Annotated in this window: 98 protein-coding genes and 8 pseudogenes (1 of these 106 running past the window's edge); 36 read left to right on the top strand and 70 right to left on the bottom strand. The window is 72.5% G+C overall.

Translation table 11 applies throughout. From position 1 onward, the window contains the following. The 5 genes in view from ACIBAI_RS15135 to ACIBAI_RS15115 are tightly spaced (at most 45 nt apart) and all read right to left on the bottom strand, a layout consistent with a single transcriptional unit that may run on beyond the window. Nucleotides 1-108, bottom strand: the 5' end (the start) of a protein-coding gene (locus ACIBAI_RS15135) for a hypothetical protein (protein WP_344600330.1). It extends 573 nt beyond the left edge of the window; only the first 108 of its 681 coding nucleotides appear in the window; the start codon lies at nucleotides 106-108; its stop codon lies off the left edge, out of view. Nucleotides 109-148: 40 nt separating this feature from the next. Further along, complete coding sequence (locus tag ACIBAI_RS15130) at nucleotides 149-1657, bottom strand: xylan 1,4-beta-xylosidase (protein ID WP_399034287.1); 1509 nt, start codon at nucleotides 1655-1657, stop codon at nucleotides 149-151. Continuing rightward, a complete protein-coding gene (locus tag ACIBAI_RS15125; RefSeq protein ID WP_399034285.1) occupies nucleotides 1654-3315 on the bottom strand; it encodes an extracellular solute-binding protein in 1662 nt (553 codons plus the stop codon). The genes ACIBAI_RS15130 and ACIBAI_RS15125 overlap by 4 nt, the downstream gene beginning before the upstream one ends. Nucleotides 3316-3360: 45 nt before the next feature. Beyond that, nucleotides 3361-4242 (bottom strand): carbohydrate ABC transporter permease, encoded by an 882-nt coding sequence (locus ACIBAI_RS15120; RefSeq protein WP_344600336.1) that lies wholly within the window; start codon nucleotides 4240-4242, stop codon nucleotides 3361-3363. Next, a complete protein-coding gene (locus tag ACIBAI_RS15115) occupies nucleotides 4236-5228 on the bottom strand; it encodes an ABC transporter permease (protein ID WP_399034281.1) in 993 nt (330 codons plus the stop codon). The genes ACIBAI_RS15120 and ACIBAI_RS15115 overlap by 7 nt, the downstream gene beginning before the upstream one ends. 292 nt (nucleotides 5229-5520) lie before the next feature. Here ACIBAI_RS15115 and ACIBAI_RS15110 point away from each other — a divergent pair, with 292 nt between their 5' ends. Then, nucleotides 5521-6525, top strand: coding sequence for an acetylxylan esterase (locus ACIBAI_RS15110; protein WP_399034280.1), 1005 nt, complete (start codon nucleotides 5521-5523; stop codon nucleotides 6523-6525). Nucleotides 6526-6826: 301 nt separating this feature from the next. Here ACIBAI_RS15110 and ACIBAI_RS15105 read toward each other — a convergent pair whose 3' ends face one another. Then, nucleotides 6827-9661, bottom strand: coding sequence for an aconitate hydratase (locus ACIBAI_RS15105; RefSeq protein ID WP_399034278.1), 2835 nt, complete (start codon nucleotides 9659-9661; stop codon nucleotides 6827-6829). A gap of 461 nt (nucleotides 9662-10122) precedes the next feature. On the opposite strand from ACIBAI_RS15105, the gene ACIBAI_RS15100 reads away from it, so the two are divergent. From ACIBAI_RS15100 to ACIBAI_RS15090, 3 genes are all read left to right on the top strand, one after another. Beyond that, nucleotides 10123-10320 carry a DUF4236 domain-containing protein gene (locus ACIBAI_RS15100; protein WP_399034277.1) on the top strand — a complete coding sequence of 66 codons (198 nt, stop codon included), beginning with the start codon at nucleotides 10123-10125 and terminating at the stop codon, nucleotides 10318-10320. Nucleotides 10321-10384: 64 nt separating this feature from the next. After that, entirely contained in the window at nucleotides 10385-11914 is a 1530-nt protein-coding gene (locus ACIBAI_RS15095) for a helix-turn-helix domain-containing protein (protein ID WP_399034276.1), read from the top strand. Between the two features lie 598 nt (nucleotides 11915-12512). After that, entirely contained in the window at nucleotides 12513-12836 is a 324-nt protein-coding gene (locus ACIBAI_RS15090; RefSeq protein ID WP_399034274.1) for a DUF6059 family protein, read from the top strand. Here ACIBAI_RS15090 and ACIBAI_RS15085 read toward each other — a convergent pair. Both ACIBAI_RS15085 and ACIBAI_RS15080 read right to left on the bottom strand, forming a co-directional pair. Next, nucleotides 12790-13107, bottom strand: a complete 318-nt coding sequence (locus ACIBAI_RS15085; RefSeq protein WP_399034272.1) for a holo-ACP synthase — start codon at nucleotides 13105-13107, stop codon at nucleotides 12790-12792. The two genes, ACIBAI_RS15090 and ACIBAI_RS15085, sit on opposite strands and share 47 nt — an antisense overlap. 225 nt (nucleotides 13108-13332) lie before the next feature. Further along, on the bottom strand, nucleotides 13333-14856 hold the full coding sequence (locus tag ACIBAI_RS15080) for an MDR family MFS transporter (protein ID WP_399034270.1): 1524 nt from the start codon (nucleotides 14854-14856) through the stop codon (nucleotides 13333-13335). Between the two features lie 366 nt (nucleotides 14857-15222). On the opposite strand from ACIBAI_RS15080, the gene ACIBAI_RS15075 reads away from it, so the two are divergent. Beyond that, nucleotides 15223-16983, top strand: coding sequence for a BTAD domain-containing putative transcriptional regulator (locus ACIBAI_RS15075; protein WP_399034268.1), 1761 nt, complete (start codon nucleotides 15223-15225; stop codon nucleotides 16981-16983). Nucleotides 16984-17066: 83 nt separating this feature from the next. Here ACIBAI_RS15075 and asnB read toward each other — a convergent pair whose 3' ends face one another. Together asnB and ACIBAI_RS15065 are read right to left on the bottom strand one after the other, a co-directional pair. After that, the gene (asnB, locus tag ACIBAI_RS15070) at nucleotides 17067-18950 is read right to left on the bottom strand and encodes an asparagine synthase (glutamine-hydrolyzing) (protein WP_399034267.1); all 1884 of its coding nucleotides are present in this window, start codon (nucleotides 18948-18950) and stop codon (nucleotides 17067-17069) included. Between the two features lie 126 nt (nucleotides 18951-19076). Next, complete coding sequence (locus ACIBAI_RS15065) at nucleotides 19077-19499, bottom strand: DUF6069 family protein (protein WP_399034265.1); 423 nt, start codon at nucleotides 19497-19499, stop codon at nucleotides 19077-19079. Nucleotides 19500-19652: 153 nt separating this feature from the next. Here ACIBAI_RS15065 and ACIBAI_RS15060 point away from each other — a divergent pair, with 153 nt between their 5' ends. From ACIBAI_RS15060 to ACIBAI_RS15050, 3 genes are all read left to right on the top strand, one after another. Further along, entirely contained in the window at nucleotides 19653-20195 is a 543-nt protein-coding gene (locus tag ACIBAI_RS15060; protein WP_399034263.1) for a MarR family winged helix-turn-helix transcriptional regulator, read from the top strand. 167 nt (nucleotides 20196-20362) lie between these two features. Further along, entirely contained in the window at nucleotides 20363-21388 is a 1026-nt protein-coding gene (locus ACIBAI_RS15055) for a hypothetical protein (RefSeq protein ID WP_399034261.1), read from the top strand. A 94-nt stretch (nucleotides 21389-21482) separates the two neighbouring features. Continuing rightward, nucleotides 21483-22496, top strand: coding sequence for a beta-ketoacyl-ACP synthase 3 (locus ACIBAI_RS15050; protein ID WP_399034259.1), 1014 nt, complete (start codon nucleotides 21483-21485; stop codon nucleotides 22494-22496). A 79-nt stretch (nucleotides 22497-22575) separates the two neighbouring features. Here the strand turns inward: ACIBAI_RS15050 and ACIBAI_RS15045 are convergent, their stop codons facing one another. The 5 genes from ACIBAI_RS15045 to ACIBAI_RS15025 all read right to left on the bottom strand — a co-directional run bounded on the left by ACIBAI_RS15045 (nucleotide 22576) and on the right by ACIBAI_RS15025 (nucleotide 25634). Further along, nucleotides 22576-22902 carry an antibiotic biosynthesis monooxygenase family protein gene (locus ACIBAI_RS15045; RefSeq protein WP_399034257.1) on the bottom strand — a complete coding sequence of 109 codons (327 nt, stop codon included), beginning with the start codon at nucleotides 22900-22902 and terminating at the stop codon, nucleotides 22576-22578. Beyond that, nucleotides 22899-23216, bottom strand: a complete 318-nt coding sequence (locus tag ACIBAI_RS15040; protein ID WP_399034255.1) for an antibiotic biosynthesis monooxygenase family protein — start codon at nucleotides 23214-23216, stop codon at nucleotides 22899-22901. The genes ACIBAI_RS15045 and ACIBAI_RS15040 overlap by 4 nt, the downstream gene beginning before the upstream one ends. 1 nt (nucleotide 23217) lies before the next feature. Next, nucleotides 23218-23967 (bottom strand): SDR family NAD(P)-dependent oxidoreductase, encoded by a 750-nt coding sequence (locus ACIBAI_RS15035; RefSeq protein WP_399034253.1) that lies wholly within the window; start codon nucleotides 23965-23967, stop codon nucleotides 23218-23220. A gap of 57 nt (nucleotides 23968-24024) precedes the next feature. Beyond that, nucleotides 24025-25092 (bottom strand): methyltransferase, encoded by a 1068-nt coding sequence (locus ACIBAI_RS15030; protein WP_399034251.1) that lies wholly within the window; start codon nucleotides 25090-25092, stop codon nucleotides 24025-24027. A gap of 98 nt (nucleotides 25093-25190) precedes the next feature. Beyond that, nucleotides 25191-25634 carry an anthrone oxygenase family protein gene (locus tag ACIBAI_RS15025; protein WP_399034250.1) on the bottom strand — a complete coding sequence of 148 codons (444 nt, stop codon included), beginning with the start codon at nucleotides 25632-25634 and terminating at the stop codon, nucleotides 25191-25193. A 226-nt stretch (nucleotides 25635-25860) separates the two neighbouring features. On the opposite strand from ACIBAI_RS15025, the gene ACIBAI_RS15020 reads away from it, so the two are divergent. Next, nucleotides 25861-26307 (top strand): anthrone oxygenase family protein, encoded by a 447-nt coding sequence (locus ACIBAI_RS15020; protein WP_399034248.1) that lies wholly within the window; start codon nucleotides 25861-25863, stop codon nucleotides 26305-26307. A 40-nt stretch (nucleotides 26308-26347) separates the two neighbouring features. Next, a complete protein-coding gene (locus tag ACIBAI_RS15015) occupies nucleotides 26348-27088 on the top strand; it encodes a SchA/CurD-like domain-containing protein (protein ID WP_399034246.1) in 741 nt (246 codons plus the stop codon). A gap of 79 nt (nucleotides 27089-27167) precedes the next feature. Here ACIBAI_RS15015 and ACIBAI_RS15010 read toward each other — a convergent pair whose 3' ends face one another. The 10 genes from ACIBAI_RS15010 to fabG all read right to left on the bottom strand — a co-directional run bounded on the left by ACIBAI_RS15010 (nucleotide 27168) and on the right by fabG (nucleotide 34497). Continuing rightward, nucleotides 27168-27602 (bottom strand): SCP2 sterol-binding domain-containing protein, encoded by a 435-nt coding sequence (locus ACIBAI_RS15010; protein WP_399034244.1) that lies wholly within the window; start codon nucleotides 27600-27602, stop codon nucleotides 27168-27170. 31 nt (nucleotides 27603-27633) lie between these two features. Then, entirely contained in the window at nucleotides 27634-27975 is a 342-nt protein-coding gene (locus tag ACIBAI_RS15005; RefSeq protein WP_399034243.1) for a putative quinol monooxygenase, read from the bottom strand. Further along, on the bottom strand, nucleotides 27972-28433 hold the full coding sequence (locus ACIBAI_RS15000; protein ID WP_399034241.1) for an SRPBCC family protein: 462 nt from the start codon (nucleotides 28431-28433) through the stop codon (nucleotides 27972-27974). Before ACIBAI_RS15000 ends, ACIBAI_RS15005 begins: the two co-directional genes overlap by 4 nt. 1 nt (nucleotide 28434) lies before the next feature. Then, a complete protein-coding gene (locus ACIBAI_RS14995) occupies nucleotides 28435-28689 on the bottom strand; it encodes an acyl carrier protein (RefSeq protein WP_399034239.1) in 255 nt (84 codons plus the stop codon). Between the two features lie 53 nt (nucleotides 28690-28742). After that, nucleotides 28743-29960 carry a ketosynthase chain-length factor gene (locus ACIBAI_RS14990; protein ID WP_399034238.1) on the bottom strand — a complete coding sequence of 406 codons (1218 nt, stop codon included), beginning with the start codon at nucleotides 29958-29960 and terminating at the stop codon, nucleotides 28743-28745. Beyond that, entirely contained in the window at nucleotides 29957-31225 is a 1269-nt protein-coding gene (locus ACIBAI_RS14985; protein WP_399034236.1) for a beta-ketoacyl-[acyl-carrier-protein] synthase family protein, read from the bottom strand. The genes ACIBAI_RS14990 and ACIBAI_RS14985 overlap by 4 nt, the downstream gene beginning before the upstream one ends. After that, nucleotides 31222-31647, bottom strand: coding sequence for a cupin domain-containing protein (locus ACIBAI_RS14980; protein ID WP_399034235.1), 426 nt, complete (start codon nucleotides 31645-31647; stop codon nucleotides 31222-31224). Before ACIBAI_RS14980 ends, ACIBAI_RS14985 begins: the two co-directional genes overlap by 4 nt. A 50-nt stretch (nucleotides 31648-31697) precedes the next feature. Next, nucleotides 31698-32018: a TcmI family type II polyketide cyclase gene (locus ACIBAI_RS14975; RefSeq protein ID WP_399034234.1), complete on the bottom strand. Its 321-nt coding sequence runs from the start codon at nucleotides 32016-32018 to the stop codon at nucleotides 31698-31700. 89 nt (nucleotides 32019-32107) lie between these two features. Next, complete coding sequence (locus ACIBAI_RS14970) at nucleotides 32108-33760, bottom strand: peptide MFS transporter (RefSeq protein WP_399034232.1); 1653 nt, start codon at nucleotides 33758-33760, stop codon at nucleotides 32108-32110. Continuing rightward, nucleotides 33757-34497, bottom strand: coding sequence for a 3-oxoacyl-ACP reductase FabG (fabG, locus tag ACIBAI_RS14965; RefSeq protein WP_399034230.1), 741 nt, complete (start codon nucleotides 34495-34497; stop codon nucleotides 33757-33759). Before fabG ends, ACIBAI_RS14970 begins: the two co-directional genes overlap by 4 nt. A 108-nt stretch (nucleotides 34498-34605) precedes the next feature. Between fabG and ACIBAI_RS14960 the strand changes: the two genes are divergently transcribed. After that, a complete protein-coding gene (locus ACIBAI_RS14960) occupies nucleotides 34606-36939 on the top strand; it encodes a multicopper oxidase family protein (protein WP_399034229.1) in 2334 nt (777 codons plus the stop codon). Here the strand turns inward: ACIBAI_RS14960 and ACIBAI_RS14955 are convergent. Then, nucleotides 36927-37961: an acyltransferase domain-containing protein gene (locus ACIBAI_RS14955; RefSeq protein ID WP_399034227.1), complete on the bottom strand. Its 1035-nt coding sequence runs from the start codon at nucleotides 37959-37961 to the stop codon at nucleotides 36927-36929. The genes ACIBAI_RS14960 and ACIBAI_RS14955 overlap by 13 nt on opposite strands. Before the next feature lie 96 nt (nucleotides 37962-38057). On the opposite strand from ACIBAI_RS14955, the gene ACIBAI_RS14950 reads away from it, so the two are divergent. The 3 genes from ACIBAI_RS14950 to ACIBAI_RS14940 all read left to right on the top strand — a co-directional run bounded on the left by ACIBAI_RS14950 (nucleotide 38058) and on the right by ACIBAI_RS14940 (nucleotide 42060). After that, entirely contained in the window at nucleotides 38058-39674 is a 1617-nt protein-coding gene (locus ACIBAI_RS14950) for an acyl-CoA carboxylase subunit beta (RefSeq protein ID WP_399034225.1), read from the top strand. Further along, the gene (locus ACIBAI_RS14945; RefSeq protein WP_399034223.1) at nucleotides 39671-39892 is read left to right on the top strand and encodes an acyl-CoA carboxylase subunit epsilon; all 222 of its coding nucleotides are present in this window, start codon (nucleotides 39671-39673) and stop codon (nucleotides 39890-39892) included. Before ACIBAI_RS14950 ends, ACIBAI_RS14945 begins: the two co-directional genes overlap by 4 nt. Before the next feature lie 812 nt (nucleotides 39893-40704). Then, on the top strand, nucleotides 40705-42060 hold the full coding sequence (locus tag ACIBAI_RS14940; protein ID WP_399034221.1) for a diacylglycerol/lipid kinase family protein: 1356 nt from the start codon (nucleotides 40705-40707) through the stop codon (nucleotides 42058-42060). A 60-nt stretch (nucleotides 42061-42120) separates the two neighbouring features. Here ACIBAI_RS14940 and ACIBAI_RS14935 read toward each other — a convergent pair whose 3' ends face one another. Next, nucleotides 42121-42549 (bottom strand): DUF6299 family protein, encoded by a 429-nt coding sequence (locus ACIBAI_RS14935; protein WP_399034218.1) that lies wholly within the window; start codon nucleotides 42547-42549, stop codon nucleotides 42121-42123. 436 nt (nucleotides 42550-42985) lie between these two features. Here ACIBAI_RS14935 and ACIBAI_RS14930 point away from each other — a divergent pair, with 436 nt between their 5' ends. Both ACIBAI_RS14930 and ACIBAI_RS14925 read left to right on the top strand, forming a co-directional pair. Then, the gene (locus tag ACIBAI_RS14930; protein WP_399034216.1) at nucleotides 42986-43804 is read left to right on the top strand and encodes a PaaX family transcriptional regulator C-terminal domain-containing protein; all 819 of its coding nucleotides are present in this window, start codon (nucleotides 42986-42988) and stop codon (nucleotides 43802-43804) included. Nucleotides 43805-44134: 330 nt separating this feature from the next. Then, nucleotides 44135-44563: an ATP-binding protein gene (locus ACIBAI_RS14925; protein WP_399034214.1), complete on the top strand. Its 429-nt coding sequence runs from the start codon at nucleotides 44135-44137 to the stop codon at nucleotides 44561-44563. Here ACIBAI_RS14925 and ACIBAI_RS14920 read toward each other — a convergent pair. From ACIBAI_RS14920 to ACIBAI_RS14910, 3 genes are all read right to left on the bottom strand, one after another. Further along, on the bottom strand, nucleotides 44520-45956 hold the full coding sequence (locus ACIBAI_RS14920; RefSeq protein ID WP_344600357.1) for an amino acid permease: 1437 nt from the start codon (nucleotides 45954-45956) through the stop codon (nucleotides 44520-44522). The genes ACIBAI_RS14925 and ACIBAI_RS14920 overlap by 44 nt on opposite strands. Nucleotides 45957-46096: 140 nt before the next feature. Next, nucleotides 46097-47104: an ornithine carbamoyltransferase gene (argF, locus tag ACIBAI_RS14915; protein ID WP_399034212.1), complete on the bottom strand. Its 1008-nt coding sequence runs from the start codon at nucleotides 47102-47104 to the stop codon at nucleotides 46097-46099. 199 nt (nucleotides 47105-47303) lie between these two features. Beyond that, the gene (locus ACIBAI_RS14910; protein WP_344600360.1) at nucleotides 47304-48542 is read right to left on the bottom strand and encodes an arginine deiminase; all 1239 of its coding nucleotides are present in this window, start codon (nucleotides 48540-48542) and stop codon (nucleotides 47304-47306) included. A gap of 280 nt (nucleotides 48543-48822) precedes the next feature. On the opposite strand from ACIBAI_RS14910, the gene ACIBAI_RS14905 reads away from it, so the two are divergent. From ACIBAI_RS14905 to ACIBAI_RS14895, 3 genes are read left to right on the top strand one after another with little or no spacing between them, the layout of a single operon-like run. Then, the gene (locus tag ACIBAI_RS14905) at nucleotides 48823-49656 is read left to right on the top strand and encodes a lysostaphin resistance A-like protein (protein ID WP_399034210.1); all 834 of its coding nucleotides are present in this window, start codon (nucleotides 48823-48825) and stop codon (nucleotides 49654-49656) included. After that, the gene (locus ACIBAI_RS14900) at nucleotides 49656-50843 is read left to right on the top strand and encodes a sensor histidine kinase (protein ID WP_399034425.1); all 1188 of its coding nucleotides are present in this window, start codon (nucleotides 49656-49658) and stop codon (nucleotides 50841-50843) included. Before ACIBAI_RS14905 ends, ACIBAI_RS14900 begins: the two co-directional genes overlap by 1 nt. Further along, nucleotides 50840-51499, top strand: coding sequence for a response regulator (locus ACIBAI_RS14895; RefSeq protein ID WP_399034209.1), 660 nt, complete (start codon nucleotides 50840-50842; stop codon nucleotides 51497-51499). The genes ACIBAI_RS14900 and ACIBAI_RS14895 overlap by 4 nt, the downstream gene beginning before the upstream one ends. Nucleotides 51500-51572: 73 nt before the next feature. On the opposite strand, the pseudogene ACIBAI_RS14890 reads toward ACIBAI_RS14895, so the two are convergent. The 9 genes and pseudogenes from ACIBAI_RS14890 to ACIBAI_RS14850 form a co-directional block, all read right to left on the bottom strand. Continuing rightward, a pseudogene (locus ACIBAI_RS14890) lies at nucleotides 51573-51905 on the bottom strand (polynucleotide kinase-phosphatase); the annotation flags it as partial. Beyond that, a pseudogene (locus tag ACIBAI_RS14885) lies at nucleotides 51889-52119 on the bottom strand (3' terminal RNA ribose 2'-O-methyltransferase Hen1); the annotation flags it as partial. The pseudogenes ACIBAI_RS14885 and ACIBAI_RS14890, both read right to left, overlap by 17 nt. Nucleotides 52120-52324: 205 nt before the next feature. Beyond that, nucleotides 52325-53248 (bottom strand): LLM class F420-dependent oxidoreductase, encoded by a 924-nt coding sequence (locus ACIBAI_RS14880; RefSeq protein WP_344600365.1) that lies wholly within the window; start codon nucleotides 53246-53248, stop codon nucleotides 52325-52327. 132 nt (nucleotides 53249-53380) lie between these two features. Next, nucleotides 53381-53851, bottom strand: a complete 471-nt coding sequence (locus ACIBAI_RS14875; RefSeq protein WP_399034206.1) for a DUF6099 family protein — start codon at nucleotides 53849-53851, stop codon at nucleotides 53381-53383. A gap of 240 nt (nucleotides 53852-54091) precedes the next feature. Next, entirely contained in the window at nucleotides 54092-54433 is a 342-nt protein-coding gene (locus ACIBAI_RS14870) for a nucleotide pyrophosphohydrolase (protein ID WP_399034205.1), read from the bottom strand. Next, complete coding sequence (locus ACIBAI_RS14865) at nucleotides 54430-55608, bottom strand: ATP-binding protein (RefSeq protein ID WP_399034204.1); 1179 nt, start codon at nucleotides 55606-55608, stop codon at nucleotides 54430-54432. Before ACIBAI_RS14865 ends, ACIBAI_RS14870 begins: the two co-directional genes overlap by 4 nt. A 72-nt stretch (nucleotides 55609-55680) precedes the next feature. Beyond that, nucleotides 55681-56070: a cell division protein SepF gene (locus tag ACIBAI_RS14860; protein WP_344600372.1), complete on the bottom strand. Its 390-nt coding sequence runs from the start codon at nucleotides 56068-56070 to the stop codon at nucleotides 55681-55683. 399 nt (nucleotides 56071-56469) lie between these two features. Further along, on the bottom strand, nucleotides 56470-56766 hold the full coding sequence (locus tag ACIBAI_RS14855; RefSeq protein ID WP_399034203.1) for a GlsB/YeaQ/YmgE family stress response membrane protein: 297 nt from the start codon (nucleotides 56764-56766) through the stop codon (nucleotides 56470-56472). Nucleotides 56767-57377: 611 nt separating this feature from the next. Beyond that, nucleotides 57378-60689, bottom strand: a complete 3312-nt coding sequence (locus tag ACIBAI_RS14850) for an AfsR/SARP family transcriptional regulator (RefSeq protein ID WP_399034201.1) — start codon at nucleotides 60687-60689, stop codon at nucleotides 57378-57380. Nucleotides 60690-60903: 214 nt separating this feature from the next. Here ACIBAI_RS14850 and ACIBAI_RS14845 point away from each other — a divergent pair, with 214 nt between their 5' ends. Together ACIBAI_RS14845 and ACIBAI_RS14840 are read left to right on the top strand one after the other, a co-directional pair. After that, nucleotides 60904-61668: an SDR family oxidoreductase gene (locus tag ACIBAI_RS14845; RefSeq protein WP_399034199.1), complete on the top strand. Its 765-nt coding sequence runs from the start codon at nucleotides 60904-60906 to the stop codon at nucleotides 61666-61668. Nucleotides 61669-62249: 581 nt separating this feature from the next. After that, a pseudogene (locus ACIBAI_RS14840) lies at nucleotides 62250-62555 on the top strand (monoamine oxidase); the annotation flags it as partial. 165 nt (nucleotides 62556-62720) lie between these two features. On the opposite strand, the gene ACIBAI_RS14835 reads toward ACIBAI_RS14840, so the two are convergent. Beyond that, entirely contained in the window at nucleotides 62721-63302 is a 582-nt protein-coding gene (locus ACIBAI_RS14835; RefSeq protein WP_399034197.1) for a hypothetical protein, read from the bottom strand. 147 nt (nucleotides 63303-63449) lie between these two features. Between ACIBAI_RS14835 and ACIBAI_RS14830 the strand changes: the two genes are divergently transcribed. Further along, nucleotides 63450-64223, top strand: coding sequence for an acyl-CoA dehydrogenase family protein (locus tag ACIBAI_RS14830; RefSeq protein WP_399034195.1), 774 nt, complete (start codon nucleotides 63450-63452; stop codon nucleotides 64221-64223). Here the strand turns inward: ACIBAI_RS14830 and ACIBAI_RS14825 are convergent. From ACIBAI_RS14825 to ACIBAI_RS14815, 3 genes and pseudogenes are all read right to left on the bottom strand, one after another. Next, the gene (locus tag ACIBAI_RS14825) at nucleotides 64178-65071 is read right to left on the bottom strand and encodes an NAD(P)-dependent oxidoreductase (RefSeq protein ID WP_399034194.1); all 894 of its coding nucleotides are present in this window, start codon (nucleotides 65069-65071) and stop codon (nucleotides 64178-64180) included. The genes ACIBAI_RS14830 and ACIBAI_RS14825 overlap by 46 nt on opposite strands. A gap of 155 nt (nucleotides 65072-65226) precedes the next feature. Continuing rightward, nucleotides 65227-65919 (bottom strand): annotated as a pseudogene (locus ACIBAI_RS14820) (glycoside hydrolase family 11 protein); the annotation flags it as partial. A gap of 507 nt (nucleotides 65920-66426) precedes the next feature. Next, nucleotides 66427-67032 (bottom strand): lytic polysaccharide monooxygenase, encoded by a 606-nt coding sequence (locus ACIBAI_RS14815; RefSeq protein WP_399034192.1) that lies wholly within the window; start codon nucleotides 67030-67032, stop codon nucleotides 66427-66429. A gap of 669 nt (nucleotides 67033-67701) precedes the next feature. On the opposite strand from ACIBAI_RS14815, the gene ACIBAI_RS14810 reads away from it, so the two are divergent. Beyond that, nucleotides 67702-68469, top strand: coding sequence for a calcium-binding protein (locus ACIBAI_RS14810; protein WP_399034190.1), 768 nt, complete (start codon nucleotides 67702-67704; stop codon nucleotides 68467-68469). A 458-nt stretch (nucleotides 68470-68927) separates the two neighbouring features. Here the strand turns inward: ACIBAI_RS14810 and ACIBAI_RS14805 are convergent. The 7 genes and pseudogenes from ACIBAI_RS14805 to ACIBAI_RS14775 all read right to left on the bottom strand — a co-directional run. After that, nucleotides 68928-69194 (bottom strand): annotated as a pseudogene (locus tag ACIBAI_RS14805) (transposase); the annotation flags it as partial. A gap of 615 nt (nucleotides 69195-69809) precedes the next feature. Continuing rightward, a complete protein-coding gene (locus ACIBAI_RS14800; RefSeq protein ID WP_004982418.1) occupies nucleotides 69810-70520 on the bottom strand; it encodes a glycoside hydrolase family 11 protein in 711 nt (236 codons plus the stop codon). A 922-nt stretch (nucleotides 70521-71442) separates the two neighbouring features. Further along, the gene (locus ACIBAI_RS14795) at nucleotides 71443-71859 is read right to left on the bottom strand and encodes a tyrosine-type recombinase/integrase (RefSeq protein ID WP_399034423.1); all 417 of its coding nucleotides are present in this window, start codon (nucleotides 71857-71859) and stop codon (nucleotides 71443-71445) included. A 105-nt stretch (nucleotides 71860-71964) separates the two neighbouring features. After that, nucleotides 71965-72459 carry an IS5 family transposase gene (locus ACIBAI_RS14790; protein ID WP_399034188.1) on the bottom strand — a complete coding sequence of 165 codons (495 nt, stop codon included), beginning with the start codon at nucleotides 72457-72459 and terminating at the stop codon, nucleotides 71965-71967. 622 nt (nucleotides 72460-73081) lie between these two features. Beyond that, complete coding sequence (locus ACIBAI_RS14785) at nucleotides 73082-73711, bottom strand: TetR/AcrR family transcriptional regulator (protein ID WP_399034187.1); 630 nt, start codon at nucleotides 73709-73711, stop codon at nucleotides 73082-73084. A 142-nt stretch (nucleotides 73712-73853) separates the two neighbouring features. After that, nucleotides 73854-75245: an amidase gene (locus ACIBAI_RS14780; protein ID WP_399034185.1), complete on the bottom strand. Its 1392-nt coding sequence runs from the start codon at nucleotides 75243-75245 to the stop codon at nucleotides 73854-73856. Beyond that, complete coding sequence (locus ACIBAI_RS14775; protein ID WP_399034183.1) at nucleotides 75232-75438, bottom strand: hypothetical protein; 207 nt, start codon at nucleotides 75436-75438, stop codon at nucleotides 75232-75234. Before ACIBAI_RS14775 ends, ACIBAI_RS14780 begins: the two co-directional genes overlap by 14 nt. Before the next feature lie 148 nt (nucleotides 75439-75586). On the opposite strand from ACIBAI_RS14775, the gene ACIBAI_RS14770 reads away from it, so the two are divergent. Beyond that, nucleotides 75587-76912: an MFS transporter gene (locus ACIBAI_RS14770; RefSeq protein ID WP_399034182.1), complete on the top strand. Its 1326-nt coding sequence runs from the start codon at nucleotides 75587-75589 to the stop codon at nucleotides 76910-76912. Nucleotides 76913-76923: 11 nt separating this feature from the next. Beyond that, a complete protein-coding gene (locus ACIBAI_RS14765) occupies nucleotides 76924-77859 on the top strand; it encodes an MBL fold metallo-hydrolase (protein WP_399034181.1) in 936 nt (311 codons plus the stop codon). Nucleotides 77860-78781: 922 nt separating this feature from the next. On the opposite strand, the gene ACIBAI_RS14760 is transcribed toward ACIBAI_RS14765, so the two are convergent. After that, nucleotides 78782-80467, bottom strand: a complete 1686-nt coding sequence (locus ACIBAI_RS14760) for a ribonuclease J (RefSeq protein WP_399034179.1) — start codon at nucleotides 80465-80467, stop codon at nucleotides 78782-78784. A gap of 320 nt (nucleotides 80468-80787) precedes the next feature. After that, nucleotides 80788-81078: pseudogene (locus tag ACIBAI_RS14755) on the bottom strand (transposase); the annotation flags it as partial. Here ACIBAI_RS14755 and ACIBAI_RS14750 point away from each other — a divergent pair. Beyond that, nucleotides 81056-81244: pseudogene (locus ACIBAI_RS14750) on the top strand (IS5/IS1182 family transposase); the annotation flags it as partial. The pseudogenes ACIBAI_RS14755 and ACIBAI_RS14750 sit on opposite strands and share 23 nt — an antisense overlap. An 86-nt stretch (nucleotides 81245-81330) precedes the next feature. Here the strand turns inward: ACIBAI_RS14750 and ACIBAI_RS14745 are convergent. From ACIBAI_RS14745 to ACIBAI_RS14735, 3 genes are all read right to left on the bottom strand, one after another. Next, nucleotides 81331-84786, bottom strand: a complete 3456-nt coding sequence (locus ACIBAI_RS14745) for a hypothetical protein (RefSeq protein ID WP_399034177.1) — start codon at nucleotides 84784-84786, stop codon at nucleotides 81331-81333. 913 nt (nucleotides 84787-85699) lie between these two features. Further along, complete coding sequence (locus ACIBAI_RS14740; RefSeq protein ID WP_399034175.1) at nucleotides 85700-87031, bottom strand: class I SAM-dependent RNA methyltransferase; 1332 nt, start codon at nucleotides 87029-87031, stop codon at nucleotides 85700-85702. A 54-nt stretch (nucleotides 87032-87085) separates the two neighbouring features. Further along, the gene (locus ACIBAI_RS14735) at nucleotides 87086-89134 is read right to left on the bottom strand and encodes an APC family permease (protein WP_399034173.1); all 2049 of its coding nucleotides are present in this window, start codon (nucleotides 89132-89134) and stop codon (nucleotides 87086-87088) included. 698 nt (nucleotides 89135-89832) lie between these two features. Here ACIBAI_RS14735 and ACIBAI_RS14730 point away from each other — a divergent pair. Beyond that, nucleotides 89833-90504 carry a potassium channel family protein gene (locus tag ACIBAI_RS14730; RefSeq protein ID WP_399034171.1) on the top strand — a complete coding sequence of 224 codons (672 nt, stop codon included), beginning with the start codon at nucleotides 89833-89835 and terminating at the stop codon, nucleotides 90502-90504. Further along, nucleotides 90504-91178 carry a potassium channel family protein gene (locus tag ACIBAI_RS14725; RefSeq protein WP_399034169.1) on the top strand — a complete coding sequence of 225 codons (675 nt, stop codon included), beginning with the start codon at nucleotides 90504-90506 and terminating at the stop codon, nucleotides 91176-91178. The genes ACIBAI_RS14730 and ACIBAI_RS14725 overlap by 1 nt, the downstream gene beginning before the upstream one ends. Nucleotides 91179-91291: 113 nt before the next feature. Here ACIBAI_RS14725 and ACIBAI_RS14720 read toward each other — a convergent pair whose 3' ends face one another. The 6 genes and pseudogenes from ACIBAI_RS14720 to ACIBAI_RS14695 all read right to left on the bottom strand — a co-directional run bounded on the left by ACIBAI_RS14720 (nucleotide 91292) and on the right by ACIBAI_RS14695 (nucleotide 95501). Continuing rightward, nucleotides 91292-92077, bottom strand: a complete 786-nt coding sequence (locus tag ACIBAI_RS14720; protein ID WP_399034168.1) for a DUF3159 domain-containing protein — start codon at nucleotides 92075-92077, stop codon at nucleotides 91292-91294. Between the two features lie 3 nt (nucleotides 92078-92080). Beyond that, complete coding sequence (locus ACIBAI_RS14715; RefSeq protein ID WP_399034167.1) at nucleotides 92081-92479, bottom strand: OB-fold nucleic acid binding domain-containing protein; 399 nt, start codon at nucleotides 92477-92479, stop codon at nucleotides 92081-92083. Nucleotides 92480-92640: 161 nt separating this feature from the next. After that, nucleotides 92641-93342: pseudogene (locus tag ACIBAI_RS14710) on the bottom strand (alginate lyase family protein); the annotation flags it as partial. 269 nt (nucleotides 93343-93611) lie between these two features. Further along, nucleotides 93612-94367 (bottom strand): DUF3710 domain-containing protein, encoded by a 756-nt coding sequence (locus tag ACIBAI_RS14705; protein ID WP_399034166.1) that lies wholly within the window; start codon nucleotides 94365-94367, stop codon nucleotides 93612-93614. A 1-nt stretch (nucleotide 94368) separates the two neighbouring features. Further along, nucleotides 94369-94920: a dUTP diphosphatase gene (dut, locus tag ACIBAI_RS14700; protein ID WP_399034164.1), complete on the bottom strand. Its 552-nt coding sequence runs from the start codon at nucleotides 94918-94920 to the stop codon at nucleotides 94369-94371. Next, nucleotides 94917-95501 (bottom strand): PaaI family thioesterase, encoded by a 585-nt coding sequence (locus ACIBAI_RS14695; RefSeq protein WP_399034163.1) that lies wholly within the window; start codon nucleotides 95499-95501, stop codon nucleotides 94917-94919. The genes dut and ACIBAI_RS14695 overlap by 4 nt, the downstream gene beginning before the upstream one ends. A 167-nt stretch (nucleotides 95502-95668) precedes the next feature. Here ACIBAI_RS14695 and ACIBAI_RS14690 point away from each other — a divergent pair, with 167 nt between their 5' ends. Then, the gene (locus ACIBAI_RS14690) at nucleotides 95669-96139 is read left to right on the top strand and encodes a DUF3093 domain-containing protein (RefSeq protein WP_399034161.1); all 471 of its coding nucleotides are present in this window, start codon (nucleotides 95669-95671) and stop codon (nucleotides 96137-96139) included. Nucleotides 96140-96181: 42 nt separating this feature from the next. On the opposite strand, the gene ACIBAI_RS14685 is transcribed toward ACIBAI_RS14690, so the two are convergent. The 4 genes from ACIBAI_RS14685 to ACIBAI_RS14670 form a co-directional block, all read right to left on the bottom strand. Beyond that, nucleotides 96182-97084: a hypothetical protein gene (locus ACIBAI_RS14685; protein WP_399034159.1), complete on the bottom strand. Its 903-nt coding sequence runs from the start codon at nucleotides 97082-97084 to the stop codon at nucleotides 96182-96184. A 13-nt stretch (nucleotides 97085-97097) separates the two neighbouring features. Next, a complete protein-coding gene (locus ACIBAI_RS14680) occupies nucleotides 97098-97394 on the bottom strand; it encodes a DUF4193 domain-containing protein (protein ID WP_043504706.1) in 297 nt (98 codons plus the stop codon). Between the two features lie 405 nt (nucleotides 97395-97799). Beyond that, nucleotides 97800-99035, bottom strand: a complete 1236-nt coding sequence (locus tag ACIBAI_RS14675; protein WP_399034158.1) for a sensor histidine kinase — start codon at nucleotides 99033-99035, stop codon at nucleotides 97800-97802. A 6-nt stretch (nucleotides 99036-99041) separates the two neighbouring features. Beyond that, nucleotides 99042-99695: a response regulator transcription factor gene (locus tag ACIBAI_RS14670; RefSeq protein ID WP_004982445.1), complete on the bottom strand. Its 654-nt coding sequence runs from the start codon at nucleotides 99693-99695 to the stop codon at nucleotides 99042-99044. A 420-nt stretch (nucleotides 99696-100115) separates the two neighbouring features. Here ACIBAI_RS14670 and ACIBAI_RS14665 point away from each other — a divergent pair, with 420 nt between their 5' ends. After that, nucleotides 100116-100289, top strand: a complete 174-nt coding sequence (locus ACIBAI_RS14665) for a hypothetical protein (RefSeq protein ID WP_399034156.1) — start codon at nucleotides 100116-100118, stop codon at nucleotides 100287-100289. A 153-nt stretch (nucleotides 100290-100442) separates the two neighbouring features. On the opposite strand, the gene ACIBAI_RS14660 is transcribed toward ACIBAI_RS14665, so the two are convergent. Continuing rightward, complete coding sequence (locus ACIBAI_RS14660) at nucleotides 100443-101258, bottom strand: inositol monophosphatase family protein (RefSeq protein ID WP_399034154.1); 816 nt, start codon at nucleotides 101256-101258, stop codon at nucleotides 100443-100445. An 8-nt stretch (nucleotides 101259-101266) separates the two neighbouring features. Beyond that, entirely contained in the window at nucleotides 101267-102394 is a 1128-nt protein-coding gene (locus ACIBAI_RS14655) for a ferrochelatase (RefSeq protein ID WP_399034151.1), read from the bottom strand. A gap of 221 nt (nucleotides 102395-102615) precedes the next feature. Here ACIBAI_RS14655 and ACIBAI_RS14650 point away from each other — a divergent pair, with 221 nt between their 5' ends. Further along, a complete protein-coding gene (locus ACIBAI_RS14650) occupies nucleotides 102616-103854 on the top strand; it encodes an MFS transporter (protein ID WP_399034149.1) in 1239 nt (412 codons plus the stop codon). Beyond that, nucleotides 103814-105133, top strand: a complete 1320-nt coding sequence (locus ACIBAI_RS14645) for a D-arabinono-1,4-lactone oxidase (protein ID WP_399034147.1) — start codon at nucleotides 103814-103816, stop codon at nucleotides 105131-105133. The genes ACIBAI_RS14650 and ACIBAI_RS14645 overlap by 41 nt, the downstream gene beginning before the upstream one ends. Here ACIBAI_RS14645 and ACIBAI_RS14640 read toward each other — a convergent pair. Beyond that, on the bottom strand, nucleotides 105057-105884 hold the full coding sequence (locus ACIBAI_RS14640) for a hypothetical protein (protein WP_399034145.1): 828 nt from the start codon (nucleotides 105882-105884) through the stop codon (nucleotides 105057-105059). The genes ACIBAI_RS14645 and ACIBAI_RS14640 overlap by 77 nt on opposite strands. Nucleotides 105885-106383: 499 nt before the next feature. On the opposite strand from ACIBAI_RS14640, the gene sepH reads away from it, so the two are divergent. Beyond that, nucleotides 106384-107415, top strand: coding sequence for a septation protein SepH (gene sepH, locus ACIBAI_RS14635; RefSeq protein ID WP_344602450.1), 1032 nt, complete (start codon nucleotides 106384-106386; stop codon nucleotides 107413-107415). Between the two features lie 160 nt (nucleotides 107416-107575). On the opposite strand, the gene ACIBAI_RS14630 is transcribed toward sepH, so the two are convergent. Then, nucleotides 107576-108427 carry a sulfurtransferase gene (locus ACIBAI_RS14630; protein ID WP_399034143.1) on the bottom strand — a complete coding sequence of 284 codons (852 nt, stop codon included), beginning with the start codon at nucleotides 108425-108427 and terminating at the stop codon, nucleotides 107576-107578. A gap of 296 nt (nucleotides 108428-108723) precedes the next feature. On the opposite strand from ACIBAI_RS14630, the gene ACIBAI_RS14625 reads away from it, so the two are divergent. After that, nucleotides 108724-109554 (top strand): VOC family protein, encoded by an 831-nt coding sequence (locus ACIBAI_RS14625; RefSeq protein WP_399034142.1) that lies wholly within the window; start codon nucleotides 108724-108726, stop codon nucleotides 109552-109554. A gap of 329 nt (nucleotides 109555-109883) precedes the next feature. Here ACIBAI_RS14625 and ACIBAI_RS14620 read toward each other — a convergent pair whose 3' ends face one another. Beyond that, entirely contained in the window at nucleotides 109884-110396 is a 513-nt protein-coding gene (locus tag ACIBAI_RS14620; RefSeq protein ID WP_399034141.1) for an ATP-binding protein, read from the bottom strand. A 148-nt stretch (nucleotides 110397-110544) separates the two neighbouring features. Here ACIBAI_RS14620 and ACIBAI_RS14615 point away from each other — a divergent pair, with 148 nt between their 5' ends. Together ACIBAI_RS14615 and ACIBAI_RS14610 are read left to right on the top strand one after the other, a co-directional pair. After that, the gene (locus ACIBAI_RS14615; RefSeq protein ID WP_399034421.1) at nucleotides 110545-111480 is read left to right on the top strand and encodes a helix-turn-helix domain-containing protein; all 936 of its coding nucleotides are present in this window, start codon (nucleotides 110545-110547) and stop codon (nucleotides 111478-111480) included. Further along, nucleotides 111477-111692 (top strand): DUF397 domain-containing protein, encoded by a 216-nt coding sequence (locus ACIBAI_RS14610; RefSeq protein ID WP_399034139.1) that lies wholly within the window; start codon nucleotides 111477-111479, stop codon nucleotides 111690-111692. The genes ACIBAI_RS14615 and ACIBAI_RS14610 overlap by 4 nt, the downstream gene beginning before the upstream one ends. Nucleotides 111693-111803 lie beyond the last annotated feature (111 nt).

Below are 111803 nucleotides of genomic sequence, written 5' to 3'. Positions count from 1 at the left end.
CGGGGAGGCGGCGAGGAGCAGCAGGGCCTCGACCGTGACGAGGGTGTGGACCAGGGCGGCGGCGCGGGAGAGGGGGCCGGCGCCGAAGACGGCCGGCGGGGCGGTCATCGCGGGGCCTCCTCGGGGGCCGCGGGCGCCCGCGACGCGCTCACTCCGGGTCCCTGCCGAGCAGGCGGCGCTCGTCCCACCAGGGCGGCGCCTGGTCCTCGACCGGCTCCAGCTCGACGAGGGCGATCCCGTGGCGGGAGAGCGTCAGGTCCAGGTCCACCCGGCCGTCCGCGGCGGGCAGGCGGCGGTGGTCGCGGGCGGGTTCGGCGGCCTCGCGCAACACGTCGAGCTGGTGCGGGCGGGGTGAGCGGGGGCTGCCCATCCGCTGCCAGGCGGTGCGGGCGTTGCCGTGCTCCTCGTCCACCGTGGACCGGCGGACGAACACCTCCCCGGGGCCGGCCGGGACCGACAGGCGCAGCCGGTGCCGTCCGGGGCCGGGCGTCGCGCCGCTCGCGTCGACCGGCGCCCAGGCCAGCACGGTGACCCTGCCGTCCGCGTGCCGCGTCACCAGGTGGTCCTCGCCGCGCGCCAGCAGCTCCCGCCCCATCCGGGCCAGGAAGGCGTACAGGTGGTACGTCGGCTTCTTCACCTGCCGGTGGGTGAGCAGCCCGAAGCCCCCGTGGAACAGGGCGGTCGGCACGCCGGTCTCCTCGAAGACGTCGCTGAACGTCCAGTACGAGAAGGAGTCGGCGTGGTCGGCGCCGTGGACCAGGACCGGGGCCAGGTAGGCGGCGTGGAAGGCGGTGTCGTGGACGGGGTTGTCGGGCCGGTAGGAGGAGTTGAACTCCGTGATGTGCACCGGGAGTCCGGCCAGCCGGGTGCCCTTCAGCCGTTCGCGGGGGGCGGCGAACTGCTCCAGCAGCGCGCTCGCCGGGGCCAGCGTCTGGTGCGTGCCGAACGGCACGTGCTGCGCGGGCCCGGAGCTGTAGGCGTGCCGGGAGACGAAGTCCACGGGCACGTCCCGGCGTTCGGCGAACTCGGCGAACCGCTCCAGCCACCCGTCCGCGGCCGGCGAGAGCGCCGGGCCGCCGACCTGGAGGGCGGCGTCCACCTCCTTCACGGCGTGCGCGGTCACCTCGTACAGCCGGTGGTACACCCGCTCGTCCGCGTCCTGCCAGAAGTCGGGCAGGTCGGGCTCGTTCCACACCTCGACGGGCCAGGTGCGCACCTCGTCCAGGCCGTACCGGTCGACGAGGTGGGCCATGGTCGCGCGGACCAGTTCCGCCCACTCCTTCCAGTCCCGGGGCGGGGTGACGTTGCCCCGCCACCAGAACACCGTCCGCTCGCCGCTCGCCAGCCCGCCCGGCATGAAGCCGAGTTCGAGGAAGGGCCGGATGCCGAGGGCGAGGAGGGCGTCGACGACCTGGTCGACGTAGGTGAAGGAGTGCCGGACGTGGCGGGCGCCCCGCCACGTGTACGGCCGGTGCACGCCCATGCCGTCGCTGAGCAGGCCGTGCCCCCGGATGTACCGGAAGCCGATCTCGCGCCGGACCAGGGCCAGGGAGTCCTGGTAGTCGCGGCGCAGGGCGAGGTCGAGGCGGCCGGTGCCGACGCAGTACCGCCAGGCGTCGGACAGGCGGCCGGCCGGCGCGGCGGGGACGCGGATCACCCGTTCTCCTTCCGGAAGCGCTCGTACGCCCTGTTGTGCAGGTCGACGAGGTGCCGCATGTTCTTCGCCGTCAGCTCGGACACGTACGCGTCCCACTCGGACAGCGGGCGCTTGCCCAGGGCGAACTTGAGCGTGTTCTGGGTGACGTGGTCCCTGAGCGGCGTGTCCCACAGCGAGGCCTGCTCCTGCTCGACGGACCGCAGGGGGTGGGCCGGGTCGACGGGGAGCTGCTCGCGCCGGGACATGACGTCCTGGAACCTCCGCTCGTCCGGGCCGAACATGGAGGAGACCAGGTCCCAGCTGCCGCCGTAGGCGAAGACGCCGTTGTAGAAGCCGTAGTCCTTCTGCAGGTCCTTCTCCGCGTCCGGGTCGGAGCCCATGAGGCTGATGCCGGGCTTGAGCCGGTACTCGCCGCCGGAGCGGGTGTGGGTGACGCCCTGGACGCCCCACCGGGCGAACCGCTGGCCCTCGTCCGAGTACCACAGCCAGTCCACGAACTGCATCAGCGCGACGAAGTCGTCGCTCCGGAGCGCCTTGCCGGCGATCATCACGCCGTTCTCCAGCCGGGCGCCGCCCAGGACCACCGGCCCGGCCGGGCCGAGCGGCACCGGGATCATCTCGATCGCCGACCCCTCGACCTGCCTCTCCAGGTTGTAGCGGTAGTTCTGCACCAGTTCCTGCGGGTTGGCGCTGATCGCGAAGGACTTCTCGCCCAGCAGCTTCTGCACCGCCTCGTCGTCGGTCTGGGTGAAGCTCTCGGGGTCCATCAGCTTCTCGGCGACCAGCTTCCTCAGGTACCCGACCATCTGCCGGTAGCCGTCCGTCGCGCCGGTGAAGACGAACTTCTCCGCCCGCCGGTCGAAGCTGATGTTGTCGTACGACCAGCCGGCCCGGACCCCGTACGCCTGGCCGAGGTAGCTCATCAGGGCGGCGACGGGATAGGGGGTGTTGGTGCTCCAGCGGTCGCTGAGGGGGTAGCGGTCGGGGTACTCCTCCTTGATCGCCCCGAAGACCTCGTACACCTGGTCCCAGGTGGTGGGCGGGTCCAGGCCGAGCCGGTCGAGGACGTCCGTGCGCAGCGCCAGCGAGTAGCCGGACCTGACCTTCTCGTGCAGGCCGGGCAGCAGGTAGAACCTGCCGTCGGACTGGCGGATGGAGTCCAGCTCCGGCTCCAGCCGCCACTTCGCGACCTTGTCCCGGAAGTGGGGCATCAGGTGCACGTAGTCGCTGACCGGGAGGATCGCGCCCGACGACACGAACGCGGTCTCGGAGGGGTGGTACGTCTTGGGGATCAGGAAGGGGGCGTCGCCCGCGCCGATCATGACGCTGCGCTTCTTCTCGTAGTCGCTCAGCGGGACGCCGATCGGTTTCAGGGTGACGCCGGTGCGCCGGGTGAGCTCCTTCCAGAACAGCCAGTCGTCCCGGAGCGGGTAGACCGGGTTGTCGTTGTGCAGCACGTCGAAGGCGAGCGGCCTGGTCGCCTTGAACTGCTGTCCGACGCGGTACTCCCGCATCGCGCCGTTCCGCTTCTTCGACAGGTCCTTGGCGTCCCCGCCGTCGTCGCCGCTGCCGCAGCCGGTGAGCGCGGCGAGGCCGGCGGAACCGGCGGCGGCGAGGACCTGACGCCGTGACAGCTTCCCTGGGTTCTCTGCGGGCACGGACACTCCCTTGTTCCGTAGGCCGGTCGGGGAACGGCGCGGTGGTCAGCCCTTGACCGCGCCGAGCATCACGCCGGAGACGAAGTAGCGCTGGACGAACGGGTACACGCACAGGATCGGCAGCGAGGTCAGCACGATCGTCACGGCCTGGATGTTCGCCGCGGTCTGGCTGAGCTGCTCGGCGCCGGCACCCGCGCCGGCGCCGCCGGTGGCGCCGGCGATGAGGTTGCGCAGGTACACGGTGACCGGCATCAGCTCGCTCCGGTCCAGGTACAGGAAGGCGCCGAACCAGGAGTTCCAGAAGGACACCGAGTAGAACAGCACCATCGTCGCCACGACCGCCTTGGACAGCGGCAGCACGATCCGCAGCAGGATCCCGTACGTGCTCAGGCCGTCGATCTGCGCGGCCTCCTCCAGTTCGGCCGGCAGGCTCTCGAAGAAGGCCTTCATCACCAGCAGGTTGAAGACGCTGATCGCGTTGGGCAGGGCCAGCGCCCAGACGGTGTTCTTCAGGCCGAGGCTGGTGATCAGCACGTAGGTGGGGATCAGCCCGCCGGTGAAGAACATGGTGAACACGGCGACGGTGACGAGGAAGCCGCGCCCCTTGAGCTGCCGTTTCGACAGCACGTACGCGTAGCAGGTGGTCAGCACCATGGCGACGGCGGTGGAGACCGCCGTGTACAGCACGGTGTTGCCGTAGTTCCGCCAGAACATCTCGTCCCGGAGGACGACTTCGTAGGTGGTGAGATCGAAGCCCTTGGGCCACAGCGTCACCTCGCCGGCCCTGATCTGCCGTTCCCCGCTGAACGAGCGGGCGACGATGTTGACGAAGGGGTAGAGGGTCACGATCACGACGAGGGTGAGGACCACCCCGTTGACCTTCTGGAAGACGCGGTAGCCGCGGGTCGGCCGGTCGACGCTCACCACAGGCTCGTCCCCGCCGTGCGGCGCGACAGCTGGTTCGCGCCCGTGATCAGGACCAGGCCGACGACCGCCTCGAACAGGCCGATGGCGGCGGCGTAGCTGAAGCTGTTGGACTCCACGCCGGTGCGGTACAGGTAGGTGGAGATCACGTCGGCCGTCGGGTACGTCAGCGGGTTGTACAGCAGCAGCACCTTCTCGAAGCCGACCGCCATGAACGTGCCGATGTTGAGGATCAGCAGTGTGATCATGGTGGGGCGGATGCCGGGCAGGGTGACGTGCCAGATCTGCCGCCAGCGGCTCGCGCCGTCGATGCGGGCCGCCTCGTACAGGTCGTCGTCGACGGTGGTGAGCGCGGCGAGGTAGAGGATCGTGCCCCAGCCGGCGGTCTGCCAGACCTCCGAGCCGACGTAGATCGTGCGGAACCACTCGGGTTCCTGGACGAACCGGATCGGGTCGTGCCCGAACCAGCCCAGCACCTGGTTGACGGGCCCGTCCGTGGCGAGCATCTGCAGGGTGATGCCCGCGACGATCACGATCGACAGGAAGTGCGGCAGGTACGACACCGACTGCACGAACCGCTTCAGGGAGCGCCTGCGCACCTCGTTGAGCAGCAGCGCGAGCACGATCGGGACCGGGAAGCAGAAAACGAGGGTGAGTCCGCCCAGCCACAGGGTGTTGCGGAACACCTGCCAGAAGGTGGGGTCGGTGAGGAACATCTCCACATAGCGCAGGCCCACCCATTCCTCGCCGAAGATCGACCCGCCCGGCTCGAAGCGGCGGAACGCGATCACGTTGCCGATCATCGGCAGGTAGCGGAAGACCAGGAAGAACAGCAGCGGCAGCACCGCCAGCGAGTACAGCTGCCAGTCGCGGCGCAGCGCCCTGCGCCGGCCGGTCCGCGCCGGTGTCCGCGCACGGCGGGCCCCGGGCCGCGCCGGCGGCGGGTCCTGGGCGCCGGGCGGTGGAACCGGCCTGGTGGAGGTGCTCATGCTCGGGCCTCCCGGGCAGGGGACGCGGAACCGAAACTTTCGAGCTCTTACCGGTAACTTCGCGGCAACTTAGAGGTGCCGGTAAGCGCTGTCAATGGGTGGCGCGGGCAGGGAGATCGAGGCGATCGCGGGACATCCGCATCAATCCCGCGGGACGGTGGAAGAGATGAAGGAGCCGCCCGGCCGCTCGGAACTTTCCGGGGTGCGGCCGCAACGATCGGCCGTCGCGACCCCCTTTTCTCCGCGCTGCGCCCGTCCTCCCCCGCCCCCGAGACGTCTGCGAGGTGCCGCTGTGCCCGCGTTCGACCTGCCCCTGCCGGAGCTGGAGCGCCACCGCCCGGCCCTCGAGGAGCCCGCCGACTTCGACGAGTTCTGGACGAGCACCCTGCGGGAGGCCGCACGGTATGTCCCGCTGGCGTCGGCGCGGCCCGTGGCGAACGGACTGCGGCTGACCGAGACCTGGGACGTGACCTTCCGCGGCTTCGCGGGCGACCCGGTGCGCGCCTGGTTCAGCAGGCCGGCCGGGGTGCGCGAACCGCTGCCGGCGGTCGTCGAGTACGCGGGCTACGGCCGCGGGCGCGGCCTCCCCCACGAGCGGCTGACCTGGGTGACCGCGGGGTACGCGCACCTGCTGATGGACAACCGCGGCCAGGGCGACCGGTACGGCAGCGGCGGCGACACCCCCGATCCGCACGCCACCGCCCCCGGCGGCCCCGGCCCGGCGGTCCGCGGCCTGCGCTCGCCCCACGACCACCACTACCGCCGGCTGATCACGGACGCGGTGCGCGCGGTCGCCGCGGTGCGGGCACTGCCCGGCGTGGCGGGCGACCGGGTCGCGGCCGTCGGCAACAGCCAGGGCGGCGGCCTCGCCCTGGCCGTCGCGGGCCTGCTGCCGGACCTGGCGGCGGTCCTGGTCACCGCCCCGCTGCTGTGCGGCATCCGCCGCGCCCTGGACCTCACGGACGCGGGCCCGTACGGCGAGATCACCGCCTACCTCGCCGTCCACCGCGGCGCCGAGCGGGCCGCCTACCGCACCCTCGCCTACCTGGAGGGCGTCTCCTTCGCCCGCCGCGCCCACGCCCCGGCCCACTTCGGGGTGGGCCTGCGCGACACGGTGTGCCCGCCGAGCGGGGCGTACGGCGCGTGGAACCGCTACGGGGAGCTGACCGGCACAGAGCCGCGCAAGGAGATCCACGCCTACCCGTTCAACGGCCACGAGGGCGGCGACGCGGTGCACGTGCGCCGCCAGCTCTTCTGGCTGGCGACGGTGCTGGGCGCCGGCCCGGGCCCGGCGTGAGCACGGGCGGTGCGGGCGGCCCGGCGGCCGCACGCCCGCACGGGCCCCGCCCGTCCGGCACCGCGAGGCGGGAGCGTCCCGGGGGCGTGTTCCGGTCCACCGATGGGAGCGCTCCCACCTCGCTTGGGGGCGAAGGTAGCGTCACCCGCCCCGCTTGTAAACGGATGGCGCGGGAGGTGCGCGGCGGGCGCGCCCCGCGTCCGCGCCGAGGGCGGTGATCCGGCGGGGTCCGCGCCGGCGACGGCGAAGGGCCGCGTCCCCGGCGACGGGGACGCGGCCCTGGACCGCCCTGCGGTGCCGCTTACTTGCGGATCAGGCTGCGCAGCACGTACTGCATGATGCCGCCGTTGCGGTAGTAGTCCGCCTCACCGGGGGTGTCGATGCGGACGACCGCGTCGAACTCGACGCCGGTGTCGGTGGTGACCTTCACCGTGCGCGGGGTGGTGCCCTCGTTGAGCTCGGTGACGCCGGTGATGGAGAAGGTCTCCTCGCCGGTCAGGCCGAGGGACTCGGCGGAGGCGCCCTCCGGGAACTGCAGCGGCAGCACGCCCATGCCGATGAGGTTGGAGCGGTGGATGCGCTCGTAGGACTCGGCGATGACGGCCTTGACGCCGAGCAGCGCGGTGCCCTTGGCGGCCCAGTCGCGGGACGAGCCGGAGCCGTACTCCTTGCCCGCGATGACCACCAGCGGGATGCCGGCCTTCTGGTAGTTCTGCGAGGCGTCGTAGATGAAGGAGACCGGGCCGCCCTCCTGCGTGAAGTCCCGCGTGTAGCCGCCCTCGGTGCCCGGCGCGATCTGGTTGCGCAGGCGGATGTTGGCGAACGTGCCGCGGATCATGACCTCGTGGTTGCCGCGGCGCGAGCCGTAGCTGTTGAAGTCGCGGCGCTCGACGCCGTGCTCCGTGAGGTACTTGCCGGCCGGGGTGTCGGCCTTGATGGCGCCGGCCGGGGAGATGTGGTCGGTGGTGACCGAGTCGCCCAGCTTGGCCAGGACCCGGGCGCCGGTGATGTCCTCGACCGGGGCCGGCTCCATGGTCATGCCCTCGAAGTACGGGGGCTTGCGGACGTAGGTGGACTCCGGGTCCCACTCGAAGGTGTCGCCGGTCGGGACCGGCAGCGCCTGCCACTGGGCGTCGCCGGCGAAGACGTCGCTGTAGGACTTGGAGAACATGTCCTCGCCGATGGCGTTGGCGACGACGTCGTTGACCTCGGCCTCGGTCGGCCAGATGTCCTTGAGGTAGACCGGGTTGCCGTCCTGGTCGGTGCCCAGGGCGTCCTTGGTGATGTCCACCTTCATGGAGCCGGCGAGGGCGTAGGCGACGACCAGCGGCGGGGACGCCAGGTAGTTCATCTTGACGTCGGGGTTGATCCGGCCCTCGAAGTTGCGGTTGCCGGACAGCACCGAGGTGACGGCGAGGTCGTGGTCGTTGACGGCCTTGGAGACCTCCTCCGGCAGCGGGCCGGAGTTGCCGATGCAGGTGGTGCAGCCGTAGCCGACGAGGTTGAAGCCGACCTTGTCCAGGTACGGGGTCAGGCCCGCCTTGTCGAAGTAGTCGGTGACGACCTTCGAACCCGGGGCGAGGGTGGTCTTGACCCACGGCTTGCGGGTCAGGCCCTTCTCGACCGCCTTCTTGGCCACCAGGGCGGCGGCGACCATGACGTACGGGTTGGAGGTGTTGGTGCAGGAGGTGATGGCCGCGACCGTGACCGCGCCGTGGTCCAGCTCGTAGGTGGTGCCGTCGGGGGCGGTGACGGTGACCGGGTTGGACGGGCCGGGGCCGGGCACGACGGCGGAGTGCTGCGGGGCGCCGGCGCCGTTGTCCTCGTGGCCGTAGGCGGGGGCGTCGGACGCCGGGAAGGACTCGGCGCTGGCCTCGTCGACCGGGGACTCGACGCCGTGCGGCTGCTCCTGCTGCGGGACGCCCGGCTTGCGGTCGTCGCCGCCGGTGACGCCGGCCTGCACGTAGTTGAGCACGTCGGCGTTGAACTGCTCGGCGGCGCGGGTGAGTTCGATGCGGTCCTGCGGGCGCTTCGGGCCGGCGATGGAGGGCACGACGGTGGAGAGGTCGAGCTCCAGCTTCTCGGAGAAGTCCGGCTCGGCGGCCGGGTCCAGCCACAGGCCCTGCTCCTTGGCGTACGCCTCGACGAGGGCGACCTGCTGCTCGGAGCGGCCGGTCAGGCGCAGGTAGTTCAGGGTCTCGTCGTCGATCGGGAAGATCGCGGCGGTGGAGCCGAACTCCGGCGACATGTTGCCGATGGTGGCGCGGTTGGCCAGCGAGGTGGCGGCCACGCCCTCGCCGTAGAACTCGACGAACTTGCCGACGACGCCGTGCTTGCGGAGCATCTCGGTGATGGTCAGCACCAGGTCGGTGGCGGTGGTGCCGGGCTGGAGCTCACCGGTGAGCTTGAAGCCGACGACGCGCGGGATGAGCATCGAGACGGGCTGGCCGAGCATCGCGGCCTCGGCCTCGATGCCGCCGACGCCCCAGCCGAGGACGCCGAGGCCGTTGACCATGGTGGTGTGCGAGTCGGTGCCGACCAGGGTGTCGGGGTAGGCCTTGCCGTCGCGGACCATGACGACGCGGGCCAGGTGCTCGATGTTCACCTGGTGGACGATGCCGGTGCCGGGCGGGACGACCTTGAACTCGTCGAAGGCGGTCTGGCCCCAGCGCAGGAACTGGTAGCGCTCCTTGTTGCGGCCGTACTCCAGGTCGACGTTCACCTTGAAGGCGTCGGAGGTGCCGAACTTGTCGGCGATGACGGAGTGGTCGATGACCAGCTCGGCCGGAGCCAGCGGGTTGATCTTCGCCGGGTCGCCGCCGAGCTCCTTGACGGCCTCGCGCATGGTGGCGAGGTCGACGACGCAGGGCACGCCGGTGAAGTCCTGCATGATCACGCGGGCCGGCGTGAACTGGATCTCCTGCGACGGCTGGGCCTGCGAGTCCCAGGAGCCGAGCGCGCGGATGTGGTCGGCGGTGATGTTGGCGCCGTCCTCGGTGCGGAGCAGGTTCTCCAGCAGCACCTTCAGGCTGTAGGGAAGGCGCGCGGAGCCCTCGACCTTGTCCAGCCGGAAGATCTCGTACGACTCGTCGCCCACCTGCAGCGTGCTGCGGGCGTCGAAGCTGTTCGCCGACACGACAGTCTCCTTCATTTATGTACGCGTACCACCGCAATCCTGCCGCCACGCCGTCTCGGCCGATCCGCTAAGGTAAGGCTAAGTTAGGTAGTCCTTACCGAGGTGGCGGCTGTGGTGCGCCTCGGCAGATATCTCGATGTCGAGATAACTCTAGTACATGGGGGCGGTCTGGTCATGCCCGGGCCCGCATCCCCCTCCCCCGCCCCCACGCGCCGCGGCCGTTCCCGCCGGGGCGGCGCCGCCCGGCCGGCGCGAGCGCGACGAGGAACCGCGGGCCGCCGCCCCGGCGGGCGGCACGGCCGGTCCGGACCGGCGCGCCCCTCCCGGATCGCGGCACCGCCTTCCGGACCCCGGCGCGGCCTCGCGGGCCACCGCGCGACAGGCCGCCGGAGTCGCGCCATCAGCGCGCCAAGTCGGGGTACCCGACGGGTACGTTCGCGGATTCCCGAAGGGAGGCGCCCATGCCCCTCACGTTTCGCAAGAGCTTTCGCATCCTGCCCGGGGTGCGCCTGAACATCAACAAGCGCTCCTGGTCCATCACCACCGGCGGCAGGAACGGCCCGCGACACACGCACAGCAGCACGGGACGTCATACGACATCGGTGGATTTGCCCGGACCTTTCGGGTGGCGTCGCACCCGTTCCACCAGGCGTCGTTGACGTCCCGTCACCCGAACGGACCCCCCAGGAGGCGCCATCTCATATCTGAGATAGCCTCACTCCCATGGCAGACGACTACCTCGTACGCATCGGCAGGCTCATCCGTGACGCCCGGCAGCACCGCGGCTGGACCCAGTCGCAGCTCGCCGAGGCGCTCGGCACCAGCCAGAGCGCCGTCAACCGCATCGAGCGGGGCAACCAGAACATCAGCCTTGAGATGATTGCCCGCATCGGTGAGGCCCTGGACAGCGAAATCGTCTCGCTGGGCTACGCGGGCCCGATGCACCTGCGGGTCGTCGGCGGTCGCCGGCTCTCCGGCGCCATCGACGTGAAGACGAGCAAGAACGCCTGCGTGGCCCTGCTGTGCGCCTCGCTGCTCAACAAGGGGCGCACGGTGCTGCGCCGGGTCGCCCGCATCGAGGAGGTGTACCGCCTCCTGGAGGTGCTGAACTCCATCGGCGTGCGCACCCGCTGGATCAACGGCGGCGTCGACCTGGAGATCGTGCCGCCGGCCGAGCTGGACATGGCGGCCATCGACGCCGACGCGGCGGTGCGCACGCGCTCCATCATCATGTTCTTCGGTCCGCTGCTGCACCGCATGGACCGCTTCAAGCTGCCGTACGCCGGCGGCTGCGACCTCGGCACCCGGACCATCGAACCGCACATGATCGCGCTGCGCCGGTTCGGCCTGGACATCGCGGCGACCGAGGGCCAGTACCACGCGGTGGTCGACCGGTCCGTGCGGCCGGGCCGCCCGATCGTGCTGACCGAGCGGGGCGACACGGTCACCGAGAACGCGCTGCTGGCCGCCGCCCGGCACGACGGCGTCACCGTCATCCGCAACGCCTCCTCCAACTACATGGTCCAGGACCTGTGCTTCTTCCTGGAGGCGCTGGGCGTCAAGGTCGAGGGCATCGGCACCACCACGCTCACCGTGCACGGCGTGCCGGACATCGACGTGGACGTCGACTACTCGCCGTCCGAGGACCCGGTCGAGGCGATGAGCCTGCTGGCCGCGGCCGTCGTCACCGAGTCGGAGCTGACGGTCCGCCGGGTGCCGATCGAGTTCCTGGAGATCGAGCTGGCGGTCCTGGAGGAGATGGGCCTCGACCACGACCGCTCGTCCGAGTACGTCGCCGACAACGGCCGCACCCGGCTGGTGGACCTGACCGTGCGGCCCTCCAAGCTGGAGGCGCCGATCGACAAGATCCACCCGATGCCGTTCCCCGGCCTGAACATCGACAACGTCCCGTTCTTCGCGGCCATCGCGGCCTCCGCGCAGGGCAAGACGCTGATCCACGACTGGGTCTACGACAACCGCGCGATCTACCTCACCGACCTCAACCGGCTCGGCGGGCGGCTGCAGCTGCTGGACCCGCACCGGGTGCTGGTCGAGGGCCCGACCCGCTGGCGCGCCGCCGAGATGATGTGCCCGCCGGCCCTGCGGCCCGCCGTGGTCGTCCTGCTGGCGATGATGGCGGCGGAGGGCACCTCCGTGCTGCGGAACGTGTACGTCATCAACCGCGGGTACGAGGACCTGGCCGAGCGCCTGAACTCGGTGGGGGCGCAGATCGAGACGTTCCGGGACATCTGACGCAGCGGTGCCGCCGCCCCCTCCCTGACCTGCGGTTACGCGGCTTTGAGAGGGGTGCGGCGGCACCGCTGGGAGTTCTCTGGGACCTTCAGCCCTCGACGAGCTCCTCGCGACGCCGGGGCGAAGAGCCGGCGCCCGTCCCGGGCTGCCCGAAGACGGCGTCGATGGCGGCGCTGCCTCGCGCTCCCGCCCGGGGCGGGAAGTGGGAGTGCTTCCGCAGGGTGGAACCGGGGTCGGCGTGCCCCAGCCGGCGTGCCGGGGGGACGACCGGTTCACCGGCCTCCCGTTCCTCGGAGGCGCAGAAGTGACGCCCTGCGCGACCGCGAGGACCTCACCGGCACCCGGTTCACCACCGTGTGGAACCAGCTCATCGACGCCGGAAGCACCGGCATGGCCCTCCTGACCGCGTCCAGGACCGGCCATCGGGGGTCGGCGCACCGCCGAACACCCCGCACGGACCCTCTGCCGGCTCCCGTCTCCGCGGGTGTCGGCCGCCGGTCCGCCCGGCAGCCGCTGACGGGCCGTCGAGTCCTCGCTCAAGCCGCCTTCGAGGACGGTTCTCTACCTTCGCTGCCCTGAGACGGCGAAGGGAGCCCCGGTGGGCGATCGGTCCAGGAAGTGGCTGCGGGCGATCTGGCGCGACGCCCAAGTGGGGCTGACCGCGCTTGGGCAGGGATTCGGGCTCTACACCGCGCCCGAGTGCTACGGACATCTCCCGGTGTACGGGGGCGGCGTGCCGGATCCGCGGCTCGCGCCAGGGCCGCAGCCCGGGCACCCCGAGCGTCTGCTCGGGGCTGACGGGGGCGGGATGACCGCTCAGGAGGAGGCGTTGTGGGCGCAGTTGGACGGGGTGTGGGCGGCCGGGGACGAGCGGTTCAGGACGCCACCGCGACGGCTGGGGCCACGTCCGCGTCATGAGTGAGCAACACCTGCCATGAGGTGATCCCGAACTCCGCCGCGGCGGCGGTGCCCCGGACATCGAGGCACGGGCGGCCGCCGGTGCCGGTCCGCACCTCGGCATCGTGCCGGCGCAGCCCGCCGGGCGCGCTCAGGCATGTGGCCTCGGCCTCCTCGGCGGCGAACCGCGCCGCCGAGGAGGCCGAGGTACGTGGTGCCCCGGACGGGCCGAGCAGCTCGCCCGGGGTGAACAGCCGCTCGGCGGGCCGGGGGTTGCGTTCCAGGCAACCTTGCACCGGCTGATGGCGGCGACGTCGATGCCTGCTCCGGGGACGGGCGGCCGGTCGGCCGCCACGGCCACCGCCTCCGCCGCACCGGGGCGCCGTCCGGCCGCCACCGTGACCGGGCGCCCGAGCACCCGCCGAGCCGTGTCCCGCTTTTGTCGTCTCGCACGGATCGCACGGGCGGCACGCCGGCACCGGTGGTTCGACGACGGCTCGAAGACGTGAAGGGGGGCGGGGTCAGACAGGCGCGTCCGTCTTCGCGCCCGGTCCGCCGGGTCCTCCCGGCCCTCCCGGCCCTCCCGGCCCTCCCGGGCCTCCCGGCCCCGGCGCCTCCAGCTTGGTGTCCTTCATCATCAGTGCGAGGACCAGGCCCACGGCCAGGACCGGCACCGCCGAGAGGAACACCGTGCCGAGCGCGTTGCCGTAGGTCTGGGCGACGGCGGCGGCGGTCTCCGCCGGGAAGTCGGCGGCCTTCGCCGGGTCCCAGGTGCCGTCGGTGACGCTGCGGGCGGTGTCGGCCGGGAGCAGGTTCATCGCCTCGGCGGCGAGGCGGGCGTTGAGGATCGAGCCGAAGACGGTGGCGCCGAAGGCGGTGCCGAGGTTACGGGCGAGACCGACCGTGGAGGTGGCGACGCCCATGTGCTTGCGCGGCGCGGTGGTCTGCGCGACCAGGGTGGTGACCTGCGAGGAGAGGCCGACGCCCACGCCCATGACGGCGAGCAGCGCTGCGACCGTGGCCGGGCCGGCGTGCGCCGGGTCGAACGAGAGCAGCAGCGCCGCCACCGCGGCGAGCGCGGTACTGGCCACCGGGAACCACTTGTAGCGTCCCGTCTTGGCGATGACCTGGCCCGCCGCCACGGTGGCGATCGCCATGCAGATCATCGCGGGCAGGAAGAGCAGGCCTGTCTGCGAAGCGCTGACCCCGTTCACCGTCTGCAGGAACAGCGGCACGAAGTTCACGCAGCCGAAGAAGGCGAAGCTCACCGTGAAGGCCACCGTCACGCAGACGGTGAAGGTGCGGTCGGCGAAAAGGCCGAGCGGCACGACGGGTTCGAGCGCCGCCTTCTCCCGTACCACCCAGGCCACCGCGAGCAGCACCGCCGCCACGCCGAGGCCGAGCACCACCGGGTCGCTCCAACCGTCCCGTCCGGCGAAGTCGGTCGCGAGCACCAGGGCGGCGATGAGCACGGTGAGCAGCGCCACGCCGGGGTAGTCGACGCGCGGCCGGGCGCTCGTACGGGTCCCGGCGGGCAGCAGCAGGCGGATCCCGGCCAACGCCAGCAGGCCGAGCGGAATGTTCACGTAGAAGATCCACCGCCAGCCGAGCTGGTCGGTGAGGACTCCGCCGGCGAGCGGTCCCGCGAGGTTGGCGAGGACCATGACGCCCGCGAAGAAGCCCTGGTACCTGGCTCGCTCCCGGGGGGGCATCAGGTCACCGAGCACGGAGAACGCGCTCACCTGGAGTCCGCCGCCGCCCAGTCCCTGAAGCGCGCGGAAGACGATCAGCCAGCCCATCGAGCCGGCCGCGCCGCAGGCGATCGATCCCGTCAGGAAGATGACGATCGCCGACAGATAGACGGTACGCCGGCCGAACAGATCGCCGAGTTTGCCGTAGATCGGCATGGCCGCGCTGAAGGTGAGCATGTACGCGGTGAAGGTCCAGCTGTACAGGTCGAGGGCGCCGAGCTCGGCGGTGAGACGGGGCCCAGCGGTCGCGACGATCGACTGGTCGAGCATCGACATCGCGCTGGTCAACAGCATCGAGGCAAGGAGCAGGGGGAACCGTGGCGGCAGAGGGCGTTCCGGAGCGGCGGCGGGGGCCCGCCCCGGGGGGCGACCGCCCGTGCTGGGTTCGGTCATCATCGTTCCTCCAATAGTCAAACGCATGCATATTCGTTCGTCAATTATATGCTTTCATCACACGAATGCCCCGTGTAGCGTAACCTCGGAGCCGGAGTCCATCGCGGTTTTTCCGAAAGATCCCTGGTGGGCTGCCCTTGTCGAGCGCAGCTCAAGCGGAAGTCAAGTGATCCACCTCACGCTCACGAAGTGCTTCAGGCCGTAGGAGATGCAAGCCACGGGGGAGAGACATTGCTGGAGATCGGGCTACTGGGAACCCTGCAAGTCGTGCACGACGGCGTGAACGTGACGCCCTCCGCTCCGAAGGTCCGGCAGGTCCTCGCCTTGCTGGCGCTGCGGGCCAACAGCACGGTTCCCCTGCACCAGCTCGTCGAGGAACTCTGGGAGGAGCGGCCGCCGTCCAGCGCCGCGACCACGCTGCAGACGTACATCTACCAACTGCGCAAGCTGCCGGGCCTGAGTCTGGAGACCACCCCCGGCGGGTACCGGCTCCCGGTGCCCCGGGGCTCGCTGGACAGCATGCGCTTCACCGAACTCGCCGACCTGGGGCGCAGGGCCATGGAGGAGGGACACGTCGCCGAGGCGGCCGACCTGCTGCACCGGGCGCTCGACGTCTGGCGCGGCCCCGCCCTGAGCGACCTCACCCCCGGCCCGATCGTCGGCATCGACGCCCTGCGCCTCGCCGAACAGCGCTACGAGGTGCTGGAGGAGCGGATCGACGCGGACCTGCTGCTCGGCCGCCACCACCGGCTGATCAGCGAACTCACCGCGCTCGCCGCGGACAACCCGACCCGGGAGGGGCTGCACGCCAAACTGATGCTGTCGCTCTACCGCGCGGGCCGCCGCCCGGACGCCCTGGAGGTCTTCCAGCGCATCCGCCGGGTCCTCATCCAGGAACTCGGCCTCGAACCCTGCTCCGAGCTCCAGTGGTTGCATCAGCAGGTGCTCGCCGGGGACCGCGGGCTCGACCTGCCCGCCGGGCGGGTCGTCGGGCACCCCGCACACCCGGCCGCCGCCTCCGCTCAAGCGCCGGTGAAACTCCCCGCCGACGTCCCGCTGATCGGCCGGGACCCCGAATTCGCCAAGGTCGGCCGGATGCTCCGCGAACCGGCCGTGCAGGGACCGAAGTGCGTGTGCGTCGCCGGAGCCCCCGGCGTCGGTACCACCTCCTTCACCGTCGCCCTCGCCCACCGGCTCGCGGACGCGTTCCCCGACGGCCGCCTCTACGTCTCCTTCGGCGATCCGGCGGCCTCCCGCTCCGTCGAGGACGTGCTCGGCGAACTCCTGGAGGCGGTCGGCCACACCCGTGCCGGACTCCCCGCCAAGCGGACCGAACGGGCCGCGCTGCTGCGGGCCTGGACCGCGGGCCGCCGGGTGCTCCTCGTCGTCGACCACGTCTCCGCCGCCCACCAGATAGCCGACTTGCTCCCGGAGGACACCGGCTCCGCGGTCCTGGTGGCCGGCTACCGGCGGCTGTACGGCGGCCACTTCGGCGCCCAGGTCGACCTGCTGCCGATCGGGCCCGAGCAGTCGCTCGAACTCTTCCTCGGCGCGCTCGGCCCGGACCGGCTGCTCGGCGAGGGCTCCACGCGCGCCATGCTCGACCTGTTCGGCGGCCTGCCCGGGCCGATGGCCGAGGCAGTGGGGCTGCTCGAACTCCGCCCGCACTGGTCGGTCCGCCGGCTCGTCGAGTGGATGAGCAGGGACCGGCCGACCGCCCTCACCCACCAGCGGCCCCACCCCTTCCACCACGTCCGGCGCCGCTGCGGCGGACTCGACCCGTGGGCCGGCGACGCCCTCGTCAAGCTGGCGAGCGAGGCCGACGAGGTGCTCACCGTGAAACAAGCCGCCCGCATCCTCGGCATGGCCCCGGAGGTCACCGAGGAACTCCTGGAGGAACTGGTCGAGTTCTTCCTCCTGGAGGTCGACCTGGTGAGGGACGGCTCGTCCGAGCATTTCTTCCAGTACCGGATGCCGCCGCTGCTGCGGATGGCGCTGCGCACCGTCGCGGTGGGCGCGTTCGCCTGACCCACTCGGAGAAAGGGGGGCGCCCCGACCGGGACGCCCCCCTTCGAGCGCGCTCGAGCGGCCGTACGCCGACCGCGCACGGCTCACAGCTCCACGCTGCCCCCGTGCTCCACGAGCCAGGTGTTCACCTGGAGCGCCATCTCGATGTTCATCCGGTGCAGCCAGTCCTGCGCCTTCGCCTCGCCCTCCGGCCCGACCACCGCGCGCGCCTTGTCCAGGTCGAGCAGCGTCCGCACCGGCGCCGCCGGGTCGTCGAGCAGCTCGGCGAACTCCGCGTGCAGCGCCTTGGTGTAGGTGGCGTCCTGGCTGACCGGGAACGGGGCCTTGGGCCGCTCCAGGACCTGCTCCGGCAGCAGATCGGCGACCGCGGCGCGCAGCAGGCTCTTCTCTCGGCCGTCGAACGTCTTCAGCTCCCACGGGATGTCGTACGCGTACTGGACGAGCCGGTGGTCGCAGAACGGCACCCGCACCTCGAGACCGGAGATCATGCTCAGCCGGTCGTTGCGCTCCAGGAGCCGCGGCAGCCAGTGGGTGAGATGGAGGTGGCAGATCTCCCGGGCCCGCCGCGCCTCGGCCGACTCGCCGGGCAGCCGCGGGATCTCCGCCATCGCCTGGGCGTACCGCTCGGCGTAGTAGCCGGGCATGTCGAGCTTCGCGGCGAAGGCGGAGGAGAGCAGGCCCTGGCCGAGGCCGTCCCGCGTGCCCGGGTGCCACTGCTCGAACGCCACCCACGGGAACTGCGCCTCGTCGGCCAGGTCGGGGATGTGCACCCAGCTGTAGCCGCCGAAGATCTCGTCGGCGCTCTCGCCGGTGAGCGCCACCTTGGAGTGCCGGCTGACGCGCGCGAACGCCCGGTAGGTGGAGGTGTCCATGTCGCCGAAGGGCGCGGGCACGTCCTGCGCGCGCAGCACCTCGCGTCGGGCCGCCGGGTCGATCAGGTCGGCGGTGCTGAGCTCGATCTCCAGGTGGTCGGCACCGATGTGGTCGGCCAGCGCCCGCGCGTACGGGGCGTCGGGGGCGCTGCGGACCAGGTCGGCCTTGAAGTCGTCGCTGTAGCCGCTGTAGGTGACCGTGGTGGTGCGGATCGGGTCGCCCCCGGCCGCCTTGCGGGCCCGGGCGGCGAGCGCGGCGACTGCGCTGGAGTCGAGCCCGCCGGAGAGCAGCACGCTCAGCGGCACGTCGGAGACCAGCTCGCGGGCGACGCCGTGTTCGAGCAGCTCGCGCACGGTCCTGATGGTGGTGTCGAGGTCGTCCTCGTGCGGCCTGGCCTCCAGCCGGAAGTAACGGCGCAGCACGGTCCGGCCGTCAGAGCCGTACGTCAGGGTGTGGCCGGGCGGCAGGTCGCGGATGTCGCGGTAGACGCTCTCGCCGGGCGCACGGGCCATGGAGAACAGCACCCGGAGGCCGTCCAGGTCGACGGCGGGGGTGACCGCGGGGTGGGCGAGCAGGGTCTTGGGCTCGGAGCCGAAGACCAGGCCGTGCGCGGTGGGCGCGTAGCAGAGCGGCTTGATGCCGAATCGGTCGCGGGCCAGGAACAGCGCGCGGCGGCGCGGGTCCCAGACGGCGAGCGCGAACATGCCCTCCAGGCGCTCGACGCACGCCTCGCCCCACTCCAGATAGGCATGCAGCACCACCTCGGTGTCACTGCGGGTGGTGAACCGGTGCCCCAGGGCGGCCAGTTCGGTGCGCAGCTCGGGGAAGTTGTAGATCTCCCCGTTGTACGTGAGCACGACGGCGTGCGCCGGCTCGTCCGGGGCGCCGACGGGCGGCGCGGCCATCGGCTGCACGCCCCCGGCCACGTCGATCACCGCCAGTCTGGTGTGGATCAGGGTGGCGGGCCCGGCGGTCCGCACCCCCTGTCCGTCCGGGCCGCGGCAGGCCATGGTGTGCGCCATTGCCTCCGCGAGCCCGGGCTCCTCCGTGACCGGGCCGCCCTCGCGGCGGACCCAGCCTGCGATGCCGCACATGCGGTGCTCCTTCCGTGCTGTCGGTTGCCCTCGCGGAAAAGATCCCGGGGGGCACTCGAAGCCGTGTGGAGCGGCGCTAGGGCCTGGACCGGTCGGACCCGGCCCGGTACGGCGGAGCGCCGGGGTTCATGCGGCGGTGGCGGTGGTCCGGCGGAAGGCCGGTACCAGGACCACGCCGACCGCGAGATGGAGGAGGACCAGGGTGATCTTGTTGCCCGCGGTCAGGCCCGCGCCGAAGACCGGTGCGAACAGCGAGAGCACCAGGACCACCACGGCCGCGACGGTCCAGACGGTGCGGGCGCGGCCCGCGGCGAACTTCTCCAGGAGGGCCAGCAGGCCCCAGCCGAGCAGTCCGATCACGGCGACGCCGATGAGCACGGCGGGGAGGTGGAGCGGGCTGGTGCTGGTGGATCCCGGGCCGTCCGGGGTCCGCAGCTCGATATCGAACGCCGAGTGGGCGAGCAGCCAGATCAGGCCGTCGACCACGACGGCGGCGACGACGGCGAGCGCGCGGGTGCGCGCCGGGCCGGTGGTGGAGGTGGCGGTCATCTCGGGCCTCCTGGGGGTCCGCTGGATCGCTTACCGGATCGAGCAGTCACTCGATCACCAGTTGATTGCTGAATACATATGCTTGACTTCCGCACATGATGTTCTCACGTCGAAGAATGCCCCGTCCAGTCACATGCGGGTAACCTGGAAGCTGTGAGCGCCCCGGACACGATCAACGAGACCCGCCCCGCGCAGGGGGCCGAGCGCGACGCCGCCGAGGCGGCCGTCGTCGACCCGTCGGTGCTCGACGCCGTGGAGTCCGCGATGATCCGCATCCGTCGCAGGCAGTCCCGGCGCAGCCTGGCCAGGCCCGTCGTCATGGGTCTCGCCGAGCCGATCGACCTCAATACGCTCGCCGTCGTCGACGCCGTCGACGAGGGCGCGGGCAAGGACGGCTGTGAAGTCACCGTCGGATTCGTCGCCGACCGGCTCGCCATAGACCCGTCACGGGCCAGCCGGATCGTCGCCGAAGCGGTCCGCTCCGGCTTCGTCCGCCGGGTCGCCTCCCAGGAGGACGGGCGGCGCATCTGCCTCGAACTCACCGACCTCGGCCGCGAGGCCGTGACCGCGGCCCACCGCACCCGGCAGGACTTCTACTCCGTCGTCCTCGGCGACTGGGACCCCGACGAGCAGCGCGACTTCGCCCGGCTGCTCACCAAGTTCGTCCGCTCCCTGGACGACGTCGGCCGTCACTGACGTCCGGCACCGCCGTCGTACCGCGCTCCGCGGGGGCGTCCACCGGCCTTCGAGGCGACCTCGAGCCGCCCCGGCGACGCTGAACTCACCACAACCCCGCAACCGACGGCGCATCACAGCCCCCGCAGCCGTGGGGCGTCCGCGCCTGTCTTGAAGGAGGCGCGACGGTGAGTACCACCGACCGGACAGACCAGCGGCCCGTGACCGGCCCCGCCGGCGGCAGACCCGCGCCCGCGGCATCGCCGGTCCGCCCCCCGGCCGCGGTCGGCTGGGCCTACGCGATGGTGATCGTGGCCACCCTCGCCGCCATCGCCAGCAACGTCTTCGAGATCGCCCACCAGGTGGAGACCGGCGCCGCCGGAGCCGCCACCACCGGTGACCTCGCGCTCACCATCGCCTTCTGCGCGCTCTTCGGCTTCTTCGCCGAGATGCTGCGGGCCGGACGCCAGTGGGGCAGGGTGCTGCTCACCGTCTTCACCGCGCTCGGCCTGGTCTTCACCGGCCTCGGTCTCGCCGGACTCGGCGGACGCCCGCTCGTCGGACCGCTCCAGGCGAGCCTCGCCGTGACCAGCCTCGTCCCTTCCGTCATCGGCCTGGTGCTGCTCTTCGTGCCGTCCGTCAACGCCTGGATGGCGGAGGTCCGCGGGAACGGCCGGATGATCACCCAGCGGCTGCGCAAACTGGTCCTTACCTGCCATGTCGCCATCTCGGTCGGCTGGCTCGGCCTGGTCACCGGCATGTTCGCGATGTCGGTGGCGGGCGCCACCACGGGCGACGCCGAACAGCAGGCCGCGATGTACCGGACGATGTCGCTGCTCGACGAGATCTTCCTCGGCATGACCAGCATGTTCGCCCTGATCACCGGGATCGTCGTCGGCGCGGGCACCAAGTGGGGCCTGCTCCGCCGCCGTTGGGTCGCCGTCAAGTTCTGGTGGACGATGGGCGTGATGGTGCTCGGCTTCTCCGTCATCCACCAGCTCATCCTGGAGGCCAACGAGCTGGTCGCGGCCGGCGCGCCGGTCCGCGGCGGCGAACTCGACTCCGTGGGCTGGGCGATGGCCGGCTCGGCCTTCGTGGCCCTGGCCAGCCTGGTCGCGATGACCACCATCTCCACCTACAAGCCCTGGGGCCTCACCAGGCGCGGCCGCGCCGCCACGCACACCGCCAGGGCCGCCGCGCCCGCCGGGCGCTGACCCCACCCCGTACGCCTCCCGTACCGAGGACCGCCGGCACGTCCGGCGGCCTCGCGCCTCCACCGAGTTCGCCCCGAAAGGACGACCGGCCATCATGACCACGACCAACCCCGTCATCCGGGACACCCGGGAGCTGCGGCACAGCCGCCTCCTGGGTCTCGGCGTCCACCGCCCCGAGCGGTCCGTGCCCAACACCGAGATCGCCGAGCGCACCGGCCTCGACCCGGCCTGGATCGAGAGCCGGTCCGGCATCCGCTCCCGCCGCTACGCCTCCGCCCACGAGACCCTCCCGACCATGGCGGCCACCGCCGCCGAGAAGGCACTCGCCGCCGCCGGGATCGGCGCCGACCAGGTCGGCACCGTCATCGTCGCCACCATCACCTCCATGGAACAGATGCCGGCCGTGGCCGTCGAGGTCGCGCACCGGATCGGCGCCCGGCGGGCCGCCGCCTTCGACATCTCGGCCGCCTGCGCCGGGTTCTGCCACGCCGTCGCCCTCGCGGGCGACCTGGTCCGGATGGGCCGTTCCGACTACGTCCTGGTCATCGGCGCCGAGCGGATGACCGACATCCTCGACCACACCGACCGCGACACCGCCTTCCTGTTCGCCGACGGCGCGGGCGCCGTCCTCGTCGGCCCCTCCGACGAGGCGGGCATAGGCCCGGTCGTCTGGCAGGCCGACGGCTCCCGCAACGCGGCCCTGAGGATGACCGCCCCGTGGCACGACGGCACCGGCGAGCGGCCCGACGACCGGCCCGCCATCACCATGTCCGGCTGGAAGGTCTACCGCTGGGCCACCAACGAGATCGTCCCGGCCGCCCGCCGGATGCTGGAGCGGGCCGGGGTCACCGCCGACCAGCTCGGCGCCTTCATCCCGCACCAGGCGAACATGCTCATCACCGACGTCGTCGTCGAGCAGCTCGGCCTGACGGAGCGCACCGCCGTCGCCCGGGACATCGTCACCAGCGGCAACAGTTCCGCCGCCTCCATCCCGCTGGCCATGGAGGAACTGCTTTCCTCCGGCAAGGCCCACTCCGGCGACCTCGCCCTGCTCATCGGCTTCGGCGCCGGCCTGGTCTACGCGGGCCAGGTGGTCCGGCTGCCCTGACCAGCCCGCCCGGAAGGGAAACGACGGAGGAGCCCCGAGCCGATCGGCTCGGGGCTCCTCCGTGTCCTCCGCGGGCCGCTCAGTACGCGGCCAGGACCTCGAACAGGGCGAACGGGCTGGGCAGTCCGGTGTCCTGGTACGGCCGGAGCGGCGAGGTCGTACCGCGGTGGGCGGAGCCCGCCTCCCAGTCCCGGAAGGCCGCCATCGACTCCCACTCGCTGAGCACGGCGTACGCGCCCTCGTCCGTCATGACCCGCAGCAGCTCGTTGCCGAGCAGCCCCGGAGTGCCCGCCAGGTCCTTGCTGATCCGGTGGTACGCCTCCGTGACCGCGTCCCCGGCCGCCGGGTCGGCCGGGGACGGCCGCAGGTACAGCATGATCCGCACCCGGCCGGCCGCCCCGCTCATCCGGCGACCTCCACCATCCGCATCGTCGACAGCGAGCCGCCGGACCGGTACGGGTGCAGCTTCTCGCGGTGCGCCACGTGCTCCGGGCTGCGCTCGAAGGCCAGGAACGAGTCCTTGTCGGTCCAGTCGCTCACCACGAAGTACACCGACTCCTCGCCGGGCTTCGCGCTGCGCGCCAGGGCGTGCCCGAGGTTCGCGGCCTGCGCCGTGACCTCCTTGCTGCCCTCCGACCAGACCCGCTCGAAGTCCTCCTCCATGCCCGGCTTCACCTGCACGGTGAGCAGCACCCGGAAAGAGCCCGCGCGGGCGGCCATCTCAGACACCTCCGTCGACGTGCAGGGTCTCGCCGTTGACGTACGTGGACAGGTCGCTCGCCAGGAACAGCACCGCGCCCGCGATCTCCTCCGGGCGACCGAACCGGCCGAGCGCCATCATCCGCAGGTAGCGCTCGTTGTACGCGGCCCGCTGCTCCTGGGTCAGCTCGTCCGGCTCCGAGGTGTCGATGACACCCGGCGCGACCACGTTGAAGCGGATGCCCTTGCCGCCGAGCTCCTTGCACAGCGAGCGGGTCAGACCGATCAGACCGGCCTTGGAGGCGGTGTAGTGGCCGCGCAGCGGGATGCCCGCCATCGCGCCGCGCGAACCGATGTTGATCACCGAGGAGCCCTGGCGGAGCAGCGGGAGCGCCTTGCTGATCACCATGAACGGGCCGGTCAGATTGGTGGTGACGACCCGCTCCCACTCCTCGAACGGCAGCTCCGCGAACGGGACCTGGCTGATCACGCCGGCGTTGTTGACCAGCACGTCCAGCGTCTCGAACCGCTCCCGGCAGGCGGCGAGCACCAGCTCCACGCCCTCCGCCGTGCCCACGTCGGCGCGGACCAAGGCGTGGTCGCCGCCGATCTCCTTCAGCTCACGGGCCAGGCTCTCGACGGCCTCGCCCTCCTGCCGGTAGCAGGTCACCACGGTCGCGCCGGCTTTGGCCAGGGCGAGCACGGTGGCCCGGCCAATGCCCCGGCTGCCGCCGGTGACCAGCGCGTTCTTGCCGACCAGTCGCAATTCCATGTCGTCTTCTCCTTGTCCACGGGTTTCTGGTGGTCGTCGGGAGGGTGTTCGGGGGTGTCAGGACGCGTCGAGCGCCGGGACCGGGCGGCACTCCAGGACCGCCCAACGGCCCGGCACCGGCTCGCCCACCAGCTCGAAGCCCGCCCGCGCGAGCAGGGCGCGCCACTGCTCCTCGGAGCGCTCACGGCCGCCGAAGCGGACCAGCATGTCGAGGTCGAGGAGCTTGCCGCGGTCCCACGCGTTGGCCGGGCCGACCAGGAACTCGCAGATCAGCAGCCGCCCATCGGGGTTTCCGGCGAGCGCCTCGCGGATCCGGCCGAGGATCGCCGCCGCCCTGTCGTCGTCCCAGTCGTGCAGCACGGCCTTCAGGACGTAGGCATCGGCGCCCTTCGGCAGCTCCTCGAAGAAGTCGCCGGGCACCACCTCGACCCGCTCGGTGACCCCGGCCTCGCGGAACGCCTTGCCGGCCTCCGCCGTCACCGACGGACGGTCGACCAGGGTGCCGCGCACCTCGGGGTGCCGGGCGAGGAGCTCGGCGAGGAACAGGCCGCGGCCGCCGCCGATGTCGGCGATCCGCCCGTACTGCCCGAAGTCGTAACCGTCCAGCAGCATCCGCGCGGTGGCGTGGCTCATTCCGGTCATCGCCCGGTCGAACAGAGCGCCCGCCTGCGGCTCCCGCTCCAAGTGCTCGAAGAAGGTGTGCCCGTACGCCGCCTCGAACGCCGGCTCGCCGGTCCGCACGGTGTGCAGCAGCTGCCCGTACGAGCGCCACAGCATCTCGTCGCCGTTGTAGAGCACCATGTCCCGCTGGCTGCCGGGGATGCCGGAGCGCAGGCACTCGGCCACGTCGTTGAGCGCGTAACGGCCGTCGTCCCGCTGGACGAAGACGCCGAACGCGGCGGCCACCCGCAGCACCCGGCCCAGCGCGTCCGCGTGGCTGTCGGTGCGCTCCGCCAGCTCGGCGACGGTCAGCGGGCCGTCCGCCAGCGCGTCAGCGACGCCCAGCTCGGCGACCACGTGCAGCACCCGGGAGATCCGTTTGCCGTCGGTCAGCAGCAACAGCCGTACGTGGGGCGGCAACGCGGCGGTCATCGCCGGGCCGACCACACCGGTCGTGGTGTCCACACCTTCTCCTAGGTCGAGGGGGGAGCGCTGGGGCAGAGCAGTGCAGGTCAGGGCAGTACAGGGAGGTATGACGGAGGGACGAGCGGGCCGGGTGCGGGTCAGATCAGAACGCCGGCCGCGCCGACGTTCGCGAGCAGCGCCGCGACCGCGAGCGAGCCCCGCACCCGGTTCCAGCGGATCCACCGCTCGCGCGGGTCGCGGGACGCGAAGTCCGCGGGCAGCGCCTGCGGATCGAGCGTCGACAGCCAGCGGTTGATCGGCACGTTCTTCGTCAGCGACACCGTCATCGCGGCGGCGAGCAGCAGCGCGCCGAGCACCGCCAGCACCCGCACCGCGGTCAGCGGCGCGGTCACCACCAGGGCGAGGTCGCACAGCAGACAGCTGAGCAGCGAGATCGGCATGAACGGGTCGAAGCGGGTGACCAGACCCTTGTGCACCGGGACGTACATCCCGGTCGGCAGGGTGGTGAACAGCGGTGCCGCCAGTACCGAGATGGCGAGCCCGCCGGCCGCGAGCCCACCGGCCAGCAGTGCCAGAGGCATGAGTATCCGCACCGGGTCCACCACGCGTCACCCCTTCGAAGCCGCCGCCGCGCCACGCGGCGGACCACTGCGACGACTCTCGGACCCGCAGGTCGAAAGGGGCTCGAAGACCGCTCGACCGAGCCGTGCCCGGCTTTCCGGCGCTTCGGTCGAGCGCCCCTCCACACCGAATCGAGCAGGTGGGAGCAGGGTGGCGAGAACATCGAACCGCGGACCGGGAGTCGTGATGCTTGAGGAAGTGCTGAGCGGGATCGTGCTGATCGGGACGGGGACCGTCACGGGGATCTTCGTGGCCGTCCTGGTCAGCGTGGGTCCCGCCATGTCGGCGATGGGACGCGCCGACTACCTGCGCGCCCACGCCCTGCTGGGCAAGGGCTACCACCCGATGATGCCGATCCTCGTCAACGTGGTGACCATCAGCGGATTCGTGCTCGGCTGGCTCGCCGAATCACCCGGCACCGTGCTGTTCCCGGCCGCCTCCGTGCTGCTCATCGGCGTCCAGGCGGTCTCGCACCTGGGCAACGTCCCGATCAACCGCTCGCTGAGCGGGCTTGCGGCGGACGGCCCCTGGGAAGACCCCCGTCCGCTCTGGCGCGCCTGGCACCGGCTGCGTACGGCCCTCGCCGCGCTCGCCCTGACGGCCGTGACCGTCGCGGTACTCGCCACTCCCTGAACCCACCCGCATCCGCACAGCTCCAGGAGGAGAATCCCCCATGCCACTCGACGCCATCACCTACCGGGTCAGGCCCGGATGCGAGGAGGACCTGCGGGAGGTGTTCTCCCCGCACAACTTCACCCGGGTCGACTCGCCGGTCATCGAGGACGACACGGGCAGCACGGTCGGCATGCTGCTCGGCACCGGCCTGTTCGTGCAGGACGACACGGTGATCAGGGTGATCCACCACGACGGCGTGAGCGCCGCCCGGGTCGCCCGGCACATGTCAACGCAGTCCGGCGTCCACGAGGCGGAGCGGGCCATCCTGCCGTTCCTCGTCGAGCCGCGCGACACCGAGACGCCCGAGGGCTTCCGGCAGCACTTCCACCGCAGCCTGATGACCGCCCTGGAACAGCACAGCCCCGACGAGCGGCCCGCCGCGGGCACGGTCGCGCTGCGCCACCAGCTCCGGCCGGGCGCGGGCGTCGCCCTCCAACGGGAACGGCGCACCGTCAACCGCAAGGCGTCGCTGCTGCTCTCACCCGACCACCCGACGATCATCCGCACCGCGCTGTTCCTGCACGAGGACACCCTGGTGCGGGTGGTCCAGTACGACGGGCACCCCTACGACGTCGTCGGCTATCTGACCGACGTCTGCTTCGGGCAGGACGCCGACGCCTGGCTGCAGCCCTACCTGGCCGAGCCGAAGCGGCCCGACCATCCGGACGCCTATCTGGCCCTGGTGCACGAGCAGGCCATGGTGTCCGTCGCGCACATGTCCGTGCTGGGGGTGGACTGACCCGGCCTCCCCCGAGCGGCACGAACGAGAACCGCCGCCGGGCCGAGGCCCGGCGGCGGTTCCTTCGTCCCGTACCGCGTCACATCTCGGGGTGGTCGAACCACTCACCGAGCTTGGTGCCCATCAGCGGGCTGCCGCGAAGCTTCAGCTTGCCGGTCAGGAACGCCTTCGCGCCAGGCAGCTTGCCCACACCCATCGCCAGCATGTCGGGGAACTTGATCCCGATGGTGATGTCCGGGCTCTCGTGCCGGCCCTTGTCGGTGCGGCACTCACCGTTCTCGACGTGCACGTAGTGGAGCTTCTGCCCCTCCGCGGAGGTGATGTCGAACTGGAAGACGCCCTTCTGGCCGGCCGCCTTCGTCGGGTTGAACTCCGAGACCAGCAGGTCGAAGACGAGCGTCAGGGCCGCGTCAAGGCCACCCTCGCGCTCGGCGACGGCCTGCTCCAGCTTCTTCGACGGCACCGACTCGACGAGCTCGATCAGCTCGGCCACCTGTTCCTGCTGCACACTCACCGGTTCCTCCTGGAACTCGACGTCGACGACTTCAGGATCCGGCCGGAACGGCCGGGGTGCTCACATGGAGCGGTTCGAGCAGATGCATCTCGCCGCCGGCCCGCATCGGCCACAGCTTCCGCAGATACGCCTGCTGCTCCGGGCTCTGCTCGAAGGCCCGGAAGGACGACTCGTCGGTCCAGTCGGTGAGGACCGTGAAGGCGCCCGGTTCGCCGATCAGCCGCAGCAGCTGCTGACCGTGATTGTCGGGGAAGGCGCGGACGGTGGCGGAGTGCGCGAGCCACAGTTCCTCGAACTCCGCCTCCCGGCCGGGCTCGATCCGGATCCGGAGCAGGACCCTCAGCCCCGCCGCCGTGGCCTCGGGCCCGCTCACGGCCGCACCGCCCCGGCCGCCGCCCGCTCCACCAGACCCTTGATCCGGGCCATCTCCCGGCGGGTGTTGGTGTTCAGCCGCTCGGCCATCTCGGCGTCGCCGAACGGCAGGCCCTCCCGGACCTCGAACTCCTGCCGCCAGCGCATCGCGACACCCGCGTCGGTCTGCTCGTACGTCCAGTGCAGGTCCATGAAGACGAACGGGCCGGTCTCGATCCGCCGGGCGCGCACCGTCCGGGTCACCGGGTCCGGGGTGCGCTCGGAGACCCAGCTCCACACCTGCCCGTTCTCGTCCGGGTGCAGGGTGAGCCGGAACCGCAGGGTGGCGCCGTCCCGTTCCAGGATTTCGGCCGCCGCGTACTCGGAGAAGAGGCTCGGCCAGGACTCGACGTCGTTCGTCATGTCCCACACCAGGTCCATCGGCGCGTCGATGACGACGCTGTTGTCGGTGGCGGCCATGTCAGGCCGCCGCGAGGCTGTTGTTGACGTACTCGATGACGGCCTGCGGAGAGTTCATCTCCTCGATGGCCTCGTCGGGGATCTGCAGGCCGTACTCCCGCTGGATCTGGCTGGCGATCTCCAGGACCGCGAGAGAGTCGTAGCCCATGTCGGTGAAGTCGGCGGCGAGGTGCTCCTCGGTGAGCTCCTCGGTCTCGCCGGTGCACCGGCTCATGATCTCCTTGAGGTCGCCGAAGGTCATGGGGGTGCTGTTCATCTGTTCCTCCTGGGGACGGAATGCGGTGAAGGGGAGAGAGCGGTACGTGCGGGTCAGGCGGAGCGGAGCACGAGCGCCGCGTTGAAGCCGCCGTAGCCCCGGCTGAGCACGAGCGCGGTGCGCAACCGGGTCTCGCGGGGCCAGTCGGTCACCAGGTCGAGCTGGTGCGCGCGACCCGGACGTATGTTCACCGACGGGGGGACGACCTGATCGCGGAGCGCGAGCGCGGCCGCCGCCGCGTCAAGCGCCGCGCCACCGGCGTACAGCCGGCCCGTCATCGTCTTCGGCACCGTCACCGGCACCCCGGCCGGACCGAAGACCGCGGTGATCGCCGCCGCCTCCTGCCGGTCGAGCTCCGGCACGCCGTAGCCGTCGGCGAACACCACGTCGACGTCACCGGGCGCCAGCCCGGCGTCGGCCAGGGCCAGTTCGGCCGCCCGGCGCAGACCGGGCGGGCGCCCGGAGCCGGGCCGGGGGTCCATCGTCGCCGCGTAACCGGCGAGCTCGGCGTACAGCCGCGGGGCACCCCGCAGCTCGGCGTCGGCGCGGGACTCCACGGTCAGGATCGCGCCGCCCTCGCCGGGCACGTACCCGCACGCGGCGGGGTCGAACGGCAGATAGGCCTGATCGGGGCGGTGGTCCTCGCTGAGCCGGCCGTTGCTGAGCTGGCAGACCAGGCCGTACGGGGAGAGCGAGGCGTCGGTGCCGCCGGACACCACCAGCTTGGTGCCCTTGGCGAGCACCCGGCGGGACTGGGCAAGCGCGTCAAGCCCGCCCGCCTGCTCCGAGCAGACGACACCGCACGGGCCGCGCATGCCGTGCCGGATGGACAGCTGGCCGGTGGTCGCCGCGTAGAACCAGGCGATGGCCATGTACGCGCCGACCGCCTGCGGCCCCTCCGCGTACAGCTTCTGCAGCTCACGCTGGCCGAACTCGACACCGCCGGAGGAGTTGGCGGTGATCACCGCCATGTCCAGGTCGGCGAAGGCGCCGGTGTCCACCGCCGCGTCCGCGAGCGCCTGATTGGTCGCGGCGAACGCGTACTGTGTCATCGGGTCGGTCTCGCTGACAAGCCGCTGCGGCGCGTGGTCGTTCGGGTCGAAGCCGTCGGCCTCCCCCGCCACCCGCACCGGATAGCCCGCCGGGTCGAAGCGGGTGATCGGGCCGAGCCCGGACTTGCCGTCCAGAGTGGCCTGCCACCACGACTCACGGTCGAGGCCGTTGGGCGCCACGACACCGATGCCGGTGATCACAGGGGTGCTGGTGCTCATCCGGCCGCCCTCCTCGGCGAGGTGAGGACGACGGCGCTCTGGAAGCCGCCGAAGCCGCTGCCGACGCTCAGCACGACGTCCAGTTCGGCCTCGCGCGCGGTGCCCGGCACGTAGTCCAGGTCGCACTCGGGGTCCGGGACCTCGTAGTTCGCGGTGGGCGGGATCGCCCCCCGGTCCATCGCCAGCGCACTGGCCGCGATCTCGATCGAGCCGATCGAGCCGAGCGAGTGCCCGACCATCGACTTGATCGAGCTGACCGGGATGTCGTACGCGTGGTGCCCGAGGCTGCGCTTGTAGGCGGCGGTCTCGTGCCGGTCGTTCTGCTTGGTACCGCTGCCGTGGGCGTTGGCGTAGTCGATCTCGTCCGGGTTGATCCGGGCCTCGTCGAGCGCGGCGGTGATCGCCTCGCCCATCTCCCGGCCGTCCGGGCGGAGACCGGTCATGTGGAAACCGTTGGCACGGGCCGCGTATCCCGCCACCTCGCAGTAGATCCGCGCGCCGCGGGCCAGGGCGCGCTCCCGCTCCTCGATCACGAAGACCGCCGAGCCCTCGCCGAGCACCAGGCCGTTGCGCCGCCGGTCGAACGGCTTGCACGCGGTCTCCGGGTCGTCGTTGCTGGTGGAGGAGGCCCGCAGGGTGTCGAAGCAGGACACGGTGATCGGGTAGATGGGCGCGTCGGTCGCCCCGGCCACCATCACGTCGGCCGAGCCCTCGCGGATCAGGTCCACCGCGTACCCGACGGCGTCGATACCCGCGCAGCAGCCGGAGCTGACCACGGTCGAAGGCCCCTCCGCGCCCGCCGCCCACGCCACCTCGGAGGCGAGCGAGCTGGACATGACGTACGAGTACAGATGCGGCTTCATGTACCCCGGGTCGACCAGCCACTGCCGGCCGTTGTCGCTGACCGTGCGGTACTCCTGCTCCATCGAGATCGCGTTGCCGACACCGTTGCCGACGCTGACCCCGACCCGGTGCGGATTCTCGGTGTCCATGTCGATGCCGCTGTCGGCGAGCGCCTCCCGGGCGGCGACGAGCGCGAACTGTCCCGCCCGGTCGGTGCGCCGGATCTCCTGGTACGAGAGGCCCGCGGCCTCCGGGTCGAAATCGCATTCCGCACCGATCCTGCTGCGGAACGGGGACGGGTCGAACAGGGTGATCCGCCGGGTGGCGGTACGGCCCTTGACGATCATCTCCCAGAAGTTCTCCCGGCCCGGCTGCCCGGGAGCGACCACGCCGATCCCGGTGATGACTGCTCTTGCTGTCATCCGGCGCTCCCCACCTCGGGCAGGGTGCCCTCGCCGGGCAGCGGCTCGCAGTCGACGTGGCCCAGTTCCGGGCTCGGCGCCAGCGGGCTGAGGAAGAAGGCGACGAACGCCTGCTCGTCACCCGGGTTCTCGATCCGGTGCCGGACGCCGATCGGCACCATGAAGGATTCGCCGGGCTCAAGGATCAGCTCCCTGCCGTCGATCCGGAGCAGCACGCGGCCCCGGATCGCGTGGAAGAACTCCTCGGAGTGCGGGTGGTAGTGCTCGGCGACGAACTCCCCGGGCTCCAGCGTGCCGACACCCATGAATCCCGAGGTCGCGCCACAGGTCTTGGGGCTGAGCAGGACACGCAGGTCACCGCCGCGCTTGCGGTTCGGCGGCATGTCGTCGATGGCGACCTTGATGAGGTCGGTGGTCTGCATGGGGTGCTCCACAGAGGGGTACGGAAGGGGACGGATGCGGCGGACGGCGGTCAGGGCGTCCAGCTGTAGAAGATCTCGGCCATCGAGTCCTTCGGCTCCCGCCAGTCGGGGGAGTACGGAGTCATGAACTCCTGCAGGCGGGTGTTGATGTCCTCGTACAGCGGGTGGCTGCGGGCCTGGTAGAGACGGCCGTTGATGGGCGTCTCGGCCTCCACGAGGTGGAAGTACAGGCCGTGGAAGCGGAACAGCGTGCGCCGCTGGACCCCGATCATGTGCGGAAGTCCGGTCGCGTCGGATTCGGCGAACAGCGCGGCCACCTTCTCCGCGTCGTCGTGGTCCATGCGCGCGACGATCAGTGTGCGATGAGCCATGGGTACTCCTCGGGAAAGTCGCCCGGAGCGGTCGGGCGGTGCGGTGGCCGAGAGCGGTACGACCCCGCCGGTATGACAATTCAGATGATTCACCGGCCGGCTTGAGGCGGAGTCCAGCCCAACTCGACGTCCGAATGGAGCCGCTGCTCCGCCGAGCGGTCATGCGCGGGCTCGTCCGTGGACCCGGCCGCGGACTCGCTCGCGGCACCCGCGAGGCCGTCCCCCAGGACGGCCCGCTCGCGCGGCAGGAGTACGGCGGTGACCGCGGCCACCGCCGCGAACCCGGCCAGGTAGCCCCACAGCGGCACCGCGCCGACCAGCCGGGACAGCTGCCCGCCAAGCCCCGCGCCGAGCGCCGCACCCAGATAGAAGAGGCCCATCATCCGGCCCCGGTGGCCCTCCGGCGCGGTCTCCGCCGTGCTGCTCAGACCCACCGGGCCGAACACCAGCTCCCCGCAGGCCACCCAGAGGAAAGCGACGAGCAGCCACAGTGGCGAGACCGGCCCCCCAGCGCCGTCGGCCAACCAGGCACCGACCGCGAGCACCGCGAAGCCGGCCGCCGCGAAACCGAGCCCGACCGCGAACTTCCGCCCGCCGCCCCGACGGCCGCCGTCGACGCGCCGGGCCCCCACGCGCAGCCACAGCCACGCGAACAGCGGCGCGAGCAACAGCAGGAACAGCGGATGCGCGGACTGGAACCAACTCGCGGGCACCAGGAAACCGCCCACCGTACGGTCGGTGTGCTCCCGAGCGAACAGGCTGAACACCGAGCCGAGTTGCCCGAACATCGCCCAGAACAGCACCGACGGCGCGAACACCCGGAGATAGCCGCGCACCCGGGCCCGCTCCGCCACCTTCAGCTCACCGCCGCGCATCAGCCGCCGGAAGTACCAGACCGGTGCCACCAGCGAGCCGATCCCGCACAGTCCGAGCACCGGATGCAGCGCCGCACCGCCCGCCGCGAGCGCCCCCGCCGCGAGCAGCACCGCGAGCGCGAGCGCCACCCAGGCACCGCGCACCAGCCGCCGCATCGACTCCGGCGGCAGCGGGCGGCTCGGCCCCGTACGGGCACCACGGAGCGTGGGCGCCCCGCGCAGATACTGCAGCACGCCGAACGCCATCCCGACCGCCGCCGCCCCGAAGCCCAGATGCCAGGCCACCCGCTCACCGAGCGCACCCGTGACCAGCGGCCCGATCAACGCGCTGACCTGCACGCTCATGTAGAAGAGGGAGAACGCCGCCTGGCGCTGCGCACTTGAGGCGCCCGGGTTCATCTGGTCGAAGATCACCGGCAGGTTGGGCTTGAGCAGCCCCGTACCGCAGGCGATCAGCATCAGCCCGGCGTAGAACGCGGTCTGCGCGGGCACCGCCATGCAGGCGTGCCCGGCCGCGATCACCACCGCGCCGGTGAGCATCGCCCGATGGGTGCCGAGCACCCGGTCGCCCAGCCAGCCGCCGGGCATCGCGGCCAGGAAGGACGCCGAGACGTACAGGCCGAACAGGGCGCCCGCCGTACCGTCCGGCAGGCCGAGGCCGCCTTCGGCGCGGGGCGCCGTCGCGTACAGGAAGAGCAGCGCCTGCATGCCGTAGAAGCTGAACCGCTCCCACATGTCGGTCATGAACAGGGTGCTGAACCAGCGCTCGCGGAACATCGACCGCAGCGGGCGGTCCGGCGCGGCTTCGGGCGCGGCGCCCGGAGGAGCCTCGGGCGCGGTCCCCGGCGTGGACGAGGGCGTGATCACAGCGCGATACCGCCGTCGATCCGCACGACCTGACCGGTGATGTAGTCGGCCGCGTCGGACAGCAGGAACGCGACCAGTTCGGCCACCGACTCCGCGGTCCCGAAGCGGCCCATGGCGACCTTCCCGACCGCGGCCGCCCGCGCCTTCTCCGACATCCCGGCCAGCATGTCGGTCTCGACGAAGCCCGGTGCCACCGCGTTCACCCGCACCCCGTACGGGGCTACCTCCTTGGCGAGCGCCCGGGTCAATCCGTTCAGACCGGCCTTGGCGGTGGCGTAGTTGGTCTGGCCCGGGTTGCCGTACACCCCGATCACCGACGACACGTTCACGATCGCGCCCGCCCGCCGGGTCAGCATCCCGCGCACCACCGCGCGGGTGGTGTGGAAGGCCCCGTCCAGACTGGTGCCGACCACGGAGTGCCAGTCGGCCGCCGACATCAGCGCCATCGGCCGGTCCTTGAGCACCCCGGCCGAGTTGACCACCGCGTGCGGCGCGCCGAGCTTCTCCTCCGCGCCCGCCACGAAGGCGGCGACCGCCTCCGGGTCCGTGACGTCGCAGACCGCGTGGTGCACGGCCGCCCCCGCCTCCTGGCACAACCGGACGGTCTCCAGGGCCGCCCCGTCCGCCGAGCGGGAGCAGAAGCCGATGTCGTGGCCGCCCTCCGCGAGCCGCACCGCGATCGCCCGGCCGATGCCCCTCGAGCCGCCGGTCACCAGCGCAACGCGCCTTCCGGTCATCTTCCTGTCCCCTTCGCCGCACCGTGGCCGGGGCGGCTGCCACGGCCACGGCGAGCATCGTCCAGCCGCCTCGAGGCAGGCTCGAAGGGCCCCCGCCACGCTGGGCACATGGTGGAGAACCTCTTCGAGCAGAACCTGCTGTGGGCCGTGCTTGCCGCGGTCTTCTGGGCCTACGCGGCGCGCGGCGCCCGCACCCTGGCGACCCGGCGCACCGTCCGCTCGGTGCGGCGCCGGGCCCGCCTCGGCCTGGTCCTCGTCACCGTGTCGCTGCTGGTGCTCGCGCTGCGGGTGGGCCTCGCGGTCAGTCTCGCCGCCGCCGCGGGCTGGCCGGCCGCCGCCGACTTCGTGCTCTTCGCGGCCGTGCCGCTGGCCCTGGCGGGCGCGGCGGTGGCGGTGTTCACGGTCCCGGCGTACGTGCGGGTGGCCCGCGTCGCCCGGGACGTCGGCAAGGCTCCCGGGGCCGGTCCTGCGCCCACCGGGCGGCGCGCCGAGCCCGTAGTGGCCGGGACCGGCCGTGCCGACGGCCGGAGCGGCGGCCGCCCGGCCGGACTCCCCGGGCCCGCCGTCGAGCCGTCGGTGCCCGCCACGCTGCGCGCCGCGGCCGCCAACCCGCGGCTCGTCGTGCCGGTACGAGTCTGCCTCGCCGTGGCCCTGATGGCCGCAGTACTCACCCTCCACCCACCGGCCCCTCCCTACACCGGCCTCTTCGTCCTCGAACTCGCCCTTCTCGCCGCCCTGTCGGGCGCGCTGCTGCTGCTCCAGCAGCAGCGCCGCACCGACCTCGCCGCCGAGGACTGGACCCGCCCGTCCCGGGCCCGCCGGCTGCTGCGCCCCGTCACGCTGCTGACCTCGGTCGCCCTGGTCTCCACCGCGGGCTGCAGCCTGATGTGGCAGAACAGCCGACTGCCCGACACCCTCGGCGGCACCCAGCACACCCACAGCTTCGACCTCGGCGGCGGACCCGCCGCGGGCCACGCCGTCGCACGGGACGTCACCGCCCTCACCGGACCACGCGACGAGCAGCCCGCACGCCGCATCACCCTCACCGCCACCAGCCGCACGATGACCCTGGAGTCCGGCGAGAAGGTGAAGGCTCTCGCCTTCAACGGCACCCTGCCGGGGCCCGAACTCCGCCTGGTGCGCGGCGAACCGACCGAGGTCGTGCTGATCAACCAGAACGTCGAGGAAGGAGTGACCGTGCACTGGCACGGCGTCGACGTCCCCAACGCGGAGGACGGCGTCGCCGGGGTCACCCAGGACGCGGTGCGGCCCGGCGAACGGCACGTCTACCGGTTCAGGGCTCCCCGGGCGGGCACCTTCTGGTACCACTCGCACCAACAGTCCAGCACGGTCGTCACCCGAGGTCTGTTCGGCGCCCTGATCGTCGACGAGCCGGGCGCCCGCCGGCACGGCGTCGACCGGACCGTGGTCGCCCACGCCTGGCCGATCGCCGATGCCGGGGGCGACGGGGCCCAGGGCAGCCCGCCGCGCGGCGGCGGTGGCGCACTCAGCGGCCAGAACGGCATGGGCGGCCTGCTCCGCACCGCACTCGGCGACTCCACCCGGCCCCGTACCGAGACCGTCGCCGCGGGCACCCCGGTCCGGCTCCGCCTGGTCAACGCCGACAACTGCCCCCGCACGTACTCGCTCGCGGGCACCCCGTTCGAAGTCGCCGCGATCGACGGCAACGAGACCGGCGCGCCCTCCGAGCTCACCGACCGGCGGCTGCGGATCGCCGGCGGCGGCCGCCTCGACCTCACCTACGTCCAGCCCGCGGCCCCGGTCCAGCTCACCGTCATCGGCGACGCCAACGCCTCCGGCGCCGGCCACGGCTTCGAGGGCTGCGGTGAGGACGGAGCCTACGGCGCCGGACGGGCCGGGACCGCGTCGCTGCTGCTCGCACCCGCCGGGACCACCGCCCCGCCGCCCGCGCCGGTCGACGGGCCGGTTTTCGACCCGCTGCACTACGGCAGCCCGGCCGCCACCCCGTTCGGCCCGGCCGGCCGCTTCGACCGGGAGTTCCACCTGGTCCTCGGCAACAGCGTCGGCTTCTTCGACCGGCGCCCCATGATGCTGTGGACCGTCAACAACGCCGTCTACCCCGACATCCCGGCGCTCCTGGTCGAGGAGGGAGACATGGCCAAGGTCACCTTCGTCAACCGCAGCCTCGACGACCACCCGATGCACCTGCACGGCCATCGGATGCTGGTGCTCTCCCGCGACGGCGAGCGGGCCACCGGCAGCCCCTGGTGGACCGACACCCTCAACGTCGCCCCCGGCGAGCGGTACGAGGTGGCCTTCCGCGCGGACAATCCCGGCGTGTGGACGGACCACTGCCACAACCTCGACCACGCCCGCGACGGCATGGTGCTCCACCTCGCCTACGACGGTGTCACCAGCCCGTACGAAGCGGGCCGGGCCAGCGGCAATCAGCCGGAGTGAACGGGCGCCGACGCGGCAGCGTGCGGGCCCGTGAGCGCGAGCAGCCGCTCACGGGCCGCGCGCACGCTCCGCCGGTCCTCCCCGGGCCCCTTCGCCCGGGGCGGCAGGGTGGCGAGGACCTCGCTGCGCCCGGCCCGTACCGCCGCATGCCCCCGGGCGATGACCGTCAGACTCTGCGCGGGCCCGGCCTCCACCAGGACCCGGTCCCGCTCCGCGAGCAGCCGGTCGAGCGTCGGCCAGAACAGCACCGGGGCCGTCGGCTGGCCCGCCCAGAACGCCGGCGCCACCGCCTCGGCCGGCCCCAGCGGGCCCGTGGTGTACGCCGAATGCAGCGGCACCCGGGGCGCGCCGAGCCGCATCGGGCGCACCAGCTCCTCCGTCGGCGTGACCAGGGGAGCGAGCGCCGGGCTGTGGTACGGGCTGCGCGCGGCGAGTCGCCGGAAAGTCAGCCCGTCCGCCACGAGCCGTCCGGCCACCGCTTCGAGCGGCCCGTCGGGACCCGAGAGGACCGTGTGCCGGGGCGCGTTCACCGCCGCCACCACGACCTCCCCGCCCACGTACTTCGCGAGGTCCTCCACCGCCGCGGCCACTGCCAGCATCCCGCCGGACGGCGTGGTCCGCTGCATCAGCACCCGCGCCCAGAGCAGCCGCACCGCGTCCGGGAGCGGAAACACCCCGGCAAGCACCGCCGCTGTGAACTCGCCCATGCTGTGCCCCAGATAGGCGTCCGGGCGCACCCCCCAGCTCTCCACGAGTCGCCCCATCGCGTAGTTCACCGCGAACAGCAGCGGCGCCGCACGCGTGTCGGCCTCCATCGGCACCACCGGCGCCGCCGCCAGCCAGTCCGCGCGGGCCTCGTCGCCCACCGGCCCGAGCAGCCCGAGGACCTCGTCCACAGCCGCCGTGAACACCGGCTCGTGCAGGTACAGCCCGGCGGCCATGCGGGGGTGCTGCGCCCCGGTGCCCGGGAACATCAGGACGACGGAACGACGCCGGGAGGAAGCCATCGACGCAGAAGTCATGGCGCCAGCGTGGTCCGCATCGATCGAGCCGTTCTCCAGTGCCCCATGCAGAAGCGTTCGAGCCCGCCTTGAGCCCTCCGGCGCATCCTGCGTCGCATGACCGTTGTCGAGGAAATCCCCCCGGGACCCGGAATCAGCCCCGGCGCCGCGGCCTCCGCGGAAAGCTGCCTGCGCGACCGCGCGGCCGAACTCGCCGCCCTGCGCGAACGCGTGCGCCAAGGCCCCGGCGAACACGCCACCGAGGCCCAGCACGCCAAGGGCAAACTGACCGCCCGAGAGCGCATCGACCTCCTCTTCGACGAGGGCACCTTCTCCGAGATCGAGGAGCTGCGTCGGCACCGCGCCACCGGCTTCGGCCTGGAAGGCCGCCGCCCGCACACCGACGGCGTCGTCACCGGCTGGGGCAAGGTGCACGGCCGCACCGTCTTCGCCTACGCCCACGACTTCCGGATCTTCGGCGGCGCCCTCGGCGAGGCGCACGCCGAGAAGATCCACAAACTGATGGACCTCGCCGAGGCCGCCGGCGCGCCCCTCGTGGGCCTCTGCGACGGCGCCGGGGCCCGCATCCAGGAGGGCGTCACCGCCCTCGCCGGATACGGCGGCATCTTCACCCGCAACGTGCGCAACTCCGGGGTGATCCCGCAGATCAGCGTGGTCCTCGGGCCCTGCGCGGGCGGCGCCGCCTACTCCCCGGCGCTCACCGACTTCGTCTTCATGGTGCGCGGCATCGCCCAGATGTTCATCACCGGGCCCGACGTGGTGCAGGCCGTCACCGGCGAGGTCATCACCCATGACGCGCTCGGCGGCGCCGACGCCCACGCCTCCGTCTCCGGCGTCGCCCACTTCGCCTGCGACGACGAGGAGTCCTGCCTCGAGGACGTGCGCCACCTGCTTTCGCTGCTGCCCGCGAACAACCGTGAGCTGCCGCCCGGCGCCCCCACCACCGACCGCCCGGACCGGCGCACGGAGGCACTGCTCGACCTGGTCCCGGCCGACCCGGGGCGCGCATACGACATACGGGCGGTGATCGAGGAGATCGTCGACGACGGCGACTACCTGGAGATCCAGGGAAACTGGGCGACGAACATCGTCTGCGCCCTCTCCCGGCTCGACGGGCAGGTGGTGGGCGTGGTGGCGAACCAGCCGTCGGCGTCCGCCGGGGTCCTCGACATCCGGGCCTCGGAGAAGGCGGCCCGCTTCGTGCAGACCTGCGATTCCTTCAACATCCCGCTGGTGACCCTGGTCGACGTGCCCGGCTTCCTGCCCGGCGTCGAACAGGAGCACGGCGGCATCATCCGGCACGGCGCCAAGCTGCTCTACGCCTACTGCAACGCCACCGTGCCCCGGGTGCAGCTGATCCTGCGCAAGGCGTACGGTGGCGCCTACATCGTGATGGACTCGCGGTCCATCGGCGCCGACGTGTCGCTGGCCTGGCCGAGCAACGAGATCGCGGTGATGGGCGCGGAGGGCGCGGCCAATGTGGTCTTCCGCCGCGAGATCGCGGCGGCCGCCGACCCGGACGCGGCCCGCGCCCGGCTGGTGAAGGAATACCGCGCCGAGCTGATGCACCCGTACTACGCGGCCGAACGCGGCCTTGTCGACTCGGTCATCGACCCGGCGGACACCCGGATCCGGCTCATCGACGCCCTGGCGATGCTGCGCGCCAAGCACGCACCGCTGCCCAGCCGCAAGCACGGGAACCAGCCCCAGTGAGCGCCGCCCCCATCAAGGTGCTGCGGGGCGCGCCGACCCCCGAGGAACTGGCCGCCTGCGTCCTGGTGCTCCAGGCCCTGGCGACCACCCGGCCCCAGTCCGCCGAGCCCCTCCCCGACACCCCGCCCCGCGCGATGTGGCCCCGCCCCACGGCCCCGCTCGCCGCGCCCGCGGCGGCGTGGTCGTCGGGCCGGGCGGGGGCGTGGCGGGCGCCGTGACACCCCGCCGCATCAGGGGGAAGCAGTACGTCTCCGCGACGTCCGGAAAGCAGTCCCCGAACCACGCGTAGTCCGCTCCGGTCTCTGCGACGCCGGCTCGTCGAGTCCGCCGAACAGCGGTGGCGGGCCGTACACGCGCCCCGCCTCGTCGCCCCCGTCCGCGCCGGAGCCCGCTTCGGGGGCGGCCGCCTTGTCGAACGCCCCGAGACCCCCGCGGCCTGATCGAGCGCCCGGCCGACGCTGTCCCGAACGGTCCCGGTGAGGTCGTGGTGCAAACCGGTGACATCGCCCGGGGCGCGCTCGGCCGCCTGGTACTGCGCCATGCGGCGCACGCCGCGCGGAAGTCGGGATCCTGAGTGAGTCCGGCGAGTTCCGCCCAGGCGTCGGCCTGCTCGGGTCCGGGGTCGTCCGGCAGTTGGGGCATGGCCGAGCGCATCATGTCGATGAAGTCGACGACGAGGAACAGACGCTCGCCGAGTGGATCGATCCGGGCGGCATGGACCTGTGCCGGCGCTCCTCGCCGCGCGCCTGGACCAGGGCGGAGCGTGGACATCACGCTCAGCGGGAAGACCCCGACGACCACTACGCGCAGGTGACACGGCGCGGAGCCCGGCTGGGCCGCGGCCTTCTCCGTTGTGCCGCGATCCTGCACACCGTCGCCAAGCGGCGGGTCACGGGGCCGGCGGGTCCCTTCCGGGGCCCGCGGGCCCCGGGAGCGTTCCCGCGGCCCGCATCGCATTCCCCCGGCGTCGCCCTCCCCCGCGCGGGCAAGCTGTACGCAGGACGCGGGGCGAGCGGAGGAGGGCAGGGACGTGGACCTCAGCAGGCGGGCCTACCGCGGGCAGCGGTGGGCGGCCAGGGGGGCGCTGGCCGCCGCCGTGCTCGCGGTGTTCGTGCCGCTCGCGTACGGCGGTGCGGTCGGCGTCCTGGTGCTGGTGGCCGGCTTCGCGGGGCTGCCCGTCACGACGGCCGCCGTCTGGTGGGCGCTGACGCTGCGCGGCCCGGTGCGCTGGGCGGCGGCCGGGCTGGCGGTGGCCGTGCCCGCCGCCGTCGTCACCCTGTACGCCGTCACCCTCGCCTGGGCGCTGCCGCTGTCGGTGGCGCTGTGGGCGCTCGCCGTCTGGAGCGGCCGGTACGCCCTGCGGGGCACCGGCGGCGACCGGGTGCGGGTGCGGGAGCGCCGGACGGCTCCGCCGAAGCGGCCCTTCCTCCTGATGAACCCCCGGTCGGGCGGGGGGAAGGTGACCCGGTTCGAGCTGCGGGAGAAGGCCGAGCGGCTGGGGGCGCGCGTCGTGCTGCTCGACGCGCAGGAGCGGCAGGACGTCACCGCCCTGGCCCGGGCCGCCGTCGCGGAGGGCGCGGACCTGCTGGGGGTCGCGGGCGGCGACGGCACGCAGGCGCTGGTCGCCGCCGTGGCCGCCGAGCACGGCCTGCCGTTCCTGGTGATCAGCGCCGGCACCCGCAACCACTTCGCGATGGACCTGGGCCTGGACCGCGACGACCCCGCCGCCTGCCTGGACGCGCTCACCGACGGCGTCGAGCTCCGCGTCGACCTCGGCTTCGCCGCCGGCCACCCCTTCGTCAACAACGCGTCCTTCGGGGCGTACGCGGCCATCGTGCAGCACCCCTCCTACCGCGACGACAAGCTCGGCACCAGCCTGGAGCTGCTGCCCGACCTGCTCACCCACCAGCAGGGCCCCCGGCTGACCGTGCGCGCCGGGGGGACGACGCTGACCGACCCGCAGGCCGTGCTGGTCAGCAACAACCCCTACCGCACGGGTGACCCGTTCGGGTTCGGCCGGCGCGAACGGCTGGACTCCGGCGCGCTCGGCGTCCTCGGGCTCAGGGTGGACAGCGCGGCCGCGGCCGCCGCCCTGCTGCTGGCGCCGGAGCCGGAGAGCCTCACGGTCCTCACCGCCCGCGAGGTGGTCGTCGAGGCAGACCGGCCGGAGATCGAGGTCGGCATCGACGGCGAGGCCCGCGTCCTGCCCACGCCGGTGCGCTGCCGTATCGCGCCGCGCGCCCTGCGGGTCCGCGTCCCCCGCCACCGCCCCGGCGTCCAGCCGCCCCGGCCGCCCCTGGACTGGCGTCGGCTGCGGAAGCTGGCGACGACGGTCGGCCGTACCGCTCTGCCCCGGCGGCTGGAGCGGCCCCCGCGGCCGGGCTGAGGGCCGGCGAAGGCGCCCTCCGGCCGGCGGTCTCGCGGGCGGTCCGCGCTCGCGGACGGGTCACGCGGCGACCAGGGTCACCGTCCGGGCCTGGCCGGCGTGGACGCGGGGCACGGGCAGGATGCCGAGGGTGTGCAGTCCCAGCAGGGTGACCTCGGCGTGGGCGGGCCCGGCCACGAGGGCCCGCCCCGCGACCCGGGCGGTGTTGACCCAGCGGTGCTCCTCTCCGTCGCACACGGCGCGGGTGCCGCCGATGCCGTAGCGGAGCGTCGTGGACTGGGCCACGGAGCTGCCGACGAACACCGGGATGCCGGCGGTGACGCAGCGGTAGGTGCCGGAGAGGGTGACCGTGCCGTCCGCGGCGACACGGCCCGTCGGGTCGACGGTCACGGACTCGTCCGGAGCCGCGTGCGCGGGCGCGGCGGGCGCGGTCAGCAGGAGCACGGCGGCGCCGGCGGCGACGGCGGTGAGGACGCGGCGGAAGGACATGGGAAACCTCCTGTGGACGGGCTTTCCAGGGATGTCCACTGGTACCGGGCGGACCTCGCCCGGGCCGTGATCGTCACCCCTTCGGTGGCGCGTCATCCACAGGCGTGTCCCGCGGGCGGTCCTGCCGTCCGGGCCGGACCGCCCGGCGTGCCGGCGCCCGGCCGTCCTGTCCGGCGTGCCGCCCGGTCACGTCCCGGAGGCGAACTCCCGCAGCGGCGCGACGAGTCGCCCCGGCTGGTCCCCGGCGGTCAGCGTCCGGGAGTCCTCGGTCTCCGCCGGCCGTCCCCGGGGCAGGGGTCCGGCGGGGCGGCGGCCGCGGGCGCGCCGACCCGTCCGGCCCGCGGGCGCACGGTCCGGCGGCCGCCGCCGGACCGGCGCGGGCCGGGCGACGGCCCGCGACACCTGGGGTGACCAGCGACGATGCCGAAGACCTAAAATGATCAACGTGTCCGACCAGCATGCACCACGGTCTTTGATCGTCACGCTCTACGGCGCGTACGGCCGCCACCTGCCCGGCCCCGTTCCCGTCGCCGAGCTGATCCGGCTGCTGGCCGCGCTCGGTGTGGACGCCCCCTCCGTCCGCTCGTCGGTGTCCCGGCTGAAGCGGCGCGGGCTGCTCGTGCCGGCCCGTACGGCCGGGGGCGCGGCCGGGTACGAGCTGTCGCCGGACGCCCGCCGGCTGCTCGACGACGGCGACCGGCGCGTCCACGCCGCGGTGCCGGCGCGGGACGAGGGCTGGGTGCTGGCGGTGTTCTCCGTGCCGGAGTCGGAGCGGCAGAAGCGGCACGTACTGCGTTCGCGGCTGGCCGGGCTGGGCTTCGGCACCGCCGCCCCGGGCGTGTGGATCGCCCCGGCCCGGCTGTACGAGGAGACCCGGCACGCCCTCCGGCGGCTGCGGCTCGACGGGTACGTGGACTTCTTCCGCGGCGAGCACCTCGGCTTCGCGCCGACCGCCGAGGCGGTGGCCCGCTGGTGGGACCTGGCCGCGATCGCCAAGGAGCACGAGGCGTTCCTCGACCGGCACGCGCACGTGCTGCGCGCCTGGGAGCGCCGCGCCGACACGCCGCCCGAGGACGCCTACCGCGACTACCTCCTCGCCCTGGACTCCTGGCGCCGCCTCCCCTACACCGACCCGGGCCTGCCCGCGCGGCTGCTGCCCGCCGACTGGCCGGGCGTCCGCTCGGCCGCCGTGTTCCGGGCGCTGCACGAGCGGCTGCGGGACGCGGGCGCCGCCTTCGCCGGCCTGGAGCCGTAGCCGCACGGACGTGACCTCGCGCACGTCGCGGATCGCCGGCACAGCCCTCGGCTCCCGCCGGCCGTCGGGTCGTGGGCGGGGGGAGGGACGGGCGCGCACGGCCACCGCGGCAAGGGCCCGGGGAGCCGCCGTCCGGGCCGCCGGGCCGCCGGGCGCGGGCAGGACCGCCCTCGCCCGCCCGCGCGGTGCCCGTCGGACGGCTCCGCCGGACAGCGCCGTACCATTCACCGAGTCGACAGCAGGACTTCCTGCTCCCTGAACGGACTCGCCTTGCACGAACACCCCCCGGCCCGCCCGTCGCCCGGCCACCGCCCCTCATGGAGACGCGCCATGCCGTCCCTTTCGCCCGCCTCCTGGCGTGTCCCGCTGCCGCACACCGCCGCGGCGGTGCCCGTGGCCCGCACGCTGGTCCGTACGGCGCTGGCCGAGCTGGAGCACGGGGCCGACAGCGACACCGCGGAACTGCTCACGGCGGAGCTGGTCGCCAACGCCGTGGAGCACACCGCCGGGCCGATCGAGCTGGTGGTGGAACTGCTGCCGACCTGCTGCCAGGTCGAGGTGCGCGACTCGGACCCGGCGCCGCCCGGCGACCTCGTCCGGCCGGCCGGCGGCGAGCCGGACCCCTGGCAGGAGCACGGGCGCGGTCTGCTGCTGATCCGCGCCCTGAGCTCGTCCTGCGGGCACCGCCCCGCCGGCTCCGGCAAGGCGGTGTGGTTCAGACTGCCTGTCGTACCGGCTCCGCGGCGTCCGTCGCCGTGACCGCCGCCAGGCGCGAGGCGCGGCGCCCGTAGAGGAGGTACACGCCGAGTCCGGCCGCCAGGAACACGGCGAACTGGAGCCAGGTGTCCGGGCCCGTCTCGTACATCAGGTACAGGCAGCAGGCGACGCCGAGCAGCGGGGTCACCGGGGACAGCGGCACCCGGAAGGTGCGGGCCAGACCCGGTTCGCGGCGGCGCAGCGCGAGCACGGCGACGTTGACGGCGGCCATGGTGGCGAGCGTGCCGATGGTGCACAGGTCGACCACCGCGTCCAGCGGGGCGAAGGCCGCCGGGAGCGCGAAGACGACGGCGACGATCAGGGTGCCGGCGACGGGCGTCGCGGTCCGCGGGGACACCTTCTCGAACACGGGGGGCACCAGGCCGTCCCGGGACATCGACAGCAGGATGCGGGTCTGGCCGTACATCACGGCGAGCACCACCGAGGCGATGGCGACGACCGCGCCGAACGCGACGACGCCGCCGCCGATGGCGGAGCCGGTGACCTCGTTGACGACGTACGACAGCGCGGCGGGCCGCCCGCCGACCTCGTCGCCGCCGATCGCGCCGATCGCGGCCAGGGCGACCGCGCAGTACAGCAGCGTGATCAGGCCGATGCAGACCAGGATCGCGACGGGGACGTCCCGGCGCGGGTTCCGCGCCTCCTCGCCGGCCGTGGTGATCGCGTCGAAGCCGATGTACGAGAAGAACGCGGCCGTGGTGCCCGCGCCGATGCCGCCGAGCCCGGCCGGGGAGAACGGGGTGAGGTGGCCGGCCCGGAAGGCGGTGAAGCCGATCGCGCAGAAGGCGACGAGGACGGCGAGCTTGAGGACGGCCATCGCGGCCGTGGCGCGGGCGCTCTCGCGCACCCCGCGCACCAGCAGGACGGCGGCCATGGCGATGACCAGCACCGCCGGGAGGTTGACCGCCCCACCCTCGCCGGGACCGGCGGACAGCGCGGCCGGGATCCGGACGCCGAGGAGGCTGTCCAGCAGCTCGTTGACGTACTGGCTCCAGCCGACCGCGACCGCGGACACCGACACGCCGTACTCGAGGAGCAGGCACCAGCCGACCAGGAAGGCCGTGGTCTCGCCCAGCCCGGCGTAGGCGAAGGAGTACGAGGACCCGGAGACCGGGATGGCGCCGCCCAGCTCGGCGAAGGCGAACGCGGTGAGGACGCAGGTGATCGCGGCCAGGACGAAGGAGACGACGACGGCCGGGCCGGCCTGGGCGACCGAGTCGGACAGGCCGACGAAGATGCCGGTGCCGACGATCGCGCCGACGCCGAAGCAGACGAGGTGGAACAGCCCCATCGTGCGCTTCAGACCGTGGCCCGCACGGTCGGCGCCCGACTCCGCCACGAGGAGGGCGGGGGACTTGATACGGGAGGCGGGCATGCGGGTGGTGCTCGTTTCTGGTGGTACGGGATGCGGCGGATCCGCCGCGTGGCAGCCACGGAAGGGGTGGTTCCGGGCCGTCGGACAGGACAAGCCCTGCTGAGGGGCCTTGCTGGGGCGCCGGTCGGGCGGGGCGCCGGTCAGGCGAGCGTGGCGACGAGGACCGCCTTGATGGTGTGCAGACGGTTCTCCGCCTCGTCGAACACGACCGAGTGCGCCGACTCGAACACCTCGTCCGACACCTCCAGGTACGTCAGGCCGTGCGCCTCGTGGATCTCCCGGCCGACCTTGGTGCCCAGGTCGTGGAAGGCGGGCAGGCAGTGCAGGAACTTCACGTCCGGGTTGCCGGTGGCGCGCAGCACGTCCATGGTCACCGCGTACGGGGCGAGGGCGGTGATCCGCTCCTCCCAGACCTCCTTGGGCTCCCCCATGGAGACCCAGACGTCGGTGGCGACGAAGTCGGCGCCGCGCACGCCCTCCTGGAGGGACTCGGTGAGCGTGATGCGGGCGCCGCTGGACCCGGCGAGCTCACGGGCCCGGTCGACGACCTCCTGGGCGGGCCAGTAGGTCTTCGGGGCGACGATCCGCACGTCCATGCCGAGCAGGGCCGCGGTGACGAGGTAGGAGTTGCCCATGTTGAAGCGGGCGTCGCCGAGGTAGGCGAACGCGGTCTCCGTCAGCGGCTTGGCGCAGTGCTCGGTCATGGTGAGCACGTCGGCGAGCATCTGGGTGGGGTGCCAGTCGTCGGTCAGGCCGTTGTAGACGGGCACGCCCGCGTACGCCGCCAGCTCCTCCACCTTGGCCTGGCTGTCCCCGCGGTACTCGATCGCGTCGTACATCCGGCCGAGCACGCGCGCGGTGTCCTTCACGGACTCCTTGTGGCCGATCTGCGACCCGGACGGGTCGAGGTAGGTCGTCGAGGCGCCCTGGTCGGCGGCGGCGACCTCGAAGGCGCAGCGGGTGCGCGTGGAGGTCTTCTCGAAGATCAGCGCGATGTTCTTCCCCCGCAGGTACCGGGTCTCGGTCCCGGCCTTCTTGGCGGCCTTCAGCTCGGCGGCCAGCTCGACCAGACCGAGGAACTCCCGCTCGGTGAAGTCGAGCTCCTTGAGGAAGTGGCGGCCGGCGAGGGCGGTCGGGACTGTCGCCATGGGGCGCTCCAGAGGTGCAGGTACAGAGGACTTTTGGAATTCTATACGAGATCCAGAATTTATATACGACCCGCCCCCGCGCTGCCCGGATCCGCGCCTCCCGCCCCCACGCTGCCCGGGTCCGCACCTCCCTCTCCCCCGCCGCCTGCCCCCGTGCCCCTCTCCCCGCGGCCACCTTCCCCCGCTGCCGCCCGCCCCCTCATGCCGCCCGCCCCCGTACGGGGTCCCGCTCGACGGGGCAGCTCATGCAGCGCGGCCCGCCCCTGCCCCGGCCCAGCTCGCTGCCGGGTATCTCGATCACCTCGATGCCCTGCTTGCGCAGGTGCGTGTTGGTGGTGGCGTTGCGCTCGTAGGCGACGACGACGCCCGGCTCGACGGCGAGGACGTTGCAGCCGTCGTCCCACTGCTCCCGCTCGGCCGCGTGCACGTCCTGGGTGGCGGTCAGCACGCGGATCTCGCTCAATCCGAGCGCGGCGGCGATCGCGCGGTGCATGTGCTCCGGCGGATGGTCGGTGACCTTCAGCTCCTTCTCGCCGTCGCCCGGCTCGATGGTGTACGAGCGGAGCATGCCCAGGCCCGCGTACTGGGTGAAGGTGTCGCCGTCGACCATCGTCATCACCGTGTCCAGGTGCATGAACGCGCGCCGCTTGGGCATGTCGAGGGCCACGATCGTCTCGGCGGAGCCGGCCGCGAACAGCTTGTGCGCGAGCATCTCCACCGCCTGCGGCGTGGTCCGCTCGCTCATGCCGATCAGGACCGCCCCGTTGCCGATGACGAGCACGTCCCCGCCCTCGATGGTCGACGGGTAGTCGGCCTGCCCCTGGGACCACACGTGGAACGGCTCGCCGTGGAACAGCGGGTGGTACCGGTAGATCGCCTCGAAGTGCACGGTCTCGCGCTGCCGGGCCGGCCAGCGCATGGCGTTGATGGCGACGCCGTCGTAGATCCACGCGGAGGTGTCGCGGGTGAACAGGTGGTTCGGCAGCGGGCCGAGCAGGAAGTCGTCCAGCTCCATGACGTGGAAGCGCACGGAGGTCGGCTCCGGGTGCGCGTCCAGGAACTCCCGCTTGGTCATGCCGCCGACCAGCGCCTCGGCCAGTTCCCGGGCGGGCAGGGCGTCGAAGGCGGCGCGGAGGTGGTCGGTGGCCAGGGGGCCGTACTCCTTCTCGTCGAAGACCCGGTCCAGCACCAGGGCCCTGGCCTCGGGGAGCTCCAGGGTCTCGGTGAGCAGGTCGCCGAAGAGGTGGACGGCGACGCCGCGGTCGCGCAGGACGTCGGCGAACCCGTCGTGCTCGGCGCGCGCCCGCCGCACCCACAGCACGTCGTCGAAGAGGAGGGCGTCCTTGTTGCTGGGGGTGAGCCTTTTGAGCTCCAGATCCGGCCGGTGGAGGATGACACGGCGCAGCCGCCCGACTTCGGAGTCGACATGGAATCCCATGTCTCCATCCTGACCACCGGGACGCGTTTCATCCCTTGCTCGCGCGGGACCGTCCGGAGCGGGCGGGTCCTGCCGCCGGTGCCGCGACCGCCGCACCACCGCCCGACCGGACCGTCCCGTTCCGGAGCCGGGCGGGCCCGTCCCCCGTGAGAGCTACGCGCAGGTGTCCACTGTGAGGTGACGATTCCCGGTCGCCGTTTCCCTAGCGTTCGGTTCACCCGCGGCGCCCCGGCCGCGGGCCGGGCGAGGGGCCGGAAACGGAACCGGAGAAGGAGTCGTCGTGAAACTGGTGTGGCAGGTCCTGGCCGTGGTCGCGGTCGGTGCGGTCGGTGGCCGGAGCGTCACCGCGGTGCAGGACGACCCGTGGCTCTCGCTCCTCCTGGGCGGCCTGACGGCCGTGCTCTCGGTGTTCGTCTACCGGTGGGTCGTGGGGCGCACCGAGCGGCGCCCGGTCACGGAGCTGGCCCGGGAGGGAGCGCGGAGGTCGCTCCTCCGGGGCACGGTCATCGGTGTCGCGATGTTCGGGTGCGTCATCGCGAACATCTCCTTCCTCGGGGGCTACGAGGTCCACGGCTTCGGCTCGCCGACGGGGGCGATCGGGCTGGTCGGCTTCATGGCCGGCGCCGCCGTCACGGAGGAACTGATGTTCCGCGGCCTGCTCTTCCGGCTCGTGGAGCGAGGGCTGGGCACGTACATCGCGCTGGCGCTGTCCGGTGCTCTGTTCGGCGCGGCCCATCTGCTCAACGAGAACGCCACCGTGCTGGGCGCCGTCGCCATCGCGGTCGAGGCCGGCGGCATGCTCGCCGCCGCGTACGCCGCCACCCGCTCCCTGTGGCTGCCGATCGGCCTGCACTTCGGCTGGAACTTCGCGGAGGCCGGCATCTTCGGCACCGAGGTCTCGGGCAGCGGCGCCACGCACGGACTGCTGGACGCCTCGACGTCGGGCCCCGAGCTGATCACGGGCGGCGAGTTCGGCCCGGAGGCCAGCGTGTACTCGATGCTGTCCGGCGCGCTGCTGACGGTCGCCTTCCTGTGGCTGGCCCGCCGGCGCGGCACTGTCGTTCCCCGGCAGCGCGCCCGGCGCGCCGACGCCCTGGCTACACTCGGCCGGTGATGAGCCTTCAGGGGGCCGGCCGGGTGTGGCACCGGCTCGACGTCACCGTCCGCGACCTTCCGCTCGGGATGCTGTTCCTGGTCGCGTCGTTCCTGCCGGGACTGCGCGGCCAGGGGACACAGCTCGGGGACCTGCCGACCCGCCCCCTCGACGCGCTCGCCGTCGCGGCCCTCGCGCTCGAGAGCCTGCCGCTGGTGGTGCGCCGACGGTGGCCGCTCGTCTGTCTCGCCCTGGTAACGTGCGGCTTCGCCCTCGACCAGCTGCGCGGGTACCACTCGGCCGCCGGCACCGCGCTGCTCGTCGCGCTGATCAGTGCGGGATCCCGTCTGGAACGGCGCCGGCGCACCACCGCGGTCCTTCTCTCCCTGGCGTACGTGCCGCTGGCGGTCGCGCTCTCCCGGCTCGGTTCGGACGGCGAGACGCCGGCGGAGTTCGTGACGTTCTACCTGGTGCTGGCCCTGGCCTGGGGGGCCGGGGCGTGGCTGCGGTCCACCCGTCTCGCGGAGGCCGGACGCCGCGAGCGCGCCGCGGCGCGGGCCCGTACCGCCGAACGCGCCCGGATCGCCCGCGAACTGCACGACGTGGTGACCCATCACGTGACCGCGATGGTCGTACAGGCCGAAGCCGCCCGCTACCTGACCGCCGCACCCGAGCGGCTCGAGCAGTCCCTGACCGCCGTCAGCGACACCGGCCGCCGCGCCCTCACCGACCTGCGCCACCTGCTCGACCTGCTCGACCCCGACCCCGGCACCGATCACGACCACGGCACCGGCACGGCGGAGGCCAAGGAACTCAGGACACCGGCCGTCGGCAGGATCCTCACCCTCGTCGAGCAGACCCGCCGGGCCGGACAGCCGGTGGACTTCACCGAACGGGGCACGCCGCCGACATCGGCCGGCAGCGCCGACCTCGTCGCCTACCGGGTGGTGCAGGAAGCCCTCACCAACGCCCTCAAGTACGCTCACGGCAGCCGGACTTCCGTCGAGGTACGGCACGGCGAGAGGGAGATCACCGTGGAGGTCGGCACGGACGGCGCCGGCTCACGCACCGCCGCCGACGGCGGCGGGCGGGGCCTGGCCGGCCTGCGCGAACGCGTCGACGTCCTGGGCGGCGACTTCAGCGCCGGCGCCGGCCCGGACGGCGGATTCACCGTACGGGCGCGCATCCCCGTCGGCGGCGCCTCGTGAGCGCACCCGTCCGGGTCCTGGTCTGCGACGACCAGGTGCTGGTCCGCACCGGTCTGGTCACCATCATCGACGCCCAGCCCGACATGGAGGTGGCGGGCGCGTGCGGAGACGGACGGACCGGAGTCGAACTGGCCCGCGAGGTACGGCCCGACGTCGTCGTGATGGACATCCGCATGCCGGTCCTCGACGGCCTGGAGGCCACCCGCCTGCTGGCCGGCGCCGGCGTGCCCCACCCCGTCAAGGTCCTCGTGGTGACCACGTTCAACCTGGACGAATACGTCTACGAGGCACTGCGCGCCGGCGCCAGCGGCTTCCTCCTCAAGGACGCGCCCCCGGACCGGCTGCTCCACGGCATCCGGACCGTGGCCACCGGCGCGGCCCTCCTCGACCCCGACGTGACACGCCGGCTCGTCGGCCACTACGCCGCACGCATCCGCCCCACCGGGGACGCCTCCCGCCACCTCCCGCTCACCCCCCGCGAGCTGGAGGTCCTCCGCCTCATCGCGGACGGCCTGTCCAACAGCGAGATCGCCGCGGCCCTCGTCATCAGCCAGGAGACCGTCAAGACCTTCGTCTCCCGCATCCTCACCAAGCTCCAGCTCCGGGACCGCGTCCAGGCCGTCGTCTACGCCTACCGCCACGGCCTGGTCACCTGACACCGCCGTGCGCGCGGCGGCGCGCCGGGAACGCGACGTCGGCGCCGCCCGCCGGGGCGGCGGAAGCACCCTGGAGCCGCGGGTCCACCGGCTCCGACTCCAGTGCCGGCACGCCGAAGACCGCCTCGTGCGCCCGCCACAGCGGTTCGCCCTCCGCCGGCCGGTCCAGGGCCTCCAGGCCGAGGGCGTACTCGCGGATCGCCAGCGACCGCTTGTGCCGCGGGGACCGGGTGCGCAGCCGGGCCAGGCGGTCCGGGCGCGGGTACTCGGGACCGTAGACGATCCGCAGGTACTCGCGGCCCCGGCACTTGACGCCGGGCTGCACCAGGCGGCCCCGGGCGTCGCGGACCAGCGCGCCGGCCGGCTCGACGACCATGCCCTCACCGCCGCGGCCGGTCATCTCCAGCCTTGCCCCGGCCGCGCCGGACCAGTGCCACCGCGTCCACCTCCAGCAGCAGCGCCGCCGTGCAGCGCCCGGCGTCCGCCTCGGGGTAGAGGACGTGGGCCGTGCCGTAGGAGGTGGAGAACGCCTGCGCCTTGTCGGGGTGCTTGTGCAGCAGGAAACCGAGGTCGGTCGCCGGGCTTCCGGGAATGCCGGTGGTACTGATCGTCAGGAACATGACGAATCGCCTCTTAAGGTGTTCTACCCGCGCATATGTGTGATAGGGGGATGGGGGGCACGAGGACAACGTACCGGGCCCGGCCGGGCTCCGGCCGGGCATTTTCCGAGGCGGGACTGGCTCCCCGCGGCGGCACGGGAACGACCGCGCCCCCGGTCCCGCGGGGGACCGGGGGCGCGGGCCGTCCGTCACCGCGGCGGCACGGTCACGACAGCTGGGACTGGACCTGGGAGGAGATCAGTTCCAGGTGGTCCAGGTCGGACAGGTCCAGGATCTGGAGGTAGATGCGTTGGGAGCCGATCTCCTGGTAGCGGCCGATCTTGTCGACGACCTCGGCCGGGGAGCCGGCCAGGCCGTTGAGCTTGAGCTCGTCCACCTCGCGGCCGATCGCGGCGGCACGGCGGGCGACCTCGGCGTCGTCCCGGCCGACGCAGGCGACGAGGGCGTTGGAGTAGGTCAGGGCGTCGGCGGCCCGGCCCGCCTCCTCGGCGGCGGCCCGCACCCGGCCGAACTGGCGCTCGCTGTCCTCGATCGAGGCGAACGGGATGTTGAACTCGTCGGCGTACCGGGCCGCGAGGCGCGGCGTCCGGGTCGCGCCGTGGCCGCCGATGAGCACGGGGATCTTCTCCTGCGCGGGCTTGGGCAGCGCGGGCGAGTCCGTGAGGTCGTAGTACGTGCCGTGGAAGTCGAAGGTCTTGCCGACCTCGGTCGCCCACAGACCCGTGACGATCTCCAGCTGCTCCTCGAGGCGGGCGAACTTCTCCTTCGGGAACGGGATGCCGTACGCCTTGTGCTCCTCCTCGAACCAGCCCGCGCCCAGGCCCAGTTCGACGCGGCCGCCGGACATCTGGTCGACCTGGGCGACCTGGATGGCGAGCACGCCGGGAAGGCGGAAGGTACCGGCGGTCATCAGCGTGCCGAGGCGGATGCGCTTGGTCTCACGGGCCAGGCCGGCGAGGGTGATCCAGGCGTCGGTGGGGCCGGGGAGGCCGTCCACGGAGCCCATCTTCAGGTAGTGGTCGGAGCGGAAGAAGGCGTCGAAGCCGAGGTCCTCGGTGGCCTTCGCCACGGTGAGCAAGGTGTCGTAGGTGGCGCCCTGCTGGGGCTCGGTGAAAATGCGAAGATCCATGCTTCCATCCTGCACTCTCCCGCGCGGGCGGACGACGCCGGTCCTCCCCTGCGGCCCCTCCGGACCGGCCGGGCGGCCCGCGGCGGGCGCCCCGACGGGAGGAGACGCCCGCCGGGCGCCGGACGTGCGGGATCAGCTCGCCTCCCGCTGCGCCGGCACCTCCTCCCGGTCCGCCAGTCTCCGCAGCATCTGCAGGACGCGGTCCCTCGACTCGTCCGCCGCGTCGATGGCCTCCACGCACTGCCAGTACGTGCCCTCGTCGTCCGCGGCGCTGGCCAGGGCGACGAGGGCGATGCCGATCTCGCCAAGGAGGCCGTCGAGCCGGGTCAGGGCCTGCTGGGCGTCCCCCAGTTCGGTGAGCTGGGCGGCGCGCAGCTCATCGGGGGCGAGCTCCGGCCGCTCCAGCACCCCGCACCCCCGGCCCGCCAGCTCCGTCAACCCGATCGCCTCGCCGCGCAGTTCGGGCGGGCCCGACACCGCGAGGCGGCTGCCTATCGCCTGCGCGAGGGCCTGCGCCTGCCACACCTCCGCCAGGGTGTGGGGCACGTCACCGCTCGCGGCCAGGGCATGTCTGCTCGTCACGATGAGCCGCACCGCGTCCATCCGCTGTCCCCGTCCGCTCCGACGTGCTCCGCGCGCACGTCCCGCCCGAACTCCGTCGTCACTACCCAGAGTGAGGGCGAGCGGGACGAAAAGCTAGAGGAAGACGGAAATCTCTGGACAACAAATCGATAGCGGACCCGATTTTGACTACGGAGAGTAGTAGCGGACTCGATGGTTCCCTCGTGTTCGGCGGATGTCCCCCGGTGCGTCACGCGCCGCCGTCCCGCGCGTCCGCTCCCCCTACGCCCCGGGGTCGCCCGCCACCGGGAACCTCCGCTCGTTGCGGTCGATCTTGGCGTCGAGCGCGGCCAGGGGATCGATGCCGAGCACCTCGCACAGCTGGAGCAGATAGGCGAGGACGTCGGCGACCTCGTCGGCGACGCGGTGCGCGGTGCCGGGGTCGTCCATGACGCGCGCCGACTCCTCGGGCGTCAACCACTGGAAGATCTCGACGAGTTCGGAGGCCTCCACGCTGAGCGCGGCGACGAGGTTCTTCGGGGTGTGGTAGGGCTGCCAGTTCCGGGCGGCGGCGAACTCGGCGAGTCTGCGCTGCAGCCGCGTCACGTCCAGGGGTTCGGTCACGGTTCCAGGTGTACCACCGTGACCCCGTCCGTCCCGGCCGCCCACGAGGCGTCGCTCACCGCGCCGACCAGGCGGATGTGCCCGCGTCCGCACATCCGGGCCGCCAGCCGCAGCAGCTGGGTCCGCTGCCGCGGGTCCAGGCCCCGGTCGAAGCCGTCGGCGAGGACGGTCAGGGTCTGCAGGGCGGCGGGCACCTCGCCGGCCGGGTCCACCTCCAGCACCCCGGGGCCGGTGAGCAGCACCAGGGCCAGCGCGACGTAGCGCAGCTCGCCGTAGCCCAGCCGCCGGAAGTCGGTGCGCACCCCGTCGCCCCGGTCGAGCAGCGCGCGAACGGCGCCGCCGGGCAGCGGCTCGGCGAGCACGTCCGCGACCGGACCGGCGCATCCGGCGCGCACCGCGGCGACGAGCTGCGCGTGCCGCCGCCCGCACTCGACGCGGGTGCGCGACAGCACGTCGGCGAGGTTGTCGCAGCCGCCGAGCAGCCGCCCGGAACCGGCCGGCACCGGGTCCCGCATCCGGGCGGGCCGCGGGTCGCAGGCGAAGACGGAACGCAGGGCGACCACCATCTGCTCGGCCGCGGCGAGCACGCGGCGCTGCCCGTCCGTCCTGCCCGCCACCCGCAGCGGCAGCAGCGCGGTGCCGAGCCGGTCGTCCGGCAGCGGGGCGCGGGTCACCGGCGACGACCCGGCCGTGTGCCAGGCGGCCTGCACGCTGCGGCGCGAGGGGTCGCGCAGGGCGGTCTCCAGCAGGACCAGACCCCCGGACGTCAGCCGCTCCCCCACGATGCGCAGCTCGGGCTCGGCCTGGACGGCGACATCGAGCCGGACCCGCCCCGCGGGGCCGTCGGCGGTGCAGCCGATGCGGAAGCCGCGGCGGCGCTGGGCGTCGGGCCGGGCCCGCTCGGGCACGCAGGCGGCCGGATCGGGGAACGCCTCGTCCAGTCCGGCACCGCCGCCGAGCCGGGCGAGGGCCTCGTAGGCCCGCAGCGCGCCGGACTTGCCGCAGCCGCTGGGCCCGGCGAAGAGGGTCAGGGGCGCCAGCGCGAATCCGGCGCGCCGGTGCCCGGCGAAGGCGGACAGCCGCAGTTCGGTGACGCACGGCCGGTCCGGGCGGCCCTCCCCGCCCCCCGTCACGGGGAGCGGGGAGGGGTCGGCCGGCGCGGAGGACACGGTCATACCCGGACCGTAGGGCGGGCCCCGCCGGGCGAACCGTTTTGCCCCGGGTCCTTCCCACGATCGGGGGACCGGTCACGGCCCGGAGACCGCCGCGCCCTCCATCAGCCCGGTGACCTCGGTCCCGGCCGGGGTCAGCAGGAACACGTTGCGGTCGACGCGGTGCATCCCGCTCGCCAGGCCGAAGACGACGCCCGTGGAGAAGTCCAGGACGCGCTTGGCGACCTCGGTCTCCGCCCCGGTGAGGTCCAGCAGCACCGGGATCCCCGCCATCAGGGTCTCGGCGACCTCACGGGCGTCGGCGAACACATTGACCCGGAGGACGACGAAACGGCGACGGGTCTCCGTCTCGGCGTCCGGCAGGGAGCGGTGGTCGACCGCCGACGGCCAGGCGTCGCGCCCGCGCAACGGAACGACCTGGGCGAGCCCTTCCCACTGTTCATCGGTGACGTCGTGACTGTTCACCGGCTCCCCCCGCTTCGACTCGCCATTACTGCATGCACCAGCCAATTCTTACGCCATGTCACCCGTTCGGCCCAACTGCGACACGGTGCGCGAACGACTCGCCGCGCCCGCCCGTGGCGGCCGAGCGCCGGTGCCCGGGCCGCGCGGCCGCCCGGGTGGGGCCGGCGGGCAGGCCGGGTTCCCGGACCGGGCACGGGATATTCGTTCGCCGGCCGCCTTTCCGCCGGAGCCGCGGATGCGTGGATACCCGGACGCCCCGGTCCCCGGTCCCGATTTTCTGCCGGCGGCCCGTCCGATTCCGTGAGGGGAATTCCCCGGGTGCTCACGGATTCCCGGACGCACGAGAAGCCCCCGCTGACGGCGGGGGCGCTCGTGTTATTCAGTTATGGAGCGTGAGCGTCAGGCGTGCGCGTGCCCGCCCCGGTGTCCGCGCCCGTGGCTGCGGCCGGTGAACAGCCGGTACAGGGCAAGGAGGATGACGGACCCGACGATGGCCGCGATCCAGGTGGACAGATCGAAGAAACCGTCGATCGAGTCGACCCCGAAGATCACCTTGCCCAGGAAGCCACCGAGCAGGCCTCCGGCGATACCGATGAGCATGGTGATGATGATTCCGCCCGGGTCCTTGCCCGGCATGAGCGCCTTGGCAATTGCTCCCGCGAGCAGACCGATAACTATCCAAGCGATGATGCCCATGGCAGAATTTCTCCTCGCTGTCGGTTCGCTCATCGTGTTTCCCCGGAACGAACCTCCAAACCGGTGCGGCCCGCCCTGTGTTCGGCCGGCCCGGCGGCGTCCCCGGTACCCGCCGCCGGGAGCGGGACCGTTCCCGCGTCGAAGCCGGCGCCGGGGCGTGCGCCGATGTCCTCGGCCGGGGACCGGCCCCGGCGCCGCGCCGAGGCGGTCGTGGGACCCCGGTCCCGGCACCAGGCCCCTGCCGCGGAGGGCCTCGACCACCTCCGGGTGCTCCTCGCGGACGGCGCGCGGCATGTCCTCAGTCGCTCGCCGCGCCCGGCCGCGAGGCGGTGGAGCGCTCCGCCGCCGGCCTCCGCCGGGCGGAGGGCGCTGAGCTCGACACGGCCGGCGAAGCCGCCTCCGGCGCACGTCGCACTGCGGATCGGCTCGAACTCACCGCGGTGCCGGGACCGGCGGACGAGCAGCACCGGTCCCGGCCGTACCCGATCCGCCGCCCGGTGGCGGGGCGCGCGGCCTCCCTGTTCGAGGAGCGGGCTCCGGGCCGCCGACGACCGCCGAGTCGCGCGGCGGTCCCGCCGACGCGGCCGGCCGGACGGAGCCGCCCCGGGCCGCTAGGAGAGCTCGGGGGCGTTCCCGTCGAGCGTCCCTCCGCGTTCGTACGCCGCCGAGAACGCGGCGTCGCCCAGAGCGGCCCGTACCGCGGACTCGACGCGGTCCACGTCGCCCCGCTCGCCGTGCGGCAGCGGCGCTCCGACCGACGCGCGCGCCGCGGCCGCCGCGCCGAGCAGGACGGCGGCGTGCTCGTGCCGCCCGGCGAGGGCCCGGGCGCCGGCGAGTCCCTCCCGGGCCAGGGCCACCGCGCGCGGATCGCCGGTGGCGCGGGCCGCCGCCAGCCCTTCCCGGTGCCGGGCGAGCGCCGCCCCGACGTCGCCGCGCAGCTCGGCGACGAAGCCGAGTTCGGCCAGGATCAGGGCGGCGCCGTTCGCCGCGTCGAACCGCCGGTTCCACTCCAGCCAGCGGCTCAGGTACGCCTCGGCGTCGTCGAGCCTGCCCTGCCTGCGCGCGCTCAGGGCGAGGCCGATCTCGGCGAACTCCTCGGCCGGCCGGTCACCCTGCTCGACGGCCAGGCGTCGGCCGCGCTCGTGCAGGTCGTCGGCCCGGGTGTGGTCCCCGCTCAGCAGCGCCGTCCGGCCCAGTTCGGACAGGCGCACGGAGGCGTCCGTCCACAGGCCCAGTTCCTCGGCGATGCGCAGCCCCTCGCGGTGCAGCCGGCCCGCCTCCGCGTAGTCGCCCTCGATCTCGGCGACCCGCCCCAGCACCGCCATCGCCTGGAGCTGTCCCCACCGGTCGCCGGTCTCGCGGAACAGCGCGAGGCTCTCCTCGCCGTCCCGGCGTGACGAGCCGAAATCCCCGCACACGTACGTCTGCATGCCGCGCGTGCCCAGCCCCGCGGCGATCCCCCACCGGTCCCCCAGCGCCCGGGACTCGGCGAGTACGCGGTCCAGGAGTTCCTCGCCGACGGCCTGATCGCCGAACCGGGTGACGGCGAAGCCCAGGAACCAGCCGGCTCTGATCCGCTGCCGCGGGTCGCGGATGTCCTCGTACAGGGCGAGCGCGGAGCGGCTGTGTCCCGCGAGCCCGTCCGGATCGCCGGACAGCAGGCTCGTCCCGGTGCGCCACGCCACCGCCTGGGCGCGGTCGGCGTCGGCGCGGGGGTCGAGGGCGCCCGCCACGTCCAGGGCCCGGGTCAGGGAGCGCCGGGCCTCGCCGAGCCGGCCGCGCAGGAACCAGTACCAGACCATCGCCCGGGCGAGACGCAGCATCAGGCGGCCGTCGCCGTCGGCGGCGGCGCCGTCGAGCGCGGCGCGCACGTTCGCCGTCTCCGCGTCCAGGCGGCGCAGCCACTGCTGCTGCCGCTCGCCGCGCAGGAAGGGGTCGGCGCGCTCGGCCAGGGACGCGTAGTAGTGGGCGTGGGCGCGCCGCACCCGGTCGTGCTCGCCGGCCCGCAGCCGCTCCAGGCAGTACGCGGCCACCGATTCCAGGAGCCGGTAGCGCGGCCCGTACGCCTCGTGCGTGACGAACACCAGGGAGCGGTCGACGAGACGGGCGAGCAGGTCCAGCACCTCGGCCGGTTTGACGCCGTCCCCGGAGCAGACGGCCTCGGCGGCCTCCAGCGAGCAGCCGTCCGCGTGGACGGCGAGCCGCCGCAGCACCGTCCGCTCGGCCGCCGTCAGCAGCTCCCAGCTCCAGTCGATCATCGCGCGCAGGGTCCGCTGGCGGGCGGGCGCGCCCCGCCGGCCGGCGGTGAGCAGCCGGAACCGGTCGTCGAGGCGCTCGGCCAGCTCGTGCACCCCCAGGGCCCGGACGCGGGCCGAGGCCAGCTCCAGAGCGAGCGGTATCCCGTCCAGGCGGCGGCAGATCGCGGCCACCGCCACAGCGTTGTCGTCGGTCAGCTCGAAGCCCGGCAGGGTGGCCCGGGCCCGGGCGAGGAACAACCGCACCGCGCTGGAGCGGGCCAGGTCCGCGGCGGACGCGGCCGGGTCGGGCAGGTCCAACGGCGGGACCGGCCACACGTGTTCGCCGGCGACGTCCAGCGGCTCCTGACTCGTGGCGAGGATGCGGACGCCCGGGGCGTGCCGCAGCAGCGCCCGGGCGAGCCCCGCCACGGCCTCGATCACATGCTCGCAGTTGTCCAGGACGAGCAGCAGACGGCGGCCGCCCAGCGCGTCGGTGAGCCGGTCCGGCAGGGGGTGCGGCCGGCCGCCGGGCGAGGAGCCGGAGCCGGCGTCGTCGCGCACGCCGAGCGTCGCCGCCACCAGCTCGGCCAGTTCGCCGCCGGACGGAGCCGCCGGGGCCTGGGCCGCCAGCTCCACCAGCCACACCCCGTCCTGGTGTTCGGGGGCGAGCTGGGCCGCGACCTCCACGGCCAGCCGGGTCTTGCCCACGCCGCCGGGACCGGTCAGGGTGACCAGGCGGCTCGCGCGTACCCGGGCGCGTACCGCGTCGACGGAGTCCGCGCGGCCGATCAGGTCGGTGACGGCCGTCGGCAGATTGGTGCGGGGGCGGTGGGCCGCGGGGGCGCCGGCCCGCGCGGCCCGCGCGAGGTCCGGCCCCTCCTGCGCGGACGAGCGCCCCGGCCGCGGCCCGCGCGGATCCGCGCCGACGGGGCCCGGCGGGCGGCGCAGGACGGGGGGCCGGCGCAGGATCTCCTGGTGCAGCGCGGCCAGTTCGGGGCTCGGGTCCAGGCCGAGCTCCTCCTTCAGGCGCCGGCGCAGGTCGTGATAGCCGTCCAGGGCCTCGCTCGCCCGGCCCGCGCCGTACAGGGCCCGCAGGTGGGCCGCCCGCAGCCGCTCCCGCAGGGGGTGACGGCTCGTCAGGTCGGCCAGTTCGCCCGCGAGCAGCCCGTGGTCGCCCAGCTCCAGGCGGGCCTCCGCCTGGTCCTCCAGGGCCAGCAGCCGCTGCTCCTCCCACCGGGCGATCGCCGCGCGCGCGAACGGCTCGTCCGCGAAGTCCGCGAACGCGGGGCCCCGCCACAACGCCAGGGCGTCCGTCAGGAGATCGGCCCGTTCCTTGTGGCCCGCGGCGGTGCGGGCCCGCGCGGTGAGCGCCGCGAACCGGCCGGTGTCCACCGCCTCGCCCGCCACCGCGAGCAGATAGCCGGGGGCGCGGTGGAGCACCGCCTCGGCGGCTCCCGCCCGCGCGAGCACCCGCCGCAGGCGGGAGACCAGGGTCTGCAGGGCGCCCGCGGGATTGGCCGGCGGGGTGGTGCCCCACAGCTCGTCGATCAGCCGGTCGGCGGAGATCACCTGCCCGGGCGCCGTCAGCAGATCCGCCAGCAGAGCGCGGACCTTCGACTCCGGCACCGGCACCGGCGCCCCGTCGTCGGACCAGACGGCGAGCGGCCCCAGTACCCCGAAACGCATGGGAGCACCGTAGTACGCCGCGGTCGTCGCCTGGTGTGCGTCCGCCCCCTCCGGTCCGCGGCGCGGCCCGCCGCGACGCTGGACGGCAGCCCGCCGGACGGGCGTGACAGCGGATCGAAAGAAGGCCGCAAGGGCCGGCTTCCAGAGTGGGCGGGCGCCGGTGGTCACCGGCGCAGGCACGTACCGGGCACCACATCCGACCAGGGAGTCGAAGATGAGCAGGTTCGAGGGCAGGACGGCGGTCGTCACCGGCGGGACGCACGGGATGGGGCTGGCCATCGTCAGGCAGCTCGTGGACGAGGGGGCCGAGGTCGTCTTCACCGGGCGCGACGAGAAGAAGATCGAGGAGGCGCGCGCCGAGGTGAAGTCGGACCGGGCGCACGTCCTGCGCTCGGACGCGGCGAGCATGGCGGACATCCGCGCCCTGGCCGACTTCGCGCGGGAGAAGCTCGGCCGGGTCGACCACCTGTTCGTCAACCACGGCATCGCCGAGGTGCAGACCCTCGAGGAGGTGACCGAGGAGGCCTGGGACCGGGCCTTCGCCGTCAACACCAAGGGCGCCTTCTTCACCGTGCAGAGCCTCTCGCCGCTCCTCAACGACGGCGGCGCGATCGTCTTCACCACCGTCGCCAACGACCTGGTCTTCCCCGGCCTGAGCGCCTACGCCGGCTCCAAGGACGCGGTGCGCGCCTTCGCCCACGTCCTCGCCGCCGAGTTCCTGCCCCGCAGGATCCGCGTGAACGCCGTGGCCCCCGGCTACATCAAGACCCCGACCATGGGCGTCCCGGGCATGACCGCCGAGGAGCGCGCGGAGTTCGAGAAGCAGGGCGGCGAGACCACGCCGCTCAAGCGCATGGGCACGGTGGAGGAGGTCGCCGCCGCCGCGCTGTTCCTGGCCGCCGACGCCACGTTCACCACCAACGTCGAGTTCCCCGTCGACGGCGGCTTCGCCCAGGGCCTGACGGGCGCCGCGCACTGATCGCCGTTCGAAGCACTCCCCCGCGGATCCGCCCCGCCCGGCACCGGCGGGGCGGGTCCGCGGGATCCCTCGCTGCCCGTGCCCCTCCCCCGAGCGGAACCGCGGCGGGAACCCCACCCGGCCGGGACCGAGCTCGGCCACCGGGACGAGCCGCCGCGCGCCGGAGCGCGGGCCGCCGCCGGGGTCGGCGCGGGCCGGGAACACCACGGCGTCCGCGCGGCCGGGGGCGGAAATCGTCTCCTTGCGTCCGTTCGGCACCCAGCCGCACGTCGGCGCGGAGCTCACGCGGTACGGCATCGCGCTGGAGGAGGGCACGCTCGGCCGTCTCATCCCGCCGGCCCCCACCGGACCGTCGGAGTTCGACCCGCACCAGGGCTTCGCGAGGGTCGGGGCGCTGCGCGCGGCCCTCTTCGAGGGCTCCGAGTCCTACTTCGAGCGTCCCTTCGAGCCGCTGTACCGGCAGGACCTGCTGCAGCGGATCGATCCGCTGTCGCTGCGCGACCGGCTGAACCAGCTCGGTCTGTCGGCGGAGGACGAACTCCTCATCAGCAGGGGGACGGCGCTGCTCGCCGGCGGGACCAGTGCCCGGGGGCGCCCTGACGGTCCCGTGGCTCCAGGCCGGCAAGACGACCAGCCAGGAGCGGCTCTATGTCGGCTTCAGCGTCGATCCGAACCGCAACGCCTCCGACCCGGCCCGGGCCGGGGCGGCCGTGAGGCAGCTCGGCGTCGAACTGGACATCATCTCGGTCACCGCCCACGCCTACGGCAAGGACGAGTTCGCGCACGGCGGCTGGGCTTATCGCAAGCCGAGGCAGCTGACGACGCTGTACCCGCAGGTCCTGCAGCCGAGCGGACGCGTCGCGTTCGCCAGCGGCGGCACCGCCAACGGCTGGAGCGGCTACATCGACGGGGCGATCGAGTCGGGCCTGCGCGCCGCGAAGTACGTGCGGACGCTCGGCTGGCCCGGTGATGGCGGACGGCCCGGCCGGCGCGCCTCGCGCCCGGCCGGGCCGCTCGTCCGCCTCCTCCCCTGGCGGGCGGTGGCCGCTCGCTCAGCGGACGTCCCCGTACCAGCGCCAGTCCGTCCGCCGCTCCAGACCGGGCAGGGCGGCCCTCCCGGTACACCACAGCAGGGTCTCGGACGGCCGGAAACCCGACGGCGCGTCGGGGAACAGCCGCTCGACGGTGGGCTCGCAGAGCTCGTCCGGCAGGGGCCGTTCCACCCCGAAGGTCTGGGCGATGTCCCGGCTGTGCAGGAGGACTTCCAGCACGCACATGGCGCCGAATCCGGCGGCGTCGGCGGTGCCCCAGGGGTGGAACGCCCGGACCTCGGGACCGGTCGAGCGGATCGTGGAGGCGAGCAGGGTGCCTCCGACCCGGATGCCCTCGACCGCCAGTTCGGGCGGTGTGCCGTCGTCCACGGAGATGCGCAGGCCGATGTAACGGTCGACGGGCTGGGCGATGAGCAGGGCCGAGTAGCCGAACACGGCCTGCGACAGATGGGAGATCGTCTGGTAGCAGCTCCACTCCAGCTCTCCCGCGGGGCGGAACCAGTCCTGGTCCGTGCATTTGTCGAGAACGGAGGTGCTGAAAGAGGTCGCTTCGGTGACGAGTTCGGGCCACATGTTCTTCATTCCTCTCATGTTGCCAGCGGCCGGTTTTCCCATGCCGCCTTCTTCTGCGATGGACCCATTCGATGGCAATCAGCTGACAGTTGGGAGAGTCCCGGAAAATTGCGATTACCGTCACATGACTGTGTGCTTGCGGTCCGTCAGTAGCGTGTGACCGAAATCAATTCCGGTGTACTGAGGAGCGCAGGCGTGTCCGTGGATGGCGAGCTTACCTCTCTGCTCGAGGTGGTGCGGGACGTTGTTCCCGCCCTCCGCAAGAACGGTGCCGAGGCCGAGGGCCAGCGCTGGATTCCCGAGGAGAACACCGCACTCCTGGAAAAGGCCGGGGTGTTCCGCATGGCGGTGCCGCGTCGCTTCGGCGGCCTGGGCCTCGGCGTGGCCGACCAGAGCGGGGTCATCGCCGAGAGCGCCCGTGGCTGTCCCTCCACCGGCTGGCCGGCCATGGTCTGGATGACCAGCGCCTGGGCGGCCGGCCTCTACTCCGACCAGGCGCAGGAGGAGGTCTTCGCAGACGGTTCGGTGCGCGTCTCCATCGTCTTCGCACCGAACGGCACGCTCGTGCCCGCCGGGGCGGCTACCCTCTCAACGGCACCTGGAAGTTCAACTCCGGCTGCCGCGGCGCCCACTGGAACCCGGCGGCGGCCATGCTGCAGCGGCCCGATGCACCGAGGAGGGGGTCATCGCCCTGGTGCCGACGGACAGGATGACCGTCGACGACGACTGGGACGTCTCGGCCGGTGCCGGCACGGGCAGCACGACCACCGTGGCGAAGGACCTCTTCGTGCCCGCCCACCACGTGGTCGCCTACGAGGACGCGACGGCCGGCGCCGGCAGGCGGTCGAGGTGCTCTTCAGGGCGGGCGGCGGCTCGGGAAGCGGTTACGACGCCTTCGGGTCCTGGAACAGCTCGATCATGGCCGCGTAGCTGTTGTCGCCGTGCCCCTTGTCGAGGGCGCGCTTGACCAGGGCGTGGACGAAGGCGGGCAGCTCGGTGCTGACCCCCTGCGTCTCGCTCTCGTGGAGCAGGTGCTCGATCGAGGCGAAGTGGGTCGACAGCTTGGCGTCGTTGGCCGGGTACTTGGCGTCCCCGGCGTCGATCTGGCCCGCGTAGTCGGTGGCGAAGAGCTTGACCGCGTCGAGCCACGAAGTGGCCCAGGGCAGGAAGGCCGTGGCGTCGATGCCGGCGCTCTTGAGCAGTGCCGCGCCGTGGACGAAGCTGTTCAGGGTGCCCCACATGACGCCGAGCAGCGCGACGTCGTACAGCACCGCGAGACCGGGATCCTCGCCCACGTACGTGGTGCGGCCGCCGAGCAGCTTCAGCGTGGCCTCGTGCTTCTCGAACGCGCTCGCCGAGCCGCTGTAGAAGAGCACGGCCTCGTCGCCGCCGATCATCGCCGGAATGGCCATGATGGCGCCGTCGAGGTACGCGGCGCCCCGCTCCGAGGCCCAGGTCTCCGTCTCACGGGCCTGCTCCGAGGAGCCGGAGGTCAGGTTGGCGAGTACCCGGCCGGACAGGGCGCCGTCCAGGGGGTCGAGGACCTCGTGCATCGCGTCGTAGGTCGTCAGGCAGACGACGACGAGCTCGCTGGCGGTCACCGCCTCCGCCGCGGTGGGCGCGAGCACAGCTCCTTCCCGGACGAGATCGGCCGCCTTCTCGGGGGTGCGGTTCCAGACGGTCGTCGGGTGACCGGCACGGAGAAACGCGGCGGCTAATGCCTGCCCCATGAGCCCCAGGCCGATGACCGTAACCGGAGAGCGGTCGTTGCCCGCCATTACAACTCCTCTGCATTTCCAGGAGAGCCGGGCGCCGTGTGTTGCGCACTTCGGCTCTCCATGTGAGTCGTCAAAACGCGTCGAAACCGCCGAGCAGGGATGATTCTTACCCCTTTTCTGTTCGGCGGCGACGCGTTAAGGCTTCCAGAACCGGGTCAGGGGGTCAAGTAGTTACTTCCGAGTGACCACTTACCGATAGGTAAGTGTCGTGGCGCGATTTCGACGGAATCCGGGCGCGCCGAGCCCGGAACACGGGCTCGGATAAATCCGCCGTTCCGGATGCGACGCAAGCGCGCATGAACTCCGGGAAACAGGAACGCGGACCCGCGACGAGTTTCTGATGCGGCGCACGGGCCACGTCGCCCGTGCCCTCCCGCCGACGAGGCGCCGGCCCCGGACGGGACGGCGGCCTGCGCGGGCCGGGGGCGCCTCCATGCCTTTCGTCGAGCGAGCCGGGGCTCCTCGATGCGTGGAGGTGCCGTCCCGGCTCGATGATGACCGTGCGCGCTCGTCAGGCGGCGATGGGGCCGGAAAGGGCGTGCGACACCGCCGGACGAGGACAGGAACCACCGGCCCCCGCAGGCGCTGCGGGATCTCTTCGCCACGCGTTCACGTCGGCAGGCGGGCCGGTGCGGGCCGTAGCCGTCCATGACGGAGTACCCGACGAGCGGGTTGGCCGTCCGCCCGTGGACGGACAGGCAGCCGCTGCCGGACGGGGCGGAGCCGCCCGGCCGCTTCACGGTTCTGCGACCGCCGGTGGCCCGGTCCTCGCCGGCCGCGAAGTTCCCGCGGTCGTTCGGGACGGCGGTGCAATGGCCGGCGTCGCCGAGCGCCGTGGGGACCGTTCCGACACCATCCGTTCAGAAATGGCGGTAGCAGCCGCCCTGCGTGCCGTTCCGCGGCGTGGTGACGGTCTCGGCGGCGTGGGCGGTGCCGGGCAGCAGCAGCGAGCCGGCGGCGTGGGCCGGACCGCCTGCGCGGGTCGGGAAGTTCCCGCGGTCGAATCCGGGTGAGTGAGGCGTGTTCGGGGAGGGGGTTCGTCCCTGGGCACGAGGTGTTCGGGAGTCGTCGGGCAGCCGGGGAAAGCCGGGCGGCGCGGGTACGCCGGGCGGCGTGCCACACCCCGGTGGGCCGACGGTACCGGGGAGTTCCCGTGGCCGCTGAGCGCCGGAGACGTACGACGAGACGGTGGGGAGCCGGCTGCCGTGCGACTGCCGCGTCCCCACCAGGAGCGAAAAAAGCCCCGTCGGGGCGGGGTGACCACATGGGTCCCCTGCCCCGACGGGGCTCGGCCGGCCGGGCGGCGGGTTACCGGCGCCCGGCAGAGGCCGGTGCCGTGTGCGGCGCTCTCCGGCTCAGCCGAAGTTGACGTCGCTGCACCACATGTAGGCCTGGTCGAGGTGCGAGGCCTGCCAGATCACGAACAGGACGTGGTGTCCGGTGTAGCCGGAGGTGTTGACGTTGAACCTGATGTCCTGCGCCGGGGCGAAGCGGCCGGTCTGCGTGATGAAGTCGAGGTTGCCCCAGCCCAGGGTCTGGGTCTTGGGGTCGAAGCCCTGCTTGCTCACGTAGACCCTGAAGTAGTCGGCGCCGTGGGACGCCTGGTCGTACAGCTGGACCGTGAAGTTGTTGCTGACGTTGGTCGTCTTCCACGGCCCGGGCTTGTTCAGGCTGGCGTTCCTCGAGAGGTTGTTGCTGCAGAGCGTCCCGTCGGGGGTCCGCGCCTGGAACTGGCCGCCGAGGCCGTCGCGGAGCGCGCTCATCCAGTTCCACATGGTGTCGGGGTTGGCCTGGAAGGCCTGCCAACACATGGGGTCCTGGGTCTGCATGGCCGGGTTCGTGTGGTTGCTGCCCCACGTCTTCCAGCACTGGTACGCGCGGGAGGCGGGGTTGACGATGGTGCCGTGGGCCTGGGCGGGGGCCGACCAGGCCAGTGCGCCGACAATCACGGCGAACACCATGACGAGCGCCTGGAGAGGCCTACGGAGGGCCGACCGGGAACGCCCGGTTAATGAACTCTGTGTACGCATGTGGGGGGGACTCCTTCCAGTTGCGAAGCACCATGGGAGCGCTCCCAACGGTACGACTTCTGAGTGAAATGTCAATGAAACAAACGGAGTTGATTACAGGGGCGGGCGGCGAGCAGGGAACCCGCCGGGAACCGGGAGTCGGAGCCCTTCCCGAAACCGGAGAGCGAGGGTGCGGCCCGGACCGGCGTGCGGGGCGATGCCGGGGGGGACGTCAGCGGTGGGACAGTCCCCGCGCCAAGGGCCCTGTCCACCGCCGCCCGTACCGCCACGCGCACCCGCAACGGGCACTCCCGCCGCTTCGTCCGGAGCGGCCGGGGCCTCGACGCGCTCCTCCCGGCCGATCCGGCACCGGCCGACGCCGCGGCATGGAGCCGGAATCGGCCGCGCGAATCCCGCCACGACGACACCGGGAACATGCCTGACCAGCAGAAACCGACAATCGCGTCCGGAGGGACATCGCCTCCCCATGACGACTCGTCAATTCTGGGTCTTGCAGATCCTCCGGGCCAGCAGGGGAGACTGCCCTCACGACCGTCCGCCCGGTCCCCCGGCAGCACCACGTCAAGCGGATCGACCGTCACCCCATCGAGATGAGGTCTCATGAACCGAAACCGAGCCGTTGTCAGCGCGGTCGCCGTGACCCTGTTCGCCGCCGGCCTCGCCGCCGGACCGGCAGCCGCCGCCACCGCCGAGCCGGAGGCCCGCGTCGGCGCCGACTGGGCGACTCAGTCGATCGTCTTCACCGCCGCCCCAGGACAGACCAACGACCTCCACATATTCACCATGTACACCAGTGACGGGATCCGGCGGATCGGCTTCAGCGACGTGGTCCCGCTCGCACCGGGCGACCACTGCGCGTACTCCAGACCCGAGGACACCACCTCCGTCGTCTGCGAACTGCCCGTCGACGGCCCCCGGCCCGACAGGATCGACGTCTTCCTCGGCGACGGCGACGACGCGATCGCCGCCTTCGACCCCGGGATCGGCACCGTCAGCGGCGGCCCCGGCGACGACGAACTGCACGCCCACACCGCGCGCACGGTGCTGGGCGACGCGGGGAACGACATGGTCATGGGACCCGCGGCCCTGCACGGCGGCGACGGCATGGACCACCTGATGGGTGACAGCGGCAACCAGCGGATGTGGGGCGGCCGGGGCGACGACATGATCGAGGGGTACGGCGGTGACGACATCGTGTACGCCGGCCCGGGCGACGACCACGCCCTGGGCGGGGACGGCCGCGACATCGCCTTCGGCGGCACCGGCGACGACACACTGCACGGCGAGGGCGGCGACGACCTGGTCAGCGGTGGCCCCGGGAAGGACGTCCTCGAAGGCGGCCCGGGCCGCGACGTCGTCCTCCCGTAGGTGCGCCTCCAGGCCCGAGGGCTCCGGCCCGCGACGCGGACAGCGTCGCGGGCGCCGAGCCGCCACCGTCGGCGATCCGCCGCCCGAGCCGCGTCACACCGCGCACGCCGCAAACGGCAGGTCTCCGCGCGGCACGAGGTGACCCGGCGGGGGCCGGGTCCTCCTCGCTTCCCTTCCGTGACCATGTCGGATATGCGCAGGACGCTTCCAGGGTCATGACTGCGGCGACCGCGGCACCGGCCTGGCGAGTCCACGCCGGTGCCGCGCAGGCGGAGGTGCCTTCGACCGGAAGCAGGACCACAAGGAGCACAAGGGCCACAAGGAACACAAGTAGCCCGGAGGCGGCCGCCGAAGGTGATGTCGAGGCGTTCGGGGCGTGCTTCCAGCGGCGTCCCCGGCGCCGGCGCCCTTGCCTGCCGGATCCAGGCCCATGGCCGCGCGGCACCGACCTCGCCGGGTGCGAGCCCCTTGGCAGGCAGCGACCGCACGGTCTCGTCGATCCCGCCGAGGCGGCGCTGGTGCTTCTTGCCGAGCTGCGGCTCGCACCTGCCCGCCAGGCCCCGCGGGACCTGGATCCGCACCGGACCCGCCTGCGTGTTCACGGTCTTCGCGCCGTGCCTGTTGCGGCGGTTCTCCCGGCCGCCCTCGACACGCCCACCACGCTCGTGGCCCAGGAGGGCGGTCGGCTCACCCCCCCCCCCCAAAAAAGCCGCCTCCGGGAACACTTCGTCAACTGCTGCAGCAGCCCCGACCGAAGGACACGCGCGGGTCGGGGCCGGTGTGCGCGGATCGGCATGGCGCGGGGACGAAGCGGGCCGGCCCCCTCGAGATCGCCGCGGAATCGCAGGCCAGGAACCCTTCGTGACCGGTTCGAAGATCGCCACGCACTTCACATGGTGCGCTCCGGAAACAGGTCAGCGCTACTGCCGGGAACCTCGGAGCCAAGAGAAAACAGCAGCTCAGAGGCGCCTTTGGAGCTCGTATGAGGGCCGCCGGGCGTCCGGAGCGTCAAACGAGCGCAACGGCCCTGCGCCGGTTCGCACCGGCGGTCCGGCGCGTCACGACCACCTACGCAGTACCTCCCCGGTACGGAGCCTCACGTCGGTGGAGACTCCGTGCGTTGACTCCAGCTGCCGGTGGGGGGTCGGTGTCGGGCGTAGCGGTTGGTCCCGTGCTCGTGGGGCATGTCGCCGATCGCTGTGGGAAGGGGCTGGTTGTCGAACCGGTCGGCCCTTTCCCAGCCTTCGGCCGGGGTGCCCCCACCGCGGTGGCGAGTTCGCCACGGTTGCGGGATCCGCCACGAGGACGGAGCCCGCAACCGGTTGTTCGCCGGACAGAGGTCAGCCGCTGACCGTGATGTTCGAGCTCCCGCTGCTCTGGTAACCCTCGGTGGCCATGATCATGTAGTACCTGAACTGGCCCAGGTTCATGCCCGCCCGCGCCCAGGCGTCGAAGTGGTTGCCGGTGGTGATGGTGCCGGAGCCACTGGTCACCTTCGACTGCCGGACGCTCCAGTACTGGTCGAAGGTGCGGGTGCCCTCGACGGAGGGGGCGTTGTACCGCGTCGTCTTGTAGATGTCGTACGTGCCGCCGTCGCTGTAGACGGTGCCCCTGTACTCGCCGGTGGGCCGGTAGCTGCCCCAGTTGTCGACGATGTAGTACTCCACCAGCGGGTTCGACGTCCAGCCGTAGAGGCAGCCGTAGCCGTTGCCCGACGGGTTGAAGTAGCCGGTGTAGCGGACCGTCCTGCGCCCGCCGGTGTTCCAGCCCTTGCCGGCGACGAAGTTGCCGCAGTTGGTCCACCGGGTGCTGTAACTGCCGCCGCCGTTGAGCGTCATGGAGACGGAGCCGCCGCCGTCGGTCCAGAACGAGTAGTACATGCCGTCGTAGCCGGTCTGGTTGGTGGTGATGGTGGTGGCGGCGTGGGCGGTGCCGGGCAGCAGCAGTCCGGACGCGGTGGCGAGCGCGACCGTGCCTGCGCCGCCGAGGAAGCCTCGTCGGCTCAAGCCGCTGAAGGGAGCGGGGTTCTGCTGGATCTGGTCCTGCTGCATGCGTCCTCCCGATGAAGGCTGGTGGGGGGCGGTCGGCTTCTGCTGCCCGCGGCCTTGCATGGAACACGGCGGGGGCCGTCCGTCGTCGTGCCGCAACGACCGGCCGCCATCCCCGGTCACATGACGTGAGGGGAACGACGGTCTCCTGTCGTTCGGTGGCCACAGTTTTCGTAGAACGCCATGGCCCTGTCAACACTTTCGACAACCTTTCGGAAACACTCCTGTTACCAGAAGAGGTCCCGGAGGGTGCATCTTTACTGGTCAAGACACTTCTCATGCGATCCGTTGCGCGGGATGGAATGAGACGAGGAAGGGACTTACCGCAAGCATGTGCGCGACGTTCGAAACTTTCGAGCGGGTGTGAACGCGACTGCGGCGGCCCCACCGGGAACGACTGCGCACGAACGGCCCGGCATGGGTCACCGCGTACGACGCGGCCGAATCCGCGACCGTCGCCTACGTCGAGGTGCGGTGCCGCGCCCGGACCCTCGCATCCGTCAGCCCCGCCCTGACGGACCCTCGGCTCCCTCGGCCGCGGGGCGGCGACCGGGACGAGCAGGCGCACCACCCGCCGCCGGCTTCAGCGGATGGGGGGACAGTGCCATCACCTTCCGCTGCGACCTGGCCCACCCCCTCACGGGGATCTCGACGTGTGTTCCACCGCACGGTCCGGCTACGCGGCCCGCACGCCGTCGGCCCCTTCGAAGGACGGCTCGCGGAACGCTTCCCCCGTCCGAAGGTCAGCGCCGGCACCGCCTTCCTCCCCTCCCGCACACGCATGAACCGGCTCCCCGACACAACCGGCCGCGCCACCGCTGAGTGCTTTTCGCGGACAAGGCAGCCGGCCCGACCGCGTGAGCCCGGGGCACACGGCGGACAAACACCTTCGCCCTGTCCACCCACGGGCAGGGCGAAGGCACATTCATGCGGCGACGGTGGGTGGAGCTTCCATACGCTCCCAGGCGCCGAGCACGGACTTGTGGGCGTCGGGCTGCAAGTGGGCGTAGCGCTGGGTGGTCTGGAAGCTCTCGTGGCCGAGGAGGTGCTGGACCTCATGGAGCGAGACGCCCTTCTGCACGAGCCATGAGGCGCAGATGTGCCTCATGGAGTGCGGCGGGCAGTGCGGGACGGGCTGTTGTTCACCGTCGTCGTCGAAGCAGGAGGCGCTGTCGATGGCCGGCCACCAGGTCCGCTGCGTAAGCGGGCGGCCCGGCTGTCGGTCTTCTCCGGGAGGGTGCGGCGGATTCCCCGCCGTCGCAGGTACTCGCGAAGGGGGCCGTTGCCGTAGGCCTTGTCGGCCGCGAGGCTGTCCGGCTTCTGCGTGGTCGTCCGGGGCCAGATCCGGGCACCCGGACCTTCTCCAGAACCGGCATGAACCGGGTGCAGTCCGCCCGCTGCCCTGGAGTGACGATCAGGGACAGCGGACGGCAGCGGCCGTCCGCGCTCAGGTGGGGCTTGCCGGCGAACCCACCCCGCGAGCGGTCCAGGCCCTCACCTCCAGCACCGCCCCCACCAGGCGGGCGACGAGGCTCTGCCACGGCGTCCCGGCCTGGTGTCCCATCTCTTCGGCCCCCTTTGGTCCCGGAGCCGGCGGCGGGCCGGTGCGGGCGCCGGCTGCATGCTGGTGCGCGCTGACAATGGCGGAGTCGACCGAGCTGTCCCAGTCGACCTCGCCTACGGCGTCGGCCGCGGCCTGGACCTGCTGGAGTAGACGTTCACAGGTTTCGTCGGCCGACCACAGGCGGTGGCGTTCGTAGACGGTCTTCCACGGCCCGAAACGTTCGGGCAGGTCACACCACCGCATCCCGGTCCGCACCCGGCGCAGAATCCCGTCGATCACCTGTCGGTGGTTCCGCCACCGGCCACACCGCCCGTTGCTGACCGGCAGGAACGGCCGCAGCCGTTCCCACTCGGCACCCGTCGGATCGCCCCGGCCCATGCCCACCTCAACGACCTGGACGCGGAGCGGTCACATGATCGGCCGGACAAGTCCTGGCAGGCCATTCGCACAGGTAGGCAGCCGTCAACTCATCGAGGCAGGTCACCGCCTTCACTGGTGTCTTCCTCGACATCCGTTCTGCAGGACCCGGCGACTCCGCTTTGAACGTCACCAGCCCTCGGCGTTACATCGTCACTCGCCGCCTCGACGCCGCCTGACCTGCCCAACGTGCATCTGACAGCCCATCAGGACAAACGTCGAATGAGCGTCACAAGCGTCATTTCAACGTCGGGATCTCGCCCGCAACGCCCGCACCGCACATAATGCGCACACACAAAACCACAGCTCAGGAGCCCTTCGCGACCGGTTCGAGGATCGCCACGCACTCCACGTGGTGCGTCATCGGAAAGATGTCCCGGCAGGATGGATCCCGCATAACTCCAGGTCAGGAGCCGTTTTCTACTCCGCCGAAGGGCCCTTCGTGCGCACGGGGCGTCAAGCGGGCGCACGCCCAAGGGCCACGTCCTGGTCGGTCGTTGCCGGGATCTCAGAACCCCTGCCGGTACGGCCGGCCGCTCGGTCTCCACGGCCTAGCGGCCAGACCGCCCGGTGAGTGAAGCGGTCAGTTGCCGGGGTTCTTCTTCGAGCGCCGAGGGGCGGCGGCCTGGGTGGGGCGAGCGCCGTCCTCGGTCTGCTGGGCGTACACGGCGTTCGTCACGAGCTCGCGCGCGTATGCGGCGTCCAGTCGGCCAGGGCGGAAGAGGATGCGGTACATGATCGGCGCCACGACACGGTCGATCAGCAGTTCCGTCCCGGGCACCGGCTCCCCCCGCTGCACCGCACGGGCCAGCATGACGTCGATCTGCTCCGCGGCATACGCCGAACACTGACCGGCATTGGTCCCGTCGGGGTCGCCGAGCAGGGCGTCCCGGATGTAGGCGCGCCCGGGCGGCGAGGCCATCTCGTCGACGAACTGTTCCGCCCACGCCTCGAGATCGGCCCGCAGGCTTCCGAGATCGGCCGGATCCGTTTCCGGGCGCAGTCGTTCGACGGCCACGTCTGACAGGAGCTCCTGCAGGTCGCCCCAACGACGGTAGATCGTGGAGGGGGTCACGCCCGCCCGAGTGGCCACCATCGGGACCGTGAGCGCGTCGCGGCCCACCTCCTCCACGAGTTCACGTACCGCCGCATGGACGGACTCCTGTACGCGTGCGCTGCGCCCGCCGGGGCGGACCATGGGCCTGGGACTCATGCGATCCACCTTAATGCGATTTTGTTGCTTCTAGGCGGCGGCCGGCACCGGCGACCCGCGGGGCTGCGCATCCGGGCGCCCGAGCACGGCGGACGCCCCTGCAGCGACGCGACCGCATGCCGGCCGAAACGTCCGCCTTCCCTCAGGCAGCGAGGGGAGCAAGCCGCCCCGCGCCGGCCACCGACTCCTCGTAGACCCGGCCCACACGGAGCACCGTCGCGTCGTGGAAGGGGCGCGCCATCAGCTGCATACCGATCGGCAGTCCGGCGCGGTCGTGACCGACCGGCAGGGTGAGGGCCGGGACGCCGGTGATGTTGGCTGGGGCACAGAGGCGGACGTAGCTGTCCGACACGGCCTCGGTCGTGCCATCGGCCCACTCGACGGCTTCCTGCCCCGCCTCGGCGGCGGTCATCGGCACCGTCGGCGCGGCGAGGACGTCGATTCCGTCGAACATGCGAGCCCAGGCGTCCCGCATCATGGTGCGGGCCCGCTGGGCGCGGAGGTAGTCGCCCGCAGAGGTGAGCTCGCCGGCCTCCAGCAGGATGCGAACGTCCGCCGCGTACAGGTCGGGGGTGGCCCGCAGCGACCGCTCGTGGTAGGCGGTGGCCTCGGGAACCATCAGCCCCCACTGGACGGCCTGGATGTAACGCGCCATCGGGATCTCGACGTCGACGAGCTCCGCCCCCAGCTCCGCCAGCCGCTCGATCGCGCCACGTACGGACTCCTCGACCTCGGGCGCGACCCGGTCGAAGTAGTGGTTCCGCGGTACGCCGACCCTCAGTCCTCGCAGGTCGTCTCCCGGGAAGCGGTCCGGCATCGGGCCGGACACGCTCGCCGGGTCGCGCGGGTCGTGGCCGGCGGTCGCCGACAGCACCAGCGCGGCGTCCTGGACGGTGCGGGTGAGAGGGCCCACGTGGTCCAGGGACCAGGACAGCGAGGTCACGCCTGTGCGTGGGACCAGGCCGTAGGTCGGCTTGAGGCCCACCACGCCGTTCAGGGCCGCGGGGACCCGGATGGAACCGCCCGTGTCCGTGCCCATGGCGAACGTCGCCCCGCCGGCGGCGACAGCCACCGCCGAGCCGCCGCTCGACCCGCCCGCGACCCGGCTGTGGTCCCAGGCGTTCTTCGTCTGCGGAGTGGTCAGGCCGTAGGCGAACTCGTGCGTGTGCGTCTTGCCCAGGAGGACGGCCCCGGCGGCGCCGAGCCGTTCGGCCACCCGGCTGTCGCGTTCCGCCACGTGCCCTGCCCGGACGTGCGAGCTCGCCGTGGTGGGTATCCCCTCCGCGTCGATCAGATCCTTGAGCGCCATGGGGATCCCGTGCAGCGGCCCGCGCGGTCCGCTTCCGGAGATCTCCCGTTCGGCGCGGACCGCTGCGGCCAGGGCCGCGTCGGCGGCGACGGTGACGTAGGCGCCCAGCCGTCCCTCGACGGCGGCAATACGGGCGAGCACCGATTCGGTGAGTTCGACGGGGGACAGCTCCCGTGTGCGCACCGCACGGGAGGCTTCGGTCAGCGACAGCTCAAACGGTTGCATCGGCGTCCCCCTGTCCGGCTCGGTAGGAGGACGCGGGAGGGATCTCGCCGAAATCGAGCTCGCGCAACGTGCTGATCACGGAGTGGATGTAGTTGGCCGTCATGGCCACTCCTTCATGTCGGCCGTCCTCGAGGGGGAGTCCCGCCCGCAGCGCCCCTCGGGCTGCCTCTTGGGGGGTGAGTTCGCTGGCCATGGCTTCCTTCCGGATCTGTGCGGCGCGACGGGCCGGGGCTGATGCAGGACCTCCGGCCGCCATAAACGCGAATTATTTGCTTTAGTCGATCGTAGGACCTACGGTGCCTTAAAGCAAACCAATCGCTTTTAGCACGGGAAGGACCCTCATGCAGAGCGTCCCCGCGGGCCCCGCGCCTCCCCGCACCTCCCCATCCGGGCGCCTGCCGTTCGCATTGCACGCCTCGATCCTGATCGCGCTGCTCGCCGCATCCAGCGCGCCGACCCCGCTGTACCCCCACTACCAGGCTCGGTGGCAGTTGTCGTCCCTCGACATCACCGTGGTCTTCAGCGCCTACGCTCTGGCGCTCCTGATCGCGCTGCTGACGACCGGGACCCTTTCCGACCATGTCGGACGCCGCCCCGTGCTCCTGGGCGCGCTCGCGGTCCAGATCGCCTCCATGGCACTGTTCGCGACGGCCGGCGGCCTGACCACCCTGATCGGCGCCCGCGTGCTGCAGGGCATCGCGACCGGCGCGGCGACCAGCGCGGCAGGTGCGGCTCTCCTCGACCTGGAAGACCCCGCCCGGCCGGGTCGCCCCGCTCTGGCCAACAGCATCGCGCCGGTGACGGGCATGGCGGCCGGCGTCCTGGCAGCCACCCTCATGGTGCGCTTCGCCCCCGTTCCGACGATCACGGTGTACGCGGCCCTGATCGCCGTGTTCGCCGCGCAGGCCATCGCCCTTGTCTCGACGCCCGAGACCGTCCGCCGCCGTCCCGGAGCACTGCGCTCGATGCGGCCCCACCTGGCGCTGCCGTCGGCGGCCGCCCACGCTCTCCTGCTCAACGGCGCCGGCGTCGTCGCCGTCTGGGCACTCGGCGGCTTCTACTCGTCCCTGGGACCGGGCTTCACACGGCTCATCTCCCCCGGCGGACCCGAATACGCCGGCGGCATGGTCTTCTTCACGCTGACGGCCGTCGCCGCCCCGACGGTGTACTTCACGCGCAGGATGCGTGCCGACGTCTCCGCTCTTCTCGGGAGCTGCGCGGTGATCCCGGCGGCCGTCCTGACCCTGGGTGCCCTCCATCTCGCCGGCCCCGTACTTCTCTTCGCCGGGGCGGCGCTGGCCGGGTTCGGCTTCGGAGCCGTCTCCCAGGGTGCGCTGCGCGCGGTCGTCGACTCGGTCCCGGCCCGGGAGAAGGGCGGCACGCTCGCCTCCTCTCACGTACTCAGCTACCTGGCGATGAGTCTGCCCGCCATCGGCGCCGGCGCCCTCACCGCCGGCTTCGGGCTGCGTGCGGCAGCACTGGCCTATGCCGGCTGCGTGGCCGTACTGGCGACCGTCGCAGTCGCGACGCTGACCGCGCCGCTGCGCAGTCGGCGCCGGACACCGTCCCCGGACACCCGCTCCCGCCCGGCGACGAGCAACTGCACATCCGCCTCACCCGACACACCCGCTCCCGACATCTCCGTCCTCGCGACCCGTAACAAGTAAGGAAAGTCGCTGTGTCCACCTCATCGCAAACGACCGAGTCCCCTACTCCCCCCGCCTCTTCCTGGACGGTGGGCAGCCACACCGTACGACGCATCGACGAAGTGGTCCTGCCCGCCCAGACCGGTCCGTGGCTGCTGCCCGGGGCAACCACCGACCTCGTGAGCCGGACTCCCTGGCTGAACCCCGAATTCGCCGACGAACAAGGCGTCCTGCGCCTGGCGAGCCACAGCTTCGCCGTCGAGGTGGACGGCATGCGGGTGCTGGTGGACACCGGCATCGGAAACGGGAAGCAGCGCGCCAACCCCGCCTGGCACAACCTGAACAGCGACTACGAAGCACGGCTACGGGCGGTGAGCTTCGCGCCGGAGAGCGTGGACCTCGTGGTCCTGACCCACCTCCACGCCGACCACGTGGGGTGGAACACGCGTGCCGAGGGCGACGCCTGGGTGCCCACCTTCCCGAACGCGCGCTATCTCACCTCACGCACCGAGTGGGACTACTGGGCGGGTGTCGACATGGAGGAGGCGCGTCGGCAGATGTTCCGGGACTCGGTCCATCCCGTCCGGGAAGCAGGTCTGCTCGACCTCATCGATGTCGCGGACGAGGGCACGGACGTCGCGCCGGGCATCCGTCTGCTGCCCACCCCCGGCCACACCCCGGGGCAGGTAGCGGTGGAACTGAGCAGCCGTGGCGAGACCGCGTTGGTCACCGGCGACAGCATCCACCACCCGGTCCAGATGGCGCATCCGGAGCTCTGCAGCTGTGTGGACGTCGCTCCCGAACTCGCGGCCAGGACCCGGAACCAGATGCTCGGCTCACTGGCCGGTACGTCAACTCTCCTGCTCGGGAGCCACTTCCCGCCGCCGACCGCCGGACACGTGCTGCGCGAGGACGGCGGGTACCGACTGGTCCCGGCTCCCTCAGCAATAACGCCCATCGGCGGCTGAAGCGGATCGGAGCACCCGGGACGTGCCGCGCACCGAGTCCGTGCGGGTGACGTCCTGGGCGTCCGCGACCGGACGGCCCGGGAGCGGCTGTGGGACTCCTCCGGCATGCGCTCCGTCGTCACCGACGGAGCCGGACGACGTCATGACCGATCACCGGCTTGCGCCCTTTGCGTAAGCCGGCTGTCGGCTGTCCCTCGTGGGCGGCGGTCACGCCGACGCGTCGCGAACGAGGGCAACCTGCCGGCCCCACTCGCCCATCGCCGGCCGAGCAACGCGGCTCTGCTTCAGTCTCACGAATCGAGCGTCATCCGAGCGTCAACAATGATGAATGCACGTCGCCGACATCATTCGTACGACCCCCGCCACACCTTGTAACCGCAGGTCAGATGAGTTTGAACAAGCAGTGGGTCTGCCCGGCCCGCCGTACGGAGGAAAACAGGCCGAGCGACCCACCTGGGCCGCGCAACCGCAGGTCAGACGTCCTTTGCAGCAGGCCCAAGGATCGCCCCGCGCTCCACGTGATGCGTCATCGAAAACAGGTCACAGGGTATGTGGACGGAAGAAGCTGCAGGTCACATGGCCTTTTCATGCCTTGGGCACGGGCTGCGAGGCGGCCTGAGCGTCATGACTGACGGGCTCTGTCTCCTCCTCCGGCCGGTACACCAGGCTGTGTGTGCTTCTGATCCCCGTGGCCGTCATGTTGCTGCTCGGGCGGCAGGCCGGCTGTGGAGGGGCCGCGGGACGCCCGGCGCAGTGCTCCCGCCATGGGGCCGCCCCGGGCGCGTCCGGGCGGAACCCGGGCGCTGTTCGCAGGGGCCGGCCCGATGGGCCGGTGATGAGGCTGGACATCGGCAACGACTCGTCACCGGGTTTCACCCCGTGCACATCGGCGTCCGGCCCCGGACACCTGCCGGGCTCCGGCTCAGGCGTCGATGATGACGGGGATGATCAGGGGCTTGCGGCGGTAGGTGCGGAACGCCCAGTTCGCCACCGCGCGGGCGATGAGTTGTTCGAGCTGACGCGCGTCCCCGACGCCTTCCTCGGCCGCGGTGGCCAGGGTTTTCTCGATCACGGGGACGACCGGCTCGAAGGTGGTGTCGTCGTGCACGAAGCCCCGGGCCAGGAAGTCGGGGGCCTCGGCGAGGGCGCCGGTGTCCGCGTCGACGATCGCCACCACCGTGACGACGCCTTCCTCTGCGAGGGTGAGGCGGTCCTTCAGGGACGCTTCGGTGGCGCCGCCGACTTCCATGCCGTCCACGTAGACGTTGCCGGCGGGGACCTTGCCGGTGATGGACGCGCGCCCGTCGACGAGGTCGACGACGACGCCGTCCTCGGCGATGACGACCCGGTCGGGGTCGACGCCGGTACGGATGGCGAGGTCGGCGTTGGCCCGTAGGTGACGGAACTCGCCGTGGACGGGCATGACGTTGCGCGGCTTGACGATGTTGTAGCAGTAGACGAGTTCGCCGGCGCTGGCGTGCCCGGAGACGTGCACCTTGGCGTTGCCCTTGTGGACCACATGGGCGCCCCACCGGGTCAGTCCGTTGATCACCCGGTAGATGGCGTTCTCGTTGCCGGGGATGAGGGAGCTGGCGAGCAGGACGGTGTCACCCTTGCCGATGCGGATCATGTGATCGCGGTTGGCCATCCTCGACAGCGCCGCCATCGGTTCGCCCTGGGAGCCGGTGCACACCAGGGTGACCTTGTGGTCGGGGAGCTTCTCCAGCTCCTTCGTGCTCACGACCAGACCGGACGGGACCTTCAGATAGCCCAGGTCACGGGCGATGCCCATGTTGCGGACCATCGACCGGCCGACGAAGGCGACCTTGCGACCGTGCTGGTGGGCGGCGTCCAGGACCTGCTGGATGCGGTGCACGTGGCTGGCGAAGCTGGAGACGATGACCCGGCGTGGAGCGGTCCGCATCACCTGCTCGATCGCCGGGTTCAGCTCACGCTCGGAGGTCGTGAAGCCGGGTACTTCGGCGTTGGTGGAGTCGGTGAGGAACAGGTCCACGCCCTCCTCGCCGAGACGGGCGAAGGCGCGCAGATCGGTGATGCGGTCGTCGAGAGGGAACTGGTCCATCTTGAAGTCGCCGGTGTGCAGCACCATCCCGGCGCCGGTGCGGATCGCGACCGCGAGGCTGTCCGGGATGGAGTGGTTGACCGCCACGAACTCGCAGTCGAAGGGCCCGAAGCCGCGCCGGTCGCCCTCCCGCACCCGCACCGTGCGCGGCCGGATCCCGTGTTCCTTGAGCTTGGCCTCCAGGAACGCCAGCGTCAGCTTGGAGCCGACGACGGGAATGTCGGACCGCTCGCGCAGCAGGTACGGCACACCGCCGATGTGGTCCTCGTGGCCATGGGTGAGGACCACGGCCACGATGTCGTCCAGCCGGTCCCGGATCGAGGTGAAGTCCGGCAGGATCACATCGACGCCGGGCTGGGTCTCCTCGGGGAACAGCACGCCGCAGTCGACGATGAGCAGCTTGCCCGCGTGCTCGAAGACGGTCATGTTGCGGCCGATCTCACCGAGGCCCCCCAGGGCGATGACCCGCAGCCCTCCTTCGGGCAGGGGCGGGGCGGCTTTCAGCTCGGGGTGCGGATGACTCATACCCTGACGGTACCCGCAGAGTGGGACGGGATGATCCATCGCCTGCGTGGATCTCTTCTTCCCGACGGAGCGGGACACCGGCAGCGGCTGCTCCGGGACGATCGGATGACGCCGGCGGCCGGGAGGGGCAGGGCGGTGCCGCCTTCGATGGGTGAGCTGTGCGCCCGGTGGTGCCGACGAGGATCTCGTGCCTCTTATCGTGGCGGCCGGCCTCCGCAGCTTCCCGGTGCGCCTCGTCGATGCACACGGTGAGGTCCCACCGGCGTGCCGGTGGGACCTCACTGCTCTGTTCGGCTCGCACCTGCCCGTAAGACGTCGTTTCAATTGGTGAGTCGGCGGTAACCGATGAGGGCTGCAGCGATGCCGACGAAGGCCAGGAAGTGCTCGGCCTTTCGTTCGTAACGGCGGTGCAGTCCTCGGCATCCAATCAGCCAGGAGACCGTTCGCTCGACGACCCAGCGGTGTCGGCCGAGCCGCGCGGAGGACTCGACGCCCTTGCGGGCGATGCGGTGGCGGATACGACGCTCGCGAAGCCATGTCCGCAGGTGGTCGTAATCGTATCCCTTGTCTGCAGGGAGCTTGGCCGGACGCAGGCGGCGGGACATTCGGCACACGATCCCGGAGAAGACCGACAGCCAGGCCGCCCGCCTGCGCAAGGGCTCACGCGGCGGACGACCGCCCGGCTTCGACGAAGACCGCTACAGGAAGCGCAACACCGTCGAGCGGGCGATCAACCGCCTGAAGCAGTCCCGGGCAGTCGCCACCCGCTATGACAAGCGCGGCTACGTCTTCCTCGGCACCGCCACAGCAGCAGCCCTTGTCATCCGGCTGCGAGCTCGATCGCCCGGACAAGTCCTAGTCAATCAGGTAGTGGGCTCCCGCGTAGGCGACGGCGGAGCGCTTCCCGGACAGGGTTGGTCACCTCGGCTTTGGCCTTCCGTCAGTACGAGATCCGCTAGGAGGGGCAGGTGCTCCGGCGCCACACCGGCGATCTCCTCAAGCATGTGCTCCCACGGGCCCGAGCGCAGCGCCTCGATCAGCACCAGGCGCCCCTTCGGGCAGGGGCCGAGCGTCTGGGCGATCGCTGCGAGCGCCTTGCTACGGTGCTCGGGTTCGGTGAGGGCGTCCGCCAAGGCACGGCCCGCCGAGCGGGCACCCGCCCGGCAGAGCGCCTTGACGACGGCCGGGGTGGCCGCCTCACGCACGACAGGGTGGCTGATCTCCTCCAGCAGCGCGGCGGCACGGGCGACGTCCCCCGTAGCTGCGACGCCCGCCGCAAGGTAGCCGATGGCGTGCTCGTCTCCTTGCCAGTCGGTGATTTGCTCTGCTGCGGCCAGATCACCGGCGGCCACAAGCTTTTCCACGACACCGGTGAGGATATCGTCGACCCCGTCCTCCGGCAGGCCAGCCTCCAGATCGAGCACCGCGTCGATATCGCCCGCCGCGAGAAGCGCACCGGCGGCGGCGTACGTGTACCAGCGCCGTTGGTAGGGGCTGTCGGCGGTGTCCGCCAGGCCCAGGATCTCCTGAACCACCTCTGCCGCTCTGCCCGGTTTTCCGATACGGCCCAATGCCTCGGCCACCCGTCGCAGGCCCTCGGCGTGCTCGGCGCGATCTGCCAGGATTCGGCAATCGTGGAGTACACGGTGGAAGAGCGCGTCACCTTCCTCGGGGCGGCCCGTGTGGTGCAAACCTTCGGCTACCCCCACGAGGTCGAGGATGCGTGCATAACTGTCGGACGCGTCGACGGCCTGTTCGGCACGGTGGATGAGGCGGGCTGCGTCGCCCCTCTGCCCGGACCGGTGAGCCACGACAGCCAGGTCGATGAGGGTGTGCACTCTGGGCTCTCGTCCTCTGCGCACCATGCTGGTCGTCCGCTTGAGTACTGCGTGGGCGTGTTCTTCCTGGCCTGCCCGCAGCAGGAAGTCGGCGGTTTCCGTCGACAGAGTCACCCGCCAGTGGAGGTAGGGCACCTTGTCGGTGGCGGCACGGGCTTGCTGAGCCAGGTACACCGTCCGCTGCGGGTCACAAAACCTTGCCGTCATTTTGCCGATGGTGTTGAGGACGCGCGCTCGGTAGATGGGTTCCGTGATCCGTTCGGCCAGTTCCAGGGCTCGGTCGAGGTCACCGGCTTCCGCGGCCGCGATGCCGATTTCGACTAGCCCGTCCTCCGGGTCGTCCAGGAAACGGCTGACCAAGTCGATCGCCTGCTGGTGGTGCCCGGTCGCCTGCAGGCCCGCAGCGACGTGGGGGTACACCCAGTCATCGCCTTCGGGGTCATCGATGTCCGCCGCCAGCCGGGCCGACGTCACGGCGAACTCGGCGGCCTGCGCGGCCAGCGCCGGCGCCGTGGACATCCCCCGGGCGAACAGGGCGAGGTACTGCGCACGCCGGACCATGTCACCGGAGCAGTCCGAACGGGACATCACACACTCCTCCAGTGCCAGGGCCCGGCGGTGCTCACCGAGCCGGGAGAGCGCGGCAGCCAGCGAGGCGCCCAGGGCGCTCCGGGAGACGGTATTGGGCACCGCCATGACCGCGTCGACGGCTTCCGGCGCCCAGGAGATCGCATCGGTGCCCCGGGCCCCGGCCTCCTCCTGGGCCGCCGCGGCGCTCCTCGTCACTCCGGCCAGGGCCCCGACGGCGGCGACGAAAGATTCCGCCCTCTGCTCCGGGTCCTTGATGTGGCGGGCCGTCCGCAGGGCCTCGGCGGGCCGGCCGAAATCCGCTAGGCCCTTGGTAATGGCCGCCAGGAAGCGGTCCCGGTCCTCGGTGTTGTCCGCTCTATCGAGCAGCTTGGTCGCCTGATCCGGACGCACGGCGGCCAGGGCGCCGGCGATGGCACTCAGGGCAGCCACCCGGTCCCGCGCGTTCCGCTGCGACTCGGCCAGATGAACAGCGCGCGCCGGGTGCCCGCACCGGGCCCACAGGGCGATCAGACCGGGGGAAAGAGGCGCCGTCCGGTCATGCAGCCTGTCCCGCGCGGCGGCCAGCCTCAGTGCTGCGGACACGTCCTGGTCGCCGCGACGCCTTCCGTCCGCCAGTACCAGGGCGAAGGCGTACGACACCGCGCTGAGTGCCTGCAGGTCCGTCCCGGACGCCCCCCACAGCCGCTCCTGCCACCGGGCATCGCAGGCCAGCGTCACCAGCCTGGAAGTGTCCCTCTGTTCACGCAGCGATTCGGTGTAGCCACGCAGCAGGTACTCGGGGGTCCCCTCCGGCCACCCGGCCTGCCGGTAGGAGTCCGCCCACTGGTGCAGACGGCTGCGGTGGGCCGCCAGCTCCTGCTCCGTGACCAGTTCCGCCGCGGCGCACCGGATCTCCTCGTGCGCGAGGAGAAAGACGTGCGGACCGGCGGACGTCCAGTGCCCGGAGTGCCGGCGGAAACTGCGGCCGTTCACCGCAGACAGCTCGCGCTCGACCAGCCGCGTCGGGTGCCCGGTCAGCTCCGCGAAGTCGGGCGCGCTCAGCCCGCCTCCGGCCGCGACGGTCAGAGCGACCAGGTCCCAGCCCAACCCGCCGCCGCTTCGCAGCCGCATCAGATCCCGCTCCGCGTCCTCGCGCGCCGCGCGGGCGTGAGGGGACGGCTCCAACTGGTGGTCGATCCGCGTGCTGCGCAGCGGGTGGCCCGCGTGCACGTCCCCCGGTACCGGCGGATGCGGACGGCCTGCGACGATGATGCGCATGCCGTGCGGGGGAACGCGGGGCAACAGCGCCGCGATGCTATGGCCGTCGGGACCGGCGGTCACGCCGCGGTCCTCGTCCAGGCCGTCCACCACGAGCACGAGCCGCCGATCGCGCTCCGCGCACCGCTGTGCGGCGCGGTGCAACGCGAGCAGCATCTGCTCGTATCGCGTGGCGGGGGTGCTCAGCGGCTCCTCCTCGCCCAGCAAGGCGTACAACTGCCGCTGAACGACCTCGCAGAACGCCGCAGCGTCGTTCTGCGCGGCCATGCGGGAGGTGATGAAGAACGAGACGACGTCGACGCCGGGTGGAGGATGCAGGACGAAGTGCGCCAGAAGGGCGGACTTCCCCGCCCACGGCGGGGCAACCCAGCGCCAGTAGCCGGTGTCAGCACGGTCCGCAGGGACATCGTGCGCACAGAGGGCCGCCAGTTGAGCGAGTTCGCTGTCACGCCCCTGGAAGTCGGCGGCGGACAGGTCCTGTTCCACCTTCAGGAGATATCCGGAGACGGCGGCCCGCCCCGCGAACACCTGCACCAGGCTGTCAATCATCACGCCGCTATTGGCGAAGGCCCCGGCTCCCTCGGCGAAAGAGCCGCCCGACTTGCGCACCGCGGCGCGCCTGCGGAAGAACATCGGAGGCGCCGCTATTCCTGCCACCGGTAACCGGTATTCGCGCTACCGCCGTCCGCCCGCGCGTCACCGGTCTCCCCGACGAAGACCGCACCATCGGATGAGAAGGCAACGGCACCCGTGTTGGCATCCCCGCCGCCGGTGGCCGTAGCACGCCCGGTCCTGGACACCTGTACGGACGCACTCCCGGTCGGAGCCAGCAACCCGCAGACGCCGACCCCTAGGGCAGCCACACCGACCACTGCAGACACCGTCCCAGCCACCTGATTCGCCCGGTCCCAGCTCAGCAGCGACAGCACACCAGCAAAGACCGCTAGGACCAACACCGTCGTGACCATCACCGCGCGCCGATTACCCCGCACAGCCCCCCCTCACGCCCCGTCGAAGCAGAACCGCACCGAGCCCGGTACTGTCCACGCCGCATGCCAAGCCCCACCATACGGCCAAGCGCACATCCCCATGCGAGGAAGCTCCGGAGCGCAGCCCTGCAGCGCAACGGCACCCCGGACAGCGTGTCCGCACGGCGCACCACAAGGGCTGACAGCATCTGCCAGCACTGGGAGCCCCCTGGGACTTTTCTGGGACTTCCGGCTGCATCAAAGGGGCACGAGCCTGGAATAACCGAAAGCCCATTCGTGCAGGTCAGCGCATCGCCGCAGGTCATGGCGCTGGCTGGTCTCTTCCGGGACATCTGACCAGCAAAGCCAGGCGCTCTGCATTCAGCGTCACCCACTCTAGGCGCTACACGGAGATCCGTTGCCCCAATAGCCCCCGACCAGCCCAACAGCGCACCTGACGCACCATCAGAAAAAGCGTCAGATGAGAGTCAAGATACCCCTGAGAGCATCATTTCAGCGTCAAGATATCGCCCGTAATACATATAGCGCACATCATACGCACCCATTAAAAGTCCAGTTCAGCGGCCCTTTCCGGTGGGCTCAAGGATCGCCACGCACTCCACGTGGTGCGTCATCGGAAACAGGTCGAACGCCCGGAGCGTCCGCACCCGGTACCCCCCGTCCCGGAAGTACGCCAGGTCCCGCGCCAGCGCCGCCGGGTCGCACGCCACGTACGCGATCCGCCGCGCCCCCAGCGAGGTCAGATGCGCCACCGTCTTCCGGCCCGCGCCCGCTCGCGGCGGGTCCAGGACGATCAGGTCGACCTCGGTGATGCCGGTCCGCGGCAGGACGGACTCGACCTTGCCCTGCTCGACGCGGACCCGGTCGAAGTCGGCCAGGTTGTGCCGGGCGTCCTCCACCGCGCGCCGGGACGACTCGATGCCGAGCACCGCGCCCTTCTCGCCCAGCCGGTCGGCCAGCGCGCCCGCGAACAGGCCGACCCCGCAGTACAGGTCGAGGGCCGTCTCGCCCTTGCGCGGCAGCAGGCCCTGCATGACCGCCGTCACCAGGGTGTCCGCCGCCTTGGGGTGGACCTGCCAGAAGCCGCCGCCGCCGACCCGGTGCGTACGGCCGTCCGCGCGTTCGCGGACGAAGGGGCGGCCGTGCACGCGGTGCACACCGCCCGACTTCTCGTCGACGCGCAGCACGGACACCGGGCGGTCCAGCTCCACCAGCGGCAGGCGCGCCCCCGGCCGCGGCGTCAGGACCACCTGGCGGTCCTGCGAGCCCGTCGCCGCGATCGCCTCGACCGACTCCATGCCGGTCCAGTCCCGCTTCTCGATGCCCAGTTCGCTGACGCCGGGCGCCGCGATCAGGCAGCGGTCGATCGGCTCCACCTCGTGCGAGCGGTGCCGGCGCAGTCCCGCCCGGCCGGTCGAGGCGTCCACCGCGTACTGCACGCGCGTGCGCCACGCCGGGACCTGGCCCGCGGGCACCTTGTCGCCCTCGGCCGGCACCACCGTGCCGTCCCAGCCGGCCTCCTCGGGCGTGAGCCCGGCGAGCCGCTTCAGCTGCTCGGCGATCACCTCGCCCTTCAGCCGCCGCTGGGCGCCCGGCTTGGCGTGCTGCCAGTCGCAGCCGCCGCAGCGGCCGGGACCGGCGAACGGGCAGGGCGCCTCGACGCGGTCCTTGGAGGCTTCCAGCACCTTCACCGCGTCGGCGCGCAGGAACCGGGCCCCCTCCTCGCCCTCGGTGACGCGGGCGACGACCCGCTCACCGGGCAGCGCGTGCCGGACGAACAGCACCTGGCCGGCGGACGTACGGGCGATGCAGTGGCCGCCGTGGGCGACGGGGCCGATCTCGACCTCGTACTCCTCCCCCACCAGCGTTTTCTTCTTCTCTGACTGCATGGCGGGGTGACTCCAGATACGAGACGGGGGAACGGGGGACGACAGCCCACCAGTCTACGGTGCCGACGAGGACTCCCTCGCCGGCTCCTGGGCGGGACCGCGCCGCACCGATCCGGGCGCGTTCCACTCCTGCTCCCGGCGCGCCCGCCGCTTCGCCACCTCGGACGACTGCAGCTGGTACGGCACCGAGGTCACCATGACGCCCGGCGTGAACAGCAGCCGGCCCTTGAGGCGGAGCGCGCTCTGGTTGTGCAGCAGGTGCTCGTACCAGTGGCCGACCACGTACTCCGGGATGATCACGGACACCGCGTCGCGCGGCGACTCCTTGCGCAGGCTCTTGACGTACTCGATGACCGGCCGCGTGATCTCGCGGTACGGCGAGTCGAGGACCTTCAGGGGCACGTCGATGCCGCGCCGCTCCCACTCCTGGCGCAGCGCCTTCGTCTCCGCCGGGTCGACGTTGACGCTGAGCGCCTCCAGGGTGTCCGAGCGCAGCAGCTTGGCGTAGGCGAGCGCGCGCAGCGTCGGGCGGTGGATCTTGGAGATCAGGACGACCGAGTGGACCCGGGACGGCCGGACGATGTCGTCGCTCGGGCCCTCCGGAGCCGCGATCTCCTCGGCGACGCGGTCGTAGTGCCGGCGGATCGCCGTCATCGTCGCGTAGAAGATCACCATGCCGAGCAGCGCGACCCAGGCGCCGTGCGAGAACTTGGTGACGAGGACGACCACCAGCACCAGGCCGGTGAAGAAGGCCCCGAAGGCGTTGATGGCGCGCGAGCGGACCATGTGGCGGCGCCGGGCCGGGTCCTTCTCGCCGGCCAGGTGGCGGTTCCAGTGCCTGACCATGCCGGTCTGGCTGAGCGTGAAGGACACGAACACGCCGACGATGTACAGCTGGATCAGGCGGGTGGAGTCGGCGCCGTAGATCCACACCAGGAGCACGGCCGCGCCGGCCAGCAGCACGATGCCGTTGGAGAAGGCGAGGCGGTCGCCGCGGGTGTGCAGCTGGCGCGGCAGGTAGCGGTCCTGGGCGAGGATCGAGCCGAGCAGCGGGAAGCCGTTGTACGCCGTGTTCGCGGCGAGGAACAGCACCAGCGCGGTGGCCGCGGCCAGCACCATGAACAGGAGGCTGCCGTGGCCGAAGACGGCCTCGGCGACCTGGGAGATCACCGGGTCCTGCACGTAGTCCGGGCCGACCGGGGTGCCGTCGTGGACCAGGTCGACGGCCGGGTTCTCGGCCATGCGGACGTCGCTGGCCATGGCCAGGCCGATGATGCCGCAGAACATGGTGACGGCGAGCAGGCCCATCAGCGCGAGCGTGGTCGCCGCGTTCCTCGACTTGGGCTTGCGGAAGGCCGGGACGCCGTTGGAGATCGCCTCGACGCCGGTGAGCGCGGCGCAGCCGGAGGAGAAGGCGCGCAGCAGCAGGAAGAGCAGGGCGAAGCCGGCCAGGCCCTGGTGTTCGGGCTTGATCTGGTAGTCCGCTGTCGGCGCCCGCATCTCGTCGCCCAGCACCAGTCCGCGGAACGCGCCCCAGGCGATCATGGTGAAGACGCCCGCGACGAACACGTACGTCGGGATGGCGAAGAGGGTGCCCGACTCCTTCACGCCCCGCAGGTTCATCAGCGTCAGCAGCACGATCACGGCGATCGCGCAGAACACCTTGTGCTCGACGACGAACGGGACGGCCGAGCCCAGGTTCTCGATGCCGGAGGAGATCGAGACGGCGACGGTCAGGACGTAGTCGACGAGCAGCGCGCTGGCGACCGTCAGGCCCGCCTTGGGACCGAGGTTGGTGGTCGCCACCTCGTAGTCGCCGCCGCCGCTCGGGTAGGCGTGCACGTTCTGCCGGTAGGAGGCCACCACGGTGAACATCAGCACCACGACCGCGACCGCGATCCAGGGGCTGAAGTGGTACGCCGACACACCCGCGATCGAGAGGACCAGGAGCACCTCGCCGGGCGCGTACGCCACGGAGGACAGCGGGTCGGAGGCGAAGACAGGGAGTGCGATGCGCTTCGGCAGGAGGGTCTCCCCCAGCCGGTCACTGCGCAGTGCGCGCCCGATGAGGATCCGTTTGGGCACGTCGGTCAGTTTGGACACAACAGAGGATCGTAAGCCTTTGAACGGGGGACCGCCCACTTGCCGCCCCGGACCCCCTCGCCGTCTGCCCTCCGGGTGAGACCGGCGGTCGGTCCGCCCGCGGATTGCGCAGGTCGCGGCGTTGCCATGCCTGTATGACGAAACCCGCCCGGCCTTCCTGCCGGTGCCGCCCCCGGAGGCCTCGTGCACACGACCGCGGAACCGGTCGGCGCCGCGGCCGCCCTGGTGGCCCCGGGATCCGACGGTGAGCGTGCGCGGCACCGGGCGGAGATGAGAGGCGCCCCGGGGAGCCGGGGCGCGTGGGGGTGCGCGGGGGGAGCCCGCCCGCGCCCGGCCGACGGGGCCGCCACCGTGCGTCGCCGTGTCGTTCCTCACGCTTCCCGGATCCCGCCCGTGACGGCGGGCGGCCCCCGGCGGCCGGTGCCCCGGACCCCGCCTCCGACGGCGATCCCCCGCGGTCGATGCCTCCGGGCCGCGGTCGCGGCCCCCCGGCCGCTCCCCCGGCGGGGCCGATACGTTGGAGAGGGGCGGGCGGACGCGGCACCGGCCCCGGAGGGCATCGCCGTCGGTGTTCACCGGCATGATGTTGCCTGGCGGCCCGCTTGCAGGCCGCGACGGTTGCCCGGCGAGCCGAAAGAGAGACATGAGCACGACATTTGCAAAGGTCAGAGGGCCTGCAGGAAGCGCGGTGTGACGCGATGCACATTGTCATCATGGGGTGTGGAAGGGTGGGTTCCGCTCTTGCCCAGACCCTGGAGCAACAGGGGCACACGGTCGCCGTGATCGACCGGGACCCCACCGCCTTCCGCCGTCTGGGCTCCTCGTTCGGCGGCCGCCGGGTCACCGGGATCGGCTTCGACCAGGACACCCTGCGCGAGGCGGGCATCGAGGAGGCGGGCGCCTTCGCCGCCGTCTCCAGCGGGGACAACTCCAACATCATCGCCGCGCGCGTGGCCCGGGAGATGTTCGGCGTCGAGAACGTCGCCGCCCGCATCTACGATCCCCGGCGCGCGGAGGTGTACCAGCGCCTGGGCATCCCCACCGTCGCCACCGTCCGCTGGACGGCCGACCAGATGCTGCGCCGGCTGCTCCCCTCGGGCGCCGAGCCGCTGTGGCGCGACCCGACCGGCGGCGTCCAGCTCGCCGAGGTGCACGCGTCCACCTCCTGGGTGGGCCACAAGATCAGCAGACTCCAGGAGGAGACGGGCGTCCGCGTGGCGTTCCTGACCCGGCTCGGCGAGGCGGTCCTGCCCACCTCGCAGACGGTGCTGCAGGAAGGCGACCTGGTGCACGTGATGATGCGCACCGACGAGGTCGACAAGGTCGAGGCGGCGTTCGCCAAGGGTCCCGAAGAGGAGGGCGGTCACTGATGAGGGTCGCCATTGCCGGAGCCGGCGCCGTCGGCCGCTCGATCGCGGGCGAACTGCTGGAGAACGGCCACGAGGTCCTGCTCATCGACAAGGCGCCGACCGCCATCTCGGTCGAGCGCGTCCCGCGGGCGGAGTGGCTGCTCGCCGACGCCTGCGAGATCACGTCCCTGGACGAGGCGGCGCTCCAGCGCTGCAACGTCGTGATCGCCGCGACGGGCGACGACAAGGTGAACCTGGTCGTCTCGCTGCTGGCGAAGACGGAGTACGGCGTGCCGCGCGTCGTCGCCCGGGTCAACAACCCCAAGAACGAGTGGCTGTTCAACGAGGCCTGGGGCGTGGACGTCGCCGTCTCCACGCCGCGCCTGATGTCGGCCCTGGTCGAGGAGGCGGTGAGCGTCGGCGACCTGGTCCGGCTGCTGCGCTTCAGCCACGGCGACGCCAACCTCGTCGAGCTGACCCTGCCGGAGGAGTCGGCCCTGGCCGGCACCCAGGTCGGTGATGTGGAGTGGCCCGAGGACACCTCCCTGGTCACCATCATCCGCGGCACCCGCGTCCTCACCCCGTCCCGGGACGACTCCCTGGAGGCGGGCGACGAGCTGCTGTTCGTGGCCGCACAGGCCCGCGAGGAGCAGCTGGAGGACCTGCTCTCGGTGCGCAAGGACCCGGCGGGCTGAGCCCGCCGAGGTGACGGCATCCTCCTGAGAGGCCGGGGACGCCCGGGAACACGGGGGCGCCCCGGCGGCCGGCCGCCGGGGCGCCCCCGTTGCGGAGAGCCTGCCGCCCTCCGTCACGCCTTGCGGTGCCGGCCCGGGGAATCCGCCGTGTCCGCCGCGTCGTCCGCGCCGTCGGACTGCTCGGCCGTGCCCGGGTGCTCCCGCTCCTGCCGCTCGGCCCGCTCCGCCGCCTCCATCTCGGCGAACACGTCGATCGGCGCCGGCGCCTTCGCCAGGAACAGCCAGGTCAGCCAGACGGCGAGCAGGAACGGCGGGATCTTCAGGGCGACGAGGACCCAGCCGAGCTGGGTGGTGTCCGCCCACCAGTACAGCGGGAAGAGGATCGCGCACTTGCCGAGCAGGATCAGGCCCCAGGCGTAGCTGGCCTTCGCGTACGCCTTCTTGCGGCCGGGGTTGCGGGTGCGCCAGGAGAGGTTCTCCTTGAAGACCGGGCCGAGGATCAGTCCGATCAGCGGCACACCGCACAGCGTCGTGACGATGTACGCCAGCCCCAGGCCCAGCGTGTAGAGCATGCCGGGCAGGTAGAAGTCCTTGGCGTTGCCGGTCATCATCGCGAAGACCACGCCGAAGGCGACGCCGAAGACACCGCTGAAGGCGTGCTTGACGGTGTCCCTCATCGCCAGCCGGACCGCGACCAGCACCAGCGACACGGCCAGCGCCGCGATCGCCGACAGGTGCAGGTCCTTGTTGATCGTGTAGACGGTGACGAAGAGAAGGCCGGGCAGCACCGTCTCGATCATGCCCCGCACTCCGCCGAACGCCTCGAAGAGCGCGGCCTCCGTCACCGCCCGGGCGTCCTCCGCTTGAGTGTCTTCGGTCGGCCTGTCGAGCGACGTCACCGGCTACTCCCGTCCGAGGGGTCTCAGTTCGTATTTCGGGTTGAACAGCACCCGGCGGCCCCGGCTCATCGAGATCCGGCCCGATGCGATCAGCTTGCGCCCCGGCTCTATCCCCACGATGGAACGCCGGCCGAGCCACACCACGTCCAGGGCGGCGGAGCCGTCGAACAGCTCGGCCTCCAGAGCGGGGACGCCCGCGCGCGGTCGCAGGGTGACCGTGCGCAAGGTACCAGTAACCGTCACGATCTGCCGGTCCCGGCAGTCGCCTATCCGCGTGCAGCCGGCGATGTCGGCGTCCTCCCGCAGTTCCTCCGACTCCAGGTCCTCCTGCGACGAGGAGAGCCGGTCGAACATGCGCCGGAACCGGCCCACCGGCTTGCCGGAACGAGGAACAGCACTCATATCTGAAGAGTACCGGGGGCCGCCGACAGCCACGTACCCCCTGGACCCACCCGCCCGGACCGACCGCTCCCGGCCGTCCCCGGGACCCCGGCGACATCGGCGGCGCCCCGTCCAGCGGCCCGGGAGCCGCGGCCGCTCACCGACGTCGGTGCCGTACAGGTCCTGGCCATGGCCCTGTCGTACGACGCCTTGTCCTCCAGGAGGGCGAAGATGCCGACGGCGGCCTCCGTCGTCGACGGCTCCCAGTTGCCGTCGGAGCGGGAGCCGTTGATCACCTCGGGCAGGTGGACGGTGCGGAGCATGGTGGCGAAGCGGCCGGCGTTCGCCCAGGTCCTCGGGTACGGGTACGTGATGATCCCGGCGGCCTTGGACCAGGAGGAGCCGGCCCAGCCGGTCCGCAGGGGCGCGTTGCTGCCGGTGCGGTCCCGGACCACGGCGGACCAGGCGTCCATCAGCTCGACGGCCTTCCGCGCGTGCCGTTCGTCGCGGGTGATGTACCAGGCGAGGGCGTGGGTGTAGGCCGCGATCGCGTCCTCGCGCTCGTCGGTGCGGCCGTTGCCGGGGTTCGAGTACGAGCCGCACTCGACGATCGCGCGAGGCTCCGGGACGCGGTTCGGATCGGCGTACCCGCTCGCCGTCATCCGGTCGAAGGCGCCCTTCCAGGGCTGGGCGCCGGCGATCACCCGGCCGCTGGCGAAGTCCAGCCGTCCCTTGGAGACGGTGACGCCGGGGTGCGCGAAGGCGCCGGGTGCGGCCTCGGCGCGGCCGGATCCGGGACGGAGGAGGAGACCGCCGACCAGTGCCGTGGCCGGGACACGGACCGATGGACGGTCAAGGGCTCCCGCGCGAATCGACGGGCCGATGCCCCGGTGACGGCACCGGGCCCGGGCCGGCGGAACTGACACATGCCGGCCGGACTCCCCGCTCCCCGGGCGGGACGATCGGCCGGTGCCCCGGACCACCACACGGACGGTCGACGAGCCCGTACGTCCGTCCACCGTCCGTCCGCGCACGGGGGACGGACGGCGGCGGATCCGCCGGTGCCCGCCGACGGGTCCGCGCATCCGCACACGGCGAAGGGCCGCGCCCCTCGCGGGAACGCGGCCCTGACGCGTCTCCTCCGGCCCGGTTCCTACCGGACCTCCGTGATCTCCGGTCCGCGCTGCAGCTGGCCCATGCCGCCGGCGAAGCGGGAGCCGGTCTCCTCCTGCTGGACGCCCTCGGGAACCATCTGCGCGTCGTTCGGCAGCTTGAGGACGATCGGGTCGCGCGGCGCCATCGGACCGTCGCCGCGGACCACGACGGTGTCCCGGAAGATCTGCTCCAGCAGCCCCGCGGCCTGCGGCTGCACCGCGCCCTGGCCCGAGATCACCCCGCGCAGGAACCAGCGGGGCCCGTCCACGCCGACGAACCGCACGACCTGGAAGCCGCCCGTGCCGTCCGGCAGCTGCACCGGCACCTGGGCCCGCAGCTCCCAGCCCAGCGGACCCTCGACCTCGTCGACGATGCCGCCCTGCTGGGTGATCCCGGCCGCGATCTCCTCGCGCACCTCGCTCCAGATGCCCTCGCGCTTGGGCGCGGCGAAGGCCTGCAGCTGGATGGCGCTGTCGCGCAGCACGACGGTCGCCGCGACGATCGCGTCGCCCGCGACCTCCACCCGCAGCTCCATGCCCTCGACGCCCGGCACGAACAATCCGCCCAGGTCGACGCGGCCCTCGCCGGGGTTGCGCACCTCGGAGCTGTCCCAGGGCCCGTCGGGCCGCGGCTCGGGTTCGAGCCTCACCCGCTCGGCCTCGCCGTCCGCCTCAGTGTCGACGCTGTCGACGACCTGCTCGGCCTCGCCGGCCGCGCCCTCGGCGGCATCCTTCTTCTTGCGACGTCCGAACACGTCACTGTCCTTCCCGGTCGGATACGACCGAAGCGTATCGATTCCCACCCGTCGTGCCGCCCACGGCGGCCTGACCGCTTGTGCCGCTTGCGTCGCCCACCGCGGCGTGGCCGCCGGTGGACCCGAAGCCCCCCTCGGCCCGCACCGAGCCGGGAAGCTCCGCGACCTCCTGGAAGCGGACCCTCTCGACCTGCTGGACGACCAGTTGGGCAATCCGGTCGAAGCGCTCGAACCGCACGGGCTCGCGCGGGTCGAGATTCACCACGATCACCTTGATCTCCCCACGGTACCCGGCATCAACCGTCCCCGGGGCATTCACGAGGGCGACACCGCAACGGGCGGCGAGACCGGAGCGCGGATGCACGAAGGCCGCGTACCCCTCCGGGAGCGCCACGCACACGCCCGTGGGCAGGACGGCCCGCTCCCCGGGCGCCAGTTCGCACGCCTCGGTGGTGCGCAGATCGGCCCCCGCGTCACCGGGATGCGCGTACGTCGGAAGCGGTACGTCCGGATCGACACGCCGGATCAGCACGTCCACGGGGCCCCGGCTCACGGGTTCACCTCGAAGGCGCGGGCACGGCGGACCTGGTCCGGATCGTTCATGGCGGCCCGGATCTCCTCCTCGCGGCCGTGGTCGACGAAGTGGTCGACCTTCACCTCGACGAAGAGGGCGTCGGCACGGACGGCGACGGGCCCGTCGGGACCGCCGATCCGCCCGGTCGCGGTGGAGTAGATCTTCCGGCCCGCGACCGCGGTCACCTCGGCCTCCAGATGCAGTGTCGCGCCGACCGGCACGGGCGATATGAAATCGGTCTCCAGCCGCCCGGTCACCGCGATCGTCCGCAGCAGCCAGTTCAGCGAGCCGAGGGCCTCGTCCAGAGCGGCGGCGAGCACCCCGCCGTGCGCGAGGCCGGGAGCGCCCTGATGGGCGGGCTGCACGGTGAACTCGGCGGTCAGGGACACGCCCTCGCCGGCCCGCGCCGCCAGGTGCAGCCCGTGCGGCTGCCCGCCGCCACACCCGAAACACCCGTCGTAGTGCGCACCCAGCAGCTCACCGGGCGCGGGAGCGTCGGGGTGCCGCACCGGTTCCACGGCATCGGCGGGAGGCTGAAGAGCTGCGGAAGTACCACTCACAGGCGCAGACCTTACCGGCCCGCCCGTCACCCACCACCGCCCCACCGGACAGCGCTCCGCGCCGACCCCTGCCCCCGCCCGTCACCCACCACCGCCCCACCGGACAGCGCTCCGCGCCGACCGGCCCGGCTCCGGCGCGAGCCGGACACCGTGCCAAGCTTGGCTTCATGCAGCTCTCCGCCGCCCCGTACGAAGAACGCCTCACCGCCCCGCGCTCCTGGTGGATCGTCTCGTTCCTGGCCGGGGTCTCCCTGGGCCTGATCCTGCTCCCCTTCGGCACGCTGCCGATGCTGGGCGGGCTGGCCGGCGGCGCGGCCGCCGCCGCGGTCGTCGTCAGCTCCTACGGCTCGGTCCGCATCCGGGTCGTGGGCGATTCGCTGATCGCGGGCGACGCCCGGATCCCGGTCACGGCGCTGGGCGAGGCCCGGGCACTGGACGCCGAGGAGGCGCGCGCCTGGCGCACGCACAAGGCGGACACCCGGGCTTTCCTGCTGCTGCGCGCCTACATCCCCACGGCCCTGCGCGTCGAGGTCACCGACCCGGACGATCCGACGCCGTACCTCTACCTGTCGACCCGCGAGCCGGAGCGGCTGGCGCAGGCGCTGAAGGCGGCGCGGACAGCGCGGACGGCGCAGTAGCGCGGCCGACGGCAGGGCTCAGCGTCCGTCTCCCCCGCGGTGCTAGGGGTTCTCGGGACGCTCCCCGATCTCCAGCGCGTCCGCCGGGCGTTCCAGGCCCGGAAGGCCGTCGAGCGCCTCCCACGGCACCTGCATCCTGCGCAGGTCCTCCCGGACGCGGGCGGCGAGTCTCCTGGTGTCCCGCCGGTTCATGACCGCCCCCACGGTCGCGCCCACCAGGAACGGCATCAGGTTCGGCAGGTTGCGCACCATCCGCTTCATGATCTGCTGGCGCAGCTGGCGCTTCACATGGCCGTTCATCGCCGTGCCCAGCGTCGACGGCTTGGTCACGTCGATCCCGCGCTCGTCCGACCAGGCGTTCAGATACGCGGTGCTGCGCTGCTTGAGGTTGCCGGGCGGTCGCGCGCCGTACACCTCGTGGAGTTCGGCGATCAGCTTCAGCTCGATCGCCGCGACCCCGGTGATCTCGGCGGCCAGTTCCGCGGGCATCGCGGGCGGTACGGGCAGCATCGCCGCGGCCCCGATGCCCGCTCCGACCGTCGCCGTCGCCGTGGCGGCGCCCGCCACGAGCTTGTCGGCGAGTTCCTCGGGCCCGAGACCGGGGAACTGCCTGCGGAGCGTCGCCAGGTCCCGTACGGGGACCCGCGGGGCGAGGTCGATGATCCGGTCGGCGAGGTGCCCGAGGCCCGCCCGGGCGCGGTCGCCGCCCTTGCGGACGCCCCGCCTGGTCAGGTCCCGGATCACCGCCGTCCGGCGTCGGGCGACGGGCTCGGGGACCTCCGCGGGCGCCGGGAGGTCGCTCCGGCCGGCCGCCGGTCCGAGCGAGGCCGCTCCGGTGTCGGTTGAGCCTCGCCCGTCGTCACGCGTGCCGTGCGGGCCGTCGGACGGCCCTTGGTCCGCTCCCCTGGAGAAGCGGCGCTTCCAAGGAGGGGTCGAGCCAGTCACGGCCGACCCGCCCTCAGTCGCAGTCGCGGCAGATGGGCTGGCCGTTCTTCTCCCGGGCCAGCTGGCTGCGGTGGTGCACCAGGAAGCAGCTCATGCATGTGAACTCGTCCTGCTGCTTCGGCAGCACCCGGACGGCCAGCTCCTCGTTCGAGAGATCGGCGCCGGGCAGTTCGAGGCCCTCGGCGGCCTCGAACTCGTCGACGTCCACGGAGGAGGCCGACTTGTCGTTCCGCCGGGCCTTCAGTTCTTCGAGGCTGTCCGAGTCGACGTCGTCGTCGGTCTTGCGTGGAGTGTCGTAATCGGTTGCCATGTCGCTCTCCCCCTCTGGGTGTCTGCGGTGTCTCCAGCGCACGTAACGCGTGAGAGGCCGGACTTGTGCCCGACCCGAGGCGGAGATTTTGCCTCACATCAAGGTCTGTTACTCAATCGACACCCAACCGGACCCCCCAGGGGTGATCGGCTTGGATGGCGATGGGGACCGTACACGGTCCGAATGCCGCACTTCAAAGGCGTCTCACCGTGTACTTCCCGTGATCAGGACCCCTGAAAACCAGGATTTTCCCGACTTTCCCGGGGCGTACGCGACCACGGAGAGTAGACGACCGGAAAAGCGCCGTTGTGATCGATCACACATGCGAGCGTCGGCGCACCCTTCCGAAAATTCCGCGCAAAGCGAACATCGGTGGAAGTCGGCGGGACGATCGACGGAATGATCTCAGATGGGCAGCGTGACTCGCATCACGAGCCCGCCTCCCTCGCGCGGCTGGGCGTAGATGTGCCCGCCGTGCGCCCGGGCCACGGAGCGGACGATGGACAGGCCCAGGCCGACGCCCTTGTCGCTGCCCGTGCGCTCCGTGCGCAGCCGCCGGAACGGCTCGAAGATGTTGTCGACCTCGTACGCCGGCACGACCGGGCCGGTGTTGGAGACGACCAGGACCGCCCGGCCGTGCTGCGCCTCGGTGGTGACCTCGACCCAGCCGCCCTCGGGGACGTTGTAGCGCACGGCGTTCTGCACGAGGTTCAGGGCGATCCGCTCCAGCAGCACGCCGTTGCCCTGGACGACCACGGGCTGCCGCTCGCCGCGGATCTCCACGCCCTTGGCCTCCGCCTCGGCCCGCACCTGGTCGATGGCCTGCGAGGCGACCTCGGCGAGGTCGACCGGCTTGCGCTCGACGATCTGGTTGTCGCTGCGGGCGAGCAGCAGCAGGCCCTCGACGAGCTGCTCGCTGCGTTCGTTGGTGGCCAGCAGCGTCTTGCCGAGCTGCTGCAGTTCCACCGGGGCGCCGGGATCGGACAGATGGACCTCGAGGAGCGTGCGGTTGATCGCGAGCGGGGTGCGCAGCTCGTGCGAGGCGTTGCCGACGAAGCGCTGCTGGGCGGTGAAGGCGCGCTGCAGCCGCTCCAGCATGTCGTCGAAGGTGTCCGCGAGCTCCTTCAACTCGTCGTCCGGGCCGTCCAGCTCGATGCGGCGGGACAGGTCGGAGCCGGCCACCGCGCGCGCGGTGCGGGTGATCCGGCCCAGCGGCGACAGGACCCGGCCGGCCATCGCGTAGCCGAAGGCGAAGGCGATGACGGCGAGGCCGAGGAGGGCCAGCAGGGAGCGGCTGAGCAGGGTGTCCAGCGCGTGCTGGCGCTGTTCGTTCACACAGGCGCCCAGCGCCTCGTTGAGCTCGTCCGCGGGCAGCGGGGAGGGGCCCAGGTTGCAGGTCTTGCTGGACACCTGACCGGAGAGGATCTTGAAGGGCAGGTCGCTGCCCACGTTCAGGGCGCTCGCGGCGAGCAGGTAGATGATCGACAGCAGCAGGATGCCGGCGATCAGGAACATGCCGCCGTACAGCAGCGTGAGCCGTATCCGGATGGTCGGCCGCAGCCAGGGGAAGGGCTGCACCGGCCTGCGGGGGTCCCAGGTGGGCTTGGGGGGCGCCTGAGGGGGCGCGGGTGTCGTGGCCACGGGGGATCAGATCCGGTAGCCGGAGCCGGGGACGGTGACGATGACGGGCGGCTCGCCCAGCTTGCGGCGCAGGGTCATGACGGTGACCCGCACCACGTTGGTGAACGGGTCGGTGTTCTCGTCCCAGGCCTTCTCCAGGAGCTGCTCCGCGGAGACGACCGCGCCCTCGCTGCGCATGAGCACTTCGAGGACCGCGAACTCCTTGGGCGCGAGCTGGACCTCCCTGCCGTCGCGGAAGACCTCGCGGCGGTTGGGGTCGAGCTTGATCCCGGCGCGCTCCAGGACGGGCGGCAAGGGCACGCTCGTACGCCGCCCGAGGGCGCGCACGCGGGCGATGAGCTCGCTGAACGCGAAGGGCTTGGGCAGATAGTCGTCGGCGCCGATCTCCAGGCCCTCCACCCGGTCGCTGACGTCGCCGGAGGCGGTGAGCATCAGCACGCGCGTGGGCATGCCGAGCTCGACGATCCTGCGGCAGACGTCGTCGCCGTGCACGAGCGGGAGGTCGCGGTCGAGGACGACCACGTCGTAGTCGTTGACGCCGATGCGCTCCAGGGCGGCCGCACCGTCGTACACGACGTCGACGGCCATGGCCTCCCGGCGCAGTCCGGTGGCCACCGCATCGGCGAGCAGTTGCTCGTCCTCGACGACGAGTACGCGCACGTCGCTTGTCCTTCCTGTGTCCGCCCGCACGGCGGCGTGTGGGGCCGCGCGCGGGCGGGGTGTCCGTGGGTGTGTTGCCTCCATCCTGCACTTTTCGTCCGTAAGTCGGCTGTAAGGCGGGGGGAGGGGGCCGGGCCGGACGGACCCGGGAACCGGCGGCGGAGGAAATTCTCGGGCGGCCGAGGTTTCCGCGGGAGGGAGCAGGGGGAGGACGGGTTTACACCCCGCGATCACGCTCTGCATGTACCGCACCACCGCGCGGTGCACAGCACTCCGCTTTCCGCAGGGCGGGCGTGGATGTCCGGCACCGCCGCCGCCCGGCGGAGCGGCGCGCCGGGCGCCCACCGGAGACGTGATCGCCCCTCCCGAACCGGCACACCCCGTGCCACCGACCCACGACCCAGGACGAGGGGGCGCAGCATGGACGCTTTCACCGCAGGACTTCTGCAGCGCATAAGGGCGACCGAGTCCGACCTGTCGCGGGCTCGTGACGAGGGCGACGACTTCCTCGTCGAAGTGGAGCTGGCCGAGCTCGACGACCTGCGCCGCCTCGCCGCCGAGCACGGTGTGGAGGTCGGCGCGTCCGGCGTCTGATCGGCCCGACGGGACGGGGCCCCGGCGGATCCACCGCCGGGGCCCCGTCCCGTCGGGGGCGGCCGCCTCCACGCGCCGTCGGCCCCTCGCGGCCACCGGCCCGCTCCTCGTCGCGGCCCTCGCGCGGGCACGCGGGCCGACGCGGCGGCGCCGTCAGTCGTGCCAGGCGCCGAAGTCCTCCAGGAGCCGCTGGAGGGGCTCGAAGACGCCCGGTGTGCCCGCGACCGTCAGATCCCGCGACGGGCGCTCTCCGGGGCGTCCGCCGGTCAGCGCGCCCGCCTCCCGGGCGATGAGGTCGCCCGCGGCGAAGTCCCAGGCGTTCAGTCCGCGCTCGTAGTACCCGTCGAGGCGGCCCGCGGCGAGGTCGCACAGGTCGACCGCGGCCGAGCCGCCGCGCCGGATGTCGCGCAGCAGCGGGATCATCCTCCGCGCGACCTCGGCCTGGTGGGCGCGGACCTCGGCGACGTAGTTGAAGCCGGTGGAGACCAGGGCCTGGTCCAGCGGCGGCGCGGGGCGGCAGGCGAGCCGCCGCTCGCCGTCCCAGGCGCCGGTCGCCCAGGCTCCCCCGCCCCGGACCGCGTGGTAGGTCTCGCCGCGCATCGGGGCCGCGACCACGCCGACGACCGTCTCCCCGTCCCGCTCGGCGGCGATGGAGACGGCCCAGGTCGGCAGGCCGTAGAGGTAGTTCACCGTGCCGTCGAGCGGATCGATCACCCAGCGGATCCCGCTGGTGCCCTCGGTGGCGGCGCCCTCCTCGCCGAGGAAGCCGTCGTCCGGACGGCGGTCCGCGATCAGGCCGGTGATCAGTTTCTCCGCCGCGATGTCCATCTCGGTGACCACGTCGATCGGGCTGGACTTGGTGGCGGCGACCGCCAGGTCGGCCGGGCGGCCGTCCCGCAGCAGCTCGCCCGCGCGGCGGGCGGCCTCCCGGGCGAGCCCGAGCAGTTCCTCGTGCAGGGGGTCGGTCACGGGGCTCCTCACGCGTAGGGGCTGTCGGCGCCCGCGGCGGCGGGGCGCGGGGCGCGGGCCGGGCAGCAGCCCACCGGGCAGACGTCGTGGCTGGCGCCGAGCGTGCCCAGGGCGCACGGCGTGACGCGCTCCCCGCGCTCGGCGGCGGCCCGCTCCAGGACGAGCTCGCGGACCGCGGCGGCGAACCGCGGGTCGGCGCCGACGGTGGCCGAGCGGCGCACCGGCAGCCCCAGCTCCTCGGCCTTGGCCGTGGCCTCCGTGTCGAGGTCGTACAGGACCTCCATGTGGTCGGAGACGAAGCCGATCGGGGCCATGACGACGGCCGGGACGCCGGCCGCGTGCCGCTCCTCCAGGTGGTCGCAGATGTCGGGCTCCAGCCACGGGATGTGCGGGGCGCCGGAGCGGGACTGGTAGACGAGCTGCCAGGGGTGGTCGACGCCGGTGCGCTCGCGGACGGCGTCGGCGATCAGCCGCGCGACGTCCAGGTGCTGCCTGACGTAGGCGCCGCCGTCGCCGTGCTGCTCGACGGGGCCGGAGGTGTCCGCGGCGGAGTTCGGGATCGAGTGGGTCGTGAACGCGATGTGCGCGCCGTCCCGGACCTCCTCGGGAAGGTCGGCGAGGGACCGGATCACCCCGTCGATCATGGGCTCGACGAAGCCCGGGTGGTTGAAGTAGTGCCGCAGCTTGTCGATCCTGGGCGCCTCCAGGCCCTCCGCCTCCAGGGCGGCGAGCGCGTCGGCGAGGTTCTCGCGGTACTGGCGGCAGCCCGAGTAGGAGGCGTAGGCGCTGGTGGCGAGGACGAGGATGCGGCGGCGCCCGTCGCGGACCATGTCGCGCAGGGTGTCCGTCAGGTACGGGGCCCAGTTGCGGTTGCCCCAGTAGACCGGCAGGTCCAGGCCGTGGTCGGCGAAGTCCTTGCGCAGGGCGTCCAGCAGGGCGCGGTTCTGGTCGTTGATCGGGCTGACCCCGCCGAACAGGAAGTAGTGCCGGCCGACTTCCTTCAGGCGTTCCTTGGGGATGCCGCGCCCGCGGGTCACGTTCTCCAAGAACGGGACCACGTCGTCCGGACCTTCGGGGCCGCCGAACGAGAGCAGGAGCAGGGCGTCGTAGGGGGTGGCATGGAGCACGTCTGGCATGGCTCGATCCTGCCACCCGGCGCGGACAGCCGGGAAACGGCGGGTGCCGTGCCCCGCCTCCGGCCCCGGACCGGGAGTGCATTAGGGTTACCTAACCGGTAATCTGTATCGGCTGGGTTCACGCCTTACTCAGCTTGTTGCCGCACCCTGCCCCGGCCCGGTTCCAGCACGCCGGCCGGGAGCCCTTTGACCGCGCCGTACCGGACCCGCCGGAGAAGCCCGTGCCCAGCCCCTACCGCGCCCTGTTCGCCGCTCCCGGCTCCAAGGCCTTCTCCGCCGCGGGCTTCCTCGGCCGTATGCCGCTGTCGATGATGGGCATCGGCGTGGTGACGATGGTCTCCCAGCTGACCGGCCGCTACGGCCTCGCCGGCGCCCTGTCGGCGACCATCGCGCTCGCCGCCGCGGTGGCCGGCCCGCAGATCTCGCGCCTGGTGGACCAGTACGGGCAGCGGCGGGTGCTGCGCCCGGCGACGCTCGTCTCGCTCGTCGCCGCGGCCGGACTCCTGCTCACCGCGCACTACGGCTGGCCGGACTGGCTCCTGTTCGTGTGCTGCGTCGGCGTCGGCTGCGTGCCGAGCGTCGGCGCGATGATCCGGGCGCGCTGGGCGGCCCTGTACCGGGGCACCCCGCAGCTGCACACGGCGTACTCCTTCGAGTCCGTCGTCGACGAGATCTGCTTCATCTTCGGGCCGATCATCTCCATCGGCCTGTCCACGGCCTGGTTCCCGGAGGCCGGGCCGCTGCTGGCCGCCTGCTTCCTGGCGGCCGGCGTCTTCTGGCTGACCGCGCAGCGCGCCACCGAGCCCGAACCCCACCCGCGTGAGCGGCACGGCGGCGGTTCGGCGCTGCGCTCCCGGGGCCTGCAGGTGCTGGTGACCACCTTCGTGGCGACCGGGGCGATCTTCGGGGCGGTCGACGTGGTCACCGTCGCCTTCGCCGACGAGCGGGGCCACAAGGGCGCCGCGAGCGTCGTCCTGGCGGTGTACGCGGCCGGTTCCTGCGTGGCGGGGGCCGTGTTCGGGCTGCTGCGTTTCACGGGAGCGCCCGAGTACCGCTGGTTGCTGGGCGTCTGCGCGATGGGCGTGAGTATGATCCCCCTCCTACTGGTCGGGAACCTGCCGTTTCTGGCCGTGGCACTCTTCGTCGCGGGCCTGTCGATCGCTCCCACGATGATCACGACGATGTCCCTCATCGAAGAGCACGTACCACGCGCGCAGCTGACCGAGGGCATGACCTGGGTGAGCACCGGGCTCGCGGTCGGGGTCGCGGTCGGCTCCTCCGCGGCCGGCTGGGTGATCGACGCGGCCGGGGCGCGCGCCGGGTACGGGGTCCCGGCGGTGGCCGGGGGCGTCGCGGTCGTGGTCGGTTTCCTCGGGTACCGCCGGCTCAAGCGGCCGGCTCCGGGTCGGGGAGGCACCGTTGAGCAGCACGGCGAGCGGGACGAACGGCACGTGGCGTAACTGGGGCGGCAATGTCCGCGCGCGTCCCGCGCGGGAGGTCGCTCCCGCCTCCGTCGACGAACTGGCCGAGGCCGTGCGCAGGGCCGCCGAGGACGGGCTGAGGGTGAAGGCCGTCGGCACCGGGCACTCCTTCACGTCCGTGGCCGCCACCGACGGAGTGCTGATACGCCCCCACCTGCTGACCGGCATACGCGGCATCGACCGGGCGGCCATGACGGTCACGGTCGAGGCCGGAACCCCGCTCAAGCGGCTCAACAGGGCCCTCGCGCGCGAGGGCCTGTCGCTGACGAACATGGGCGACATCATGGAGCAGACGGTCTCCGGGGCCACCAGTACCGGCACGCACGGCACGGGCCGCGAGTCCGGCTCGATCGCCGCCCAGATCAGGGCCCTGGAGCTGGTCACGGCGGACGGCTCCGTGCTCACCTGCTCCCCGAGGGAGAACCCGGAGGTCTTCGCGGCCGCCCGCATCGGCCTGGGCGCCCTGGGCGTGGTCAGCGCGATCACCTTCGCCGTGGAGCCGGTCTTCCTGCTCACGGCCCGCGAGGAGCCGATGCCGCTGGAGCGGGTCCTCGCCGACTTCGACGCCCTGTGGGCCGAGAACGAGCACTTCGAGTTCTACTGGTTCCCCCACACCGGCAACACCAACACCAAACGCAACAACCGCAGTGCGGGCCCCGAGCGGCCGCTGGGGCGGGCCAGGGCCTGGTTCGAGGACGAGTTCCTCTCCAACGGCGCCTTCGAGGTGGTCAGCCGGGTGGGCCGCGCGGTGCCCGCCGCGGTGCCCGCGATCGCGCGGGTCTCCAGCAGGGCCCTGTCCGCGCGGACCTACACCGACATCCCCTACAAGGTCTTCACCTCGCCCCGCCGGGTGCGCTTCGTGGAGATGGAGTACGCCGTTCCGCGCGAGGCCCTGGTCGGCGCGGTGCGGGAGCTGAAGGCGCTGGTCGACCGCTCGTCCCTGCGGATCGGCTTCCCCGTCGAGGTGCGCACCGCCCCGGCCGACGACATCCCGCTCTCCACGGCCTCGGGCCGGGACAGCGCGTACATCGCCGTCCACATGTTCAGGGGCACGCCCTACCGGGCGTACTTCACCGCCGCCGAGCGCATCTTCACCGCGCACGGGGGACGGCCGCACTGGGGCAAGGTGCACACCCGGGACGCCGCGTACCTCTCCCGGGTGTACCCCCGCTTCGGCGAGTTCACGGCGCTGCGGGACCGTCTCGACCCGGACCGGCGGTTCCAGAACGACTATCTGCGGAGGGTTCTGGGGCCGTAGCCGGCGCGCTCGGGGCCGGGCTCGACGCGGTGCCGCCGCCGGAGTCGCCGCCCGCGTCCCGGCTTCCGGTGGGGCTCGGCGCCGGGCTCGACGCGGTGCCGCCGCCCGGGGAGGCACCGTCCGGCGGGGCGGTGCCGCCGGTCCCGGACGGGGTGCCGGACGGGGTGGCCGTCGGCGCCTCGTCATCGGCGTCCGGATCCGCGGGGGACGCGGAGCCGGCGGGATCGCCGGAGCCGTCGGAGCCTCCCGGCTCCCCGGAACGCGAGGGGGACGCTCCGGGACCGGAGAGCACGCCGCCGACGGTCGTGCTCCGCCCGCCGTCGAGGCTGCGGCCCGACGCCAGTTCGTACGCGGTGATCGCGGTCATCGTGACGCCGAAGACCAGGAGCACGGCGAGCACCGGCCGTTTCCGGCCACCGGTCCGGGCGCGGTGGACGGTCCCCTCGGTGAACTCGCCCGGCGCGGGCGGCGCCTGCGTCCCGGGCCGTCCGGGGGCCGCGGCGGCGTCCCGGAACTGCTCGCCGGTGCGTCCGAGGAGGTGCTGGAAGAGCGTGCCGCCGCAGGTGGCGATCGCGCTGACCACGCCGGCTCCGAGGATCGTGCCGTAGACGCCGAAGCAGGAGGCGAGTCCGGCGGCCACCACCGCCGCCAGGGCGCTGCCCGCCACCTGCGGCACGCTCAGGTCGATCCGCTTCCTCTCCGCCTCCCGCGGACCGCTCGTCCCGTCGACGACATCGGGTCTTTCACGCATCCCTGGACCTTGCCCGCCTTCCCGTACCTGATCGGTCATTTCGACTTGATCGATGACGCGATCAGTCAACTGTGCAAGAAAGGGACGTACAAACGAAACCATTAGTTCCGTTTCTGGTGATTGCGTGAAATTCACCACGGCGGAGATCGAGGAGTTCGCGCCACGGCGGCCAAGTCGCCCCCCTTGCCGGAAGTCGGGCGGCGTGCCAATCCACGCACGTGGCCCGAATGGAGTACTGTTGCGAGCCCTGGGTCCGGTCTCCCGTCAGGGTGCGCAGGACCCGAACGGACCGCCGGAAGGGGGCTAGGTGCACAGGGTGACGGAGTTGGTCACTTAGCGTGGCGAACAGGTAACCGTGCCATAACGGCGATCCAGGGCCCGCGCCCGACACGCCGGGCAACTCGGCAAGGTTGTGGCAGGCTGCACCCGGGCAGGCCACACTCGACTAGCGGAAGCAGCGACGCACGTGACGTCGGCAGGCACCACCCGGGAGGTCCCCATGCCCGAACTGCGTGTCGTGGCCGTCTCGAATGACGGCACACGGCTGGTGCTGAAGGCTGCGGACTCAACGGAGTACACGCTTCCGATCGACGAACGCCTCCGCGCCGCCGTACGCGGCGACCGTCCCCGCCTCGGCCAGATCGAGATCGAGGTGGAGAGCCATCTCCGCCCCCGTGACATCCAGGCACGGATACGTGCGGGCGCGACGGCGGAGGAAGTCGCCCAGATGGCCGGCATCCCCGTCGATCGCGTACGCCGTTTCGAGGGCCCCGTGCTGGCCGAGCGCGCCTTCATGGCCGAGCGGGCCCGCAAGACCCCGGTCCGCCGCCCCGGCGAGAACTCCGGCCCGCCGCTCGGCGAGGCCGTCCAGGAGCGGCTGCTGCTGCGCGGCGCCGAGAAGGACACCGTCCAGTGGGACTCCTGGCGCCGCGACGACGGCACCTGGGAAGTCCTGCTGGTCTACCGCGTCGCGGGCGAACCGCACTCGGCGAGCTGGACGTACGACCCGCCCCGGCGGCTGGTCCAGGCCGTCGACGACGAGGCGCGCGCGCTGATCGGCGAGTCCGACGACCTCGCCGCGCCGGAGCCCAGCTTTCCGTTCGTGCCGCGCATCGCCCGGCTGCCGCGCGAGCGGACGCTGGACCGGTCCCACGACCGGGAGCGGCCGACCCTGCCGGCGCAGAGCCCCGAGCCGGCCGAGGAGAGCACGGACGAACGGGACTCGCTGACCAGCCTGCTGGAGGCGGTGCCGAACTTCCGGGGCGATCTGGTGGTCCCCGAGCGCTCCCCGGAGTCCGTGGAGGAGCCCGACGAGGAGGCCGTGGAGGAGGAGCCCCCGGCGCCCGCCGCCTCGGCCGGTGCCGCCTACGCCGACGTGCTCATGCCGCGCTCCGTCGGCAGCCACCGCGACCGGCTCGTCGGCGCCACCGACCGCCAGGCCGAGGCCGACGGCGTCCGCCCGGGCCGCCGGGCGGCCGTCCCGAGCTGGGACGAGATCGTCTTCGGGACGCGCCGCAAGAAGCAGGAGTAGAGGACCGTACGAGGACGAGGGCCCGCGCCGTCGGGTACGGGCCCCCACGCCGTCCTGCGCGGCGCCCGCTCCCGCGGACCGGGGCCGGCCCGCGTCGCGCGCGGCGCCGCCCGCCGTGGTCCGGATGCCGGCCCGCGCACCACGCCGTACGCGGCACCGGCTACCGCGGATCGGGCCCCACCGCGACCGGTCGCGACGGGTCCGCCGACCACTCCGACCACGAGCCCACGTACAGCGCGGCCGGAAGGCCCGCCACGGCCAGCGCCAGCACCTCGTGCGCCGCGGAGACGCCCGACCCGCAGTACACGCCGACCTCCGTGCCGCCGGACACCCCCAGTTCCCGGAAACGCGCGCGGAGTTCCTCCGCGGGCCGGAACCGCCCGTCCGCCCCCACGTTGTCGGTCGTCGGCGCGGAGACGGCACCCGGGATGTGGCCCCCGACCGGGTCGATCGGCTCCACCTCGCCCCGGTACCGCTCCCCCGCGCGCGCGTCGAGCAGCACCCCGGACCGCGCCAGCGCCGCCGCCCCGTCGGCGTCCAGCAGCCCGGTGGCCCCCGGCGCCGGCTCGAAGTCCCCCTCGGCGGGCGTCGGCACCGACGTCTCCAGGGGCCCCTCCCAGGCCGTCAACCCGCCGTCGAGAACCCTCACGTCCGGGTGGCCCGTCCAGCGCAGCAGCCACCAGGCGCGGGCCGCCGCCCAGCCCTGCCCGCCGTCGTACACGACCACCGGCCTCCCGGACGACACGCCCGCCCGGCGCATCGCGGCGCCGAACTCGGCGACGTCGGGCAGCGGATGCCGTCCGCCCGCGCCGGGCGGGGAGGCCAGTTCCCGGTCCAGGTCGACGAAGACCGCCCCGGGGATGTGCCCGGCCCCGTACGCGGCGCGGCCGTCGAACGACGGCTCCCCGGCCGCCTTGGGGACGCTCAACTGCCAGCGGACGTCGAGCAGGACGGGCGGGTTGCCGCCCGCCAGAGCGCTCGCGAGTTCGGATGCGGAGATGATGGCGTTCATGGCCACCATCCTCGCGCACGGGGTGGCCGACTCGTCCGTCTCCGGCTACTCTGCCCGCCGGGCGACTCCGGTCACCGTGAGTACGGGACCGGGCACACACCGTACAGCCGACCGGCATCCGCCGGCCATGGCGCGGAGACGGGCCCGGAACCCCGCGGCAGGCATCCCCCGAGCGGGGCCCGTCCCGCGGGGCGCGCCGGAGGCCCGCCGCGCCACGGCCGGCACGAGCATCGGCACGGGGGCGCGCGGAGCGGAAGCGACACGGCCACCGCTGAGAGGCCGAGGAGAGAGTGACCATGACCGACGCACGGGGGCCGGTCCGCCCGGACGGCGAGCAGCAGGCCCGGCACGCGCCCGGCACGCCCTGCTGGGTGAGCCTGACGGTGCGCGGACCGGCCGCGGCCCAGGAGTTCTACGGGGCGCTGTTCGGCTGGGAGTTCCGGGCGGGCCCCCAGCGGCTCGGCCCCTACCTGCGGGCCCTGCTCGACGGTCATGAGGTGGCCGGCCTCGGCCGCCTGCCCCCGGGCCGGCGCCCGCCGATCGCCTGGACGCCCTACTTCGCCTCGGCCGAGGTGGACGTGACCGCCGGGAGGGCACGGCTGTGCGGCGGCACGATCGGGGTGGGCCCGCTGGACATCCCCGGCGCGGGGCGTCTGGCGATCTGCTCGGACCCGGCCGGCGCGGTCTTCGGCATCCGGTGGGCGGCGCCCCGCCTCGGCCCGTCCGCCACGGGCGTGCCCGGCGCCCCCGCCTGGAACGAGCTGCTGACCTTCGAGGCCGAGAGCGTCGCCAAGTTCTACCGGACGGTGTTCGGCTTCGAGCAGGAGCCGGTGGTCCGCGCCGATCCCGACTACGTGACCCTCCACCTGGACGGCCGCCCCGTCGCCGGGATCCGCGGCGTGGGCGACGCCCTGCCCCGCGACCGGGGTCCGCACTGGATGACGTACTTCGAGGTGACCGACGCGGACGACGCCGTGGCACGCCTCGTCCACCTGGGCGGCCACGTCCTCGGGCCGCTCCGGGACGGCGCCCGCGGGCGGGTGGTCCCGGTGGCGGACCCGGAGGGGGCGCGGTTCTCGCTGCTGCAGCGTCCCGAGGCCGGCCCCGCGGATCGCCCGGGAGGGTGAAACCGGCCGGTCCCTTCGACCGTGGCCCGGGTGGCTCGCTCGCTGCCTCGGCGGGGCGTCCCGGCCTCACCGCCCTCCCAGCCCCGGGGCGCGCCGGCGGAAGGGGGAGCACCGGCAGGCGCCGGGGCAGCGGGGCCGCCGGGATGCCTGTCGGCGAGGGGGACCGCAGAGGTCGGCGCGGCTCCTGCCGTGCGGAAGGACCGGTGGCCCTGGCTGTCGCCTTCCTCATGGGCAGGCGACTTGTGGACGCGTCAGATCGCCAGCCGGTCACCTGGCACGCGCCGTGCGCTCCGCGCCCGTCCGGTCCGCGCCGGGCGGTCCGGGCGGGTTCACCGCCGGGACCGTGCCGGGAACGCGTACTCCGCCCAGACGGTCTTGCCGGGACCGTCCGGGCACGGGTGCCAGTCCCAGCGGGCCGCGAGCCGCGACACGAGGAGCAGCCCGCGGCCGGCCTCCTCGGGACCGGCCGCGTCCTCCGGTACGGCGGGGCGGCGGGGGTGGCGTTCGGCGCGGGTGTCGGTGACCTCGACGCGTACGGTGCGACCGTCGGGGGCGGCGTGCAGGCGGAGGAGGAAATCCCGGCCGGGGACGTGACCGTGGCGCACGGCGTTCGAGGTGAGCTCGGCGACGATCAGCACGATCGCGTCGTGCGGGTCGGTGCCGTACGGGACGCCCCCCGCGTCCAGGCGGACGGCGGCGAGGCGGCGGGCGAGGCGGGCTCCGCGGGGCGTGGAGGTGAAGCGCATCTCGAAGGTGAGGTCCGGTGGCGAGGGTGCCTTCGAGGGGGCGCTGGGGGCGGCGGGCCGGGTGGTGCCGACGGGATCGGCGGGTTTCGTCGTCATGCCCCTCACACTCCCGTCGGTCGCGCAGCGTCACCATCGGTGACGCGGTGACAGGGAGCGGTTGTACGCGCACCGTCCGCACGAGTACGAGCCGCGTGCCGTGACGGCGTCCCTCGCGGGGGCGTTGAACGAGGAGAGGCGGTGGATCATGGCGGAGCGCGAGGACGCGGTGGCGGGGGCCGAGGCGGTTCCCGGGGAGCGCGGCGACGGCTGGGCGGGAGCGTTCGTGAGCCTCGGGGACGGCTGGGACCATGGCGACGGAGCCGGGCGGCGGCCGGCGGACGAGGCGGGAAAAGGGGTCGTCGTCGCGTTCGGGCAGACCATGAAGACGCTGCGGCTGCGGGAGGGGCTGGAGCGCGAGGAGTTCGGGCGGCGGCTCGGGTACTCGGCGTCCACGATCGCGTCGTTCGAGCAGGGGCGGCGGATTCCGTCGCCGAGGACGATCGAGCGGGCCGACGAGGTGCTGGGGGCGGGCGGGTTGCTGTGCCTGTGGAAGGAGCAGGTGGAGCGGGCCCAGTATCCGGTGTTCTTCCAGGGGATGGCGGCTCTGGAGAAGGAGGCCGTCGAGCTGCTCTCGTACGACACCCTCGTGGTCAAGGGCCTGCTTCAGACCGAGGAGTACATGAGAGCGCTGCTGAGGATGCGGCGTCCGGTCCTGGACCCGGAGACCATCGAGCAGCGGGTGGCGGCACGGCTGATTCGGCAGGACATCTTCGACCGCTGGCCCGCGCCATTGCTGAGCTTCGTGATGGACGAGTCGGTGTTGCGGCGTCCGTACGGCGGAAGGGACGTGTTGCGCGGGCAGTTGGAGCACCTGCTCCTGGTCGGCCGGAAACCGAACGTCGTCATCCAGATCATGCCTCTCTCCTGTGAGGAGAGTGCGGGCGTGGACGGGCCGTTCACGATCGTCACGCGCAAGGACGGCAAGAGGTTCGTGTACGCCGAGGCCCAGGGAACCAGCGCTCTCCAGACGGACCCGGAACAGACGACTCTCACTGCCGCTCGCTATGGAATCATCCGATCACAGGCTCTCACCTCGCGAGAGTCACTGGAGTTCATCGAAGGGGTGCTGAGGTCACTATGAACAACGCCGAGTCCTCGACCGCCGCGTCCGGCCTCGCCTGGTTCAAGAGCAGTTACAGCGGAGCCGAGGGCGGCGATTGTGTGGAGGTCGCACCCGGTACGGCAGTCGTACACCTCCGTGACTCCAAGGCCGTCGCCGGGCCCGTCGTCACGGTGTCGCGTGCGGCGTGGGCGGGGTTCGTCGGGCTGGCCTCGTCGGAGCGGTGCGTCTGACGCTCGTACGGTCGCGGGGGGCCCCCCCGCCCCCGGGCCGGGGGGGGGGGGCCCCCCGCCCGGCCGGCGGGGCGCCCGCCCCCCGCCCCCCCCCGGCGCCCGGGGCCCCCC

The sequence above is a fragment of the Streptomyces sp. NPDC051041 genome (genome assembly GCF_044456065.1).
Classification (GTDB): domain Bacteria; phylum Actinomycetota; class Actinomycetes; order Streptomycetales; family Streptomycetaceae; genus Streptomyces; species Streptomyces glaucus.
The sequence above is the reverse complement of the archived record's forward strand: the minus strand, read 5'-3'. Positions and strand labels throughout refer to the sequence as shown.

Excerpts from the sequence above, each read along its gene's own strand:
- ACIBAI_RS15115 (WP_399034281.1), bottom strand. The coding sequence starts at position 5,228 with ATGAGCACCTCCACCAGGCCGGTTCCACCGCCCGGCGCCCAGGACCCG.
- ACIBAI_RS15100 (WP_399034277.1), top strand. The coding sequence starts at position 10,123 with ATGCCCCTCACGTTTCGCAAGAGCTTTCGCATCCTGCCCGGGGTGCGC.
- ACIBAI_RS15095 (WP_399034276.1), top strand. The coding sequence starts at position 10,385 with ATGGCAGACGACTACCTCGTACGCATCGGCAGGCTCATCCGTGACGCC.
- ACIBAI_RS15080 (WP_399034270.1), bottom strand. The coding sequence starts at position 14,856 with ATGCTGTTGACCAGCGCGATGTCGATGCTCGACCAGTCGATCGTCGCG.
- asnB (WP_399034267.1), bottom strand. The coding sequence starts at position 18,950 with ATGTGCGGCATCGCAGGCTGGGTCCGCCGCGAGGGCGGCCCGGTCACG.
- ACIBAI_RS15065 (WP_399034265.1), bottom strand. The coding sequence starts at position 19,499 with ATGACCGCCACCTCCACCACCGGCCCGGCGCGCACCCGCGCGCTCGCC.
- ACIBAI_RS15050 (WP_399034259.1), top strand. The coding sequence starts at position 21,483 with ATGACCACGACCAACCCCGTCATCCGGGACACCCGGGAGCTGCGGCAC.
- ACIBAI_RS15045 (WP_399034257.1), bottom strand. The coding sequence starts at position 22,902 with ATGAGCGGGGCGGCCGGCCGGGTGCGGATCATGCTGTACCTGCGGCCG.
- ACIBAI_RS15040 (WP_399034255.1), bottom strand. The coding sequence starts at position 23,216 with ATGGCCGCCCGCGCGGGCTCTTTCCGGGTGCTGCTCACCGTGCAGGTG.
- ACIBAI_RS15035 (WP_399034253.1), bottom strand. The coding sequence starts at position 23,967 with ATGGAATTGCGACTGGTCGGCAAGAACGCGCTGGTCACCGGCGGCAGC.
- ACIBAI_RS15025 (WP_399034250.1), bottom strand. The coding sequence starts at position 25,634 with ATGCCTCTGGCACTGCTGGCCGGTGGGCTCGCGGCCGGCGGGCTCGCC.
- ACIBAI_RS15020 (WP_399034248.1), top strand. The coding sequence starts at position 25,861 with ATGCTTGAGGAAGTGCTGAGCGGGATCGTGCTGATCGGGACGGGGACC.
- ACIBAI_RS15015 (WP_399034246.1), top strand. The coding sequence starts at position 26,348 with ATGCCACTCGACGCCATCACCTACCGGGTCAGGCCCGGATGCGAGGAG.
- ACIBAI_RS15000 (WP_399034241.1), bottom strand. The coding sequence starts at position 28,433 with ATGGCCGCCACCGACAACAGCGTCGTCATCGACGCGCCGATGGACCTG.
- ACIBAI_RS14995 (WP_399034239.1), bottom strand. The coding sequence starts at position 28,689 with ATGAACAGCACCCCCATGACCTTCGGCGACCTCAAGGAGATCATGAGC.
- ACIBAI_RS14990 (WP_399034238.1), bottom strand. The coding sequence starts at position 29,960 with ATGAGCACCAGCACCCCTGTGATCACCGGCATCGGTGTCGTGGCGCCC.
- ACIBAI_RS14985 (WP_399034236.1), bottom strand. The coding sequence starts at position 31,225 with ATGACAGCAAGAGCAGTCATCACCGGGATCGGCGTGGTCGCTCCCGGG.
- ACIBAI_RS14980 (WP_399034235.1), bottom strand. The coding sequence starts at position 31,647 with ATGCAGACCACCGACCTCATCAAGGTCGCCATCGACGACATGCCGCCG.
- ACIBAI_RS14975 (WP_399034234.1), bottom strand. The coding sequence starts at position 32,018 with ATGGCTCATCGCACACTGATCGTCGCGCGCATGGACCACGACGACGCG.
- fabG (WP_399034230.1), bottom strand. The coding sequence starts at position 34,497 with ATGACCGGAAGGCGCGTTGCGCTGGTGACCGGCGGCTCGAGGGGCATC.
- ACIBAI_RS14960 (WP_399034229.1), top strand. The coding sequence starts at position 34,606 with ATGGTGGAGAACCTCTTCGAGCAGAACCTGCTGTGGGCCGTGCTTGCC.
- ACIBAI_RS14955 (WP_399034227.1), bottom strand. The coding sequence starts at position 37,961 with ATGACTTCTGCGTCGATGGCTTCCTCCCGGCGTCGTTCCGTCGTCCTG.
- ACIBAI_RS14950 (WP_399034225.1), top strand. The coding sequence starts at position 38,058 with ATGACCGTTGTCGAGGAAATCCCCCCGGGACCCGGAATCAGCCCCGGC.
- ACIBAI_RS14935 (WP_399034218.1), bottom strand. The coding sequence starts at position 42,549 with ATGTCCTTCCGCCGCGTCCTCACCGCCGTCGCCGCCGGCGCCGCCGTG.
- ACIBAI_RS14930 (WP_399034216.1), top strand. The coding sequence starts at position 42,986 with ATGATCAACGTGTCCGACCAGCATGCACCACGGTCTTTGATCGTCACG.
- ACIBAI_RS14925 (WP_399034214.1), top strand. The coding sequence starts at position 44,135 with ATGCCGTCCCTTTCGCCCGCCTCCTGGCGTGTCCCGCTGCCGCACACC.
- ACIBAI_RS14920 (WP_344600357.1), bottom strand. The coding sequence starts at position 45,956 with ATGCCCGCCTCCCGTATCAAGTCCCCCGCCCTCCTCGTGGCGGAGTCG.
- argF (WP_399034212.1), bottom strand. The coding sequence starts at position 47,104 with ATGGCGACAGTCCCGACCGCCCTCGCCGGCCGCCACTTCCTCAAGGAG.
- ACIBAI_RS14910 (WP_344600360.1), bottom strand. The coding sequence starts at position 48,542 with ATGGGATTCCATGTCGACTCCGAAGTCGGGCGGCTGCGCCGTGTCATC.
- ACIBAI_RS14900 (WP_399034425.1), top strand. The coding sequence starts at position 49,656 with ATGAGCCTTCAGGGGGCCGGCCGGGTGTGGCACCGGCTCGACGTCACC.
- ACIBAI_RS14880 (WP_344600365.1), bottom strand. The coding sequence starts at position 53,248 with ATGGATCTTCGCATTTTCACCGAGCCCCAGCAGGGCGCCACCTACGAC.
- ACIBAI_RS14875 (WP_399034206.1), bottom strand. The coding sequence starts at position 53,851 with ATGGACGCGGTGCGGCTCATCGTGACGAGCAGACATGCCCTGGCCGCG.
- ACIBAI_RS14865 (WP_399034204.1), bottom strand. The coding sequence starts at position 55,608 with ATGACCGTGTCCTCCGCGCCGGCCGACCCCTCCCCGCTCCCCGTGACG.
- ACIBAI_RS14855 (WP_399034203.1), bottom strand. The coding sequence starts at position 56,766 with ATGGGCATCATCGCTTGGATAGTTATCGGTCTGCTCGCGGGAGCAATT.
- ACIBAI_RS14850 (WP_399034201.1), bottom strand. The coding sequence starts at position 60,689 with ATGCGTTTCGGGGTACTGGGGCCGCTCGCCGTCTGGTCCGACGACGGG.
- ACIBAI_RS14845 (WP_399034199.1), top strand. The coding sequence starts at position 60,904 with ATGAGCAGGTTCGAGGGCAGGACGGCGGTCGTCACCGGCGGGACGCAC.
- ACIBAI_RS14835 (WP_399034197.1), bottom strand. The coding sequence starts at position 63,302 with ATGAAGAACATGTGGCCCGAACTCGTCACCGAAGCGACCTCTTTCAGC.
- ACIBAI_RS14825 (WP_399034194.1), bottom strand. The coding sequence starts at position 65,071 with ATGGCGGGCAACGACCGCTCTCCGGTTACGGTCATCGGCCTGGGGCTC.
- ACIBAI_RS14815 (WP_399034192.1), bottom strand. The coding sequence starts at position 67,032 with ATGGTGTTCGCCGTGATTGTCGGCGCACTGGCCTGGTCGGCCCCCGCC.
- ACIBAI_RS14810 (WP_399034190.1), top strand. The coding sequence starts at position 67,702 with ATGAACCGAAACCGAGCCGTTGTCAGCGCGGTCGCCGTGACCCTGTTC.
- ACIBAI_RS14800 (WP_004982418.1), bottom strand. The coding sequence starts at position 70,520 with ATGCAGCAGGACCAGATCCAGCAGAACCCCGCTCCCTTCAGCGGCTTG.
- ACIBAI_RS14790 (WP_399034188.1), bottom strand. The coding sequence starts at position 72,459 with ATGGGCCGGGGCGATCCGACGGGTGCCGAGTGGGAACGGCTGCGGCCG.
- ACIBAI_RS14785 (WP_399034187.1), bottom strand. The coding sequence starts at position 73,711 with ATGAGTCCCAGGCCCATGGTCCGCCCCGGCGGGCGCAGCGCACGCGTA.
- ACIBAI_RS14780 (WP_399034185.1), bottom strand. The coding sequence starts at position 75,245 with ATGCAACCGTTTGAGCTGTCGCTGACCGAAGCCTCCCGTGCGGTGCGC.
- ACIBAI_RS14775 (WP_399034183.1), bottom strand. The coding sequence starts at position 75,438 with ATGGCCAGCGAACTCACCCCCCAAGAGGCAGCCCGAGGGGCGCTGCGG.
- ACIBAI_RS14770 (WP_399034182.1), top strand. The coding sequence starts at position 75,587 with ATGCAGAGCGTCCCCGCGGGCCCCGCGCCTCCCCGCACCTCCCCATCC.
- ACIBAI_RS14760 (WP_399034179.1), bottom strand. The coding sequence starts at position 80,467 with ATGAGTCATCCGCACCCCGAGCTGAAAGCCGCCCCGCCCCTGCCCGAA.
- ACIBAI_RS14745 (WP_399034177.1), bottom strand. The coding sequence starts at position 84,786 with ATGTTCTTCCGCAGGCGCGCCGCGGTGCGCAAGTCGGGCGGCTCTTTC.
- ACIBAI_RS14740 (WP_399034175.1), bottom strand. The coding sequence starts at position 87,031 with ATGCAGTCAGAGAAGAAGAAAACGCTGGTGGGGGAGGAGTACGAGGTC.
- ACIBAI_RS14730 (WP_399034171.1), top strand. The coding sequence starts at position 89,833 with ATGCACATTGTCATCATGGGGTGTGGAAGGGTGGGTTCCGCTCTTGCC.
- ACIBAI_RS14725 (WP_399034169.1), top strand. The coding sequence starts at position 90,504 with ATGAGGGTCGCCATTGCCGGAGCCGGCGCCGTCGGCCGCTCGATCGCG.
- ACIBAI_RS14715 (WP_399034167.1), bottom strand. The coding sequence starts at position 92,479 with ATGAGTGCTGTTCCTCGTTCCGGCAAGCCGGTGGGCCGGTTCCGGCGC.
- ACIBAI_RS14690 (WP_399034161.1), top strand. The coding sequence starts at position 95,669 with ATGCAGCTCTCCGCCGCCCCGTACGAAGAACGCCTCACCGCCCCGCGC.
- ACIBAI_RS14680 (WP_043504706.1), bottom strand. The coding sequence starts at position 97,394 with ATGGCAACCGATTACGACACTCCACGCAAGACCGACGACGACGTCGAC.
- ACIBAI_RS14665 (WP_399034156.1), top strand. The coding sequence starts at position 100,116 with ATGGACGCTTTCACCGCAGGACTTCTGCAGCGCATAAGGGCGACCGAG.
- ACIBAI_RS14655 (WP_399034151.1), bottom strand. The coding sequence starts at position 102,394 with ATGCCAGACGTGCTCCATGCCACCCCCTACGACGCCCTGCTCCTGCTC.
- ACIBAI_RS14640 (WP_399034145.1), bottom strand. The coding sequence starts at position 105,884 with ATGCGTGAAAGACCCGATGTCGTCGACGGGACGAGCGGTCCGCGGGAG.
- sepH (WP_344602450.1), top strand. The coding sequence starts at position 106,384 with ATGCCCGAACTGCGTGTCGTGGCCGTCTCGAATGACGGCACACGGCTG.
- ACIBAI_RS14630 (WP_399034143.1), bottom strand. The coding sequence starts at position 108,427 with ATGAACGCCATCATCTCCGCATCCGAACTCGCGAGCGCTCTGGCGGGC.
- ACIBAI_RS14625 (WP_399034142.1), top strand. The coding sequence starts at position 108,724 with ATGACCGACGCACGGGGGCCGGTCCGCCCGGACGGCGAGCAGCAGGCC.
- ACIBAI_RS14620 (WP_399034141.1), bottom strand. The coding sequence starts at position 110,396 with ATGACGACGAAACCCGCCGATCCCGTCGGCACCACCCGGCCCGCCGCC.
- ACIBAI_RS14615 (WP_399034421.1), top strand. The coding sequence starts at position 110,545 with ATGGCGGAGCGCGAGGACGCGGTGGCGGGGGCCGAGGCGGTTCCCGGG.
- ACIBAI_RS14610 (WP_399034139.1), top strand. The coding sequence starts at position 111,477 with ATGAACAACGCCGAGTCCTCGACCGCCGCGTCCGGCCTCGCCTGGTTC.